At 63.1% G+C, this 112240-nt stretch carries 108 protein-coding genes and 1 riboswitch (1 of these 109 cut by a window edge); of the genes, 60 read left to right on the forward strand and 48 right to left on the reverse strand.

The genetic code is table 11. The annotated features are described in order from the left end of the window. Nucleotides 1-57: 57 nt before the first annotated feature. The 6 genes from AC1ECK_RS29685 to AC1ECK_RS29710 form a co-directional block, all read right to left on the reverse strand. Nucleotides 58-999, reverse strand: a complete 942-nt coding sequence (locus AC1ECK_RS29685; RefSeq protein WP_480325628.1) for a substrate-binding domain-containing protein — start codon at nt 997-999, stop codon at nt 58-60. A 128-nt stretch (nt 1000-1127) separates the two neighbouring features. After that, on the reverse strand, nt 1128-2153 hold the full coding sequence (locus AC1ECK_RS29690) for an ABC transporter permease (RefSeq protein ID WP_480325630.1): 1026 nt from the start codon (nt 2151-2153) through the stop codon (nt 1128-1130). Nucleotides 2154-2172: 19 nt separating this feature from the next. Then, nucleotides 2173-3684: a sugar ABC transporter ATP-binding protein gene (locus AC1ECK_RS29695; RefSeq protein WP_480325632.1), complete on the reverse strand. Its 1512-nt coding sequence runs from the start codon at nt 3682-3684 to the stop codon at nt 2173-2175. Nucleotides 3685-3998: 314 nt separating this feature from the next. Continuing rightward, complete coding sequence (gene glnA / locus AC1ECK_RS29700) at nt 3999-5504, reverse strand: type I glutamate--ammonia ligase (RefSeq protein WP_480325634.1); 1506 nt, start codon at nt 5502-5504, stop codon at nt 3999-4001. A 78-nt stretch (nt 5505-5582) separates the two neighbouring features. Further along, nucleotides 5583-5786, reverse strand: coding sequence for a hypothetical protein (locus tag AC1ECK_RS29705; RefSeq protein WP_480325636.1), 204 nt, complete (start codon nt 5784-5786; stop codon nt 5583-5585). A 60-nt stretch (nt 5787-5846) separates the two neighbouring features. Further along, entirely contained in the window at nt 5847-6140 is a 294-nt protein-coding gene (locus AC1ECK_RS29710; protein WP_480325638.1) for a GYD domain-containing protein, read from the reverse strand. Between the two features lie 409 nt (nt 6141-6549). On the opposite strand from AC1ECK_RS29710, the gene AC1ECK_RS29715 reads away from it, so the two are divergent. Further along, complete coding sequence (locus tag AC1ECK_RS29715; RefSeq protein WP_480325834.1) at nt 6550-6858, forward strand: hypothetical protein; 309 nt, start codon at nt 6550-6552, stop codon at nt 6856-6858. Between the two features lie 127 nt (nt 6859-6985). Then, on the forward strand, nt 6986-7846 hold the full coding sequence (locus AC1ECK_RS29720) for a class I SAM-dependent methyltransferase (protein ID WP_480325836.1): 861 nt from the start codon (nt 6986-6988) through the stop codon (nt 7844-7846). A gap of 46 nt (nt 7847-7892) precedes the next feature. On the opposite strand, the gene AC1ECK_RS29725 is transcribed toward AC1ECK_RS29720, so the two are convergent. From AC1ECK_RS29725 to AC1ECK_RS29735, 3 genes are all read right to left on the reverse strand, one after another. Further along, nucleotides 7893-8885, reverse strand: coding sequence for a sugar-binding protein (locus tag AC1ECK_RS29725; protein WP_480325640.1), 993 nt, complete (start codon nt 8883-8885; stop codon nt 7893-7895). A 310-nt stretch (nt 8886-9195) separates the two neighbouring features. Then, nucleotides 9196-10221 (reverse strand): ABC transporter permease, encoded by a 1026-nt coding sequence (locus AC1ECK_RS29730; RefSeq protein WP_480325642.1) that lies wholly within the window; start codon nt 10219-10221, stop codon nt 9196-9198. Nucleotides 10222-10255: 34 nt separating this feature from the next. Then, complete coding sequence (locus AC1ECK_RS29735; RefSeq protein WP_480325644.1) at nt 10256-10996, reverse strand: ATP-binding cassette domain-containing protein; 741 nt, start codon at nt 10994-10996, stop codon at nt 10256-10258. 350 nt (nt 10997-11346) lie between these two features. Further along, nucleotides 11347-11529: riboswitch (yybP-ykoY riboswitch) on the forward strand. A gap of 13 nt (nt 11530-11542) precedes the next feature. Between AC1ECK_RS29735 and AC1ECK_RS29740 the strand changes: the two genes are divergently transcribed. Further along, nucleotides 11543-12133 (forward strand): TMEM165/GDT1 family protein, encoded by a 591-nt coding sequence (locus AC1ECK_RS29740; RefSeq protein ID WP_480325645.1) that lies wholly within the window; start codon nt 11543-11545, stop codon nt 12131-12133. A 51-nt stretch (nt 12134-12184) separates the two neighbouring features. On the opposite strand, the gene AC1ECK_RS29745 is transcribed toward AC1ECK_RS29740, so the two are convergent. Beyond that, on the reverse strand, nt 12185-12505 hold the full coding sequence (locus AC1ECK_RS29745) for an H-type lectin domain-containing protein (protein WP_480325647.1): 321 nt from the start codon (nt 12503-12505) through the stop codon (nt 12185-12187). 167 nt (nt 12506-12672) lie between these two features. Further along, nucleotides 12673-13602, reverse strand: a complete 930-nt coding sequence (locus tag AC1ECK_RS29750) for a LysR family transcriptional regulator (protein WP_480325838.1) — start codon at nt 13600-13602, stop codon at nt 12673-12675. A gap of 173 nt (nt 13603-13775) precedes the next feature. On the opposite strand from AC1ECK_RS29750, the gene AC1ECK_RS29755 reads away from it, so the two are divergent. From AC1ECK_RS29755 to AC1ECK_RS29765, 3 genes are all read left to right on the forward strand, one after another. Further along, nucleotides 13776-14480, forward strand: a complete 705-nt coding sequence (locus tag AC1ECK_RS29755) for an SDR family NAD(P)-dependent oxidoreductase (RefSeq protein WP_480325649.1) — start codon at nt 13776-13778, stop codon at nt 14478-14480. A 207-nt stretch (nt 14481-14687) separates the two neighbouring features. Continuing rightward, nucleotides 14688-14900, forward strand: coding sequence for a DUF1059 domain-containing protein (locus tag AC1ECK_RS29760; protein ID WP_480325651.1), 213 nt, complete (start codon nt 14688-14690; stop codon nt 14898-14900). A 246-nt stretch (nt 14901-15146) separates the two neighbouring features. Next, nucleotides 15147-16538 (forward strand): FAD-binding oxidoreductase, encoded by a 1392-nt coding sequence (locus AC1ECK_RS29765; RefSeq protein ID WP_480325653.1) that lies wholly within the window; start codon nt 15147-15149, stop codon nt 16536-16538. A 109-nt stretch (nt 16539-16647) separates the two neighbouring features. On the opposite strand, the gene AC1ECK_RS29770 is transcribed toward AC1ECK_RS29765, so the two are convergent. The 7 genes from AC1ECK_RS29770 to sctU are packed head-to-tail and all read right to left on the reverse strand — an operon-like array spanning nt 16648 to nt 24003. Then, the gene (locus AC1ECK_RS29770; RefSeq protein ID WP_480325655.1) at nt 16648-17661 is read right to left on the reverse strand and encodes a hypothetical protein; all 1014 of its coding nucleotides are present in this window, start codon (nt 17659-17661) and stop codon (nt 16648-16650) included. Between the two features lie 40 nt (nt 17662-17701). Continuing rightward, nucleotides 17702-17965 (reverse strand): type III secretion system export apparatus subunit SctS, encoded by a 264-nt coding sequence (sctS, locus tag AC1ECK_RS29775; RefSeq protein ID WP_074295048.1) that lies wholly within the window; start codon nt 17963-17965, stop codon nt 17702-17704. A gap of 11 nt (nt 17966-17976) precedes the next feature. Further along, on the reverse strand, nt 17977-18627 hold the full coding sequence (gene sctR, locus AC1ECK_RS29780; protein WP_480325657.1) for a type III secretion system export apparatus subunit SctR: 651 nt from the start codon (nt 18625-18627) through the stop codon (nt 17977-17979). Further along, a complete protein-coding gene (gene sctQ / locus AC1ECK_RS29785) occupies nt 18611-20035 on the reverse strand; it encodes a type III secretion system cytoplasmic ring protein SctQ (RefSeq protein WP_480325659.1) in 1425 nt (474 codons plus the stop codon). Before sctQ ends, sctR begins: the two co-directional genes overlap by 17 nt. Next, on the reverse strand, nt 20032-20766 hold the full coding sequence (gene sctP, locus AC1ECK_RS29790) for a type III secretion system protein SctP (RefSeq protein WP_480325661.1): 735 nt from the start codon (nt 20764-20766) through the stop codon (nt 20032-20034). Before sctP ends, sctQ begins: the two co-directional genes overlap by 4 nt. 10 nt (nt 20767-20776) lie before the next feature. Continuing rightward, nucleotides 20777-22888 carry a type III secretion system export apparatus subunit SctV gene (gene sctV, locus AC1ECK_RS29795; protein WP_480325663.1) on the reverse strand — a complete coding sequence of 704 codons (2112 nt, stop codon included), beginning with the start codon at nt 22886-22888 and terminating at the stop codon, nt 20777-20779. A 38-nt stretch (nt 22889-22926) separates the two neighbouring features. Continuing rightward, entirely contained in the window at nt 22927-24003 is a 1077-nt protein-coding gene (gene sctU, locus AC1ECK_RS29800) for a type III secretion system export apparatus subunit SctU (protein ID WP_480325665.1), read from the reverse strand. Between the two features lie 339 nt (nt 24004-24342). On the opposite strand from sctU, the gene AC1ECK_RS29805 reads away from it, so the two are divergent. From AC1ECK_RS29805 to sctC, 10 genes are all read left to right on the forward strand, one after another. Beyond that, nucleotides 24343-24930, forward strand: coding sequence for an HrpB1 family type III secretion system apparatus protein (locus AC1ECK_RS29805; protein WP_480325667.1), 588 nt, complete (start codon nt 24343-24345; stop codon nt 24928-24930). A gap of 37 nt (nt 24931-24967) precedes the next feature. Then, on the forward strand, nt 24968-25363 hold the full coding sequence (locus tag AC1ECK_RS29810) for a type III secretion protein HrpB2 (RefSeq protein WP_480325669.1): 396 nt from the start codon (nt 24968-24970) through the stop codon (nt 25361-25363). 64 nt (nt 25364-25427) lie between these two features. Beyond that, nucleotides 25428-26270: a type III secretion system inner membrane ring lipoprotein SctJ gene (gene sctJ / locus AC1ECK_RS29815; RefSeq protein WP_480325671.1), complete on the forward strand. Its 843-nt coding sequence runs from the start codon at nt 25428-25430 to the stop codon at nt 26268-26270. 17 nt (nt 26271-26287) lie between these two features. Then, entirely contained in the window at nt 26288-27112 is an 825-nt protein-coding gene (locus AC1ECK_RS29820) for a type III secretion protein HrpB4 (protein ID WP_480325673.1), read from the forward strand. Beyond that, nucleotides 27097-27963, forward strand: a complete 867-nt coding sequence (gene sctL, locus AC1ECK_RS29825) for a type III secretion system stator protein SctL (protein WP_480325675.1) — start codon at nt 27097-27099, stop codon at nt 27961-27963. The genes AC1ECK_RS29820 and sctL overlap by 16 nt, the downstream gene beginning before the upstream one ends. Then, nucleotides 27960-29309: a type III secretion system ATPase SctN gene (gene sctN, locus AC1ECK_RS29830; protein ID WP_480325677.1), complete on the forward strand. Its 1350-nt coding sequence runs from the start codon at nt 27960-27962 to the stop codon at nt 29307-29309. Before sctL ends, sctN begins: the two co-directional genes overlap by 4 nt. Continuing rightward, on the forward strand, nt 29309-29842 hold the full coding sequence (locus AC1ECK_RS29835) for a type III secretion protein HrpB7 (protein WP_480325679.1): 534 nt from the start codon (nt 29309-29311) through the stop codon (nt 29840-29842). Before sctN ends, AC1ECK_RS29835 begins: the two co-directional genes overlap by 1 nt. Then, the gene (sctT, locus tag AC1ECK_RS29840; RefSeq protein WP_480325681.1) at nt 29839-30657 is read left to right on the forward strand and encodes a type III secretion system export apparatus subunit SctT; all 819 of its coding nucleotides are present in this window, start codon (nt 29839-29841) and stop codon (nt 30655-30657) included. Before AC1ECK_RS29835 ends, sctT begins: the two co-directional genes overlap by 4 nt. A gap of 196 nt (nt 30658-30853) precedes the next feature. Then, on the forward strand, nt 30854-32329 hold the full coding sequence (locus tag AC1ECK_RS29845; RefSeq protein ID WP_480325683.1) for a helix-turn-helix transcriptional regulator: 1476 nt from the start codon (nt 30854-30856) through the stop codon (nt 32327-32329). 74 nt (nt 32330-32403) lie between these two features. Beyond that, nucleotides 32404-34203, forward strand: a complete 1800-nt coding sequence (sctC, locus tag AC1ECK_RS29850; RefSeq protein ID WP_480325685.1) for a type III secretion system outer membrane ring subunit SctC — start codon at nt 32404-32406, stop codon at nt 34201-34203. On the opposite strand, the gene AC1ECK_RS29855 is transcribed toward sctC, so the two are convergent. The 3 genes from AC1ECK_RS29855 to AC1ECK_RS29865 all read right to left on the reverse strand — a co-directional run bounded on the left by AC1ECK_RS29855 (nt 34115) and on the right by AC1ECK_RS29865 (nt 36949). After that, complete coding sequence (locus AC1ECK_RS29855; RefSeq protein WP_480325687.1) at nt 34115-35020, reverse strand: response regulator transcription factor; 906 nt, start codon at nt 35018-35020, stop codon at nt 34115-34117. The genes sctC and AC1ECK_RS29855 overlap by 89 nt on opposite strands. Nucleotides 35021-35166: 146 nt before the next feature. After that, nucleotides 35167-35604, reverse strand: coding sequence for a CHRD domain-containing protein (locus AC1ECK_RS29860; RefSeq protein WP_480325689.1), 438 nt, complete (start codon nt 35602-35604; stop codon nt 35167-35169). A gap of 250 nt (nt 35605-35854) precedes the next feature. Next, nucleotides 35855-36949, reverse strand: a complete 1095-nt coding sequence (locus tag AC1ECK_RS29865) for a response regulator transcription factor (RefSeq protein WP_480325691.1) — start codon at nt 36947-36949, stop codon at nt 35855-35857. 571 nt (nt 36950-37520) lie between these two features. Here AC1ECK_RS29865 and AC1ECK_RS29870 point away from each other — a divergent pair. Genes AC1ECK_RS29870 through AC1ECK_RS29880 form a run of 3 tightly spaced genes read left to right on the forward strand, consistent with a single transcriptional unit; the run spans nt 37521 to nt 41913 of the window. Then, on the forward strand, nt 37521-38609 hold the full coding sequence (locus AC1ECK_RS29870; protein WP_480325693.1) for an aromatic ring-hydroxylating dioxygenase subunit alpha: 1089 nt from the start codon (nt 37521-37523) through the stop codon (nt 38607-38609). Continuing rightward, nucleotides 38609-40531, forward strand: a complete 1923-nt coding sequence (gene menD, locus AC1ECK_RS29875) for a 2-succinyl-5-enolpyruvyl-6-hydroxy-3-cyclohexene-1-carboxylic-acid synthase (protein ID WP_480325695.1) — start codon at nt 38609-38611, stop codon at nt 40529-40531. Before AC1ECK_RS29870 ends, menD begins: the two co-directional genes overlap by 1 nt. Then, nucleotides 40531-41913 (forward strand): polysaccharide pyruvyl transferase family protein, encoded by a 1383-nt coding sequence (locus AC1ECK_RS29880; RefSeq protein WP_480325697.1) that lies wholly within the window; start codon nt 40531-40533, stop codon nt 41911-41913. Before menD ends, AC1ECK_RS29880 begins: the two co-directional genes overlap by 1 nt. Before the next feature lie 228 nt (nt 41914-42141). Here the strand turns inward: AC1ECK_RS29880 and AC1ECK_RS29885 are convergent, their stop codons facing one another. From AC1ECK_RS29885 to AC1ECK_RS29895, 3 genes are all read right to left on the reverse strand, one after another. After that, nucleotides 42142-43794, reverse strand: a complete 1653-nt coding sequence (locus AC1ECK_RS29885) for an alkaline phosphatase family protein (protein WP_480325699.1) — start codon at nt 43792-43794, stop codon at nt 42142-42144. A 136-nt stretch (nt 43795-43930) separates the two neighbouring features. Continuing rightward, entirely contained in the window at nt 43931-45007 is a 1077-nt protein-coding gene (locus tag AC1ECK_RS29890; protein ID WP_480325701.1) for an LLM class flavin-dependent oxidoreductase, read from the reverse strand. Between the two features lie 16 nt (nt 45008-45023). Beyond that, a complete protein-coding gene (locus AC1ECK_RS29895; RefSeq protein WP_480325703.1) occupies nt 45024-45722 on the reverse strand; it encodes a DUF3455 domain-containing protein in 699 nt (232 codons plus the stop codon). A 300-nt stretch (nt 45723-46022) separates the two neighbouring features. Between AC1ECK_RS29895 and AC1ECK_RS29900 the strand changes: the two genes are divergently transcribed. From AC1ECK_RS29900 to AC1ECK_RS29915, 4 genes are all read left to right on the forward strand, one after another. Further along, a complete protein-coding gene (locus AC1ECK_RS29900; protein WP_480325705.1) occupies nt 46023-46955 on the forward strand; it encodes a TylF/MycF/NovP-related O-methyltransferase in 933 nt (310 codons plus the stop codon). Then, nucleotides 46952-48160 carry a cupin-like domain-containing protein gene (locus AC1ECK_RS29905; RefSeq protein ID WP_480325707.1) on the forward strand — a complete coding sequence of 403 codons (1209 nt, stop codon included), beginning with the start codon at nt 46952-46954 and terminating at the stop codon, nt 48158-48160. Before AC1ECK_RS29900 ends, AC1ECK_RS29905 begins: the two co-directional genes overlap by 4 nt. A gap of 76 nt (nt 48161-48236) precedes the next feature. Beyond that, entirely contained in the window at nt 48237-49079 is an 843-nt protein-coding gene (locus tag AC1ECK_RS29910; RefSeq protein WP_480325709.1) for a lytic transglycosylase domain-containing protein, read from the forward strand. A gap of 61 nt (nt 49080-49140) precedes the next feature. Then, entirely contained in the window at nt 49141-49551 is a 411-nt protein-coding gene (locus AC1ECK_RS29915; protein WP_480325711.1) for a hypothetical protein, read from the forward strand. A gap of 22 nt (nt 49552-49573) precedes the next feature. Here AC1ECK_RS29915 and AC1ECK_RS29920 read toward each other — a convergent pair whose 3' ends face one another. Next, nucleotides 49574-50491 (reverse strand): anti-sigma factor family protein, encoded by a 918-nt coding sequence (locus tag AC1ECK_RS29920; protein WP_480325713.1) that lies wholly within the window; start codon nt 50489-50491, stop codon nt 49574-49576. Then, the gene (locus tag AC1ECK_RS29925; protein ID WP_480325715.1) at nt 50488-51042 is read right to left on the reverse strand and encodes an RNA polymerase sigma factor; all 555 of its coding nucleotides are present in this window, start codon (nt 51040-51042) and stop codon (nt 50488-50490) included. Before AC1ECK_RS29925 ends, AC1ECK_RS29920 begins: the two co-directional genes overlap by 4 nt. Nucleotides 51043-51317: 275 nt before the next feature. Between AC1ECK_RS29925 and AC1ECK_RS29930 the strand changes: the two genes are divergently transcribed. The 5 genes from AC1ECK_RS29930 to AC1ECK_RS29950 all read left to right on the forward strand — a co-directional run bounded on the left by AC1ECK_RS29930 (nt 51318) and on the right by AC1ECK_RS29950 (nt 57330). Beyond that, on the forward strand, nt 51318-52856 hold the full coding sequence (locus AC1ECK_RS29930) for a GGDEF domain-containing protein (RefSeq protein ID WP_480325717.1): 1539 nt from the start codon (nt 51318-51320) through the stop codon (nt 52854-52856). A 138-nt stretch (nt 52857-52994) separates the two neighbouring features. Beyond that, complete coding sequence (locus AC1ECK_RS29935; protein WP_480325720.1) at nt 52995-53747, forward strand: SDR family NAD(P)-dependent oxidoreductase; 753 nt, start codon at nt 52995-52997, stop codon at nt 53745-53747. Between the two features lie 184 nt (nt 53748-53931). Further along, entirely contained in the window at nt 53932-55260 is a 1329-nt protein-coding gene (locus AC1ECK_RS29940; protein ID WP_480325722.1) for an MFS transporter, read from the forward strand. 46 nt (nt 55261-55306) lie between these two features. After that, nucleotides 55307-56485, forward strand: a complete 1179-nt coding sequence (gene rhmD / locus AC1ECK_RS29945; protein ID WP_480325724.1) for an L-rhamnonate dehydratase — start codon at nt 55307-55309, stop codon at nt 56483-56485. Between the two features lie 62 nt (nt 56486-56547). Further along, entirely contained in the window at nt 56548-57330 is a 783-nt protein-coding gene (locus tag AC1ECK_RS29950) for an SDR family NAD(P)-dependent oxidoreductase (protein ID WP_480325726.1), read from the forward strand. Between the two features lie 59 nt (nt 57331-57389). On the opposite strand, the gene AC1ECK_RS29955 is transcribed toward AC1ECK_RS29950, so the two are convergent. Further along, entirely contained in the window at nt 57390-58406 is a 1017-nt protein-coding gene (locus tag AC1ECK_RS29955; protein ID WP_480325728.1) for a LysR family transcriptional regulator, read from the reverse strand. A gap of 191 nt (nt 58407-58597) precedes the next feature. Here AC1ECK_RS29955 and rhaM point away from each other — a divergent pair, with 191 nt between their 5' ends. The 9 genes from rhaM to AC1ECK_RS30000 all read left to right on the forward strand — a co-directional run bounded on the left by rhaM (nt 58598) and on the right by AC1ECK_RS30000 (nt 67705). Further along, on the forward strand, nt 58598-58921 hold the full coding sequence (gene rhaM / locus AC1ECK_RS29960) for an L-rhamnose mutarotase (RefSeq protein WP_480325730.1): 324 nt from the start codon (nt 58598-58600) through the stop codon (nt 58919-58921). Nucleotides 58922-58948: 27 nt separating this feature from the next. Continuing rightward, nucleotides 58949-59842 (forward strand): amidohydrolase family protein, encoded by an 894-nt coding sequence (locus tag AC1ECK_RS29965; RefSeq protein ID WP_480325732.1) that lies wholly within the window; start codon nt 58949-58951, stop codon nt 59840-59842. 76 nt (nt 59843-59918) lie between these two features. After that, nucleotides 59919-61448: a sugar ABC transporter ATP-binding protein gene (locus tag AC1ECK_RS29970; protein ID WP_480325734.1), complete on the forward strand. Its 1530-nt coding sequence runs from the start codon at nt 59919-59921 to the stop codon at nt 61446-61448. After that, nucleotides 61445-62509 carry an ABC transporter permease gene (locus AC1ECK_RS29975; protein ID WP_480325736.1) on the forward strand — a complete coding sequence of 355 codons (1065 nt, stop codon included), beginning with the start codon at nt 61445-61447 and terminating at the stop codon, nt 62507-62509. The genes AC1ECK_RS29970 and AC1ECK_RS29975 overlap by 4 nt, the downstream gene beginning before the upstream one ends. Then, nucleotides 62502-63515: an ABC transporter permease gene (locus AC1ECK_RS29980; RefSeq protein WP_480325738.1), complete on the forward strand. Its 1014-nt coding sequence runs from the start codon at nt 62502-62504 to the stop codon at nt 63513-63515. The genes AC1ECK_RS29975 and AC1ECK_RS29980 overlap by 8 nt, the downstream gene beginning before the upstream one ends. Nucleotides 63516-63609: 94 nt before the next feature. After that, a complete protein-coding gene (gene rhaS, locus AC1ECK_RS29985; protein WP_480325740.1) occupies nt 63610-64617 on the forward strand; it encodes a rhamnose ABC transporter substrate-binding protein in 1008 nt (335 codons plus the stop codon). A gap of 173 nt (nt 64618-64790) precedes the next feature. After that, nucleotides 64791-65030 (forward strand): DUF2442 domain-containing protein, encoded by a 240-nt coding sequence (locus AC1ECK_RS29990; protein WP_480325742.1) that lies wholly within the window; start codon nt 64791-64793, stop codon nt 65028-65030. Between the two features lie 444 nt (nt 65031-65474). Then, complete coding sequence (locus tag AC1ECK_RS29995; RefSeq protein ID WP_480325744.1) at nt 65475-66782, forward strand: MFS transporter; 1308 nt, start codon at nt 65475-65477, stop codon at nt 66780-66782. Nucleotides 66783-66880: 98 nt separating this feature from the next. After that, nucleotides 66881-67705 carry an NAD-dependent epimerase/dehydratase family protein gene (locus AC1ECK_RS30000; protein WP_480325745.1) on the forward strand — a complete coding sequence of 275 codons (825 nt, stop codon included), beginning with the start codon at nt 66881-66883 and terminating at the stop codon, nt 67703-67705. A gap of 60 nt (nt 67706-67765) precedes the next feature. Here the strand turns inward: AC1ECK_RS30000 and AC1ECK_RS30005 are convergent, their stop codons facing one another. Beyond that, nucleotides 67766-68722: a GlxA family transcriptional regulator gene (locus AC1ECK_RS30005; protein ID WP_480325747.1), complete on the reverse strand. Its 957-nt coding sequence runs from the start codon at nt 68720-68722 to the stop codon at nt 67766-67768. A 139-nt stretch (nt 68723-68861) separates the two neighbouring features. Here AC1ECK_RS30005 and AC1ECK_RS30010 point away from each other — a divergent pair, with 139 nt between their 5' ends. From AC1ECK_RS30010 to AC1ECK_RS30035, 6 genes are all read left to right on the forward strand, one after another. Beyond that, nucleotides 68862-69671: an SDR family NAD(P)-dependent oxidoreductase gene (locus tag AC1ECK_RS30010; RefSeq protein ID WP_480325749.1), complete on the forward strand. Its 810-nt coding sequence runs from the start codon at nt 68862-68864 to the stop codon at nt 69669-69671. A gap of 203 nt (nt 69672-69874) precedes the next feature. Beyond that, nucleotides 69875-70822 carry a LysR family transcriptional regulator gene (locus AC1ECK_RS30015; RefSeq protein ID WP_480325751.1) on the forward strand — a complete coding sequence of 316 codons (948 nt, stop codon included), beginning with the start codon at nt 69875-69877 and terminating at the stop codon, nt 70820-70822. Between the two features lie 344 nt (nt 70823-71166). Beyond that, nucleotides 71167-72336, forward strand: coding sequence for a quaternary amine ABC transporter ATP-binding protein (locus AC1ECK_RS30020; protein ID WP_480325753.1), 1170 nt, complete (start codon nt 71167-71169; stop codon nt 72334-72336). Continuing rightward, a complete protein-coding gene (gene choW, locus AC1ECK_RS30025) occupies nt 72329-73231 on the forward strand; it encodes a choline ABC transporter permease subunit (RefSeq protein WP_480325755.1) in 903 nt (300 codons plus the stop codon). The genes AC1ECK_RS30020 and choW overlap by 8 nt, the downstream gene beginning before the upstream one ends. 105 nt (nt 73232-73336) lie before the next feature. Then, on the forward strand, nt 73337-74353 hold the full coding sequence (locus AC1ECK_RS30030) for a GlxA family transcriptional regulator (RefSeq protein WP_480325840.1): 1017 nt from the start codon (nt 73337-73339) through the stop codon (nt 74351-74353). 28 nt (nt 74354-74381) lie between these two features. Then, nucleotides 74382-75323, forward strand: coding sequence for a choline ABC transporter substrate-binding protein (locus AC1ECK_RS30035; protein ID WP_480325757.1), 942 nt, complete (start codon nt 74382-74384; stop codon nt 75321-75323). A gap of 119 nt (nt 75324-75442) precedes the next feature. Here the strand turns inward: AC1ECK_RS30035 and AC1ECK_RS30040 are convergent, their stop codons facing one another. Together AC1ECK_RS30040 and AC1ECK_RS30045 are read right to left on the reverse strand one after the other, a co-directional pair. Then, nucleotides 75443-76588 (reverse strand): CmpA/NrtA family ABC transporter substrate-binding protein, encoded by a 1146-nt coding sequence (locus AC1ECK_RS30040; RefSeq protein WP_480325759.1) that lies wholly within the window; start codon nt 76586-76588, stop codon nt 75443-75445. A 10-nt stretch (nt 76589-76598) separates the two neighbouring features. Further along, on the reverse strand, nt 76599-77174 hold the full coding sequence (locus tag AC1ECK_RS30045) for an ANTAR domain-containing response regulator (protein ID WP_480325761.1): 576 nt from the start codon (nt 77172-77174) through the stop codon (nt 76599-76601). Nucleotides 77175-77696: 522 nt separating this feature from the next. On the opposite strand from AC1ECK_RS30045, the gene AC1ECK_RS30050 reads away from it, so the two are divergent. Genes AC1ECK_RS30050 through AC1ECK_RS30070 form a run of 5 tightly spaced genes read left to right on the forward strand, consistent with a single transcriptional unit; the run spans nt 77697 to nt 83030 of the window. After that, on the forward strand, nt 77697-78908 hold the full coding sequence (locus tag AC1ECK_RS30050; protein WP_480325842.1) for a CaiB/BaiF CoA transferase family protein: 1212 nt from the start codon (nt 77697-77699) through the stop codon (nt 78906-78908). 35 nt (nt 78909-78943) lie between these two features. Next, nucleotides 78944-80392 (forward strand): MFS transporter, encoded by a 1449-nt coding sequence (locus AC1ECK_RS30055; RefSeq protein WP_480325763.1) that lies wholly within the window; start codon nt 78944-78946, stop codon nt 80390-80392. Between the two features lies 1 nt (nt 80393). Then, complete coding sequence (locus AC1ECK_RS30060; RefSeq protein WP_480325765.1) at nt 80394-81245, forward strand: citryl-CoA lyase; 852 nt, start codon at nt 80394-80396, stop codon at nt 81243-81245. Beyond that, nucleotides 81242-82147, forward strand: a complete 906-nt coding sequence (locus tag AC1ECK_RS30065) for an SMP-30/gluconolactonase/LRE family protein (RefSeq protein ID WP_480325767.1) — start codon at nt 81242-81244, stop codon at nt 82145-82147. The genes AC1ECK_RS30060 and AC1ECK_RS30065 overlap by 4 nt, the downstream gene beginning before the upstream one ends. A gap of 55 nt (nt 82148-82202) precedes the next feature. Continuing rightward, nucleotides 82203-83030 carry an IclR family transcriptional regulator gene (locus AC1ECK_RS30070; protein ID WP_480325769.1) on the forward strand — a complete coding sequence of 276 codons (828 nt, stop codon included), beginning with the start codon at nt 82203-82205 and terminating at the stop codon, nt 83028-83030. A gap of 41 nt (nt 83031-83071) precedes the next feature. Here the strand turns inward: AC1ECK_RS30070 and infA are convergent, their stop codons facing one another. From infA to AC1ECK_RS30085, 3 genes are all read right to left on the reverse strand, one after another. Continuing rightward, nucleotides 83072-83344, reverse strand: a complete 273-nt coding sequence (infA, locus tag AC1ECK_RS30075; RefSeq protein ID WP_480325771.1) for a translation initiation factor IF-1 — start codon at nt 83342-83344, stop codon at nt 83072-83074. Nucleotides 83345-83494: 150 nt separating this feature from the next. Next, nucleotides 83495-83779 carry a hypothetical protein gene (locus AC1ECK_RS30080; RefSeq protein WP_480325773.1) on the reverse strand — a complete coding sequence of 95 codons (285 nt, stop codon included), beginning with the start codon at nt 83777-83779 and terminating at the stop codon, nt 83495-83497. A 520-nt stretch (nt 83780-84299) separates the two neighbouring features. Next, a complete protein-coding gene (locus AC1ECK_RS30085; protein ID WP_090686211.1) occupies nt 84300-84518 on the reverse strand; it encodes a hypothetical protein in 219 nt (72 codons plus the stop codon). A 207-nt stretch (nt 84519-84725) separates the two neighbouring features. Here AC1ECK_RS30085 and AC1ECK_RS30090 point away from each other — a divergent pair, with 207 nt between their 5' ends. The 3 genes from AC1ECK_RS30090 (at nt 84726) to cysC (ending at nt 86247) form a co-directional block, all read left to right on the forward strand. Beyond that, nucleotides 84726-84917 (forward strand): DUF1653 domain-containing protein, encoded by a 192-nt coding sequence (locus AC1ECK_RS30090; RefSeq protein ID WP_480325775.1) that lies wholly within the window; start codon nt 84726-84728, stop codon nt 84915-84917. Nucleotides 84918-84968: 51 nt separating this feature from the next. Then, on the forward strand, nt 84969-85163 hold the full coding sequence (locus AC1ECK_RS30095; protein ID WP_137953702.1) for a YqaE/Pmp3 family membrane protein: 195 nt from the start codon (nt 84969-84971) through the stop codon (nt 85161-85163). A gap of 493 nt (nt 85164-85656) precedes the next feature. Continuing rightward, nucleotides 85657-86247 carry an adenylyl-sulfate kinase gene (cysC, locus tag AC1ECK_RS30100; protein WP_480325777.1) on the forward strand — a complete coding sequence of 197 codons (591 nt, stop codon included), beginning with the start codon at nt 85657-85659 and terminating at the stop codon, nt 86245-86247. Between the two features lie 179 nt (nt 86248-86426). Here the strand turns inward: cysC and AC1ECK_RS30105 are convergent, their stop codons facing one another. The 3 genes from AC1ECK_RS30105 to AC1ECK_RS30115 form a co-directional block, all read right to left on the reverse strand. After that, the gene (locus tag AC1ECK_RS30105) at nt 86427-86729 is read right to left on the reverse strand and encodes a 2Fe-2S iron-sulfur cluster-binding protein (RefSeq protein WP_480325779.1); all 303 of its coding nucleotides are present in this window, start codon (nt 86727-86729) and stop codon (nt 86427-86429) included. Between the two features lie 69 nt (nt 86730-86798). Continuing rightward, the gene (locus AC1ECK_RS30110; protein WP_480325781.1) at nt 86799-87950 is read right to left on the reverse strand and encodes a VIT1/CCC1 transporter family protein; all 1152 of its coding nucleotides are present in this window, start codon (nt 87948-87950) and stop codon (nt 86799-86801) included. A gap of 144 nt (nt 87951-88094) precedes the next feature. Beyond that, on the reverse strand, nt 88095-90206 hold the full coding sequence (locus tag AC1ECK_RS30115; RefSeq protein WP_480325783.1) for a sigma-54-dependent Fis family transcriptional regulator: 2112 nt from the start codon (nt 90204-90206) through the stop codon (nt 88095-88097). A 245-nt stretch (nt 90207-90451) separates the two neighbouring features. On the opposite strand from AC1ECK_RS30115, the gene AC1ECK_RS30120 reads away from it, so the two are divergent. Next, the gene (locus AC1ECK_RS30120) at nt 90452-90643 is read left to right on the forward strand and encodes a DUF2964 family protein (protein ID WP_480325785.1); all 192 of its coding nucleotides are present in this window, start codon (nt 90452-90454) and stop codon (nt 90641-90643) included. 292 nt (nt 90644-90935) lie between these two features. Then, complete coding sequence (locus AC1ECK_RS30125; protein WP_480325787.1) at nt 90936-91226, forward strand: DUF1488 family protein; 291 nt, start codon at nt 90936-90938, stop codon at nt 91224-91226. Here the strand turns inward: AC1ECK_RS30125 and AC1ECK_RS30130 are convergent. The 6 genes from AC1ECK_RS30130 to AC1ECK_RS30155 all read right to left on the reverse strand — a co-directional run bounded on the left by AC1ECK_RS30130 (nt 91202) and on the right by AC1ECK_RS30155 (nt 97140). Next, nucleotides 91202-91531, reverse strand: coding sequence for a cytochrome b (locus tag AC1ECK_RS30130; protein WP_480325789.1), 330 nt, complete (start codon nt 91529-91531; stop codon nt 91202-91204). The genes AC1ECK_RS30125 and AC1ECK_RS30130 overlap by 25 nt on opposite strands. Continuing rightward, nucleotides 91528-92829, reverse strand: coding sequence for an NCS2 family permease (locus AC1ECK_RS30135; protein WP_480325791.1), 1302 nt, complete (start codon nt 92827-92829; stop codon nt 91528-91530). Before AC1ECK_RS30135 ends, AC1ECK_RS30130 begins: the two co-directional genes overlap by 4 nt. A gap of 501 nt (nt 92830-93330) precedes the next feature. Beyond that, nucleotides 93331-93591, reverse strand: coding sequence for a DUF4148 domain-containing protein (locus AC1ECK_RS30140; protein ID WP_480325793.1), 261 nt, complete (start codon nt 93589-93591; stop codon nt 93331-93333). A gap of 113 nt (nt 93592-93704) precedes the next feature. Continuing rightward, on the reverse strand, nt 93705-94481 hold the full coding sequence (locus tag AC1ECK_RS30145; RefSeq protein WP_480325795.1) for a slipin family protein: 777 nt from the start codon (nt 94479-94481) through the stop codon (nt 93705-93707). Nucleotides 94482-94492: 11 nt separating this feature from the next. Next, nucleotides 94493-95989, reverse strand: a complete 1497-nt coding sequence (locus AC1ECK_RS30150; protein WP_480325797.1) for an NfeD family protein — start codon at nt 95987-95989, stop codon at nt 94493-94495. Nucleotides 95990-96096: 107 nt separating this feature from the next. After that, the gene (locus AC1ECK_RS30155) at nt 96097-97140 is read right to left on the reverse strand and encodes an AraC family transcriptional regulator (RefSeq protein ID WP_480325799.1); all 1044 of its coding nucleotides are present in this window, start codon (nt 97138-97140) and stop codon (nt 96097-96099) included. A gap of 277 nt (nt 97141-97417) precedes the next feature. Here AC1ECK_RS30155 and AC1ECK_RS30160 point away from each other — a divergent pair, with 277 nt between their 5' ends. From AC1ECK_RS30160 to AC1ECK_RS30175, 4 genes are all read left to right on the forward strand, one after another. Further along, the gene (locus tag AC1ECK_RS30160) at nt 97418-98551 is read left to right on the forward strand and encodes an acyl-CoA dehydrogenase (RefSeq protein WP_480325801.1); all 1134 of its coding nucleotides are present in this window, start codon (nt 97418-97420) and stop codon (nt 98549-98551) included. Between the two features lie 153 nt (nt 98552-98704). After that, on the forward strand, nt 98705-100423 hold the full coding sequence (locus AC1ECK_RS30165) for an AMP-binding protein (RefSeq protein WP_480325803.1): 1719 nt from the start codon (nt 98705-98707) through the stop codon (nt 100421-100423). Between the two features lie 108 nt (nt 100424-100531). After that, the gene (locus tag AC1ECK_RS30170; RefSeq protein WP_480325805.1) at nt 100532-101335 is read left to right on the forward strand and encodes an enoyl-CoA hydratase; all 804 of its coding nucleotides are present in this window, start codon (nt 100532-100534) and stop codon (nt 101333-101335) included. Between the two features lie 182 nt (nt 101336-101517). Then, complete coding sequence (locus tag AC1ECK_RS30175) at nt 101518-103464, forward strand: putative bifunctional diguanylate cyclase/phosphodiesterase (RefSeq protein ID WP_480325807.1); 1947 nt, start codon at nt 101518-101520, stop codon at nt 103462-103464. Between the two features lie 89 nt (nt 103465-103553). On the opposite strand, the gene AC1ECK_RS30180 is transcribed toward AC1ECK_RS30175, so the two are convergent. The 4 genes from AC1ECK_RS30180 to AC1ECK_RS30195 all read right to left on the reverse strand — a co-directional run bounded on the left by AC1ECK_RS30180 (nt 103554) and on the right by AC1ECK_RS30195 (nt 107114). Further along, on the reverse strand, nt 103554-104816 hold the full coding sequence (locus AC1ECK_RS30180; protein WP_480325809.1) for an MFS transporter: 1263 nt from the start codon (nt 104814-104816) through the stop codon (nt 103554-103556). A gap of 61 nt (nt 104817-104877) precedes the next feature. Then, entirely contained in the window at nt 104878-105693 is an 816-nt protein-coding gene (locus AC1ECK_RS30185; protein WP_480325811.1) for a siderophore-interacting protein, read from the reverse strand. A gap of 53 nt (nt 105694-105746) precedes the next feature. Then, nucleotides 105747-106658, reverse strand: coding sequence for a PadR family transcriptional regulator (locus tag AC1ECK_RS30190; protein WP_480325813.1), 912 nt, complete (start codon nt 106656-106658; stop codon nt 105747-105749). A gap of 204 nt (nt 106659-106862) precedes the next feature. After that, complete coding sequence (locus tag AC1ECK_RS30195; RefSeq protein ID WP_480325815.1) at nt 106863-107114, reverse strand: hypothetical protein; 252 nt, start codon at nt 107112-107114, stop codon at nt 106863-106865. 87 nt (nt 107115-107201) lie between these two features. On the opposite strand from AC1ECK_RS30195, the gene AC1ECK_RS30200 reads away from it, so the two are divergent. Beyond that, nucleotides 107202-107993 carry a hypothetical protein gene (locus tag AC1ECK_RS30200; RefSeq protein WP_480325817.1) on the forward strand — a complete coding sequence of 264 codons (792 nt, stop codon included), beginning with the start codon at nt 107202-107204 and terminating at the stop codon, nt 107991-107993. A 288-nt stretch (nt 107994-108281) separates the two neighbouring features. On the opposite strand, the gene AC1ECK_RS30205 is transcribed toward AC1ECK_RS30200, so the two are convergent. Next, nucleotides 108282-108734, reverse strand: coding sequence for a hypothetical protein (locus tag AC1ECK_RS30205; protein WP_480325819.1), 453 nt, complete (start codon nt 108732-108734; stop codon nt 108282-108284). 536 nt (nt 108735-109270) lie between these two features. On the opposite strand from AC1ECK_RS30205, the gene AC1ECK_RS30210 reads away from it, so the two are divergent. Together AC1ECK_RS30210 and AC1ECK_RS30215 are read left to right on the forward strand one after the other, a co-directional pair. Then, entirely contained in the window at nt 109271-109699 is a 429-nt protein-coding gene (locus AC1ECK_RS30210; RefSeq protein WP_480325821.1) for a VOC family protein, read from the forward strand. Nucleotides 109700-110585: 886 nt separating this feature from the next. After that, the gene (locus AC1ECK_RS30215) at nt 110586-111356 is read left to right on the forward strand and encodes an FHA domain-containing protein (RefSeq protein ID WP_480325823.1); all 771 of its coding nucleotides are present in this window, start codon (nt 110586-110588) and stop codon (nt 111354-111356) included. A 205-nt stretch (nt 111357-111561) separates the two neighbouring features. Here the strand turns inward: AC1ECK_RS30215 and AC1ECK_RS30220 are convergent, their stop codons facing one another. Then, nucleotides 111562-112240: the 3' portion of a glutaminase gene (locus AC1ECK_RS30220; protein WP_480325825.1), read on the reverse strand. It continues 236 nt past the right edge of the window; only the last 679 of its 915 coding nucleotides appear in the window; its start codon lies beyond the right edge, outside the window; its stop codon occupies nt 111562-111564.

The raw sequence follows: 112240 nt of genomic DNA on the forward strand, positions 1-112240 counted from the left end.
TCTCTCCCCCCCCCCCCCCGCGACCCTTCCTCACTCGCCGCGCCGTGGCGGCAACGGTCAATCGTAGAGCACGGCCGCGATCTTCGGATCGCTCATATTGGTCTTGTCGTACCAGTAGAAGCCGGTGTCGACTTTCTTGGGCAGCGTCTCGCCCTTCATCGCCTTCACCGCGGAATCGACCACGCACTTGCCGATGCCGACCGGGTTCTGCGTGATCGCGCCGTACATCAGGCCGGAGTTGATGTCCTCCTTCTGCTCCTTGCCCGAGTCGTAGCCGATCAGGACAAGCTTCTTGCCCGCTTCCTTGACGCCGATTGCGGCGCCTTCCGCCGAGCCTTCATTGGCGCCGAAAATGCCTTTGAGATTCGGATTGGCCTGGATCATTGTCTTGGCGATTTCCGCCGACTTCAGATGGTCGCCGCCGCCATACTGAACCGAAACGATCTTGATGTTCGGATGCTTCGTCTTCATCTCGTTCAGGAAGCCGTCGCGGCGATCGACGCCGGTGCGGCTCGTCTGGTCGTGCACGATCAGGCCGACCTCGCCGGCGTTGCCGATCGCCTCGGCCATCTTGTCGGCGGCGAGGGCAGCCGCAGCGAGATTGTCGGTTGCGCAGGTCGTCAGGGGAATGTCGCTGTCGACGCCCGAGTCAAACGCGATAACCGGGATCTTTTGAGCTTGCGCCCGCTTCAACAATGGAATGGCCGCCTTGCTGTCGAGTGCGGCGATGCCGAGCGCCTGGGGCTTCTTGGCGAGCGCGGCCGAAAGCATGTCGATCTGCTTGTCGACCATGGCCTCGGTTTCCGGACCCTCGAAAGAGATCCTGACGTTCTGCTGCTTCGCCGACGCCTCGGCGCCGGCCTTGACGGCCTGCCAGAACTGATGCTGGAAGCCCTTCGAGATCAGCGGGATATAGGGTTCGTCCGCGAGTGTGACGCTCGTCCCGCCAACGAGTGCGCCGACGCCGAGTACGGCGCCGATGAGTGTTCTTTTCAACATGGGGTATCTCCTCCTAAGGTGGGCCATCAACCTGCAGCCGTTGGGGGAGCCTTTGGCGCTCCCTTTTCTTGATTCCGGTTTTCCCGATTCCGAACCTGATCCCGATCTCGAGCTTCTCCCGCGCTGCCTCAGCTTTTCTTGCGCCGCAAAATATCCGCATAGACCGCGAGAATGATGATGAGACCGGTTACCACGATCTGCCACTCCTGAGCGACCGACAGGATGCGCAGGCCGTTGGTCAGCACGCTCATGATGAATGCGCCGATGATCGTGCCGAGAATCGTGCCCGCACCGCCGCTCAGCGAAGTCCCGCCGATCACCACGGCGGCGATCGCTTCGAGTTCATAGCCTTGGCCGAGCGCCGGCTGGGCCGAATTCAGGCGCGAGGCGATCAGCAGCCCGGCGATGCCGCAAATCGCGCCGCCCAGCGCATAAATGGCGATCTTCCAGCGATCGACGTTGACGCCGGACAGGCGGACGGCTTCTTCGTTGCTGCCGAGCGCAAACGTATAGCGGCCGAGCGCCGTGCGATTGAGTGTGATCGAACTCACCACCGCGAGAAAAAACAGGATCAGCACCGCGTTCGGAATCGGCACGCTCGGCAGCACATAACCGATCAGCGAATCCTGCGAGATCATGTAGAAGTTTTCGGTGTCGTTGAAGTAGATTGGCTTGTCGGCCGAGACGACGAGCGAAAGCCCCTTGAGCAGCATCATCATGCCCAGGGTGGCAATGAACGGCGGTATTTTCATTTTCGCCGTGAGGGTGCCCGAAATGGTTCCACAGACTGCGCCGGTTCCAATCGCGGCGAGGACGCCGGTCCACATCGGCAAATGCCAGTAGGTCAGAAACACGCCGCAAATAACGGCCGTAAAGGTCATCAAGGTGCCGACTGACAAGTCGATGCCACCGGTGATGATGACGAATGTACAGGCGATGGCCAGTACGCCGTTGACCGCCGTCGCTTGCAAAATCCCAAGCATGTTGTCCATCTGCATGAACGCGGGCGACGCGAAGCTGAAGAACACCAGCAGCAGGATCAGGCTGCCGAAGGCGAGCAGCTTTTGCAGGGCGGCCGGCGCAAAGATGCGGGCGCGAAGTCCCGAAGAAGTTTCCTTGTTGCCTAGGGCCGGCGTATCCGATGGCATTGTCATGAAATGGACCTCTGGAGATTCATGCCGCTTTTAGGGTTTCGCGCAGCGTGGCCAGATGCATGATGCGCTCTTGTGTCGCCTCTTTGGCGGAGAGTTCGCCGGTGATTCGGCCCTCGCACATGACGACGATACGGTCGCTCATGCGCAGGATTTCCGGCAGCTCCGACGAGATCATGACGATCGCCTTGCCTTGCCCGGCGAGCGAGCGCAGAAGCTTGTAGATCTCGCTTTTGGCGCCGACATCGATGCCGCGCGTCGGCTCGTCGAAGAACAGCACGTCGCAGTCGCGCTCGAGCCATTTGGCAATGACGATTTTCTGCTGATTGCCGCCCGAGAGCAGCCGCACCGGTTGCGTCGCCGACGGCGTACGGATGGCCAGCAGCTTGATGAAATGGGTGGCGGTCCGGCGCATCGTCGTGCGGCGCAAGAAGAAGTTGAACGACAGGAATTTGCGCAGGTTGGACATGACGATGTTCGATTCGACGTCCATGCCGGTAGCAAGGCCGAAGCGCTTGCGGTCTTCCGAGAGGTAGCCGATACCGCGCGCCACCGCATCGCTCGGTCTCCTGATTGTCGCCTTCGCACCTTTCACCACGATCTCGCCGGATTCGACCGGATCGGCGCCGAACACCGCGCGCGCGACCTCGGTGCGCCCGGCTCCCATCAAGCCGGCAAAGCCCAATATCTCGCCTTTGTGCAATGCAAAACTCACATCCCTGACGAGCGGGCCGGCGTTCAGATTCCTGACTTCTAGCGCGACCTCGCCTTTGTCCGCGGCGCCGTGCGAAGGCTCGACGTCGGCGAGCGTGCGCCCGACCATCATGCCGATGATCGCTTCGACGCTGGTGTCTTTGGCGGTGACGGTGGCGACATATTCGCCGTCACGCAATACGGTGACGCGGTCGGCGATCTGCTTCAACTCATCCATCTTGTGGGAGATATAGATGACGCCGACGCCACGGCTCCTCAGCTCTCCGATGATGCGAAACAGCTCGGCGATCTCGGCGTCGTTGAGCGCCGAGGTGGGCTCGTCCATGATCAGCACGCGCGAATCGAAGGACAGGGCCTTGGCGATCTCCACCATTTGCTGTTTGGCGACCGTCAACGTGCCGACCACGGCGCGTGGGTCGAGATTCACATGCATGCGGGCCAGGATGTCACGCGCCTGCGCGTTGAGCTTGTCTTCGTCGAGGAACAGGCCGAGGCGTCCGCGCGGCTCGCGGCCGATGAACATATTCTGGGCGACGCTCAGATGATTCATCAACTGGAGTTCCTGATGAATGATGCATACGCCCACGGCCTGCGCCTGGCGCGGGCTCGAGAATTCGACCGGCTGGCCGTCATAGAGGAATTCGCCCGAATCGCGGGTGTAGACGCCGGCCAGTATCTTCATCAGCGTCGACTTGCCGGCGCCGTTTTCGCCCATCAGCGCGTGCACTTCACCCGCCATCAGTTCGAACTGGACTTCGTGAAGCGCCCGCACGCCGGGGAAGCTCTTGCTGAGCCTGTTGACGGAAATGAGCGGGGTCATGGCGCGGAACTGAAGACAATGCCGCCGCAGCCGCCGACCTCAGTGCGAGATGCGGAGTGAGCAGACGCCGGGTGTTGCCGCGGAGCGCGGCTGAAATCGCAACGAGAAGCCAGACACATGCCTGGTGCCCCCAAACCGATGTGCCACGATCTTACGCCGCCAGATGGCAGCGACTCAATTAGGCATACCCTAATATCATAGGTAAACGTGTTCATCGTATGTGAACATCTCGCGCGCTTATTTCCCACTATTTGTCATTGCGCGCGTTCTGTTTAGTGTGCAGTGCAATAAATCGGCCAGTGCATTTGTCTGCTTTAAGTGTCGAAGTAAAGGTAGAACTCCCAAGGATGCGGCCGCAGTTTGAGCGTGTCGATTTCGTGTTTTCGCTTGTATGCGATCCAGGTCTGGATGACGTCGTCGGTGAAAACGTCGCCTTTGCGCAGAAATGCGTCGTCGCCTTCCAGCGCAGCGAGCGACGCTTCGAGCGAACCGGGCACCTGCTGTATGTTGCTGGCCTCTTCGGGCGAAAGATCGTAGATGTTGCGGTCGAGCGGGTCGCCCGGATCGAACCTGTTCTCAATACCGTCAAGGCCGGCCATCAGCATCGCTGCAAACGCAAGATACGCATTGGCCGACGGGTCCGGACAGCGGAACTCGACGCGCCGCGCATTCGGCGAGGCGGAATACATCGGGATACGCGCAGCGGCCGAACGGTTGCGCTGCGACATCGCCAGGTTGACCGGCGCCTCGTATCCCGGCACCAGACGCTTGTATGAGTTGGTCGTCGGCGCGCAGAACGCCATCAGTGCGGGCGCGTGTTTCAGCAGGCCGCCGATGTACCAGCGGCACAGTTCGGAAGTCAGCGCCCAGCCGGCCGCGTCGTAAAAGAGATTCAGCCCGTCTTTCCATAGGCTCTGATGGCAGTGCATGCCGCTCGCGTTGTCGGCGAACAGCGGCTTCGGCATGAAGGTCGCCACTTTTCCGTGCCGCCGCGCGACGTTCTTGCAGATGTACTTGTAGATCATGACGTTGTCGGCCATGCGCGTGAGCGCCGCAAAACGCATGTCGATTTCGTTCTGACCGGCGGTCGCCACCTCATGGTGATGCACTTCGATCTGTACGCCTGCCTGCTGCAGCGTGAGCGCGATTTCCGAGCGGATCTCCTGCAGCGTGTCGTGCGGCGGCACCGGAAAATAGCCCTCTTTGTAGCGCTGCTTATAGCCGAGATTGCCGCCGCCATACGCACCCTCATCGCGCCCGGTGTTCCAGTCGCCCTCGGCGGATTCGACGTAGTAGTAGCCACAATGCTGATCCTGTCCGAAGCGGATCGAATCGAAGATGAAGAATTCGAGCTCGGGTCCGAAATAACAGGTGGTGGCGATACCGGTCTGGCGTAGATAGTTTTCTGCTTTTTTAGCGACGTAGCGCGGATCGCGTGAATACGGCTGTTGCAGCACCGGGTCGACCACGTCGCAGATAATCGACAGCGTCGGGGTGGCGCATACGGGATCGATAAAGGCGGTCGTCGGGTCGGGCCTGAGCAGCATGTCGGACTCGTGAATCTCCTGAAAGCCGCGGATCGACGATCCGTCGAAACCGATTCCGGCGCTGAACAGGTCGTCGTGGATTTCAGGGAGCGTAATCGAGAAGTGTTGCCAGAGACCCGGCAGGTCGGTGAATTTCAGATCGACGATCTGCACGGCGTTTTGTCTAACCAGATCGCTGACATCGCTCGCGCTTTGCGGCCGGGTGACACGGTAGCTGCCTGCCTCGACGGAGACCTCGAAAGGCGCAGCGGAAGGTTCTTGCGTGGTGGACATCGGATTTCTCCTCTTTGGCCATTTGCCCGATCTCCAACCCGACAAGTCCGCATGCGAAACACAACGGACTGCTGAAGGCTAGCGATCTTCAGCCAGTGCTTTCAGATGGGCGTCGCCGGCGTCTTGAGCAGCGGCGCGCGTCGTGTAGGTTTCGTCCGAAACGAGCGAGCGCTTGACCTGCTGCGCCGTGAAATCGACTAGCGTGATAACCCAGACATAGGCGCCGGCCTGTTCGGCAATCTGTACGAAAGCGCGGACGTTCCCGCTGCTATCTGCGTTCATGGTGCGATCTCCTGAGAAACGGTTCTGCAACGTTAGCGGTTCGCGTACACGCTATGCGTCTTACGGCAGCTTGCCCAGAATCGCCCCGAGTTCGCTCTTGGTGAAGGCACGCAGCGTCTGCGTGCGGATATTGCCCGCTGAGCCGATCGCAAAGCCGAATGCCGCGAAGCTTTGCTCGTCGGGTGCATCGATGATCGAGACGATGTCGTACTGGCCGAGCGTCCAGTAGACTTCTTTCATCTCGCAGCCGAAACCCCTGGCCATTTCCGCCACCTGACTGGCCCGTTGCGGACTGTTCTTGATGTTGCGGATGCCTTGATCCGTAAACTGTGAAAGAACAACATAGGTCGCCATGACAATTCTCCTTCGGATTGAAACCTGGCGTTATTCATACGCCTGGCGATACCACCAGCGTCGTAGCGCGCTGTTTGCAGCACCGCTTCGTGCGCACCTTGATTTTAGGCAATGGAAATCGTGCGCGATGAGATGTTTGTCCAGGCCGTTTCGACGCACGCCTTGCAATACGGCAGTAGATGAATATGGTGCCGTATTGGGTTAATCTGATAGTCTGGTTCAAGGCCAGCGTGTAGCGTGACGACCCGTACTGGAAATGAAAGCGCATTCGTAGAAGAATGATGAGTTATGCGATCGTGACGATGGAAATCGATATGTTCCAAAGGTCCGGCTGATCTGATTCGATTTGCATGAGAATTGAATGGGCGGTTCCGGGCTCCGATTCCTTTTCAAAAGCGATGGAGGTGAAATGGCTACGTATGCGATTGATGGCGTGCGCATTAGCCCTGCAAACGACCGCGTCACGCACGTGCGCTGGGCGCTCATCGATGCGAAGACGAACGAGTGGTCGTCGCCACCCGCGATCGTCGAGGTGGCCGTAGCGGTCAATGCGATCTATGCGGGCGATGTGATCTGGTCCCTTTTCACTCTCGGCGGCAGGCGCTTTCTGGGACCGAAAATCAAGGCGGTCGCTCACACCAATGGCGTCGACGGCATCGATACGGACGTTCCGGATGGCCACGTCGAAAAATGTATTGATGACCTGCCGGCTGTTTAAACGTTTTCCGCGCAGCGTGCGTGGTCGATGCAGTCTGTTAGGAAGCCGAATGACGGTTTAGCCATTCGCGTTTGCTTGCCGCGCGCCCGCGACTACCTGCGGACCTGGATAAAGAGAGTTGAAAGACATGACCGAGCAGCAATATGCAACGCCCGACAGCACGGCAGCACGAGTCGCCTTATGGCGTGCCCTGCATGTCGAGGCCGACTCGCCACCGCATGTGCTGGAAGACAGGATCGGCCTTCAACTGCTGGCTCCGGACCAAGGCTGGCGTCAACGGGGGGACATGGACCCGCAGTTCACGCGGCCCTTTCGCGCCTCGATCGTGGCTCGTGCCCGCTTCATCGAAGATCTGGTCGTGGCGCAGGCCGGCCGCGGGTTGACTCAGTACGTCATCCTCGGCGCCGGCCTTGATAGCTTCGCCCAGCGCAGGCCGGAGATCGCGTCCCACCTCAAGGTGTTCGAGATCGACCAGCCGGGTCCTCAGGCATGGAAGCGCCATCGCCTGATCGAACTCGGCTTTGGCGTTCCGGAGTGGCTGCGCTTCGTGCCGGTCGATTTCGAGGCAGGCGGTTCCTGGCGGGACGGGCTCGTGACTGCTGGCTTCGATGACAGCAAGCCGGCCATCGTGGTCTCCACGGGCGTCAGCATGTATCTCACCAGGGAGGCGAACGCAGCCACGCTGCGCGAGGTTGCAGCGCTCGCGCCAGGATCGACGCTCGCGATGACGTTCCTGCTTCCACTGGAACTCGCGGATCCCGAGGTGCGTCCTGGGCTCGAGATGGCGGAGAAGGGCGCGCGAGCAAGCGGGACACCGTTTCTCAGCTTCTTCACCCCGCAGGAGATGTTGGCGCTGGCTCGCGAAGCGGGCTTCAGGGAAGCGCAGCATGTTTCGGCGGCGGATCTGACCCAGCGCTACTTCGTTGGCAGAACAGATGGTCTGCGTCCGCCGGACAATGCGGAAGAGCTGCTGGTGGCCAATACTTAGCCGCCCGTCCGCTTGCCGGGTGCTTTGCAACGGATCCTGCCTGCCTTCAATGCTTAAGGCAGGTATCGGCGTTTTTCCAGGTGCAGGTGTCAAGGCCGGTGTGGATCACAGGCTTCACCGACTTTCCTTGCGCCAGCTCCTGCATGACCATGGCCGCCTGATAGCCCATTTCCTCCGGCCGCTGGCCGACGAGGACATTGACCTTGTGGTCCTTGAGGGCTTGCAGTTCCGGTCCGAGCGTATCGGCCGAGACGATCACGAACTTGCCGCTCTCGATCTTCGACATGATCGGGGCGACCACCTGCGAATAAGCCTGCGGGGCAAACAGCGGCCAGCCGCCCTCGAGCACGAAGGCGTCGAGACTGTTGGTGTTGGCGGTCAGCGTGTCCTGCATCATCTGATTCGCTCTCGCGGCGTCGTCGTTCACGTAGAGCGGGCAGGCGCTGATCTCGTGCCAGCCGTTTTCGCCGGCGAGCTTCGCGATGCCCTTTTTGCCGGAGAGTACGTCGCGTGTGCCCTGGGCGCGCTGGTTGATGTTCTCGGCTGCGGGGTTGCCCATCACGAGGCAGATATTGCCGCCCTTCGGCATCAGCAACTTCAACTGCTCGCCGAGCTTGACGCCCAGCTCGTAATTGTCGGTGCCGACGTAGCTCTTGCGCAGCGAAGCGTCCTTCGGCAGCAGATCGGCATCCGCGGTGATGACCGGGATCGTCACATTGCGGCGGCGCAACACTTCGGCCACGGCCGGGGCGTTAGAGGGTGAGATCGCGATGGCCGATACGCCCTTGGTCAGCAGGTCGTCGATAATCTGTACTTCTGCGCTTTCGTCTGCGGCCGTCGCGGGGCCGGTGTAGTAGCAGGTGTAGCCCTCCTTGGTGAGTTCCTTGTTCGCCCGGTCGCATCCCTGGTGCATGAGATCGAAGTAGGGGTTGTCGAGACCCTTCACCACCAGCGCGAGGGTTTTATCGGCTGCGAAGGTGGGGGAGGCGATCATCGCGAATGCTCCGATCGCGGCGAGATACATCAAAGCTTTTTTCATCGTTTCCTCCTTTGTCGACCAGAGTTAGCGCTTTAGCTGTCGACCAGAGTTCGTGCTTTAGCACGTTACTCTGGTCTCATGCAGAGCACTTACTCCGGTCCCATGCAAAGCTGTTGGCGCCGGGTGCGCGGCGCTCATCTCTGCTCGCTCCAATTTTCATCATAGTCACAAGGAAAGCCCGCGTTCGAGCTTTACCCTCCGCGCGGAACCTTCGCATCTTGTGAACCTGTGCGCCCGGCCGTTCCGCATCGCATCCGGCCGCACTTCCCGTCGCACCGGCGTCAGTGAGGCCGGTGCACCGGAAGACATTTCAATCTTCTTGCCGCTCGCCGCCGAGCCGGTTGAAGAGCACGGCGACGATGATGAAGGCGCCAACCAGCGTGCCCTGCCAGAACGAGTCGACCCCGAGCAGGATCAGGCTGTTGCGGATGACTTCGATAAGCGCGGCGCCGACGATGGTCCCGAAGGTGCTGCCGACGCCGCCCACGAGATTGGTGCCGCCTATCACGGTCGCGGCGATCACGCGCAATTCGTCGCCCGTGCCGAGACCTGTCGTGACAGCGCCGAGCCAGCCGACTTCGAGAATTGCCGCGACGCCCGCCATCAGGCCGGCGAGGACATAGACGGAGCAGATGACCCGACGCACCGGCACCCCCGTAAGATTCGCCGCATGGCGGTTGCCGCCGACCGCGAAGACATAGCGGCCCCAGCGCGTCCAGGCAAAGGCGAACCAGAACAGTATGGCAAGGACAACCAGGAACCACACCGGATTGGCGATGCCGAAGGTCGCGCCGCCGCCCAGTGCCAGGAGTTTGCTGCCGTCGGGACCGAAATCGAAAATGGTCCGGCTGCCGGAGATCACCAGCGCAAGGCTGCGGCCGATGCTCAGCATGCCGAGCGTCACGACGAACGGCTGCATGCCGAGATAGGCGATCAGCAGGCCGTTCACGAGGCCGACGATCCCTGCGGTCAAGAGCCCCATGCCGATGCCGGCCCAGATCGGATAGCCGGCATTCATGACCACCGAGAGGACGATACCGCTGATGCCGATGGTCGAGCCGACCGAAATATCGATGCCGCCCGTGATGATCACCGCCATCATGCCGAGCGCGACGATTGCGACGAAGGCGAAGTTGCGCGTGACGTTGAACAGGTTCTGCGGCGTCGCAAAGGTCGAGGTTGCGAACGAGAGCAGGATGCAGGCGACGATCGTGGCGAGCACCACCCAGAACACCTGGCTCGCGAGAAGCCCCGTCCAACGGGTATGGGTCTTCACGGCTTGCGGATCGTCAAGCAAGGTCGGCAAGCGGGTGGGCCGTTCCGGCTGATCGTTCAATTTCTGGGCTCCCGTGCAAAGCAGGGTCAGAGGTTCAGGCAGTGGGGATGGCTCCGGTGATGAGGCCGGTTACTTCTTCCGGAGAAGACGCTGCGATGTTCTTGTCCGCAACCTTGCGCCCGCGCCGCATGACCACCACACGGTGGGCGACCGCGAACACGTCGGGCATGCGGTGGCTGATGAGAATGACCGCAACACCATGTTCGGACAGGCGTTTGATCAGATCGAGCACTTCCGCTACCTGGCGGACGCTGATCGCAGCCGTCGGCTCGTCCATGATGACGAGCCGCGCTTCGGACAGGCGCGTGCGAGCGATCGCCACAGCCTGCCGCTGGCCTCCCGACATCTGGCGGACCAGATCACGGGGACGGGTTTCGGATTTCAGTTGCTTGAACAGTTCACCGGCGCGCCGGTACATGCTCGCGTGATCGAGAACGCGGAAGGGCCCGAAACCGACCCGGGGCTCACGGCCGAGGAAGACGTTTGCGGCCGCCGTCAGATTGTCGCAAAGCGCCAGGTCCTGATAGACGACTTCGATTCCCTGAGCGCGGGCATCAACGGGCTTGCTGAAATGCACCTGCTTGCCGTCGATGAAGATTTCGCCGTGCGAAGGGGGAAAGTTACCGGCGATGACTTTCACCAGCGTCGATTTCCCGGCTCCGTTGTCTCCCATCAGCCCGACCACCTGGCCCGGCTCCAGACTGAAGGTCATGTCGGTCACGGCGTGAATGGCGCCGAAGTGCCTGGAAACGCCTCTGAGCTCCAGAAGACTCATGGATTGTCGCGCTCGCTCCGGTGGAGCCGCCCGTTTTTTCGGCCGGGCGACCGGTAGACATGCATGCTCTAGCTAGCTTTTTTATAGCACAACGGCGCCTTGGGGCAAGACTACTTAGGTTGCCTGAGGTTGCCTGTTAATCCGCGGCGCAATGACGTCGGTGTCCGGCTTACGGTGTTGCGATGCACGAAAATCGCTGCCCGCCATTGCATTACCGAAAGGATTGTGTAATATCGATGGCTCGTCCTGACTGAAGACTCACTGTGCAGCGAGTCTTCAGTCAGGAAAATGGCGTTTGCGACCGTCCATACCGAGAGGTTGCATTTGTCATACCCGGCGCGATAGAATCGCGCCTGCTCATTGGGGAGTAGCCGCCTCGAACGCGATGTTCGAGGGCGCACGTCAACATACTTGGCGAGTCGCAAGACTCACCATGGCGCGCGCAGCTAAATGCCTGGCAAGACCGATGACACGCATTCCGACCTAACCGGGTCGCCGGAATGCGTGTCATCGCGTTTTTTCAGCGCGGCCCGGGTACAACATCCCATGCAATCTTTCCTCGTTTCGACCAGCGTTGTCGGGCTCGCCGAGATTGGCGACAAAACGCAACTCCTGTCCCTCGTGCTGGCTGCGCGATATCGCAAGCCCATTCCCATCATCCTTGGCGTGCTGGTCGCGACACTGATCAACCATGCGGCATCCGGTGCGCTCGGGGCCTGGCTTGCGAGCGTTCTGAGTCCGGGCATCCTGAACTGGGCAGTCGTCGCGTCGTTTGCGGTGATGGCGGTGTGGATTCTGATTCCGGACAAGCTGGACGACGCCGATGCGGCGATAACGAAAAATACGCTGGGCGTTTTCGGCACGACGGCCGTGACCTTCTTTCTCGCCGAGATGGGCGACAAGACGCAAATCGTGACCATTGCTCTGGCCGCGCGATTTCACGAATTCTTCGGCGTCGTCGCGGGCACCACACTGGGCATGATGTTGGCGAACGTACCGGTCATCTATCTTGGGCACAAGTTCGCCGACCGCTTGCCGACCAAGGCCGTGCACGTCCTTGCGGCCATTATCTTTGTCGTGCTCGGAGGATTCGCTTTGAGAACGGCGCTCTATCCGGCGGCACATCCGATGTTCTAACGCGCCTGGGTATCCCGCGGCGCGTATCGCAAGATTGCAGTAGGCGTTACGTTACGCCGGCACTTCGGCCGTGTACGCGAGTTGCAGATTCTGGTCCCAGCCGTAAGCGGAGTAGTTCGGTTTGACCGTGTCGACGCGGACGACACGGAGCGTAAAGTCCGTATTCGTCACCTTGACCACGGTCGTCGCAAACGTGTCGTTGAGGTTGCCGGGGTAGTTGGGATCCTGTAGCGTGGTGACGGTGACGACCGGCGTGCGAGAGAACGCCGCCGGAAACGGCACTCTGACCGTAAGCGGCGAATTGAGCCATTGCGTGCTGGGCGGCGAAGTGAATTTGCCGATCGAATGCGTGCTGACGATTCTTTCTGCCATTGCAATTCTCCAGATATGGATGATATTGATCCGCGAAAATACGCAGTTTCGCGGTGGGTCACTGCAATTCAGTTTTAGAGCGTGGGCCGTCGGCAAACAACCTGTGAACCTTGTCAGGATGTGTTGGGCCAATCACGTCGGCGTGGATGCAACGGAGTGCTGACCTTTCACAGGCGCAGCCGTTCCCGGCATACGGCTAGCGTGAGTTGCCGGAGCCAACGATGCACAGGATCGACCTCTAAACGAGGATGCCACATCTGCGATACCGTAATCTCCGCGGTCGCTACGGGAAGCTCGAAGGCGTAGGCTGTGGCTGATGCGGACAAGTCCTGCTGTTCGGGCCGCTTGCCCAGCAGAGACGCGGGCACGAGCGCTATCAGGTCGGAGGCTCGCGCCACGGCGAGCGCGGCGTGAAAGCTCGGAACCACGGCAACAATGGTTCGTTCCAGCCCTAACGCGGCCAGCGCTTCATCGACCGGTCCGCTTGTGCGACCGTGTCGTGAAGCGACGACATGGCCGAAGGCGATGTACCGTTCGACTGTCACCTCGCGCTCCATCGCGAGCGGATGGCCTTGCCTGACGGCGCCAAGAAAACGATCCCGGAAGAGTGCCTGCACGCGGACTTCCGGTCCCATTTCGCCCAAAACACCGATCTCGAGATCAGCGGAGCCGTCGCGCAGATGCGCCGCCGTCTTTTCGGATTTGGGCGTAAAACGCAAACGCACGCGTGGCGCAACCGCGGTCGCCGCGGCGATCAGCGAAGCGCCGAGAGCCTCCACAAAACCGTCGTTGGCGCGAATGGTCAAGGTCCGCTGCAGCGTTGAAAAATCCGCTTCCGCCGTTGAGGGACGCAGTACGGCACGTGCTTCATGAACCGTATTCCGAGCGCGTTGACGCAGTGCCTCCGCATGAGGTGTCAACACCATGTGACGCCCCGCCCGAACCAACAGCGGGTCACCGGTCGCCTCGCGAAGCCGGGTTAAGGTTCGGCTCATGGCCGAGGCACTCAATCCCAGGCGACGTGCAGCACCGGCCACGCTGCCGTCGGCAAGCAATGCGTCGAGCGCAATGAGTAAATTCAGGTCGGGTTCTGACATGCCCGATCGTAGCATCATCGGTTCAGACATGGCGTTTGCTGCACGTTATAAGTGCAACTGCTGCGCCTTCCGCCATGCCTGGCTCGCCGATATATTCAGCGTACCGACTCAGCAGCGAACGTGTGATATCTCAACGCCACGTTCTATCGGGTCTCATTCGCAAGGAGCGATCAATGCAAGACATCTCTTCGCAGAAAACCGTCCTCCTCATCGGTGCATCCCGCGGCCTTGGATTCGCCATGGTCGAGGAATACCTCAAGCGCGGCTGGCGTGTGATTGCCACTGGGAGGACGGACTCAACGGAAAGGTTGCGTCAACTCTCGGAGCGCACCGAGGGCGCGCTGGAAGTTGACGCAGTCGATATTACGATTCCCGGCCAGGTCGCCGTGTTGCGTGAACGTCTTCAGGGTCGATGCGTGGATGTGCTCTTCGTGAATGCCGGCGTCGCAAACGACCATCATGAAACGATCGCCGATGTCTCGACCGGGGAATTCGTGCGTCTCATGGTGACGAACGCGTTGAGTCCGATGAGAATAATCGAGGCGTTTCAGCACCTTGTGCGGCCGGCCGGAACCATCGGTGTCATGTCGTCCGGGCAGGGCAGCATCACAAACAACGAGAACGGCAAATACGACGTCTACCGGGGCAGCAAGGCCGCACTCAACATGTTTATGCGCGGCTTTGCGGCGCGTCACCGGAACGACGCGAGAACCTTGCTGTTGATGGCGCCTGGATGGGTCAGGACGGACATGGGCGGTCCTGACGCGCGTCTGAGTATCGAGGAAAGCATTCCGAACCTGGTGAGCACGATGGAGGCTTACGAAGGGCGCTCCGGATTGCATTACCTGGACTACCTGGGAAGAGTCGTTCCCTGGTGAGCGGCGAAAGCGCCAAAGTCACAGCATCGCTCTTTCTGAGCGCCATGAATTTCGCCGAACGGCTTCAAATTCATTACACGCCGCCTATACTTTCAGAATCATTTCGCTTGCGGCAAGGAGGCGCAATCGTGTCCCTGGCACTTCGCGCGGCACGCCGCGCGCTCATTCGTTCAAGACCCCTGACTACTTTCGTATGAGGAGAGCATCATGACGCGCAAATATATCGATTGCCGGGAATTTCCGAGCGAAATGAACTGTTCAGTCGCGCTATCCGCGGATTCCGAAAGCGAGTTGCTGGAGGCGGCCGTACAGCACGCGGTCACGGTTCACAAGCATGCCGATTCGCCCGAGCTGCGTTCGCAGTTGAAGACGCTGTTCCATGACGGCACGCCCCCCATGGAGACGCCTCGTCACGCATAACGCACGATAGTGCGGCAGATCGATTGACGATCGATCGCTTCACGACTCCCACCCACTAAAAAGAATTTGCCTTGACCGTAGCTGTGTATCTCGCCATGACTACGACACCTCTTCCGTACATTGCCTGCACGGATTCACCGATTGCGACGCGTGTTGTCGCTCCTCCTGGATGAAGGCCAAGCCTTCGCTATTTCTAGATTCCCTTAACAGTAGTCTGAAGTATCGTCCGCGTGCCAGGAGGTTTTCATGACCAACCTATCTACCGATGCAATTGAAGCGCTAAAAGTTGCGACGCGAGGGCAGGTGCTGCTGCCTGCCGATCCCGGTTTCGACGCCGCACGCAGCATATGGAATGCCATGATCGATCGGCGCCCGGCAGTGATCGTGCGCTGCGCCGGCGTTGCCGATGTCCGGCGCGCGGTGGCCTTTGCGCGCGATAACGATCTGCTGCTCGCGGTGCGCGGCGGCGCGCATAACATCGCGGGCAGCGCCGTTTGCGACGACGGCTTGATGATCGACCTGTCGCCGATGAAATCAGTACGGATCGATCCGGTTGCGCGTCGCGCCTATGTCGAACCGGGCGCCACGCTGCGGGATTTCGACCACGAAGCGCAGGCTTTCGGGCTGGCGACACCGCTTGGCATCAATTCCACGACCGGCGTGGCCGGCTTGACGCTCGGCGGCGGATTTGGCTGGCTGAGCCGCAGCTACGGGATGACGGTCGACAATCTCGTCTCGGTGGATGTCGTCACTGCGGACGGCGAACTGGTTCATGCCGCGGCGGATGCGCACGAGGATCTGTTCTGGGCGATACGCGGTGGCGGCGGCAATTTCGGCGTCGTCACGATGTTCGAATTCCGGCTGCACCCGGTGGGGCCGGAGGTGTACGGCGGGCTCGTCGTCTTGCCGTTGGAACAGGCAAAAGATGCGCTCAGGAAATATCGCGCAGCAGCCGACGATATGCCGGACGAACTCTCCGTATGGGCCGTGCTGCGCCTCGCGCCGCCGCTGCCGTTCCTGCCTCAGGAGGTGCACGGCGAACCGATCATCGCTTTTGCAAGCTGCTATGTCGGCGCAGTGGCCGACGGGCCGCGCGCGCTCGAGGCGGTGCGCAACTTCGGCACCCCTTACGGAGAGCATCTCGGCCCGATGCCGTATGCGATGTGGCAACAGGCGTTCGATCCGCTGCTGACACCCGGCGCGCGCAATTACTGGAAATCGCACAATCTGGCCGGGTTGCCGGACGGATTGCTGGACACGTTGATCGACGCGATCGGCAAGCTGCCGTCGCCGCAATGCGAAATATTCTTCGGCCAGATCGGAGGACAAACCGCTCGTGTTCCGGTTGAGGCTACGGCCTATTCGAGTCGCGATGCGAAATATGTGATGAATGTGCACGGCCGCTGGAACGACGCGAGCGAAGATGAGCAGTGTATCGGCTGGGCGCGGGCGTTCTTCGAGACGGTGACGCCGTTTGCACTGGGCAGCGTGTACGTCAATTTCCTGACGCAGGAGGAGACCGGGCGTATTGGCGCGGCGTATGGGCCGAACTATGACCGTCTTGTCGAGGTGAAGACCCGGTACGACCCGCACAACCTGTTCCGTCACAATCAGAACATCAAGCCTTTGGCTTCGTAACGTGCACGCGGTGCGCAACGGTCGGCTGGATATTCAACCGGCCGACCGTTGTCGCTACGATCGCGCCGGGTAGAAGAAAGCAGCGAGCAAACAGCGAGCAAGCGGCATCTTAACGACGTCCGCCAGGAAACGCCTGGCGAGGCGTCAAGGTGGCCTGCGACGAAGCCACGCCCGCTCCGTTCGGCAGCGAAGCGGACGCATGCGGCGAAGAGAGGGCGGCAGTCCCTGCGCCGATCGCGCCGTCCGGCCCCGCGGAGGCCGCCATCGCACGGCTCAGCGTGCCGCTGCGCAGCGTCGCCAGCGTATCCAATGCGCGCGCACGCTGCGCCCCGGTATAAGGCATATCCGCATGCAGCCACAGCAACGGATATAACAGGTTGAAGCGCTGCACCCGCTCGGGCGGCGGCAGCCGCGTCACACCGGCGCCGGGAGCGCTGGAATTGCGATCGCGCAGCGAGGAGAGGCCGAGCGACGGCAACTTGCCAAAGCGCTGCTGCGCACTGAGCAGATCCATCGAAAGCTCCAGCACGGGGGCCGCGAACGGCGACTGCGGGCTGGCAGACAACTGCCCGAGCAGCGCCTGCATCGCGCCGCACCATGCATCGCGCAGCGCCGCATTGCGTGCATCTTCCTGACCCGGTTGCGCGTACTGCGCGGCGATCGTCTCCAGCCGTCCGGCGGGCGGCGGCACCATGGCGCTATCCTTGCGCACCTTCATGGTCGGCGCGCTGCCCGAATCATGTTCTTCAGAGTGATCGTCATGCGACTGCCCGCCGCCCCGGCCGCGTCCGTCGCGGTTGACCGCATGAGCGTCGGCGTGATGGGCGTCGGCGTCTTCGGGGCCGTCGTCGTCGAGTCCCGCGCCGCCCCCGCGTTGCTTCTTGGCCGCGCGGCGCTTGCGTGCCAACTGGTCGGCCATCTTTCTGGCGCGCACCGAGCTGACCGACGGACCGCGTTGCGGGTCTTGTCCGTAAGTGAAATTGGTCGTGCCGCGGTACAGCGCCGCGAACTGCGCGCCGTTACGCGCGCCCTGGGCATTGGCGCTTTTTTGCTGGGCCGCGGCCGTGTGCTGCGCGTTGGCCGCGGCCGTTTCGTTGCCGTTCGAATGAGAGATCCGGCTCATGACCTTCGCCTGGTTTGAGGTCCACAGTCGAGGCGCCGCGTCATAGCGGCACCGCCGCCTGCAGGATTTCGTTGGCAAAGTGCAGGACCGCCGCGCACGAAAGCGGCGCGGCGATCACGATAGCGACCGTCACCGCAATCAGCTTGACCGCATGCGAGAGCGTCTGATCCTGCATCGAGGTGATCGCCTGCAGGAACGACACGCCGAGACCGACCACCGCCGCGACGATCACCGGCGGCAGCGAGACGGTCAGGCACAGCAGCATGCCTTCGGTGGTGTAGCGGATCAGCGAATCGATATCCATGGTGGCCCTCGCTACTTGTAAGTCATGACAAGGCCGTGGATCAGCGTCGACCAGCCGTCCATCACCACGAACAACAGCAGCTTGAACGGGATCGCGACGTTGGTCGGCGTCACCTGGTTCAGGCCCATCGCCAGCAGCACGTTGGCGATGATCAGATCGACCACGATGAACGCGATGTACAACAGAAAGCCGATCTTGAACGCATCGGTCAGCTCGGTCAGCGTGAAGGCCGGCGCGAGCACGATCAGGTCGTCTTCCTTCAGTTCCTGCGCTTGCTCCTTTGGCCATACGACGCCGGCCGAGCGCAGGAAAAAGCGTTTTTCGCGCTCCTGGGCGTGCTTTTCCAGAAACCCGCGAAACGGTTCGCGGGCGGCGCCGAACGCCTGGATCAGCGCCTGCGACGGTTGCGCGGCGAGCTGCTGGCCTTCGAGCGTCTTGGCAGCGAGCATGCCGATGGGCGCCATCACGTACACCGAGACGAGGATCGCAATACCGTTGAGCACCATGTTGGGCGGCACCTGCTGCACGCCGAGCGCATTGCGCAGCAGGCCGAGCACCACGACGATCTTGGCGTAGGAGGTGACCACCATGGCGACGAACGGCAACAGGCTGATGGCGACGACGACGAGCAGCAGCCCGGTAATATCACTGAACTGGACCATGCCTGTGCGCCATGCGAATGATGCGAATGCCAAGATGCTCGCCCACTGTGACGAGCTCGCCGTAGCCGATGGTTTGTCCGTGCGCGACCAGCCGCAGTTGCGCGTCGGCAACCGGCACCGGCAGCTCCACCACATAGCCGGGGCCGAGCGCCGACAACTGCGCGAGCGGCAGGGCGACCGTGTCGATCTCGAACTGCACCGGCAGCTCGAGTTCGCCGATACGGATCGGATCCTCGGGTTGATCGATCGCGAGCCCGGCGTCGGCGCTCGCCGGGTCCAGCTCTTCTGACATGTTCGGCTCCTTGACGATGACGAGCGATCGCCCGTCGATTTCCACAGCGGCGCACAGACGCGTGAGCCCGGGGGTGCCCCACGCGGCGACGGCGCGCGGCCGCATACGAGACACGGAAGGGTCGGCGGGCGCTGCGAGCAGCGTCGCGTCGAACGAAGCAAAGGCGCCCCGCAACAGCACGTCGCCAGGCTCGAGCGCGTTCAGCGTTGCGACCGGCAGCGGCTTGATGCCGATGATCAGGCGGCCCGGGATCGCCAGGTCGGGTTGCGGCGGCGCAGGGGTGGCGCCGTCCACACTGGGGTTCGCTTGCAATGCGGTATCGGGGGCGGCGCGCAACAGCGTGTCGAGCAGGTCGTAGCAGCGCAGATCGGCACTGACTGCAAGATCGAAGCGCCGGCCTTCGAGCACGAACGACAACGCGACGGCATGGGCCTCGCTCAACCTCGCGCGGTGCGCGTGTCCCGCCACGTTGCGCTCCGGATGGCCGGTTTCGCTCAAACGCCGGCGGCGCACGGCGACCACGCGCGGATCCTTGAAGCCGAAGCGCGTCAGTTGCGCGAGCAACGGCTCCAGCACGACGCCAGCCACGGCATTGCGTAGCGCGATGTCCGCCGAGTTGGTCGACATCGAGGGCGCGAGCGGCGTTGTTGCGTGCGCAAGACCTGCAGGCCCCTCGCGTTCGGGCCAGGCGGCAATCGCGAGCGCCGCATAAGACTGCAGATCGAGCGCCACCTGGATGGCTGCGCTCGCTGTGCCGCCCGGCAACGCCACCGTGAGTTCGACGACGGCCGGGTCGGCAAACTGCGCGTCCACCATGCGCGGGTCGCTCACGGCTGCGCGGAGTTCGGTGATGCCACACAGGGCGGCGCAACGCATCGCGAGCCGCGCGTCGCAGGCGCTGCGTGTCACGCGTGCCGCCGCACGACTGATCGCGGGCGGCCGTAGCGGCGCGATCGCGGCTGCGGCGGCAGGCTGCTCCACCTGCTTTGGCGTCGCGCCGCGCGGCTGCGAGAGGTCCACTGCGCCGCGCGCGGGTCGTCCTCGCGCGTCGTTGCGTGCGGCTTCTGCGGTTCTCGGTTCGGCGAGCGGATCGGCCATGCGTTGGGAATCAATCACCAGACAGTGAGTTCGATTTCGCGGGCTTCACCCCACGCGCGCAGCATCGTGTCGAGCTCTCTCTCGAGCAAGCTGCTATGGTCCAAGAGTAATTGGCGGGCTGCCATATCCGGCGCGTCGAACCGAAGCTGGAGCCTGAAACGCGAAAGCGACAGATACAGCGTGGTCTGCGGCAGCAGTTTCTGATCGAGCGGCAACTGCACCTCCCAATTGCCGGCGTCGGCAATGGTCCGCTCGCTGCAGAACGCGCCGATTTCACGTGCCAGCGAGCCGAGCAGATGCAGACAGCGTTGCTGCTGCTGGTAGACCGCCGAGACCACCGGCATTGCCGCGCCGGCGACACGAGCCCGTAAGGCCAGGCGCTCGGGGGAATCGGCGGCTTCGTCGGCAGTGCCGCCCGGCAAGCGGCCCGCTGCGTGACCGGCAGCGTTGTCCCACGGTGTGTCGTCTTGCGGGTCGGGTTCGCGTGCGAACGGGCGGGGCGCCTGTGGCGCATGCGCGCCGCTTTCATCTGCTTGCGCGTCTTCGCCGTCGCTCCCGCTTTCGGCCTGCGCATTGGCATTGGCGTTGCCGCCCAGACGGTGCAGCGCGCGACGCCGTCCCAGCAACGAGGCATAGTCGAACGGGCGGCCGCGCGAAGCCGTTGCGGGCGACGGCTCGGCAGACGCATCGTCATAAGCGTCGCCGTGGCCAGGGATGATGCGCAGATGACGCGACTCGATATGGGTCATCGCGGCGGCCTCAGATCGACACGCGGCCAAGTGGCCGCAGTTCGACATGCTCGCCGAGTTCCTGGTACGAGTACACGGCAAGCCAGCCTAGCCGCGCTTCGATCATGCGGCGCACGTAGCGGCGAATATCCATGGAGGTCACCAGCGCCACGCCGTCGTGCGGCACCTTGCCGACAAACGACTGGATCTTGTCGATCAGCAGCGTCGCTTCATCGGGCGGCAGGGCGAGGAAGTTGCCGGTAGGCGTCTGTTTGATCGCCTGGCGGATATGCTGTTCGACCGGCATGTCGAACAGGACCGCCGAGAGCGTGCGTTCGCCGCGCGCGGCGCGATGCGCGAGGAAGCGCGACAGGTCGCCGCGCACATACTCGGTGAGCATCAGCATGTCTTTTTCTTTCGGGCCCCAGGCGATCAGGCTCTCCATGATCGTGCGCACGTTGCGAATCGAGATCTGTTCTTCGAGCAGGCGGCGCAGCACGTCGGCAATCCGCTGTGGCGGCAACACCTTCTGCACTTCGGCGACGAGGCCGGGGTAGTCGCTTGCGAGCTGGTCGAGAATCCACTGCACTTCCTGGATGCCGAGAAAGAGCGGCGCATGCCGCCGCATCAGCGCCACCGACGCGTGCGCAATCACCTGTTCGGCTCGCCATACCGGCGTTTTGGCGGGCACCGAGCGCTCTTCCAGCCAATGCGTGGCCGCGCCGCTCGAATCGATCGGGCCGCGCTGCTCGCTTTGCGCCAGCAGCGCGGCGAGCGCGTTGGCTTCCTCGCTGGTAGGCGTGGCCGCTGCGGCCGCGCTCGATTGCCCCATGCGGGTCGCTTCCGGCAGCATGACCTTGCCGGCAGGCAGTTCGATCGCCAGTTGCGGCACGTCGTGCACGAGGATTTCGCAAGTCGCGGCAGGCAGCGCAGCGTAGCTCCACATCGTGATGCCGGGAAACGGCAGCCCGAGTTCCTCCTGCAAGCGGGCCCGTTCGGTCTCGAACGATTTGTCCAGCGCGGGCATGGTGAGCCGCGCCACCAGGTCCGGGGCGATCCGCACGCCGAGCGCGCAGGTGAACTGCGGCGCGCGGGCGAGGATGGCGGGCACGTCGATCTTCGAACCCGAGCGCTGCATGGCATGCAGCGACTCGAGTTCGTGGCTTTGCTGCTGGGGCTTTTTCTTGTCCAGCCGATACGCGGTGAAGGCAAGCGTGCCTGCGAGCAGCAGGAACAAGGCGGCGGGGAAACCCGGCACCGCCGCGAAGCCGAGCAGCAACACCGCAGCGAAATATAGCGCCCGTGAACTGGAACCGAGCTGCCGGCCGATTTCGTCGCCGAGCGAGCCTTGCTTGGTCTGGCGCTCGTCCGCCACCCGGGTAATCATCACGCCGGCCGCCACCGAGAGCAGCAGCGAGGGAATTTGCGACACCATTGCATCGCCGATCGACAGGATCGAAAAGCGGTTGGCCGCTTCGCCCGCGCTCATGCCGTGATACGCGACGCCCACCGCGATACCCGCGACGATATTGATCGCGGTGATGATCAGACCCGCGATCGCATCGCCCTTGACGAACTTCATCGCGCCGTCCATGCCGCCGTGCAACTGGCTTTCGACGGCCAGGGTGGCGCGTTTTCTGCGCGCTTCTTCGGCAGTCAACAGGTTGGCGCGCAAGTCGGCGTCGATACTCATCTGCTTGCCGGGCAGCGCGTCGAGCGTAAAGCGCGCGCCGACTTCGGCCACCCGTTCCGAGCCTTTCGCGATCACGATGAACTGCACCGTGGTGATAATCACGAACACCACGAGGCCCACCACCAGGTTGCCGCCCACCACCAGTTCGCCGAAGCTCTCGATGATATGGCCGGCTTCGGCGTGCAGCAGAATCGACTTGGTGGAGGCGATGTTCAACGACAGGCGGTAGAGCGTGGTGAACAGCAGCAGCGACGGAAAGGCAGAAAGCGAGACCACGTCCGGCACATACATCGTCACCATCAGCAAGGTCACGCTGATCGTGATGTTCACCCCGAGCAGGATGTCGATTAGCGCCGGCGGCAGTGGCAGGATCATCAGCGAGATAATCGCGACGATCAGCGCCACGATGCCGACTTCACCGCCTGCGGGGAGTTTCAGCGTCTTGAGCATGGTAGGGTCTCGGGTCGGAGTGCTTATTAGCTGGTGAACTAGTGAAGCGCGTCTGGTGGATCGGCCTGCTCGCGCCGCACGCCGATCGCATCCACCCAGCGCAGGATCGCAGCTACCGTCTCGAACAGTTCCTCGGGAATCGGCTGGTCGAGCGCGACCTTGTACAACGCGCGGGCCACCGGCGGGTTGCCGATGATCGGCACGCCGGCATCGCGGGCCGCATGGCGCAACTGCGCGGCTTGCTCGTCCATGCCTTTGGCGATCACCAGCGGCAGCGGATGCTCTTCGGGTGCATAGCGCACGGCGACGGCGTAGTGGGTCGGGTTCACGACCATCATGGTCGCCATCCCCACCTTCGATTGCGGCGGCGCGGTGGCCATTTCGCGTGCGAGCCGGCGCCGTTCGCCCTTGATGCGCGGGTCGCCTTCCTGGTTCTTGTGCTCGCGCTTGACCTCGTCCTTGCTCATCTTCATCTTCTTCATGAACATGAAGCTTTGCAGCTTGACGTCGGCCGCGCCGACCAGAACGAACACCGCCGCCGCGACCATAAACAGCTTCAGCAGGATGTCCCAGAACATCCGTACGAGACCGGGCAGCGGTTGATAGAGCGAGCCGACGATCAACGGAAACAGCCATTTGATCGACGCCCACATCACGCAGAAAATGATCGCCGCCTTGACGACCATCTTGGCGCACTCGATCAGCGTGCGCACCGAGAAAATCCGCTTCAGACCCGCGGCCGGACTGACCGCTTTCGGATCGGGCGTCACCGGTTTGGTGGAGATCTGGATGCCCACCTGGCCGAGCGAGCCTGCCACGCCGGCGAGCGCCGCCACGCACACGCACGGCACGATAGCCGAGAGCGCGACGCCGCCGAGCTTGTAGAGCTGCGTGTTCATATTGGTCAGCGAATGGTCCCCGGCGACGAAGGTCATCGCGGTGTTCACCACGGCGCGCATCGCATCGCTGAAGCGGCTCGCGCCACCGGCCAGCAACACCACGACCGCCAGCATTGAGATGGAGTCGGTCAGATCGCTGCTGCGCGAGACCTGGCCTTCCTTGCGCGCGTCCTTCAGCTTTTTGTCTGTGGGTTCTTCGGTCTTTTCTTCGCTCATGCATCGGCTCGGCTGGAAGGGGCGGCAAGGCGCGCTCGGCGGGCTTGCGCCGCCACGCTCGTTCGACGATAGCGCTTGCCCACTTGCGGTACGCCGCCCGAAGCGAAGCTGTCACGCGCGTTGCGAAGCCCGCCATGCGTCGCGGCGCCTGCGGCCGTGCCCTGGCGGCGCCGGCTCGGGCGTTGCACCGCACCGTGCCGCTCCGGCTTCGCTTCCGCTGTGCTCGCTTCGCGTCGCTGCGCTTGTGCGGCGGCCTCAGTTGCTATGTTTGAGCCATCCTTCGTGACCGGCCGCGCGTGGCGTGGCCGTTTTCAACGTCTCTCCCAGGAGTGAGTCGCCATGACCGCCAGCACGCCGGAATACATGAATTGCAGCCCCAATGTGATCGGCGGGCTGATCGAAACCGTCTCGACCGCCTTGCTCAGCAACTTCCCGAAAGTCTCCGCCGATCCGTACGACATCGAACTGGTGCTCGACGCGCTGCGCGTGCTGCGTCCGCGCGTGACCGAGATCGATACTCTCGACGGCATCCTGCATATGGTGCGCGGCCACTGGGACGATGCGATCCATGTGCTGCGCCAGGTCGGCGAAAACGCGCCGCGCTTCGGTTATGCGAAGGCGCTGCTGGCGTTCTGCCTGTCCGCCAAGGGCGATCCGGACTGGAAGCAGTGTGCGACCGAAGCGATGGAGATCAACCCGAGCCGCGACACGCAAGCGCTGGTGCGGGCACTCGAAGCACGCGAAGACCTGCTCAATGCGATGCGCGTGCGCCGCAACGGCGGCCAGTTCGTCACGCCGGCCTCGTGCGAGGCGCTGGCCGAGTTCAACGAGCAGACCGAAGCCGCCGAGCCTGCCCCGGTAGCGGCAGCCGTGGCGCCGGCGCCGCTTGCCGCGCAGATGCCGCATGCTTCGTTCCTGCGCGCTTGATGCCCCCTAAGTCTTTTCATTCGCTACGGAGCCGCAGATGACCGTCAACGTCAATGCGTCGGCGCTACAGGCGTCGCTCGAACAGTTGTCGCAAGGGGCGGCAGCGCCGGGCGCGCAAACGTCCACGCAACTCGCCGACAAGTTCCAGTCGCTGATGCAGAAGGCGCCGATGAGCGCGCCGGCCGCGCCGCAGGACGACGGCACCGCGGTGGCCTCGAAGCTGGTCGCCTCGCAGGACGCGGAACTGCAACACACGGTCAACGATGCGCTCGATCTCGCCCAGCGTGCGCCGACCCTGACGATGAACGAGATGAGCGCGGGCACGATCCGCATGACGCTCGAACTCGCCAGCACGCAGCTCGATCTGGAAGCGAAGATGGGCGTGGTCGACTCGTCGAAGTCGGCCATCGAAACGCTGATGAAGAACCAATAAGACCGTTGTCGACGATGGCGCTGTCAAGGCGCGTCCGTCATGCGGGCAATCGCGAGGCTTAGCCATGTTCGACCGAACGCCGATTCGCCGCAGCGCGCCGTTGCTGTGCGTGCTTGCGCTTTGCGTGCTGCTCGCCGGCTGCAAGAAAGAGCTGTACGGCAACCTGTCCGAGCAGGATGTCAACGAGATGGTGGTGGCGCTGCTCGAACGCGGCGTCGATGCGACCAAGGATACGCCGGACGCCGGCAAGACCTGGTCGCTCGAAGTGGACGACGGCCAGCTCGTGCGCGCGATGGAAGTGCTGCGTGCGCGCGGCTTGCCGCATAACAAGTTCGACGATCTCGGCGACCTGTTCAAGAAGGACGGCCTCGTCTCGACGCCGACCGAAGAGCGCGTGCGCTTTATCTACGGAATGTCGCAGGAGCTGTCGTCGACCTTGTCGAAGATCGACGGCGTGCTGGTGGCGCGTGTGCAGATCGTGTTGCCGAACAACGATCCGCTTGCGCAGACCATCAAGCCTTCTTCAGCGGCTGTGTTTATCAAATACCGCCCGGACTCGGATATCGGCGCGCTCGTACCGCAGATCAAGACGCTGGTGATGCACAGCGTGGAAGGTCTGACCTACGACCAGGTCAGCGTGACGGCAGTCGCGGCCGATCCCGTCGAACTGTCGCAACTGCCGCAGTCGAACGGCGTGCCGGGATGGCTGCTCGGGGTGCTGGCCGGGGCCACCGTGCTGGTGGCGACCGCGTTGCTGGTGCTGGTGCGCCGCGGCGTGCTGGCGGGGCGTTCGAGCCGCGCCGCGGACCGGGCAGCGGCTGCCCCCGGCCCGGCCGCAGGCGATGCGCCGGCGGGCCGGTTCGACGGGCTGCTGGCGCGTTTGCGGCGGCTGGGCGCGGCCGGTTGAATGTCGATGCATAGCCGATGAACGCTCCCGTCGATTTGCCGTTTATGCGTGCGGCCGCCGCGCTCGACGCGTATCGCCGCAATCTGGCGGAGACGGTCCGTTGGGCGGACCCATCGTGGAGCGCGGCGCTGCTCGGCGCCGACGACGCGCAGCTTGCCGGCTGGCGCGCGGCGTTGCTGCGAGCCAGCGCCCCGGCGGTGGAATGCTGTTCACGGGCGCTTGTGCAGGCCGCCGGCGTGCGCATGCCGCCGCTCGACGCCTTGACGCAGCCCGCGTTGCGCGTTGCATTGCCGCTCGCCGCAGGTGCGACGGGCGGCGCGGGCTTGTCCACGGCCTCAGCTCACGCAGCGGGTCAGCCGGCGGCTCGACCGAATGCAGCCTTGCTCGACGTATTGCCCGCGCGGACCGGCCTGGAGGTGCTGCGCATGCGTGCGCTGTCGTTCCGGCGCGCGGAGGCGCGGCGTCTGATCGACAAGCGCAGCCGCTCGCTGCTCTCCGAGTGGGCGGGCGTCGGCATCGACCGTCTCACTCAGGATGCGCATCTGGCCGAGGCTCCCGATACGGCCCGCCTTGCCGCACGCGCGGCGATGCCGCCGCTGGCCGCACTCGATGCCGCCGCCCTCGCGATCGAAGGCTGCGTGCTGCTGCTGCGCGATCTCGCGAGCGCCGACCAGAGCGGTCCGCGAGTGCCGTTTCCGTTGCTCAGGCTCGCGCTGCCGCGCGTCCTGCCGACGCCGCCCTGGCTTGCCGCCGTGCCGCCGCAACTCGATGCGCTCGGCACGGCGCGGCTCTTTGCGCGTCTGTCTGAACTGCTACCGGAGTGGGCATGGCTATTTGGTTGAAAAGCGCCCGGTCGGCGCCCGGCGAGATCGGCGCCAATGGGCTGGCGGCGCGTGTCGGCGCAGCCGGCGATGTGCTGTCGCGCGAGACCTTCGGCACGCTGGTGTCGATCGATGCGGCCTATGCAGAACTCGCCGCCGAACGCGAAGCGCTGCTCGCCGCCGCGCGTGAAGCCGCCGCGGAGATTATCGAGGCGGGCCATGCCCAGGCCGCGCAGATCATCGAAGAGGCCCAGCACGAATACGACACGGCCGCCGAGCAGGGCTATCGCGACGGCTGCGACCGCGCGCTCGCCGACTGGATGGAGCGCCTCGCCGATGTGGCCGACGCGCAGAGCCAGTTGCAGATTCGCATGCGCGAACGGCTGGCGGGGATCGTCGCCTCGGCCGTCGAGCAGATCGTGCGGGTGGAGCGCCACGAGGCGCTGTTCGAGCGGGCGCTGGCGACGGTGGACCGGATCGTCGATGGCGCGACCTATCTGCGCGTCGCGGTCCATCCCGACGATTACGACGAAGCGAAGGCGACCTTCGACCGGCTCGCCGCACGCTGGCACGAACTGGGGCGGCCGATTCCGCTCTCGGTCGTGGCCGACAAGCGGCTCGGCCCCGGAAGCTGCATCTGCGAATCGGATTTCGGCACGGTCGATGCGAGTCTCGACACGCAGCTTCGCGCGATGCGCAGCGCAGTGTCGCGGGCCTTGAAGCGCTCGGTCGAAGAGGCGGAAGCGGACGCGGCTGCCGAAGCGGCGGAACTGGCGCAAGCATCGGGTGAGGCTGCCGGGGCCGACGCCGAAGATCATCTCCACGCAGCGAATCTCGACGAAGCCCAGGCCGCCGGCGAGGAAGCCGCATGAGCACGCCGTGGCTTACCCGCACGATCGACTTCGAGCGGCTGACCGACGCGATCGAGCGCGAGATTCTCGCCGTGCCGGGCGTGGCGCGCACCGGCAAGGTGCTCGAAGTGATCGGCACGCTGATCAAGGTGGCGGGCCTCGACGTCTCGCTCGGCGAACTGTGCGAACTGCGCGCGCCGAACGGCACGCTGCTGCAACATGCCGAGGTGATTGGCTTTACTCGTGACGTGGCGCTGCTGTCGCCGTTTTCACGGCTGGAAAATGTCTCGCGCTCGACCCAGGTGATCGGCCTGGGTCGCCCGCTCGCGGTGAAAGTGGGCGATATGCTGCTCGGCCGCGTGATCGACAGCCTCGGTGAACCGGTGGACGGCGGTCCTCCCATCGAGTCCGATACGCTGCGGCCGATCTTCGCCTCGCCGCCCGATCCGATGAACCGCCGGATGATCGACGCGCCGCTCGCCACCGGCGTGCGTGTCGTGGACGCCATGATGACGCTCGCCGAAGGGCAACGGATGGGCATCTTCGCGCCCGCGGGTGTCGGCAAGAGTACCTTGCTCGGCATGTTCGCACGCGGCGCCTCGTGCGACGTCAACGTGATCGCACTGATCGGCGAGCGCGGGCGTGAAGTGCGCGAGTTCGTCGAACTGATCCTCGGGCCGCAAGGGATGGCGCGTTCGGTGGTGGTCTGCGCGACCTCGGACCGCTCGTCGATGGAACGCGCCAAGGCCGCCTATGTGGCGACCGCGATTGCCGAATACTTTCGCGACCGCGGCCAGCGTGTGCTGCTGATGATGGATTCGCTGACGCGTTTCGCGCGGGCCGGCCGGGAGATCGGTCTCGCGGCCGGCGAGCCGCCTGCGCGGCGCGGCTTTCCGCCGTCGATTTTCGCGGAGCTGCCGCGCCTGCTCGAACGTGCCGGCATGGGCGAAACCGGTTCGATCACCGCGCTCTACACGGTGCTGGCGGAAGACGATAGCGGTAGCGACCCGATTGCCGAAGAAGTGCGCGGGATTCTCGACGGCCATATGATCCTCTCGCGTGAGATTGCGGCAAGGAACCAGTACCCGGCCATCGACGTGCTGGCGAGTCTCTCGCGTGTGATGCCGCAGGTCGTGCCCGAGCAATATGTGCAGGCCGCCGCGCGGATCCGCGAACTGATGGCCAAGCATCGCGAGGTGGAGATGCTGTTGCAGATCGGCGAATATCAGCCCGGCACCAACGCGCTCGCGGACGAGGCGATCGCCAAGCTCGATTCGATCAAGGCCTTTCTCTCGCAGCGCACGTCCGACTACGCCGCGCCCGCCGAGACCGAGGCGCAGTTGTATGCACTGAGCGGGCTCGGCTAATGGCGGCGGCGCAGGGAGGCAGCGGTTCGCGCGACCGCCGCGTCATCGCGCTCGAGCGCTCATGCACACGGCGGCGGCGTCTGGACGACACGTTGCGCGCGGCGCTCGCCACACAGCGCACCGGCCATGCGGCGCTCGAAGCGGCTCGCGATGCGAAGGCCGCGCAGGTGGAGCACGAAGCCGGCATCCTGCGTTTCTATCAGCATCGAATCGAGACGATGATGACTGGTACCGAAGCGTTCGCGCTCGACGAAATGAACGGCTGCCGCCGCTATCTGGAGGTGGTCGGCGACCGGTTGCGCTTGCTCGAAGGCGAACTGGCGCAAGCCGAAGCGGCCGTGCACGACAGCACCGCCGCAATCGAAAAGATCCAGCGCGATATCGCACTCAATCGAGGCCGTATCGATCTATGCGGCGAGCGCATCGTGCAGATTCGCCGTCAGCACGATGAGGCGGCGCAAAACGCCAGTGACGAGGAAGCGGAAGAGACCGCGCTTGCACGACGTTTCCAGCAGCAGAGGGCGCAGGCGTGAACGATATCTTTTCCGCGCTGCCGCAGCTCGGCCAGTTGCTGGTCGGCTATATCACGCTGATCGGCGTGTGCTCGCTGCGCCTGTTCATCGTGATGTTCATCTTTCCGCCCACCGCCGACGGTCTGCTGCAAGGGGTAGTGCGCAATGCCATTGTGCTGCTGTTCAGCTCGTATGTCGCCTATGGTCAGCCGGCTTCGTTCATCGAATCGCTGCATGGCGTCGCGCTGCTCGAAATCGGCTTGCGCGAGGGAACGATAGGGCTGGTGATCGGTTATGCGGCGTCTCTCGTCTTCTGGGTGGCGGAAGGCGCCGGCACCTATATCGACGATCTGACCGGCTATAACAGCTTGCAAATCATCAATCCGACCCGCCAGGAGCAATCCACGCCCACTGCCACGCTGCTCGGCCAGGTCGCCACCGTGGCGTTCTGGGCGCTCGGCGGCATGACCTATCTGCTCGGCACGCTCTACGAGTCGTATCACTGGTGGCCGATCACATCGACGGGGATAAACGTGTCGAACATGCTCGAATCGTTCGTCCTGCAGCAGACCGATACGCTCATGCAGACCGTCGCCAAGCTCGCGGCGCCCATGATGCTGATTCTGCTGCTGATCGACTTCGCCTTTGGCTTCGCTGCGAAGTCGGCTTCCAAGCTCGATCTGATGACCTTGAGCCAGCCGGTCAAGGGGGCGGTGACCGTGCTGATGCTGGCGCTGTTCGTCGGCATCTTCGTGGACCAGGTCCGCGAGCAGGTGACGGTGGCGGGGCTCGCCGCGCAATTCCGCACGCTGACGCACGAGCCGGGCAAGCCTTGAGCTTTGCTTGAGAAAACGCGGTCCCGATCGAATTGGGGCACTTGAGAAACTTGAGGGTTCAACACTCAACACTTCTCAAATGCGCGCCAAATGTCAGATTTATTGAAAGTTCGACCCGAGCGATTGGCTACATTGACTCCATCCGATGACGCGTGCTTGCAGCGCGCGACGCGGTCCGCAATCAGAGGAGTCGAACATGTTCTCGATGCTGTATTTCCCCGTTGTCGCCGCTCTCGCTACACCCACTCCGGCTGCCGAACCGGCACTGTCCTCCCGTTACCTCGACGCGCTGCTCAACGGCAAGCTCGGTGCCGCACGCCAGCACGTGAGCCGCTGGGCCGAAGAGGCGGGCGCCGCCGAGCACGCTTCGTCCGGCCTGCAATTGCAAGCCGATATGCAGTTGATGCTCGGAATCGAAGTGGAAGCCGAAGAAAACTATCGCCGCTCGCAAAAACTGATTCGTTCATCGAAGCATGCGATCCGCATCGCCTCGTGCCGTAACGCCGCATGGCAGGCGTTCTTTCGCCACCGGCTCGGCACGGCGCTAGCGTGTTTCTCGCGTGTGGCGGACGAGCCCGAGATCGAGCCAGCGCGTGCCGCGGAAGCGCATTTCGGCATGATTTGCGTGCTGCAGGAACTCGGCCGGACCGGCGAGGCGAGCGACGCACTCGAAAGTCTCACGGAACTGGTGGAGCGCGAGATCGACGAGCACCTCGAGCACTGGCAGGATCTGCTTGCGACGCTGCGCTTCGATCTCGCCGTGCAGGGCGAAGTGCGTAGCGCCGGCGCGCTGGGCGATCATGTCTACTGGCAGTCGGCCTTGTCGAGCGACCGTGTGCTGCGCCTGCCGCAGGCCGCCGAGACACCCGTCGACGTCCTGCGCGAGGCCGTGCAAGGGATTCGCACGCCGCTGCTGCGCGGCCGCATCGACTACCTGAAGCGCTTGCGGCTCGCCGCCTGTGCGGACCGCGAGGCGATGGGCGGACTGCAGGACTATCTGAACTGGGCGCGCGAGCAGGGTCTCGGCGACTATCAGCGCACCTTGCGTCTGGAAATCGCGTTGGCGACGCTGGCGGGCGCCGCGCCGCATCTGGCCCACTCGGTGCTCGAGCCGCTGCATCAGATCGGCCGCAACGGCACCACCGGCCATCGTCATCTCGAGTATCTGTATTGCACCGCCAAGACGCGCCAGGCGCAGGGACGCACCCAGGAGTCGCTGCAGCTATACAGCCGCTATGCGCTCGTCGCCATGCAATGTCTGCGTGAAGATTCGCATGTGCGTGCGCCGACCTTCAACCGCAGCGCCAAGCCGTCGCCGCAGCTCGACGACGTCAGCGCCCGCCTGCCCGCCAAGTACCGCCGCGCCTATGGTTATGTGCTCGACAACCTCGACCGGCGCGATTTGTCGGTGCGTGAAGTCGCGGCGGAGATCGGCGTAACGGAGCGAGCCTTGCAAAGCGCGTTCAAGAACTTCCTCGGTCTCTCGCCCACCGAACTGATCCGGCGCCAACGCATGGAACGCATTCGCGCCGAGCTGACCGATGGTTCGTATGCGAGCGACCGTGGCGTGCTGAGCGCCGCGAGCAAATGGGGCGTGCAAAACCGCTCGACGCTCGTCAACGGCTATCGCAAGCAGTTCCATGAGGCGCCCTCCGAGACGCTCGAAAGATAAAACCTTGCAGCGTGCCTTTGCTGTTACCGCCGTGCGCCGCCATTTCCTAACGATACTTTCACCCACACGACTCCATGAAATCGAAGAGGCTACTTTGCGCCGCGTGGCTCGCGGCGTCTCTCGCCTTCGCCGCGCTCGAACCGGCGGATGCGGCGCCCGTGCGCTGGCGCAGTTCGACCGTGCATATTGCTGTAGAGGGCAAGGATCTAAAAGACGTGTTGCGCGACTTCACGGCGAGCCAGGGAGTCGCCGCGTCGATCGCGGGAAATGTGCAGGGTACGGTGACCGGGCACTTCGATATGTCGCCGCAGCATTTTCTCGATACGCTCGCGTCGACCTTCGGCTTCGTCTGGTTCTATGACGGCAGCGTGCTGTCGATCAGCAGCGCCAACGACATCACGCATCAGGTGATCAAGCTCGACCATGCCTCGCCGGCGGACCTGCGCGCGGCGCTGCAAACCATGAGCATCGACGATGCACGCTTTCCGATTGCCTATGACGAGGCGGCCGGCACGGCGCTCGTCAACGGGCCGCCTCAGTATGTGCAGCTCGTGATGGAAGTGGCGCAGCGTCTCGACGACAACGCGAGCCGCCGCGGCGGCTCGGTGATTCGCGTGTTCAAGCTGAAAAATGCGTGGGCCGCGGATCACAAGGTGCGCATCGACGGCAATACGATCACGGTACCCGGTGTGGCCACCGTGCTGTCGAACATGTATCACGCGAAACAGGAGCAGGCGGGTGGCGGTAATGCGCAGAACTCCGTGACGCCGAACCTGCAACGTTTGCAGCCGATGAACGACGTCAACGGCGGCGGCTCCGGCGGCGGCCTGCAGACGCTGATGCCGCCGCTGCCGGCCAACATGCCGCAGGGGCAAGGCCAGGATACGTCGCTCGGCGGTCTGGTCGGCAATGCCGCGCCGCCTAACTTCGGCAACGGCGGCAATGTCGGCTACGGCAATGCGCCGGGCCGCTCGCCGGGCGGCGAACTGGCCAGCGGCGGCGATCTGAGCTTGCCGATCATGCAGGCCGACCCGACCACCAACTCGGTGCTGATCCGCGACACGCCGCAGCGAATCGACCAGTACGCCACGTTGATCGACAAACTGGATACGCGGCCCAAACTGATCGAGATCGAGGCGCATATTATCGAAATCGACGACGACCTGCTGGCGCAGATCGGCGTTGACTGGCGCGCGCATAACAGTCATGTGGACTTGCAAACCGGTAACGGCGCCCAGCCGCAAAACAGCTTCTCGAACGGCCAGGTCAATCCGACTTTCGGCACTACCACGCTATCGGACGGCACGACGGTGGTCGATTCGACGCCGCTGGGCGGCTCGATTACCGCGGTGATCGGGGGCGCCGGGCGTTATCTGATGGCGCGCATCAATGCGCTGCAGAGCGACTCGAAAGCGAAGATCGATGCATCGCCGAAGGTGGCGACGCTCGACAACGTCGAAGCGGTGATGGACAACACCACGAAGTTCTTTGTACGGGTCTCGGGTTATACCTCGGCGGATCTGTATAGCGTCTCGACCGGCGTGTCGCTGCGCGTGCTGCCGATGGTCGTGTCCGACAACGGGCAGACCCGAATCAAGCTCGACGTGCATATCGAGGACGGCCAGTTGACCGGCCAGCAGGTGGACAGCATTCCGGTCATCACGAGCAGCGAGATCAATACCCAGGCATTTGTCGGCGAGGGCGAGAGCCTGCTGATCGCGGGCTATAGCACGGACAACAACTCGAACGGGGTGACGGGGGTGCCGGGGCTCTCGAAGATTCCGCTTATCGGCGCGCTGTTTCGTTATAACAACGACCAGCATACGCATATGGAACGGGTATTCCTGCTGACGCCGCGAGTGCTGAGCCTGTAAAGACAGTGAGGGCGCCTTCGGGCGCCCTATGCTTTAGCGGCGGTGTTTCCTCATGCAGGTCGGCAGCGGATGATTCATGAGCCGCGTCGCTGCACAATTCGACCCGGTAGCCGTGGGCGTAGCGCGTGCGCAATTGCACACCCGCCGTGCCGTTCAGGTCGAGCTTTTTGCGCAGCTTGTAGATATGCTGCTCGAGCGTGCGGCCGACGATATCTTCCGTGCTGCCCCAGATCGCACCGGCAATCTGTTTGCGGCTCACATATTCGCCGGCCCGCGAAAACAGCAGCCACGTGACCGCAAACTCGCGCACCGTCAGACGCACGCTGCGCTCGTCGATCTGCACGAGACTCGCGCGCCGGTCGAGCCGGTAGGCGCCGAGCGTGAGACTGTCGTCTGCGTGAGCGGGCGAGGCCGACTGGATGCGCCGCAGCGCGAGCCGCGTGCGCGCAGCCAGCTCGCCGGGATTGAGCGGGGCCATGACGATATCGTCCGCCCCCGCGCTGAAGGCCCGCTCGATGCTGCTGCGATCCGCAAAATCGCCGACGAAAATCAGCGCCGCGCGCCGGTCGTCATAACAGGCACGATGGGCAAGCGCCGCGCGCATCGACTCGATGCCGCTCGACGCATCCGCAAAGATCGCATCGAAGTCGTCACGCGCGATGGCACGCGAGAGCGCAATGTCGTCACGAAAACGCCGGCATTCGATGGCTTCTTCAGCCGTGGTGTTTGCGGCGCCGGCATCGCTGAAATCACTGAAGCATTGGCAAATCCGATTGAACAGATTGCCGTTGGTGGTCAACACGGCGAATTTCAACATGTTCTCCGGAATTCAGGCAAAAGGGCGCCTTACGCCGCGGTTGTCCGCGGTGCCGTCGGTACGTTCGGTGGGCGCGTGGAGCGCGCGGTGCAACGGAGCGGAGAATCGATCCGTCGCAAGGCGCAAGAAGTGACGCGGTGTGGCGCTTACTTGACCTGTTCGACCTGGCCGCGAATTTCGCCGCCGGGGTTCTTGGCCGTATGCACGTTGAAATACCAGTTGCCTGCCAGCAGGTCGCTTTCCTGCGCGGCGCTCAAGGTTGCCTGGCCTTCGATCGGGCTGGGCAGCTTGTCCATCGGAATCGGGATGACCACCGACGCATTCTTGCCGGCAGGTGCGGGACCATGGAAATGCGCCATGCTGGCCGGACCGCTGAGGTCCGCATAAGTGACCTTCCATTGCAGCACTTTCGACGAGGTGTCGTAGGTCGCGGTCAGTTCACCGTGTCCGTCGCCGGCTTTGGGCGGCACTTCAGTGGAGGCGAGCAGGTCGGCTTTCAGGTTGAGCGTGTCGGCAACGGCAAGCGCAGGTGCCGCGAGACTCAGCGACAACACCACAGCGGTGAGCATTCGATTCATTTTCATGGACGTCTCGTGGTAGGGAAAGGAAATAACCTCGACGCGATCCAGCCCGCGGCATGGCGGGTGGACGCTGCGTCTGCGGTTACTTCAATGAACGCCTGGCGTTGCTGGCTTATTCCCTGACGTGACGGTCTTTTTTATGCGGGAGAGGTGGTGGGTGTACGGCGTGCCGGGCGGGCAGTGTGCGTATGGGCCGGCCTGAGGAAAACAGGCGCGCCCGGTTCGACGTCGACGGGCTGTGCGCGTGGGATGTTTAGCGCCGCTGTCGTGCGCCGCTGCGCAGCAAGGCGGCGGGCACGGCCAACGATCCGTGTGCGGCGTTATCGTCGTCAGGCTTGGCGCTGGCGGGCGCGACGAAGTTTGCCACGAGGTTCACCGGGCTCAATGCGCCGAGACTCCAGAGCGCTGCGTATTGTCCCCACGGCTGGGCCGTGCGGGCCGCTTCGCTGTCGCATGGATGCACGTCCAATGCGCGGGATGCGCGGCAAGCGGGCGGTGCGTCTGCGAGTGCGGTCTCGGCGCTTCGCACCGCTTCGATGGCATGCAGAACGCCGCCGCTAACCGGCTGCCTGCTGCGGGTGGCCGGAACAGGCACTGGGGCGAGCGGGCGGCCCGTATCGATGCTCGTGTCCGGGTCGAGCTCCGCAAGTGCATCGCAGCATAGCTCGACCCGGTAACCGTGGGCGTACATCGTGCGCAATTGCACGCCGGAGGCGCCGTTCAAACCCAGCTTCTTGCGCAGCTTGTAGATATGCTGCTCGAGCGTGCGGCCGACGATATCCTCGGTGCTGCTCCAGATCGCACCGGCAATCTGCCGCCGGCTCACATACTCGCCGGCCCGCGAAAACAGCAGCCACGCAATCGCAAACTCGCGCACGGTGAGACGCACGATGCTCTCGTTGACCAGCACCACGCCTGCGCGGCGATCGAGCTTGTACGGGCCGAGTGCCGCCCAGTCTTCGGTCGGGGCAGCCGGGGTCGACTGGAAGCGGCGCAGCGCGAGAAAAGTGCGGACCGCCAGTTCGCTGCGGTCCACCGGCGACAGCACGACATCGTCGGCGCCGGCTTCGAAGGCGCGCTCGATGCTGTCGCGATCGGGGAACGCGCCCACCACGATCAACGGTGCGCGCCGGTCGCCATAGCAGGCACGGCGCGCGAACACCGCACGGGTCGAATCGATGCCGGTGGCCGCGTCGACGAGGATCGCGTGATAGTCCTCGCGATAGATCGCTCGCGACAGCGCCACGTCGTCATGAAAACGGCTGCATTCGATCGTGTCGTCTCCGAAGCACTGGCAAATCAGATTGAACAGATTGGTGTTGGTGGTCATCACGGCGAATTTCAACATGCCCTCCAGGACGGATACCAACGGGGTTGCTTCGAATGACGAACTACACGACCCGAAAGTTAAGACCCAGCAATTATCAGGGCTGTAACGAATTGTTTCGCCTCACGAAGTGGCGGATTACAACTAAACAGACGCGCTGCATCGCAAATGAATTATTACGACGAATAACAAAGCAGATGTGGGGAAGTTGCCGTAAGTTACAGCGGTAAGCAGTCAGCCGGTATCAATTGCAGACTTACATCGCAAGCGCGGTAAAAGCGACCTTGATAGCCGTGAATCGCACGCGATGCAAAGGTTCGCGCCACCTTTCAGTGTCGCAAGGCGGATTAAGCTTTGTTGAGGATCAGATAAACGGATCGGAAGGCCGCACTTCGCATATGCATGAGCTTTGTTGAATCTGTGGGCGAGAGGCATCTTTAAACTCGATTGCACGGCAATGGCTTTTTTATGTCATTGCGATAGTTTTTATTCATTGCGCTGATATCGATTGGCTGCATTTGATCTTTTGCGCTTGATCGCCGTTATGCGTTTTAACTCCCTTCACGCCTGACCATCCTGCTCCGAGCTGCCCATGTCCTTCCTGTTGAATGCGTGGTATGTCGCTGCCTTCGCGCACGAGGTGCGCACCGATGCGCCGCTTGCGCGCACGCTGCTCGGGCGGCCTGTGGTGTTGTATCGCGATGCCGCCCAACAGGCCGTCGCACTCGACGACCGCTGTGCGCATCGCTTTGCGCCGCTTTCGAAAGGGCGCATTGTCGAAGGCGCGCTCGAATGTCCGTATCACGGCCTGCGCTTCGGCGCGTCCGGCCAGTGCGTACACAATCCGCATGGCGACGGCCGCGTGCCGAGCGGCGCAAAGGTGCGGACCTATCCCACCATTGAACGCTACGGCGCGGTCTGGTTCTGGCCGGGCGAGCCCGCACGCGCGGATGCGGCGCTGCTGCCGTCGTTTCCGTTTGTCGACCCGGAGGTGGCGTATACGCATGACGGCTATCTGCTGAGTCGCGCCCATTACCAGTTGAGCGCGGACAATCTGCTCGATCTGAGTCACTTCCAGTTTCTGCATCCCGATACGCTCGGCAGCGAAGCGATTGCGCGCGGTGACGTTCAGGCCGGCAGCCTCGGCGATACGGTATGGGTGCGGCGTATCGCGTATGACGAAGAGTTGCCGCCGTTCGTCGCGAATGGCTTCGGCATTCCGCCCGGTGCGCGCGTGGATCGCTGGATGGACGTGCGCTGGACGCCGCCGGGCCTGCTGTCGATCATGGTGGGCGTCACGCCGTGTGGCATGCCGCGCGAGGCGGGTTTGATCGCGCCGTCGGCGCATTGGCTCACGCCCGAAACCGAACGGACTACCCACTACTTCTTTGCCTTTGGCTTGCCGAAGGAGATGGGCGAGGCGGGCCGCGAAATGGTGCGCTATGCGGTGGATGGCCTGATGAAGCCATTCGAACAGGAAGATCTGCCGATGCTCGAAGCGCAGCAGCACAACCTCGGCGAGAACGATTTCTGGGCGCTGCAACCGGCCTTGCTGCCGATCGATGCCGGGGCAATTCGTGCGCGCCGGGTGATGGAACGGTTGATCGCCGAGGAGCGTGCAGCGGGCGAAACGACCGTGCCTGTCGACTCGTTGCGCCGTTCTTCGCAGGCGGCCGCATAGTGGCGGCCGTTCTCGAGGCGCGCGTATTGACGCAGTCGCTCAACGCGGTGTGGGTGGAGTGCCTCGCCGACGCGCTCAGCGCAGCCGGCGTGCGGCACGCGGTGTTGTGCCCCGGTGGCCGCGCAAGTGCGATGTGTATCGCGTTCGATGCGCATCCGGGCATGGCTGTCGAGATGGTCTGCACCGATGAGCGCAGCGGCGCTTTCGTGGCGCTCGGCCTCGCCCGCGCGAGCGGCTCGCCGGTGGCGATCGTCACCACTTCCGGCTCGGCGGTGGCGAACGTCCTGCCGGCGCTGATCGAAGCCGATGCCTCCAATATCCCGCTCGTGGTGCTCACCTGCGACCGGCCGCGCACGCTGCGCGGCGCCGGCTTTGGGCAGATGGCCGACCACCTCGGCGCGACCAGGGCCTTCGTTAGAGCGCAGGCCGACCTCGACGACCCGTTCGATTCGGCGGCCGCGTTCGAGCAGGCTCGCGCGGCCTTGAACCGCGCGCTGACAGCGATGCTGGGTGGGGGCGAGTGCGAGGATGCGCAGAGCTTGCGGATCGACGCGCATCCTTCTCCTGTGCGTGCCTCGCCTGGGCCCGTGCATGTGAATGTGCCGCTGGCCGGCGTCTACGATGCGACCGAAACGCATCCCGTGTCTTTCGATACCGTCGCCGCAGCGCGTGAAGCGCGCGCGTTTGCGGTGCCTGCTATTAGCAGGGCCCACGACGCTTCGAGAACGCCTTCAGCCATCGTCGAGCGTATCGTCGCGCGCGTGCGGCATGCACGCGGTGCCGGCGGCTCGCTGAGTGGAGACGGCTTCAACGGGTTGATCGTCGTCGGTCCTGAGCCGGGCGCGCCGCTCGAAGCGATTTTTGCGCTGGCGGCAGCGACAGGCTTTCCGGTGCTTGCCGACGCTGCCAGCGGCCTGCGCGCAGGACCGGCGGCGCTGCAGCCGGCCGAGGCAGCGCGCGGCGCAGCGGGTGCGCTAGTCATCAATGCGTTCGACGTGCTCGGCGGCGCTGGCCGCATGGCGGCCGAGCGTCCGGATCTGATCGTGCGCTTCGGTGTGGCGCCGGTGCTGCCGCTGCTGCATACCTATCTCGAAGCGGTAACCGAGGTGCCGGCGATCAAGATCGCGCCGCATCGTGTGGAGCACGACTATCTGCACCAGGCACTCGATCCACACGATGTACTGGTGGCGCCTGGCTGCGAGGCGTTGGCAGAGTTGGGACGCGCGCTGTGCGATGCGGTGCGGCAGAGCAACACTAGCGCGGTGTCGTTTGCCTGGCGGGACCGCTGGGCCAGCGTCGCCGGCTACGGCGCACGCGAGCGGCGCGCCTGCGTCGCGAAGCTGGGCTGGGGCGAAGTCGCGGCAGCGCATCAGGTATTCGCCGCTGCGGGATTTGGCTTCGTCCATATAGGCAATTCAATGTCGATGCGCCATGCCGATATCGGCTACGACGTGCGTGCCGAAGTTCAGGATATCTACGTCAACCGGGGCGTGAGCGGTATCGACGGCACGCTTTCGACCTTCATCGGCGAGGCGCTGGCGCGGCGCGACGCAGGCTTGCTGGTGCTCGGCGATCAGGCATTGATTCACGATCTGTCGGCGCTTGCGAGCGCGCAGCGGCTCGACACGCCGGCCTGCGTGTGCGTGATGGATAACGGTGGTGGAGCGATCTTCGATTTTCTGCCGATTGCCAGATCGCCTGTCTATGTGAAGACGATTCGAAATCCTTATAAGATCGACATTGGAGCGATAGCGAAAGGGTTCGGGCTGGCCCATCGGCGTGTGGAAAGCCGTGCGGCATTGAGCGAGGCGCTCGAAGCGGCGCTCGGTCAGATGGGAATGACGATTGTCGAAATCGCCGTGGATGCGTTCTCCGCCGCCGCGCAAATGCAGTTGCTCGCGCAAGCGTTGGGAGCGGCCTGATGTGGGATATCGCCGCGCATGACGATCCGCTGCGGCGCTCGCTGGCCGCGCTGCAAAGGTATGCGAGCGCCCCGGCGCCCGACGAAGTGTTTCTCGATGATATGCAACAGCGCATCGATGCGGCAGGGCGGGCGCGACTGCGCGCGCCTTCGGCTGCCGCGCGCCGCAAGACGCCTGATGGCGCGCCTCGCATCCTGCTGCTCGGCTATAGCGGTGCAGGCAATACAGGCGCCGATCTGCGTACCATCGAGACCATCGCCCAACTGCAGCGATTGTTTGCGCCGCGCCTGCCGCAGATTACGCTATTGGCGATCGGCGAGTGTTTCGATCATCCGCTGCTGGAGGCGACGCCCAAGCTCGCGCCCGAGCTTCCCTATCTGCCCGATGCACTCGACGCGGCGATTCGCGAGGCCGATCTGGTGCTCAACGTCGAAGGCTCGACTTACACCTCGAAGTTTTCCGACTCGCTCGCCGGTGTTCTGATTGGCGGTGTCGCGCTGGCGGCTGCCCATGGGCGGCCGGCGATAGCGTATGGCGTCGATAGCGGCGCCATGAGCGACGCGTTGACCCGTTTCGTTGCGCGCAATGCAGCACGCGGACAGATTATCTGCCGCAACCAAGCCGCCCGTGCGCAACTGGCGCCGCTAGGCGTGCAGACGCAGGCAGGCGCGGATACCGCGTGGAGCTATCGGGCGCCGCACAGTGTGCGAGCTGCGACGCGCGGTGCACGGGTGGCCGCGCTGTGCCCGAACAATCCATTCTGGTGGCCGGTCGCAGCGGATGCGCAGCGTGCGCATCTGCTCGATGCGCGGCGCGAGACTTCGCCGTTTCGCTATGGGCCGTTGCATTTCCACACCTGGGATGCGACACGGGCGGCAGCTTACGACGCTTACCTCACGCGTTTCGCCGCCATTGCGGCAGGGTTGCGCGAGGCGGGCTATACGCCGGTGCTGGTCGGCATGGAGCAACTCGACCGCGCCGCCTGTGAGAATCTGGCGGCTCGCCTGCCGTTTGCCGCCGAGATCGTCGCTCGCGGCGCGGCGAACCTCGACGAGGTGGCGGCTACCGTAGCGCAGGCGGCGTGCGTGGTGACGACCCGCTACCATGCCGCGGTGCTGGCGATGTCGCATGGCGTGCCGGTGTTCGGCCTCTCGATGGATACCCGCATCGACCGGCTGCTGGACGAGGCCGGTTGCCGCGGGTGGAGCGCGGCTTGCGATGCCGTCGACGGCACGCAGTCGGCATTGGCGAAGCTCGGCACGCTGGAGACGCCGCAAGTGCGCGCAGAACTGGTTACGTGCTACGCGCGCTATGCCGACGCTCAGCGGGCGCGCTTTGACGAGATGGGAAATCAGGTGCTGGCGGCGCTGGGCGCTATCTAAGCGCCCCGTGCCGTTCTTTGCTGCGATGGTCCCCCGCGGCTATGTCGCAACAGGCATTGCCTTATCGCGGCACAACCCCGAATTGCAACGCTGCCAGCCGATGAGGCTGTCCGACTGGTCCGGGTACAGGCACGATGCGTGATCTCGCAGTGACCGCGAGTGACGTCGATTCGCGGGCCGGTATTCCGCACGAAGCGTGTGCGCAATTCCGGCCCGCGCTGCTACGTGTTACTCGTCGCCTTTCAAACCGAGATCCGGCAACGCGCGTGTGCCTTCCACGGCGACCGAATTCAGCAGGTGCGGATCGAGATCGAGCGCCTTCAGGATGGTGGGCGCGACCTGCGTGGTCGTGACGCGCTCATCGACCCTGCGGCCCGGGTGGTGCAGCCCCGGATACGAAATGACGAGGCCGAGATGGCTGTCGTCGGGCGCATTGCCGCCGTGCTCTTCATCCTTCGCCGTGCTCGACGTGTAGATCACGCCGGGATTCGGCTGCACGATGATATCGGGCGTGCGGCCTTGCGCCGGATCGCCGAAGCGGCCCGCGAGGGACGGACCGTAGAGGATGTACGCCTGCGGGCCGTCTGCGCAGATGCCAGGCGCATTGCACGAGAGATTGTTCTTGAGCGTCGTGACCACCGCGTTGAGCTGCGCTTGATTGCGCAGCCAGATCAGGCCCACGTCGTCGGTCTGCACGAAGCCGGTGTTGACGAGACCCGTGCCGTCGTTCAGGTTGCCGCTCTTCGTGTTGTTCTGGCCGAAGTTGCCGTTCGGATCCAGATAGTTGTTCGCTTCAAGCAGTTTCGTCAGCGTGTCGCCGTTCTTCACGAGTTTCGTGTGATCGGTGGGCGACTGGCCATGCTTGGCGGTCACGATGATGAGCGTGGACGAGTAGAGGTTCTGCTGCTGAAGCGCGGCAACGATGCGGGCGAGCGCGTTGTCGATATAGCTGATTGCGCCCGTCACTTGCGGACCCGGCGTGAAGTCGGCGTCGAGATAGCCGCCTCCCGTCGCCACCGTGGCTTTCTGCGCCACGCTCAGGGTCTGGAAGTTGGTGCCGAAGAGTGTCGGCACGGGTTCGTTGCGGGTGCCGGTGGAGTCCTTGCCGCCCATCTCGTTGATGAGCGCCTGCACGTGGTAGTCATCGAACTTCTCGGTATGCGTATACGTGTCGAGATAGTACGTGTTGGTGGCAGGGTCGATCGAATTGATCTCGGTGCGTGCGAGATCGTCCACGCCGCGGCCCGACGGACCGTTCAGCCAGTCGTAGCCCCACGCGTGCTTGTCGGCCCACGCGGTGTGCGAATCGGGGATGTGCTCCTTGACGACCTCGAAGATCGTGTTCGTCTTCACGTAGTTGTGCGGAAAGACCTGCACGCATTTCGCGCCTACGCGCGCACGCGGAATGGCCTGCGGATTGAAAGCGCCACCGCCGTCGAGGTGTATGAGCGCGCCGCCGTTTTCGCCGTCGATGCCGGTGGTTTCGTCGAACACGACGTTCCAGCCCTGCTTGCCGACGCAGCCCGTGTCGTTGGGCGCGTAGAGCGTGCGGTCATATGAAACGTCATAGAAAAGGCCGGCCGATTTAGGCGAGCCGCCCGTTACAAGTGCGGTGAGGCCCGGAAACGAATCGGAAAGTCCGGGCGTATACGCGTTCGCATACGTAACGCCCGATTTCGCGAGAAGCGCGAGATTCGGGCAGGTATTGCCGGCTATGCAACGCGCCACATCCTGCTCGTGCAAGCCGTCGAAGCTGATGAGCAAGACATGTTTGATACCGTCCGGTTCACTCGCCTGCGCAGATGCGAGTGCACCACCTAGAGCGAGCGCGCCCGCGCTGAGCGCCGCCATACCTGCAAACCACCTCCGTGCCGCTTTCATCGCTTACCTCCATTTGTTCGTGGGGAGAGTCGTGCGTAACGAGGAACAACTTTGCAGATGCATTACGTCGGAGCGGTGAATTTTAACTTTCAATTACATTTGATTACATTTTATTGCGAGGCGTTATCGTGGATGGCTACCATGCAAGCGTCGTTTCCCGCTGCCTGGCCGGGCTGCTGTGCCGCCGCGCAGCTTCATCCGCGAAGACCGGCAGCACCTTGTCGGCAAACCTGCGCAACGACGCCATCACCTTGTCGTGAGGCAGGGCGCCGAACCAGAAGCTCGCACTGAAATAGTCGCAACCGAGGCCGCGTTGGATGCGGCGTAACTGATGGATGCATTCATCGGCAGTCCCAATGACCAGAAAATCGTCGCGCAGCGCCTGCCCGGACGGCTCGTCGGGAAACGGCCCGGCCGGCACCACGCCGTCGATCACCTCGCCCATATCGTGGCGTAAGCGCAGGGTGGCGCGGCCGTTCCAGCGTGCCTGTTCGACAGCCTCGCTCGCTTCGGCCTCGCTTTGCGCGACGTACACCGGCCGTTGCGTGCCGATGCGTAGCGACGCGAGTCCCGCAGTGAGATCCGGATATTGCTCGCGAACGTTGGTCAGCTTCGAGATCGGTTCGAGCACGCCGGTGAACAGGTTGGCGCGCCGCTGAACCGCTTTGGCGACCGACGCATGCCGGCTCGAATTCACCACCAGCCAGCGCGGCATTGCAGCTTGCAGCGGCTGAGGCACGAGCGTGGTGCGGGGAATCCTGAAGTGCTCGCCCGTGTATGAGAACACCGGCTCTTGCAAGGCGCGCAGCAGCACGTCGAGCGCTTCGTCGTCGCGGGCCGGTGTGGCGCCCTTGACGAGCTGGAAGCGTTCGTACTGATAGGTCTGGTAACCACTGCCGAGACCGGCTTCGACGCGCCCGCCGCTCAGCACATCGAGCGTCGCCAGTTCCTCGGCGATCACCAGCGGATGATGCAGCGGCACCGGAATGATCGCCGGTCCAAGCCGCAGATGCCGCGTGTGCGCCGCAATATGCGACAACAGCAGCAATGGCCGCGATGAGTGCGAGTAGTTGGTGAAGTGGTGCTCGGCGAGCCACAGGTGGCTATAACCGAGCTGGTCGGCGGCAGCGGCCATGTCGATGGCGCGCTGGTAGAGCACGGCCGCGGGAAGATGCTCGGGCGCGGGCATGGTCAGGAACAGGCCGAATTGCATCGTCGACTCCTGCGGATCAGGGGGCTGTCGGAGCCGTCGACGAGGCGATCGGCGCCACGCCTTTGGCACGATAGAACATATAGGTGGCCGCATACGGCACCAGCAGCCGCGAGCCTTCGAGTTCGCAGGCCGGCTGCGGCGGCAGGCCGCCCGAGGTGTCGATGCGCTGGATCGAGCTGATGTTCGAGAAACGCCCGTTGCCGGGGCGCGGTGCGGCGACGTAGCCCGTTTCATAGCGCGCCCAGGTCAGCGCGTTGGCGCCGACCTGGCTTTCGGCCACTACGGTGGCCTTTACATAGCTGCCGTCATACGAGAGGAAGTAATGGCCAGGAGCTGCCGTGCCGACGCTTTGGCCACCGGCATCCACCAGCGTGGCTTCGGAGCCGGCCGGATCCCACAACAACTGGGTGGGGTCGGTGCGCACGCCGTTGGCGTCGGCGGCCGCCGGCGCCGTGCCGGAGGCATCGAAGCGGGTGAGCGGGGCGGCGGCAAGCGCGGTTCTGCGGCAGATATAGGTTTCGTCGCCGTGGGTGGTCATGATTTCCTGCAGCACTTCGTCCTGGCCCGCGCGCAGGGCAACGGGCAGGGCGTCGTTGGCGGTCGGCGGCGGCTTGGGCGGCGTGGCGCAGCCGCCGAGCGCGAGCAGACCACCGATGCCGAGCAAGGCGGTAAGCCGGCAAAGCGAGCGGGCGGGACGCGACGAAAGACCTTTCATCGGGATATCGAAGTTTAAATGGTGAAGGAGGTGACGCTCAATGCTGCAATGACAACCGATCCGCCGTCGCCGGTCGGGGTGCAACACGAAACGCTGCACGGTAAAACGCACGGACCGGCCGCGGTTCGTATCTGCATGCTTCGGTTCGCTGCGGGCCGGCTGAAGCGGGTGCGGCAGCCGATACTGGCAACTGATGTTGTCAAATGCAGGTTGTCAAAACGCAGGTTGTCAAACGCAGCATCGCGTCACCGGCGCAGCATGGCCTTACGTCCTTCTGTACTCCTGTCCCTTCGAGCGGCGATGGAACCGAAACTGTTTTCTGCTTCCCCGATCGAGTCTGAACGCCACGATGAAGCGGGCATGGGCGGCGCCGATCTCGCGCACGCCTGGCTCGCGATGATTCGCCAATATATTCGCGGCGAACCCGACGGCGGCAATCGCGCAGACGATCGCGGAGCCGCCGCGACGCCGATCACCGAGGCCGAATGCACGGTGCGTCTGGCCGATGCGGACCGCGTGTTCGCCGAGTGGCTTGCGCCGCTGGGACGCTCGGCGGCACAGATCGCGGGCGTCGAACCGGCGCGGATCGCTGCCGCGCTCAATCATATGCACCACGAGTCGCGCCGCCTGACGATGTGCGATGACGCGCTGCTCGACAATGTCGTCGAACTGGCGCGCACGGTGATCGAACAGCGTGTGCCGGGTGATTTCATCGAAGCGGGCGTCTGGCGGGGCGGCATGACCATCCTGATGCGCGCCGCGCTCACGGCATTCGGCGACACGCAGCGGAGCGTATGGGTTGCTGACTCGTTTGCCGGACTGCCCGCACCGGACCCCGCGAGCGATCTGCGCGATGCGATCTGGCATCACCTGATGCGGGCGGTAGGGCTGCTGCGCAGCGATCTGGACGCGGTACGCAGTGCGTTTGCGCGCGCCGGGCTGCTCGACCGCCGCGTGCGTTTTCTGCCTGGATGGTTTGCCGAGACGCTGCCGCAGGCGCCCATTGAGCGGCTTGCCCTGATGCGTCTCGACGGCGACTGGTACGACTCGACGCGCGATGCGCTGGAGGCGCTGTATCCACGTTTGTCGCCGGGTGGATTTGCGATCGTCGACGACTATGGCCTGCCGACCGGATGCGCTCGGGCAGTGGACGAATACCGCGAGCAGTACGGCATCGATGCGCCGTTTACATGGGTCAATGCGCAGGCCGTGTATTGGCGCAAGCCGTCGTGAGCGCGCATCTGCCCGCGGGGCTGGTGGCGCGGCTTGCCGAACATTATGTGGCGCCGCCTCAAACCGCTGCGCTCGATCTGATCGTCAGCGACGATCTTCCATGCAGCCGTCGTTTCGTGTTGGGGCGAGTGATCGAGATGCGGCCGTTGCAGGGTGAGGGCGGCGGGTTTGAGCGCGGCGTTACGGCTCACACGCTCGCCGGCATCTCCGTTGCAGGGCCTACTCAGGCAACCGCTCGCATCACGCTGACTCGCGCGGTGCTGGCCGCCATGCTTGCCGATCCGAGCGGATTCGACGCGCGCAGCGCCGCGTCCCTTGCGCTCGGCGGCGTGCGGATCGAAGGCGCCGCGCGGCTTGCGGCTTACTGGTTGCAATTGCTCAAGCGGCCTTCGGACGAGGGACGGGCTGCGCTGGCACGCGCGCGTGAGCGTGCGCCTCGCCGGCTTGACGCGGTGCCCGTGTTCGACGCCGCGCAAACCGGCCACGATGCGGCGCTCGCGGCTTCGCTGAACACTGCAATCGTCGATACGCTGGAGCGCAGCGTCCCGCTCCATCTACGCGGTGTACTGCGCTGGCCCGAGACAGCCTGGACGCTTGCCGGCTGGCGCGAGCGCGAAGCGTCGACGGTGTTGCGGACGAACCCGGTCGACGGAAGCTCGCAATCCGTAGGCGAGTTTATCGATGCACTCGAAGCGCCTGAAGCACTGCAAGCGTCCGGGGCGGGCGCCGCCTCAGACCCGCCTTACACCGAAGGCTGCTTGCTACCCGCCGCCTGGGAAGCGCGCTTCGAGATGCCGGTTTTGCCGGCTGCGATGTTCGGCCCGGCCCAGCTCTGGTTCGGCCGCCGCCGCGACCATGCGCTCGTCACACGCCTGCATTGCGATCTGGCGAATTCGTTTCTGGCCCAGGTGCATGGCCGCAAACGGGTTCGTCTGTATAGCCCGTCGCAGGACGAAGCTGTCTATGCACTCGACGCGTTCAATACCTACCGTCCGTGCCGCGTCGATGCCGCCGCGCCCGATTTTGCCCGCTTTCCTCGTTTTGCCGAAGCGCGCGGCATCGACGTCACGATCGCGCCGGGCGATCTGCTGGTGATTCCCACCGGCTGGTTCCACTGTGTCTGGGCGCTCGATCACGTGCTGTCGATCAGCCGCTTCGTCAGCGAGGAACAGGCGGCGGCGCTCGCTTCGCATTTGCGCACATAACTTCGACCCGGTTTCGCCGGCATGCCAGGCCGACGCTAGGATTGACGGCATCGCATTCGATTGAGCGGGGACGACGATGGCGCTTTCGGTGGGTAGCGAGATGAGCGGCGGGATCGGCAGCATGTACGGATCGTCTTTCGACGCCGGCGGCGGATCGTCCGGTTCGAACCAGACGCAACTGCTGCAAAGCATCGACCAGCTCGAACAGATGCTGCGCGAGATGATCGCCAGTCTGAAGCTCGATAGCAACGATCCCTCTTCTTCGGGCAGCGGCAGTGGTGGAGGGTTTGGCAGCGGCGGCTCGGGTGGCTCGGGCGGCGGCTTCGACCCGAGCATGTTTTCAGCGACGGGCGGCGCGGCTTCGACACCTTCGGCATTCTCCAGCACGCCTGCTTCATCCGGCGGCGCCGCGGCTTCCGGTTCCTCGGGCGCGTCGTCCGACTTCGGCGGCTCGACACTCGGCCCCGGCTTCCCATCCCAGCTCGAACCGTATCGCAACGATATCGAAGCGGCCTCGCAACAAACCGGCGTGCCCGCCAATCTGCTCGCCGGGCAGATCTGGCAGGAGTCGCGCGGCAATGCCGGGGCCAGCAGCACCAACAGCAACGGCATGACCGACGCCGGCCTGATGCAGGTCGATCCGGCGACTTTCGCCAGCCTGCAGCAGGAGCATCCGCAATTGCAGGGCAAGAATCTGTCCGACCCTTCCACCAATATTCTCGCCGGCGCGTACTACATGAGCGACATGGCCAAGCAGTTCGGCGGCAACTGGGACGAAGCCTTGCGCGCCTACAACTCTGGCCCGGGTCAGGTGAAACCGGGTAATCTCTCGGATGTCTCGATCGGCGACCCGAACTACGTGAACGAAGTAACCCAGTTCGCGTCGACGATACAACAGGGTGGTCAACTGCCTGCCTGAGACGGCGTGCTGCAACGACACGCGCGGGGTCTGCTCCAGTCCATCTCATGCAAGGGTTTGAATGAACGAGTCACGCACCCGCGGCGCCGTTGCGCGCCATTGGCTTTTCCGTCCGGCGGCTTCGCTCGCCTTTTTCACGACCCTGAGTTGCGCGGCGCTTTCCGTAAGTGCCTATGCGCAAACGCCGGCGGGTTCGATGAGCAAGATCTGCGCCGCCCGCGCCAACAACGCCAGGCTGATCGCGCTCGACCGCGACGCCGGTGTCACCAAAGAACAGGAGTGGCGCAAGACGCTGGCCGTGGTGCAGGCCATGCCGCCCGAGCGTCAGGCGTATGCGCAGGCCGAACTGGCCTCTTTTATCGACGGCTTGTACGGCCGCTATGCGAAGCTGCCGCCGCCGGATGTCTACACCAAATACCTGGCGTACTGTGAAGGGCAGTCTTCGGGTGGGGGCGCGACGCGCACGCCTTGAGGCCGGCGTGCGCGCCGTTGCTTCAGTTCGCCGCCAGCATCGAAATACCTGCGTCGCCGAACAGCGACTGCGTGCTGTTGGCGGCGATATCTTTCGCCAGCGCCGATAAATCGACCCCTTCGGGCTTGGCGATCAGCGCATAGCTGAGTTCGGCGTGCCGCCATGTCACGACGTTCATGCTGTCGATACGCTGCTCGGCGATTGCCGCGTCGGCCCGGGTGTCTTTCATCACACAGAGCGCAACCGGTGCGCCTTGCTGCGGCAGATAGACGATCTGCACCAGCGGCTTGTCGTTAAAGCGCAGCCGCTGCACGCGCTTGAAGGTCAGCCCGGCCTGACTCAGATCCGGAATCCGCACGTCGAGTCCGTCCTGATGACGAATCTCGTCGACGGTTTGCGCCGACACTTCGGCATTCACCGGCACCTGAGCCACGGTCTCGCGCGAATAGAGCTGCTGATAACCGGCCGCGGCCGCAACCCATGAAGCCTGCGGGTTGGCCGCGGCGACTGTCGCGGCGGAGTTGGCGTTGGGACCAGCGCCGAGGCCCGGCACCAAGCGCAGGCCGATGCCGCAGAAGAAGGCCCCGGCGACGAACGCCGCCGCCAGCCACAGCGGCGCCACGCGCAGCCGCGAGCGCACCGGCGCGGACGGCGGGACGAACGCACTATGTTCGAGCGCGGCATCGTTGGCGCCCGGCGCGGCGATGCGTTGCGCATGGGCGCGCGCCATCGCCGCAACGGCTTCGGTCAGGCTGTCCGGCACCGGCGGCAGTTTTTGCTGCTCGAACGCTTGCGCATAAGGCAAGCGCGACGTCTGCAACTGGGTAACGAATTCGGCGGCATCAGGCGACACGGCGATCTCCTTTTCGACCTCCTGGCATTCCTCAGCGGACAGCTCGCCGTCCACATATGCCATCAGCAGGATAGAGTCCATTTTCATGAGACCGGGTCCTTACTCGCGACTGCAACTTTGCTTCTCTGGCTATCCCGCACCCCGAACAGTGCGCCGATGGTCTGGCGCGCTCGTGACAGGCGGCTCATGACCGTGCCGATCGGCACGTCGAGCACCTGAGCCGCTTCGATATAACTGAGCCCTTCGACGGCCACGAGCAGCATCACCACGCGCTGCGCTTCCGGCAGCCTCGCCACCGCGCTGACAATCTGGCTATTGATGGCGTTTTCCTCCGGCGTGCGCACGGCAGGATCGGCGACGGTTTCGAGCATTTCATCATCCCATTCCGTGCTGGAGCGGTTGCGCCGGCTGCGGGCGCGCAACTCGTTGATCCAGGTGGAATGCACGATGGCGAACATCCAGCTCAGCGCGGAAGTGCCGGGCTGCAACTGATGCGCGCGTTCGAGCGCACGCACGCAGGCGCGCTGCACCAGGTCTTCGGCGTCGTGCCGGTCGCCTGCTATGCGTAGCGCAAACGCCCACAGGCGCGGCAGCATGGCCGGGAGCAGGCTGGGTAAATCCGAACCGGTCGTCGACATGGTTCCGTGTTTGCGCAAGGACAGATGGCAGGATTCTAGCGACAAACCGCGGTTTGTGCTGGACCTCTAACAGTAAGGCGGATAACGCTGCAACACCGGGCCGACTCGGGCACATGCTGATTCCAGGTGCCCAGACGAAGCGGTTACAGTCGATGAACGGTCAGCCATCGGCGCCACGCGTGTGGTCTGCTGAAACAGACGCTCGATCAACGTTCCCGCGCGTCGGATGGCCAAACCGGTACTGCAAACACTTTATCCACGACGGAGGGAAACCGGTGACGCATCGAGTGCTTTCCCTGCGTCGGCGCTGGCGCAAAGCCGTGCGCAAGTACGCAGCGGCGGTCACGCAGGCCGTGGGCCGCCATCCGTTTCTGGCCGGCATGGCGGGCACGGCGGTAGCGACGGCCATGGCGAGCCTGACCTTTCTGACGCTTTACGACGGCCGGGCCGACGCCTTGCTCCACTCGCATGAAACGTCGGAAAACCTGGTCTCGCTGATCTCCAGCGACCTCGCGCGCAATGTCGAAATCTATGACCTGTCGCTGCACTCGATGGTCGATGGCGCGCAGAATCCGCAGACCTGGCAGTTGCCCGCCGCGCTGCGCCATGCGGTCCTGTTCGACCGGGCGACGACCGCCGCGTACCTGGGCGGCGCCTATGTGCTGGATGCCGGCGGCCGCGTGGTCGCGTCGCAGAAGGGCGAGCTCAATCCCGCCGTGCGGCTCGACGACCGCGATTACTTTGTCGCCCAACAGCGCAATCCCGATGTGGGCCTGTTCATATCGCATCCGTTTCGCTCGCGGCTGCGCAGCGGGAATCTGTCGATCGGACTGACCCGGCGCATCAACGGCGCGGATGGCGCGTTTGCGGGAGTCGCGCTGCTGGCTATCCGGCTCGAATACTTCCAGCACCTGCTCGACAAGATCAACACCGGTAAAGAGGGCTCGGTATTTATCGTCCTCGACGACGGCACGCTGCTGGCCCGCAAGCCGTATACCGAAGCGGAGATCGGCACCAGCATCGCGAAGTCGCCGACGTTTACGGTGATGGCCTCGCATGCCGAGGGCTCCTATGTGACAACGTCTGCGGTGGATGGGGTGCGGCGCATTTTTACCTATGCGCATGTGCCGTCCACGCCGTTGATCGCCGTGGTGGCGCCGGCCGAGCACGAGGTGTTCGCCGAATGGCGGCGGCGCAGCCTGGTTGCCGGCGGCCTGACATTGGCATTGGGCGCGGTGTTCGTGCTGGTGGCCTGGTTGCTGGCGTTCACGCTGCAGGACAAGGTGGCGGCGCAGGCGGAGCTGGTGAGGCTGGCGGCCACCGATCCGCTGACGGGCCTCAGCAACCGCCGCGTTCTCGACAGCCGGCTTGACGAGGAATGGCTGCGGGCGCGGCGCAACGGCAGTGCGATGTCGGTGTTGTTCGTGGACGTCGATTACTTCAAGAAGTTTAACGACACCTATGGTCATGCGGCCGGCGACGAGGTGCTGATCGCGGTGGCCGAATGCATGGCCTCGGTGGTGCGGCGCTCGGTGGATCTGGTGGCCCGCTACGGCGGCGAGGAGTTCGCCGTGGTGCTGCCCGATACCCCGGCGGATGGGGCGTTGATCGTGGCGGAAAAGATTCGCAGGAAGGTTCAGGCAATGAGCGTGTTCGTTGGGGCAAGCGAGCAGGGCGCGGTGACGGTGAGTGTGGGCTGTGCGACCTGCTTGCCGGCGCAAGGGGGAAGCGTGTCCGGTTTGATGGCGCAGGCCGATGCTCAACTCTATGCGGCGAAGTCGGCGGGGCGCAACCGGGTGAAGTCGGCGGTGTGAGTCACCCCGATTCACTTTTGTTATCGCACCTTCCTATACTCGAATTGTTCCGGTATCGGCCGCGCCGTATATTGTCTGGCACTAACACAACCACAACCGTTACGCGGCGCGAGCCGTGCCGCGGGAGCGAGACAAGCGATGAACCGAATCGATCTGGAGGGGCGTGCCGTCGTCATTACCGGCGGGGCGCGCGGCATTGGTTATGCGGTGGCGCAGCGCGCGCTGAACTCGGGCGCTTCGGTCGCGCTCTGGGATGTCGACGCGGCGCGGCTCGAGCGCAGCCGCGGCGAACTGGCCGAACTGGGCAAAGTGTCGGCGGCGACCGTCGAGCTGACCGACGAAGCGTCTGTGGCGAATGCTGTCACTCAAACCCTGGCCGCCCACGGCACGATCGATGTGCTGATCAACTGCGCGGGCATCACCGGCGGCAACGGCACCACATGGGAACTGGAACCCGAAGTCTGGCGCCGCGTGATCGACGTGAATCTGATCGGGCCATACCTGACCTGCCGCGCAGTCGTTCCGCAGATGCTCAAGCAGGGTTATGGGCGCATCGTCAATATCGCCTCGGTGGCCGGCAAGGAAGGCAACCCGAACGCGTCGCACTATAGCGCTTCGAAGGCCGGCCTGATCGGCCTTACCAAATCGCTCGGCAAAGAGCTGGCCACCAAAAATATCCTCGTCAACGCCGTGACGCCGGCGGCTGCCAAAACCGAAATCTTCGATTCGATGTCGCAGCAGCATATCGATTACATGCTCTCGAAGATTCCCATGAACCGCTTTCTGTTGCCCGAAGAAGCGGCTTCGCTGATCTTGTGGCTGTCGTCGGAAGATTGTGCGTTCAGCACCGGCGCGGTGTTCGATCTGTCCGGCGGCCGTGCTACTTATTGAGCGCGGTTGAATCTGCGGGAGCGCGGAATCTGGTTGGCTGCTAAAGCACTAATTCCGGCTGACCACAGTGGAACTGCATGGGACCGGAGTAGCGCTCTGAAGCGCTAACTCTGGCCGACCGCAGCCGAGCTGCATGGGATCAGAGTAAGCGCTGAAGCGCTAACTCTGATCGACAGGAGACGCCATGAATCCGACTTCGCCCGTTTCTCTCGAGGCGATCAACAGCAAGGTGATGCGGCGTCTGTTGCCGTTTCTTCTGCTGATGTATGTGCTGGCCTTTCTCGACCGCGCCAATATCGGTTTCGCGCAAAAGGCGCTGCAGCACGATGCCGGCTTGTCGAACGCGGCGTTTGCGTTCGGCGCCGGGGTGTTCTTCGTCGGCTACGCCTTGTTCGAAGTGCCAAGCAATCTGCTGCTGCATCGGGTCGGCGCGCGTCTATGGATGTGCCGCATCATGGTGACGTGGGGGCTGGTGTCGGCCTCCATGTGTCTGGCGCATACGACGAGCGCGTTCTACATGCTGCGCTTTCTGCTCGGCGTCGCCGAAGCTGGGTTCTTTCCGGGTGTCATCTATTACCTCACGCACTGGTTTCCGCAGTCGGCGCGGGCGCGAGCCGTCGGGATGTTCTATTTCGGCGCGCCGCTTGCGTTTATCTTCGGCAGTCCGCTCTCGGGCCTGTTGCTCGATTTGCATGGCGCCGTGGCGCTGGCCGGCTGGCAATGGCTGTTTCTGATTGAAGGCGCCATGGCGGCGGCGGTCGGCGTGTGGGCGTTCTGGTATCTGGACGATCGGCCCGAAGATGCCCGCTGGCTCGATAGCGCGCAACGTGCCGCCCTGCGCGGGGCGCTCGACCAGGACGCCCGCGCTGCCTCCGCGCACGGCCCACGCAACCTGCTTGCCGCGCTGTTCGACCGGCGCGTGCTGGCGCTTTCGGCGATCTATCTGCTGATCCAGATGAGCGTGTATGGCGTGATCTTCTATCTGCCGCAGCAGGTCGCGGCATTGATGGGGACCGCGGTCGGCTTGCGCGTCGGGCTCGTTGCCGCGCTTCCCTGGCTGTGTGCGTTGGCCGTGACGTGGGCCGTGCCGCGTCGCGCGGATCGCACCGGCGGACATCGCCGCTGGGCGGTGGCGCTGCTGGTGCTGGCCGGACTCGGCATCGGCGCCTCCGGATTGACGCATAGCCCCTTGTTCGCGCTTGCCGCATTGTGTTGTGCCGCGAGCGGGTTTATTGCTGCGCAGCCGCTGTTCTGGACGTTTCCCACCCGTTATCTGACCGGCGCTGCCGCCGCGGGCGGCATTGCGCTGATCAATTCGCTCGGCAGCCTCGGCGGTTTTATCGCGCCGTCGTTGCGTACCGCCGCCGAACGCGCGTTCGCTTCGACTTCGGCCGGTTTGTTGCTGCTCGGCGCGGCGAGTCTGTTGGCCGCGTTGCTGATCGGCACGCTGTTTCGTCGCGATAGGGCGCCGGCCGCGCAGCCCGTGACGCCATTGATATACCGCGCCCGCTAAGCCATCGACGGCCGCGCTTAACTGCCCTGCAAACGGAGCTTTTCTTATGGTGATGCCTACTATCAAGCACGTGCGTGCCTTCATCGTCCGTGGCGGCGGCGCGGATTATCACGACCAGGCCGACGGCCACTGGATCGATGACCATATCTCGACGCCGATGGCGCGCTATCCCGAGTACCGGCAGAGTCGCCAGTCGTTCGGTATCAATGTGCTCGGCACGCTGGTGGTCGAGATCGAAGCGAGCGACGGCACCGTCGGCTTTGCGGTAACGACGGGCGGCGAGATCGGCGCGTTTATCGTCGAGAAACATCTGGCGCGTTTCCTCGAAGGCCAGCTTGTCACCGATATCGAGAAAATGTGGGATCAGATGTATTTCGCCACGCTCTATTACGGGCGCAAGGGCATCGTGCTGAATACGATTTCCGGTGTCGATCTGGCCTTGTGGGATCTGCTCGCCAAAGTCCGCAAGGAGCCCGTGTACCAGTTGCTGGGCGGCCCGGTGCGCGACGAACTGGTGTTCTACGCGACTGGCGCGCGGCCCGATCTCGCCAAGGAGATGGGCTTTATCGGCGGCAAGCTGCCGTTGCAGCACGGACCGGCTGAGGGCGAAGCGGGGCTCAGACTGAATCTCGAGCGCCTTGCCGAGATGCGCAGCCGGGTCGGCGACGACTTCTGGCTGATGTTCGATTGCTGGATGAGTCTCGATGTGCCGTACGCAACGAAGCTCGCGCACGCTGCGCACGAGTATGGCCTGAAATGGGTGGAGGAATGCCTGCCGCCGGACGACTACTGGGGTTACGCCGAACTGCGCCGCAACGTGCCGCGCGGCATGATGGTCTCGACGGGCGAGCACGAGGCGACGCGCTGGGGCTTTCGCATGCTGCTGGAAATGAACTGCTGCGATCTGATCCAGCCGGATGTGGGCTGGTGCGGCGGCATGACCGAACTGATCAAGATCTCCGCGCTCGCGGATGCGCATAACGTGATGGTGGTGCCGCACGGCTCGTCGGTGTACAGCTATCACTTCGTCGTCACGCGTCACAACTCGCCGTTCGCGGAGTTTCTGATGATGGCGCCGCAGGCCGATCAGGTGGTGCCGATGTTTACGCCGCTGTTGCTCGATGAGCCGGTGCCCGTGAACGGCCGGATGAAGGTGCCGGATACGCCGGGCTTCGGCGTGCGGCTCAATCCGGAGTGTGCATTGGTGCGGCCTTATCCGCGTTGAATCCGAAGCACCGAACGCAAGACTGAAAGTTGGCAACGGCTGGACCGCTCAAGGAGAACCAAGTGCTGCTCAAGGACAAGGTAGTGATCGTCACAGGCGGATCGCGCGGCATCGGCCGGGCCATCGCCGTGGCCTGCGCACGCGAAGGCGCCGACGTGGCGATCAACTACTGGGGCGATAACGACGCATCGTACGGACGCCGCTCCGCCGTCGCAGAGGTATTGGCAGAGATCGAAGCGCTCGGCCGGCGCGCACTGGCGGTGGAGGGCAACGTCGCGGCGCGCGAGACCGGTGCGGAACTGGTCCGGCGCACGGTGGAAGCCTTCGGCAAAGTCGATGTGCTGGCGAGCAATGCGGGCATCTGTCCATTCCACGCATTTCTCGACATGCCCGCCGAGGTGCTGGAGACGACCGTGGCGGTCAACCTGAACGGCGCGTTCTTCGTGACCCAGGCTGCTGCGCAGCAGATGAAGGCGCAGGGCACTGGCGGCGCGATTGTCGCCACCAGTTCCATCAGCGCACTCGTAGGCGGGGGCATGCAGACGCATTACACGCCGACCAAGGCCGGCGTGCATTCGCTGATGCAGTCGTGCGCGATTGCGTTGGGACCGTATGGGATTCGCTGCAATTCGGTGATGCCCGGCACCATCGCCACGGACCTCAACGCCGAGGATCTCGCTGACGAAGCGAAGAAAGCCTACTTCGAGAAGCGCATTCCTTTAGGCAGACTCGGGCGTCCCGAGGATGTCGCGGACTGCGTGGTGTTTCTCGCCTCCGACCTTGCGCGCTATGTGACCGGCGCGGCTTTGCTGGTGGACGGCGGCCTGTTCGTCAACCTGCAGTGAGTAAGCGGGACAATGCGCGGGACAACGAGCGCAACAACGGGCGGCACAATCAGCGAGACTCAGTGCGCGGACAGCGGCAGGATAGGGGCAACGGCGGGTTCAACGGCGGCGCCGTCAGGTTGAGCGCCTGCCTCACGGGCGAGCTTCTGCGACACGCTGCGCAGCAGGTCGATGAAATGCAGCGCCGGCTCGGCGAGCGGTTCTTCCTTGCGCGTCAGAATGCCGAAGCCGGCGAGGCTCTTGCCGATTTCGACGGGCAGCGCCACCAGCAGCTTGCCGCGCACATGGTCGCGCACCACGGATTCGGGCAGCATCGCCACGGCATCGTAGTTTTCGAGCAATTGCAGGGTGGCGAAGATCGACGCGCATTCGGTCAGGTTGACCGGGGTGGCGAGCCCGGCGCGGGCCAGTTCTTCCTCGAACAGCACGCGCGCCGGGCTCGTGATGGGCTGGGCGACCCACGGCCACTCGATCAGCTCGCGCAAGGTAATGGCGCTGCGCTGCGCCAGCGGATGAGCGGTGCGCACCACCAGCATCAAGGTTTCGCGGGCGAGCGGTTCGAAGCTGAAATCGTTGTGTTGCAGCGGGTTGGTCAAGCGGCCGAGGGCAAGATCGACTTCGCGGCGGTGCAGCAACTGGACCACCTGATCGCTCGTCTCGCCGAGGATGCGCACATTGAGCAGCGGCCGTTCGGTCTTCAGCGCGGCGACCGCCATGGCGAGCAGATCGGGCGCGGCGCCCATGATGGCGCCGACCGTCAATTGCCCGTGCCCGCCTTTGCGCTTGACGTCGAGGTCTTCGGCGAAGCGGGTCAGTTCCGCGAGCGCGCGGCGCGCATAGGCGAGGGTGACGACGCCGAGCGGCGTGGGCTGCATGCCGCGCGCGTTGCGCTCGAACAGCAGGAAGCCGAAGGCTTCTTCGATATCGCCCAACATGCGGGATGCGCTTGGTTGGGCAACGTTGACGGCGTCGGCGGCCTGGTGCAGGTTGCGGGCGTCGTCGAGGGCGACGAGCAGCGCCAGATGCTTGAATTTGAGCCGATTGACGAGGGCGACAGTGGCAGCGTTCTGGCTCATGGGGCAGAGGCGGTGGCACAGGCGTTGGCCAATCCGGATGGCGGATTCGGCCGGCCGTGCGATTCGGTTTCTGGATCGCCCAATCCCAACAACGGATTGAGATGCTATCGACGCAGGAATTATAGTCGGTTCATACGCTTCCCCCAGAAAGCGCCCCGAAGATGAAAAGCAACGACGGGAGACAGGCCGCAATGGAGACAATCGCTTTCCGGATGGTGCTCAATCCGGGCATGCGCGAGGAATACGAGCGCCGGCATCGGCAGATCTGGCCCGAACTGGTCGATGCCTTGCGCGAGGTCGGCGTGTGCGATTACCGGATCTTTTTCGATGCCGGTACCCATCATCTCTTCGCGATTCTGACGCGCACTCCCGATCATCATATGGACCGCTTGCCGGAACTCGATGTGATGCGCAAATGGTGGGATTACATGGCCGACATCATGCAGACCGCCGAGGATCACACGCCGCTGCAGCAGGCACTGGAGCCGGTGTTTCATCTGCCGCCCCCGGGTTGACGGACCGTTGAAGCAGGAGACATGCCCATGCAAGTGATCGACCCGCATATTCATCTATGGGATCTCAAGACGCATCGCTACCCGTGGCTTGAAAATCCGGGCGTATCGTTCGTCGGCGACGCGCGCGAGCTGAAACACGACTATTTGCTGGCCGATCTGCGCGGCGAAGCGGGCGAGATCGAGATTCTGAAAGTGGTGCATGTGGAGGCGAATCACGATCCGGCCGATCCGGTCGAGGAAACCCGCTGGCTGCAGGGTATTGCCGGCGAGGCCGGTTCGCACGGCATGCCGAACGGCATCGTCGCCGCGGCCGATCTTGCTGCGCCGAACGCGGCGCTGGTCCTCGAAGCCCACGCCGCTTTTGCCAATACGCGCGGTGTGCGGCAGATTCTGAATGTGCATGAGAACAAGCTGTTCGACTATATCGGCCGGCATCTGATGCGCGATCCCGTATGGCGCGAGAATTTTGCGTTGCTGCGCCGCTATGACTTGTCGTTCGATTTGCAACTGTATCCGTCGCAGATGGACGAAGCGGTGGCGCTGGCCGAGGCTCATGCGGATACGCAGTTCATCGTCAATCATGCTGGCATGTTTGTCGACCGCAATAGCGTGGCGGGTTATCGCGCCTGGCGCGACGGCATGCGACGCCTTGCCGGTTGCGCGAACGTCGCCGTCAAGATCAGCGGCCTGGCGATGTTCGACCATCGCTGGACGGTGGAAAGCCTGCGCCCCTATGTGCTTGAAACGATCGACACGTTCGGCGTCGAGCGCGCCATGTTCGCATCGAATTTTCCGGTGGACCGGCTCTTCGGTTCCTATCAGGATCTTTGGCAGGCCTATGCTTCAATCGTTGCCGACGCGAGCGTGGCCGAGAAAGACGCGCTGTTTCGCCGCAACGCGGAGCGCATCTACCGGCTCTGACCGGCTGGAAGCTGGGCGAAATATCCCCGATGAAACGCGGCGTGCCGCCAACGCCGCACGATGGAGGAGACAGGCAGTGCAGGAACAGACAACCGCTGCGCCGCGGCTCGAATTGCGGCATGCAAGCAAATCGTTTGGCCGGGTCCGTGCGCTATCGGATGGCGATCTCACGCTATGGCCGGGCGAGGTGCATGCGCTGCTCGGCGAAAACGGCGCGGGCAAATCGACGCTCGTGAAGATCCTCGCGGGCGTGCATCAGCCCGATAGCGGGGAGATTGTGGTCGACGGCGTGGCGCGGCGTTTTGCGACGCCGGCCGAGGCGCGCGATGCCGGTCTGGCGGTGATCTATCAGGAGCCCACGCTGTTTTTCGATCTGTCGATTGCCGAGAATATTTTCATGGGACGGCAACCGGTGGACCGCATCGGGCGGATCCAGTACGACGCCATGCGTCGCGAGGTGGACGGCTTGCTGGCATCGCTCGGGGTCGATCTGCAGGCGGACCAGTTGGTGCGGGGCTTGTCGATTGCGGATCAGCAGGTGATCGAGATTGCCAAGGCGCTCTCGCTCAATGCGAACGTGCTGATCATGGACGAGCCGACCGCGGCGTTGTCCCTGACCGAGGTGGAGCGGCTCTTTGCGATCGTGCGCAAGCTGCGCGAACGCGAGGTGGCGATTCTGTTCATTACCCATCGTCTCGATGAGGTGTTTGCGCTGACGCAGCATGTCACGATCATGCGCGACGGGGCGAAGGTCTTCGATGCGCCCACGGCCGATCTGACCACAGCGGCGATCGTCGCGAAGATGGTCGGGCGCGATCTGGAGAGTTTCTATCCAAAGGCGGATGTCGCGCCGGGCGAAGTGCGTTTGTCGGTGCGCGGACTGACGCGCCTCGGCGTCTTCAAGGACATTTCGTTCGAGGTTCGCGCCGGTGAGATCGTCGCGCTGGCCGGCTTGGTCGGGGCGGGACGCAGCGAAGTGGCCCGGGCTATTTTCGGCATCGATCCGCTCGATGCGGGCGAGGTGTGGATTGCCGGCAAGCCGCTCGCGACCGGCCGGCCCGCGGCGGCGGTGCGCGCCGGGCTCGCGCTGGTGCCCGAAGACCGTCGCCAGCAGGGGCTGGCGCTGGAACTGAGCATCGCACGCAATGCATCGATGACGGTGCTCGGGCGTCTCGTCAAACATGGGCTCATTTTCACGCGCAGCGAAACGCAACTGGCTGCGCAATGGGGCACGCGGTTGCGCCTGAAAGCGGGCGACGCCAACGCGCCGGTCGGTACGCTCTCCGGCGGCAATCAGCAGAAGGTCGTACTCGGCAAATGGCTGGCGACCGATCCCAAGGTCCTGATTATCGACGAACCCACCCGCGGCATCGATGTCGGCGCCAAGGCCGAGGTGTATAGCGCGCTGGCGGAGCTGGTCGCACATGGCATGGCGGTGCTGATGATCTCGAGCGAACTGCCGGAAGTACTCGGCATGGCCGACCGGGTTCTGGTGATGCACGAAGGCCGGATCAGCGCCGAGATTGCGCGCGCCGATGCGAACGAAGAACGCATCATGGGCGCGGCGCTTGGCCAGCCCGTCAACCCACTAGGGCACGCCGCATGATGCGCCATTCCCATACTCATCCTCATCCGGCGCCGGTGCAGCCTGTCGTCGCTGGAAGCACTGCTCCGAAAGCGGGTGGACTTGTCACGGCGCTTGCGAAGAGCCGCGAAACCACGCTGTTTATCGTGCTGGTGCTGCTGATTGCCGGCACGGGTCTCGCCCGGCCGCAGTTTCTGAATTTGCAGAATCTGCGCGACGTGCTGCTGAATGTGTCGATTATCAGCTTGCTGACCGCGGGCATGACGGTCGTGATCCTGATGCGGCATATCGATCTCTCGGTGGGGTCCACGGTCGGCATTAGCGCCTATGCCGTCGGCAGCCTGTATGTCGCGTTTCCGCATATGCCGGTGCTGGTGGCGCTTGCGGCGGGGCTCGCGATCGGCCTGCTGGCGGGCGGCATCAATGCGCTGCTGGTAGCCGTGGGGCGCGTGCCTTCGCTGGTCGCCACGTTGTCGACGCTATATATCTTCCGCGGCGCGGACTACGCGTGGGTGCATGGCGGGCAGATCAACGCCACCAGCTTGCCCGACGCCTATTCGCGGCTCGCGACCGGCGCGCTGCTCGGCGTGCCGACGCTCGCGTTGATCGCGCTGGTGGTGCTGATCGGCTTGTCGGTGTATCTGAAGCAGTTTCGCGGCGGCCGTGAGCACTATGCGATCGGCTCGAATCCGGAGGCGGCGCGCCTCGCAGGGGTCAATGTCGAACGCCGCGTGATGTCCGGTTTTCTGTTGTCCGGCGCGATTGCGGGCTTTGCCGGGGCGCTATGGCTGGCGCGCTTCGGCACCGTGGATGCGAGTACCGCGAAGGGCATCGAATTGCAGGTGGTGGCCGCAGCGGTGGTGGGCAGCGTCGCGATTACGGGTGGCGTCGGCACCATCCTCGGCGCGACGCTCGGCGCGCTCGTGCTGGGCGTCATCAGCATTGCGCTGGTGGTGCTGCGCGTCTCGCCGTTCTGGGAGCAGGCGATTCAAGGCGCGCTGATCGTTGCCGCGATTGCGGCCGACACGCTTCTGGCCCGTTCCGTCGCCAAACGCATGATGAGGAAACGCGATCATGGCTAAACCCGATTCCGCCTTGCTGACCCGCAAGCGCGAGACGCCTTTGCGCTGGGAAATATTGCTGGTTATCGTGCTGGTGTTGTCGCTGGCGTTGGGCCGGGTGCTGTCGCCCGTGTTTCTGAGCGGCGCCAATATAAGCAACGTGCTGGCCGATCTGACCGAGATCGCGTTGATGGCGCTGCCGATGACCTTGATCATCGTGGCCGCCGAGATCGACCTGTCGGTGGCGTCGGTGCTCGGGGCATCGAGCGCGCTGATGGGCGTGCTGTGGCATATGGGCTTGCCGATGCCGCTTGCGATCGTGCTGGTGCTGATCGCCGGTGCGCTGGCCGGACTGTTGAACGGTCTGGTGATCGTCAGGCTCAATCTGCCTTCGCTTGCCGTGACGATCGGCACACTCGCGCTGTTTCACGGCCTCGCGTATGTGCTGCTCGGCGATCAGGCGGTGGCGGATTTTCCGGCGGGCTATACGGCATTCGGCATGAACAATCTCGGTGCGACGTTTATTCCTTTGCCGTTTGTGATTGTGATCGTCGGCGCGGTTTTGTTCACGGTGCTGCTGCAGGCCACGGCGTTCGGCCGCAGTCTCTATGCCATCGGCGCGAATCCGACCGCCGCGACGTTCTCCGGTATCGAAGTGGCGAAAATCCGTTTGCGCCTGTTTGTGTTGTCCGGCGCGATGAGTGCGCTGGCCGGCGTCGTCTACACGCTGCGCTTTACCAGCGCACGTGGCGACAACGGTGAGGGGTTCGAACTATCCGTGATCGCGGCGGTGTTGTTCGGCGGCGTGAGCATTTTCGGCGGCCGCGGTTCGATGGTCGGTGTGTTGCTGTCGCTGCTGATTATCGGCGTGCTGAAAAATGCCTTGACGCTCGACGACGTCTCCAGCGAAACGCTCACCATCGTGACCGGCGTGCTGCTGCTGGCGTCCGTGCTGATCCCCAATCTGGTGGCCCGCTGGCGCGCAATGCGTGACCGCCGGTTTATTGCCAGATCGGCCGCTTCGTAGCCTTGCGCTGCCGCACGACGCCGGTGCGGCGCGCCGTTCCTGATATCAACAACCCGGACGCTCCAACGTCCGATTATTCAGCCAGGAGACATTCATGTTCAAACCCCTACGTCAGGCCGGAGCACTCGCGCTCTGCGTCGCGCTGCTGGGCATCAGTTGCGCGGCGGGCGCAGCCGATATCAAAAGCGGCCTGAAGATCGCATTTGTCCCGAAGCAGATCAACAACCCGTACGAGGTGATCGCCGATGACGGCGGCATGGCCGCGATCAAGGAATTCGGCGGCGTTGGCAAGGTGGTGGGTCCGTCGGATGCGGGCGCGTCGTCACAGGTGCAGTACATCAATACGCTGATTACCCAGCATCAGGATGCGATCGTGATTGCCGCCAACGATGCGCACGCAGTGGTGCCTTACCTGAAAAAGGCGATGTCGCAGGGCATCAAGGTCGTGACATTCGATTCGGATACGGCGCCGGAGGGACGGCAACTGTTTGTGAACCAGGCCAACGCGGAAGGGATCGGACGTGGGCAGATTCAACTGGTGGCGAAGCTGATGGGCGGCGAGGGCGAGTTTGCGATTCTCTCGGCCACGCCGAATGCGACCAACCAGAACACCTGGATCAAGTGGATGCAGGAAGAGTTGAAAAAGCCTGAGTACGCGAAGATGAAGCTGGTGAAAATCGCCTACGGCAATGATGACGATCAGAAGTCGTTTGTCGAGACCCAGGGTTTGCTGCAGGCGTATCCGAATCTGAAGGCGATCATTGCGCCGACGACGGTCGGGATTGCGGCGGCGGCACGTTATATCTCGTCGTCTTCGAGCAAAGGCAAGGTGGACGTGACGGGGCTGGGGACGCCGAACCAGATGCGTGCGTTCGTCAAGAACGGCACGGTCAAGGCGTTCCAGTTGTGGGATCCGAATCAGCTCGGCTATCTGGCGGGGTATGCGGCGGCGGCGCTCGCTTCAGGCACGATTACCGGCAAGGAAGGCGAATCGTTCGATGCGGGCAAGCTCGGCAAGCGCACGATCGGGCCGCAGGGCGAAATTATCCTGGGGCCGCCCACCACGTTTGATTCCAGCAATATTGATAACTTTAATTTCTAGCGCTGGTTTTAGTGTTCGCGGACGGTTCCGGATGCTCGGCAGGAACGCCCTTCGGGGCGTTTTTGCGCAGGTGCGCCGGCGCCTGCGCCGTGCTCGTGCCCGCTTTTTCTTGCTTGAATGGCCGGTTTCGGCGCTATACGCTCGTAGGGCTTGTTTCTCTCAAGGAGCCGGTCATGAAAGGCGCTGCGGTGAATGTGCATTTCGATGCAAGGTTTATGGTGCTGGACCTGGCCGATGGCCGGGCGGCTCACTTTCCACTGAGCCAGTTTCCGGCGCTCGCGTCGGCCACGGCGATGGAGCGGGAACACTTCGCCATCTCGATCGACAAGCAACGGCTCTACTGGCCGGAGTTGCAGCAGGATTTGAGCGTGACGGCGCTGCTGCAACCGCTGGATGAGAACACGCTGCACTGATTTGCCTGCTTGAGGCATGACGCAGCCGGCGCTCGCCGGCTGCTCTTTAGCGTGTGACGGCAGCGTTGCACCGCGTCTGTTTGTCTTCTTCCGGTTTGGATTCACGCCTTTTCTCATTAAAGTTGTATGGCAAAATTTAGTGCCGGGTAAACGCGGAGATGTTTGTTTGTCCGGTTTTTGACGAGAAAAACAGGTGAAAAATAGCTAAATTCATCTAAATTTCCATGTTGTAAAAATTGGCCTACATGACTCCATCATATGTTGCTTGACAACTATCCGGCCGGTTGATTATCTTGGCGTCCATGGTGCGCTTCACTCCGGCTGTCCGTTCGCGGACCTGAGCCGTCGCGGCGACCCGCGCATCGGTGCGATCCACGCCGAAGCCACGCGGCACGCGCCATACGACATAGCACGCCGGCACACGGCGGCACACTGGAGGAGCAAATGGGCAAGGTTAGAGGCATGCGCTGGTGGATGATCGGACTTGTCACGTCGGGTCTGATCGTCAATTACATTGCGCGCAATTCGCTGGCGGTGGCCGCCCCGGAAATGAACAGGCTGCTGAGCATCTCGACGGCGCAGTACTCGTACATCGTCGCGTCGTTCCAGGCCGCCTATATGGTGATGCAACCGGTGGCGGGCTACGTGCTCGATGTGGTCGGCATCAAGATCGGCTTTGCGCTGTTCGCCATTGCCTGGTCGGGCGCCTGCATGCTGCACGGCGCCGCCAACGGCTGGATTTCGCTCGCGGTGTTTCGCGGCATGTTGGGCCTGACCGAGGCCGCCGGCATTCCCTCGGGCCTCAAGGCCACCTCCGAGTGGTTTCCCGCGAAAGAACGCTCGATTGCCACCGGCTGGTTCAATATCGGCTCTTCGATCGGCGCGGTGGTCGCGCCGCCGCTCGTGGTCTGGTGGATTCTGCATGGCAACTGGCGCATGGCGTTTGTCTCCATCGGCGTGCTCGGCCTCGTGTGGAGCCTGCTGTGGCTGCTGCTGTACCGTTCCCCCAAAGATCAACCGCGCCTCTCCGATAGCGAGCGCGACTATATCCTCGCAGGCCAGGAAGCGCAGCACAGGACGAGTAGCGCGAGCCGGCCTTCGTGGCACGCCATCGTCAAGCGGCGCGCCTTTTGGGGCATTGCGATTCCGCGCTTTCTGGCCGAGCCGGCCTGGCAGACCTTCAACTTCTGGATTCCGCTCTATATGGTGAGCGTGCGTCATATGAACCTGAAGGAAATCGCCATGTTCGCGTGGCTGCCGTTTCTTGCCGCAGACATTGGTTGCGTGCTCGGTGGCTATCTTGCGCCGTGGTATCAGAAGCGCTTCAACACTTCGCTAATTACCTCGCGCAAGCTGGTGGTGGTGACCGGTTCGTTGTGCATGATCGGACCGGCATGTATCGGCCTCGCGACGAGCCCGTATCTGGCGATCGCGCTGTTTTGTATCGGCGGCTTCGCGCATCAGACGCTGTCCGGCGCGCTCTATACGCTCGCCTCCGACGTGTTCGGCAAGAACGATGTCGCGACCGCCACGGGTTTGACCGGCATGGCCGGCTACGCAGGCGCGACGCTGTTTTCGCTGGCGGTGGGTGTGGTGGTGGCGTTGGTGGGTTATGACCCGATGTTCGTGGCGCTCGCCTGCTTCGATCTGGTCGGGGCGGTGGTGGTGTGGCTGGTGTTGAAGGAGCCGGCCGAGCCGCAGCAGCGCGCCGCCGCTGTCGTTGCGCGCGTTGCCGACGCAGCGCGTGCATAGGAAAGACCGTCGTCCGTCCGGCAAGCGTTCGCATGCAGCGGGAGCAACGGGACAACAGAGCGCCGGACGGCCGCGGCAGAACTGGAGAAGCAGGCAGGATGAGCGAGCAACAGGAATCGATGGGTAAGCCGTTTCGACGGCTTTTGCTGACCGGCGCGGCCGGCAATCTGGGCCGCCAGTTGCGCGCTGCGTTGGCGCAATGGGCCGATCTCGTGCGGCTGTCCGATATCACGCCGCTCGGCGTGGCTGCCGCGCATGAAGAGCATGTGGTGCTGGATCTGGCGGACCGCGAGGCGGTGGATGCCTTGCTCGAAGGCGTCGACGCGGTCGTGTATCTGGGAGGCATCTCCGTCGACGCGCCGTTCGACGATCTATTGGAAGCGAATATCCGCGGCGTCTTCAACCTGTATGCGGCGGCGCAAAAGCATGGCGTGAAGCGGGTGCTGTTTGCGAGCTCCAATCATGCAATCGGTTTTCATCCGACGACGGCCGTGCTCGATGCCGATTCACCGTTGCGCCCCGACAGTCTCTACGGCGTAACGAAGTGCTTTGGCGAAACGCTGTCACGCTACTATTTCGACCGCTTGGGTCTGGAGACGGTGTGTCTGCGCATCGGTTCCTCGTTCGAGGAGCCGAAGAATCCGCGCATGCTGGTGACCTATCTGAGCTATCGGGACTTTATCGAACTGGTGCGCTGCTCGCTGTTCACGAACCGCGTTGGGCACGCGATCGTCTATGGCGTATCGGACAACCGGGTCTTGTGGTGGGATAACACCAAGGCCTCGTTTCTCGGTTACCGGCCGCAGGATAGCTCGGCGCAATTCGAAGGCCGCTTTGCGGTGCAGGCGCCGAGCGAGGATCTCGACGATCCGGCGCAGCGCTTCCAGGGCGGGGCGTTTGTGGTGGGCGTGCCGCTGCCTTGATCGATCGTCGGCAATCCTGATGTTGCAATACAAGGGGCGGGCGCTGCCCAGCATGGCCGTCTAGGCCCGTTCCGGTTCCTGACCGTTGCCGCGCGCCGCCCGGCGAATCACCTGCGGTGGCTGTCCAAACGCCCGTAAAAAGGCCCGCCGCATCCGCTCGCGATCCCCGAAGCCGGTATCTCTCGCGACGATTTCGATTGGATGCAGTCCCGACTCCAGCATCAGACGCGCCGCCTCGATGCGCAGATGTTCGACCGCCTTGGCCGGCGACTGGCCGGTTTCGGCGCGAAACGCCCGGCTGAACTGACGGGGGCTCAAATGCGCGGCTTCCGCGAGCTGCTCCACCGATAATTCGGCATGCAGATTGTTTTTCGCATAGGCGAGAGCGGTCTGGATCCGGTCGGAGCGCGGTTCCAGTTCGAGCAGCGCGGAAAACTGCGACTGCCCGCCCGCACGGCGGTGATAGACGACCAGTTTCTTCGCCACCGCGCGCGCGAGTTCGGCGCCCATGTCCTTTTCTACCAGCGCGAGCGTCAGGTCGATGCAGGCTGTCATGCCCGCGGAAGTCCACACGGGCCCGTCGATGATAAAGATCCGGTCTTCCTCGAGCTTGACAGCCGGGTAGGCCGCCCGCAAGCGGCCCGCGAAGAACCAGTGCGTGGTGGCGCGCCGGCCGTCGAGCAAGCCGGCTTGCGCGAGATTGAACGCCCCCGTACAGGTCGAGCCGATGCGCCGGCAGGTCTGCGCCGAACGCTGCAGAAACGCGATCAGTCCGCTGCTCGGTTCGATCACCTCGTTGTCGCCCACCACCAGCACGGTGTCGAAACGGCTGTCGTCGAACGGCTGGGTTTCCACCGAAAAGCCGCCCGACGAACGCACCGGCCCGCCATGCTCGGAAAGCAGCACGACCTCATAGAGCGCTTTTCCGGCGGTGAGGTTGGCAAATTCGAACACGGTGGTAATGGCAAGGTTGATCACCTGGAAGCCGGGATAGAGAACAATTCCGATCCGCAACATGGCAGTGTCCTGGGTAAGGGCGGGTAATGGCGGGTTATGGCCTAAAAAGTGGCATCTATGACATTGGAGACATCCCATTATGCACTTACGCTGCGTTTCATGCAGACCGACATGGGGTCGGCGCTAATGGAGAAATCTGATGAACGACACGACACACAAGGGCACCGCCCTCATTACCGGCGCTTCTTCCGGGATCGGCGCAGTCTATGCCGAGCGCCTTGCCCGCCGCGGCCATGACCTGATTCTGGTCGCCCGCAACCGTGAACGGCTGGACGCGCTTGCCAATCGTCTGACTACAGCCACGGGCCGGTCGGTGGAAGTGGTGGCCGCCGATCTGGGCGTCAAGGCCGATGTGCGCCGCGTCGAAGAGATTTTGCGGACCGATTCGAGCATCACGCTGCTGGTGAACAATGCCGGCATCGGCGGCGCCGGGCCGCTGCTCGTTTCCGATGTGGACAAGATGGAAGCGATGATCGAGTTGAACGTCACGGCGCTCACGCGCCTGACCTATGCGATTGCGCCGGTGTTCGTGGCGCGCGGCAACGGCGCCATTATCAACATCGCGTCGATCGTGGCGGTGGCGCCGGAAGTGCTGAACGGCGTGTACGGCGGCACCAAGGCATTCGTGCTGGCGTTTAGCCAGTCGCTGCACCACGAACTCGCCGGCAAGGGCGTGCGCGTGCAAGCCGTGCTGCCGGGTGCGACTCGCACCGAGTTCTGGGATATTGCCGGTCAGCCGGTGGAAAACCTCCCGGAGGAGATCGTCATGAGCGCCGAGGATCTCGTCGACGCCGCGCTTGCCGGTCTCGATCTGGGCGAACTCGCGACGGTTCCGTCGCTGCCCGACGCGGCTGACTGGCAGGCGTTCGAGGCAGCGCGTGCCGCGCTGGGACCGAACCTGTCGCGTAGCCAGCCGGCGGCGCGTTATCGGGTAGGCGCGGCAGCGTAACGCAGGCCAAAGCGCCAGGCGAAATACGGTGCGAAATTCGCGGCGGCGGCCACCCTTGTTGTTGCCGCCGCGAGAAGGATGACTTAGCCCTTGGGCAACTATGCGGTAATCTCCAGACGCTCAGTTCAGCATTCGGCGTTGCGGGTGCGGAAACCTGCCCGCCAACCGCTGGGCCGTCGAGTCCATCACGCACGAGGTGCCCTATGGATTATCTGGAGAGTCTGCGGGTGTTCCGCGCCGTTGTCGAAGCACGCAGCTTTACGCGCGCCGCGGATATGCTCGGCCTGACCACGCCGATCGTGTCACGCTCCATCGCCGGACTCGAACGCCGTCTCGGCAGCCGGCTGTTCAACCGGACCACGCGGCAAGTTTCGCTTACCGAGGTAGCGGAACGTTTCTATGATGGTTGCGCGCGCATTCTGGACGATCTGGAAGCGCTCGAAGCGGATGCTTCGGCGCAGGCGCTCGAGCCGAGCGGGGTGCTGCGCCTCGTCGCGCATACCACAGCCACCGTCAACCGGCTGGTGCCGCTGATTTCCACGTTCAAGCGCAAGCATCCCAAGGTGAGCCTCGACGTGACGCTCACGGAGCGGCCCGTCGACTTGGTGGCGGACGGCTACGACCTTGGCATCGTGCTGCCTTTCATGCTGAGCAGCGACACGGTTGTCACGCGACTTCTGGAGCGCATGGCCTTCGTTATCGTCGCGAGTCCGGCGTATCTGCAACAGCATTCACTGCCGACCCATCCGTCCGAACTCTCCGAACATACGTTTGTGGTGTTCTCACCGGCGTTTCGCAAGCCCCAGTTGACCTTCCGGCTCGGCGAGGGAGACCTGGTGGTGCCGCTCAAGTACGATATCGCTTCGAATAACGCGGTGTTCAACCGCGAGATGGCGCTGCAGGGATTCGGCATCAGTCTGGTGCCGGTATCGCTCGTCCAGGACGATCTGGCCAGTGGCAGGCTGGTGGCCATTCTGGAGGAATTCGAAGTGATCGATGTGGCGTTCGATCTCCGGCTCGCATACAACACGCGCACGTTACTGCCGGCCAAGGTGAAGGCGTTTGTCGAGCATGCGGCGGGGTTTTTTGCCGAGGTGTCGACGGTAAAGGTTGCGTCCGTCGACACGGTGTCTGAGCGAAAGCGCAGGTGATAGGGCTGATGATTGAGCGGTCGGCGCACGCATCCTGAGTCGTATTCCAACCCGGCACTGCTGCGCAACATCGAAAGCGATGGGGTTCGCCTGTGGTAAGCATCCCCATTCGGACACCCACCATCCAATATGCGACATCGGCAAGTTAGCCACGACGCATCGCACCATCGCAGCAAACCCCCGCCCAGCAAGGCCCCCAGCCTCCCACTAACACCCGTGCTTTGCCACGCGTGTCGCATTTCCGCAAGCGTCTGTCGCAATTAGTCGGCCTGTCAGTGTTTTTTCTGGCAACTATGTAGGCAGATTGTGCGGGCCGGCGCCTGCACCACGAGGAGATGGATTCGATGAATTCCCCAAAGGTCGTGGTCGAAGGATTATGTAAGGTTTTCGGGGCCAACCCCAAGCTGGCGCTCGATATGCTGGCGAGCGGCTCCACGAAGGACGAAGTGCATGCGAAAACCGGCCATATAGTCGGCGTCCATAACGTCTCCTTCGACGTGCAGGAAGGCGAGATTTTCGTGCTGATGGGCCTCTCGGGGTCCGGCAAGTCGACGCTGATCCGTCTGATCAACCGGCTGGTCGAGCCGACCGCAGGCAAGGTGCTGGTCGATGGCCGCGATATTGCCGCCGTGCGCCGCTCCGAGCTGACCTCGCTGCGCCGCACCGATATGAGCATGGTGTTCCAGTCGTTTGCGCTGATGCCGCAACGCACGGTGCTCTCGAACGCGGCGTTCGGCCTCGAAGTGGCTGGGGTGGGCCGCAAGGAACGCGAAAAACGCGCGCTCGGCGTGCTCGAACAGGTTGGGCTCGCAAGCTTCGCGCAGAAGCTGCCGGCCGAATTGTCCGGCGGCATGCAGCAGCGCGTCGGTCTTGCGCGTGCGCTGGCCGTCAACCCGTCGCTGATGATCATGGACGAGGCGTTCTCCGCACTCGATCCGCTCAAGCGCAAGGAAATGCAGAACGTGCTGCTGGAGCTGCAAAAGAACCAGCGTCGCACGATCATGTTCGTCTCGCACGATCTCGAAGAGGCGCTGCGTATCGGCAACCGGATTGCGATTATGGAAGGCGGCCGGGTGGTGCAGATCGGCACGCCGCAGGAAATCATCAGTAATCCGGCCGATGATTATGTGCGGGCATTTTTCGAAGGTGTGGATACGAGCCGCTATCTGACCGCCGGCGATCTGATGCAGACCAACGACATCCCGCTGGTGCGCAATCTGGATCAAACGAGCGTCGCGGCATCGCTCAACGGCAGCGCCGAATACGCATTCGTGCTCGACGCCGAACGGCGCATTCGCGGCTTCGTGACTCGCGATGCGATCGGCAACGCCGCGCCGGATCTGCGCATGGTGGAATGTATTTCGCGGGGCGCGTCGCTGGAGCATGTGGTGTCGCGCGTCTGCGCGAATGCGACCGCGTTGCCGGTGGTCGACGACGAGCAGCGCTATTGCGGCTCCGTCAACCAGACGGCCGTCCTGAAGGTTCTTACGCGCAATCGAGGTTCCCATGTCTGAGATGATCCCGCTCGGCCGCTGGGTCGACGATTCGGTTCACTATCTGCTCGATCACGACGCGAGCACCTTCGACGCAATCGGCAAGGCCATCGAAAGCTTCGCCGCGCTGATCGAACATGGCTTGCAAGCGATTCCGATGTGGGCGCTGATGGCGTTTTTTATCGGCATCGGCCTGTGGCGGGTGGGCTGGCGTTTTGCGTTCTTTACGACGCTCGCGCTCTTGCTGATCTACGCGACCGGCTTCTGGGACGAGACGGTGATTACGCTCGGTCTTACGCTGTCGTCGACCTTGATCAGTCTGCTATTCGGCATTCCACTCGGCATCTGGACCGCCAAAAACCGGCATGTGGCGATGGTGGTGCGGCCGATTCTCGATCTGATGCAAACCATGCCCGCGTTTGTCTATCTGATTCCGGCGGCGATGCTGTTCGGTCTCGGGCGCGTGCCGGGGATTCTCTCGACCGTGATCTTTGCGATGCCGCCCGCCGTGCGTCTGACGAGCCTGGGTATCCGTCATGTCAACCGCGAGATCGTCGAAGCAGGCCAGGCCTTCGGCTGTACGCCGTGGCAACTGCTCTACAAGGTGCAGTTTCCGAACGCGCTGCCGTCGATCATGCAGGGCGTCAATCAGACCATCATGATGGCGCTCTCGATGGTGATCATCGCCTCGATGGTCGGCGCAGGCGGTCTCGGTAACGACGTGCTGGCGAGTATCCAGCGCCTCGACATCGGTCTCGGTTTCGAGAGCGGTCTTTCTGTGGTGTTGCTGGCGATCATTCTGGACCGTATCACCGAAAGCTTCGGCCGCTCGCCGGGCGCCGCAACCGCACCGCGTTTCGCAGGCTTGCGCAACGTCATGCGGGTGCGCCGCGAGGAACCCGCCGTACAAAGCTGATTGTTCGCACCACAGCACAGACACCTACCCAGGACAGATCAAATTCAACCAGCGCATCGCGAAGGCCTTCGGGCTTTCGCGATGGAACAACTCACCCTGAGCATCATGGAGCGCGACGACGTGACTTCTGCTACGACTGAGTTGGCCCGCTCGACCCGCCTTGGCGCGCCCTTGTCGAGTCTTGCGCATTTCGGTTTTCTGACGCTGCCCAGTTTTTCGATGATTGCTTTCACCAGCGCGATCGAAGTCTTGCGCATGGCCAACTATGTGGGTCGCGCACAGCATTACCGCTGGTCGGTGCTGACGCCGGATGGTGTCGCCGTGCGGGCCAGCAACGGTATGACGGTCAAGCCGACCCGCACGCTGGAAGAGGCGGGGATGCCCGATGTGCTGATTGTCTGCGGCGGTACGCAGATTCGCAGCGCCGTCGATTCGGATGTGAAGGCCTTGCTCGGCGATGTGGCAGAGCAGGGCGTACCGCTCGGCGGAATTTGCACGGGGGCTTATGCGTTGATGTCGGCGGGGCTGCTCGACGACTATCGCTGCACCGTGCATTGGGAGGATCTGTCGACGCTGCACAAGGAATTTCCGCGCGTGCAGTTCGCGGACGAACTGTTTGTCATCGACCGCGATCGCCTGACCTGCACCGGCGGCACGGCGCCGCTCGATCTGATGCTGAATCTGGTGGGCAGCCGCCTTGGTCAAAACCTCGCTGCTCAGGTATCCGAACAATTCATTCTGGAGCGGATCCGCAGCGCCAGCGATCCTCAGCCGATTCCTGTCGACGCCCGGGTGGGTTTTTCGCGCGCGGAGCTAATCGAAGTGGTGCGTCTGATGGAGGCGAATATCGAGGAGCCACTGTCGCTCGAGGAGCTCGCGCGCCTGGTGCAGCTTTCGCAGCGCCATTTGCAGCGCATGTTCAAGGTCTATCTGAGCGTATCGCCGACCCATTACTACCTGACGCTGCGTCTGCGCCGTGCCCGCGATCTGCTGCGCACCACCGATGCATCGATTGCGCGCGTGACAACGGTGTGCGGTTTTCACTCGCCGTGTCATTTCAGCAAGGCCTACCGGGCGCAGTTTGGCCATGCACCGAGTGTCGAGCGTCGTCAACGTGATTAAGTCAACAACAAGCGTGGAGAAAATAGAAATGAATAGAAAGTGTATGGCAGCGGCCTGCGTACTCGGGCTGGCAAGCGCAATGGCTCACGCCGCGGATCCGGCTGTGTGCCGCGATGTGCGTTTTGCCGATGTCGGCTGGACCGATATCGCGGCGACCACGGGGCTCGCCTCGACGGTGTTCGAAGGCCTCGGTTATCACCCGACCAAGACGATTGCCTCAGTGCCGATTACCTTCGCGGGGATAAAGAGCAAGCAGATCGATGTGTTTCTCGGCTACTGGGCGCCGACCATGGACCCGATCATCACGCCGTTCGTCAAGGCCGGCACGATCAAGGTGCTGGCGACGCCGAATCTGACCGGCGCGAAATACACGCTGGCCGTGCCGGACTATGTGTATAACGGCGGCCTGAAGAATTTTGCCGATATCCAGAAGTATGCCGACAAGCTCAACGGCAAGATCTACGGTATCGAACCGGGCAACGACGGCAATGCGTTGATCAAGAAGATGATCGACGGCAACCAGTTCGGCCTCGGCAAATTCAAGCTGGTCGAATCGAGCGAGGCGGGCATGCTGGTCGAAGTCAACCGCGCGATCCGCGAAAAGCAATGGATCGTGTTTCTCGGCTGGGAACCGCATCCGATGAATGTGCAGATGAAGATCGATTATCTGGCCGGCGGCGACGATGTATTCGGGCCGAACTACGGCGAGGCGAAGGTTTTCACCGCGACGCCGCCTGACTATGCGGCGCGCTGTCCGAATGCGGCGAAGCTGGTGTCGAATCTGCAGTTCACCACGGCGATCGAAAACCATGTGATGGCGCCGATCATGAACAAGACCGACGCGAACCAGGCGGCGCGCGACTGGCTAAAGGCGAATCCGCAAGTGCTCGATCAGTGGCTGGCCGGCGTAACGACGATCGATGGCAAGCCGGGGCTGCCGGCGGTGAAGTCGTATATCGCTTCGCACTGAGGCGGGGCGCTCCCCGAAGCGGAGCGTGTATGGGGCCGCCGCGTCCTGCATGCGCTCCGCGCTTTTTGTTGTGGATTGGCTTCGGGGCAGCGCACGAGACGCGCCTTCGGTTTGCCGCGCTACGCGTGGATCTCGAACCCTTTTGCATATCCACCGGGATCGCTGCCGTTCCACACCCGGCCATCTATCAGAACCTCGGAAACCCTTTCAGCCGGAATGTCGATGCCGATCCGGCTCGCAGCGTCGCGATACAAACCGGTCTGGTTGATCGCCGCGGCAATCTCGCGATAGTCGTCGCGGTGTTTGATCATCCCCCAGCGCTCGTATTGGGTCAGAAACCATACGCCGTCATCGGGGCGCGGATAGTTCACCGCGCCGTCTTCGAAGAACCGCACCGGCAGCCGGTTGGGCGCCGACGACGCGACGTCGCGGCTCAGGCGCTGCGCAATCAGCGCTTCATCGATGCCGATAAATTCCGGCCGCACCAGCCAGCGTGCGATCTCGTTGCGATGACCGTCGCCGTCCAGCCAGCGACACGCTTCGAGCATGGTTTGCACTAGCGCTTGCGCGGTCTGGGGATGCTGGTTCACAAAGTCGCGCCGGCAGGCAAGGACCTTCTCCGGATGATCCGGCCAGATTTCGCTGCTATAGACGATCGTGCGGCCGATGCCCCGTGCTTCGGCGGCGGCATTCCACGGTTCGCCGACGCACAGTCCGTCGAGCCGGTCTTCCGCGAGGGCGGCGACCATATGCGGCGGCGGAATCACGACGCTTTCGATCTCGCGCAACGGATGCACGCCTTGCGATGCCAGCCAGTAGTAAAGCCACATCGCGTGCGTGCCGGTCGGGAAGGTCTGCGCGAAGACCGGCTTGCGGCCAAGCGTCGCCAACGCGCGCGGCAGTGTTCGGTGCTCGGCCAGCGCATCGCTCAGACGGTTCGACAGCGTAATGGCCTGGCCATTACGGTTGAGCACCATCAGCAGGGCCATATCCGTTTGCGGACCGCCAAGGCCGAGTTGCACGCCATACGCGAGACCGTACAAGGCATGAGCCGCATCCAGCTCGCCGGCCAGCAGCTTGTCGCGCAGTGCGGCCCATGACGGCTGGCGCGAGAGCTCGAGGGTCAGGCCGTGCGCATGCCCGAACTCGAGCAGCTTGGCCGCGATCAGCGGCGCCGCGTCGGCAAGCGAGACAAAGCCGAGCCGCAGATGCGTTTTTTCGAGCATCGGCGCGCAGGGTTGGGTAGGGGGAGCAGGTTGGTTCATGAGCCACGCATTATCTGGGCAAGTCGGCGGCCATGACAATCTGGCGCGCGACCTCGACGAGCTTGACGCCCTGGTTCATTGCACGCTTGCGCAGGCTCGCATAAGCGGCAGGTTCGGTCAGCTTCTCCTGATCCATGAGCAGACGCTTGGCGCGATCGATCAGCTTGCGCTCGGCCAGTTCGTTTTCGACCTGGGCGAGCCGTTCGCGTAGCTGCGTCTCCTGTGCAAAGCGGGCCAGCGCCACTTCGAGGATCGGCGCGAGCTTCTCGGAGGCGAGGCCCTCGACAAGGTAGGCGGTCACGCCCGCGCCTACGGCGTCGCGGATCAGTTGCTGGTTGGTGTCGTTGCTGAACATCAGTACGGGGCGCGGCGCGGTCGCGTTCATCACCGCCAGTTGTTCGAGCGTGTCGCGTGACGGCGATTCGGTGTCGATGATGATGACATCCGGCCGCTCGCTTTCGACTCTTCGGTGCAGCGCCTGCGAGGTCGCCGTGCCGGCCAGCATGTCGTAGCCGAGCCGTGCGAGGGCGTCGCGCAGATCGCCTATCGGCTTATCTGTGTCGGTTACGAGCAATACACGGAGCATGGTTCGGCTGGGGGCAGCGGCATCGGGAAGTTGGCGTCGGTTGTGGGAGCTCTTCGCGCGCTTGGCTTGCGATGGCGGTGGATCACACAGGGCTTAAAGCAAGCTGTATGCCATCTGTATGAGTTGTTGCGCCACCCGTGCAGTCATGATTTCTCGTTGGAAGCGCGGCACGGTGAAATGCACGGTAGTGGTGCGCGATACATCGGGTGCACAGAAACGGCGCGTGACCGGTGAGTGGCGCTCATGGCGAATGCCGCGGCGGATCTCCGGGCGGCTTTAAAACCTAAAAACCGCTTATGCGACAAATGCTTACGGCAGGTTGTGGTCGATCTTGCAGTTGCCTTTCCGTGGTGATGCCCGAGACCAAAAGAAGGTCGAACTCGCCCCACCGCGCCTCAGCAAACTCAGTGCTAACCCCTATTTCCATCTCCCGATCCCGAGGAATACGATCCGTTTCGTCAAATTATAGAACGTAGTTCTGTCAGATAGAACGATGATCGAGCAACTCCGAAAAGGCTTGTGATGGTTTCCCTCCCGCTTTCCGGCATTCGCGTGCTGGACCTGTCGAACGTCCTTTCGGGGCCGTTTTGCACCTATCAGCTTGCGCTGCTCGGCGCCGATGTCCTCAAGATCGAGAATCCCGCCGGCGGCGATCTGGCGCGCCGGTTAGGCGCCGACCCGCAAGCCTCGGCGCGCAATATGGGCGCGTCCTTTGTGGCCGTGAATGCCGGCAAGGAATCGCTGACGCTCAATCTGAAGCATGAGGCGGGTAAAGACATCCTGCGCAAGCTGGTGGCCGAGGCCGATGTGCTGGTCGAAAATTTCCGTCCGGGCGTGATGGACCGGCTCGGTCTGGGCGCGCAAGCGCTGCTCGGCATCAATCCGCGCCTTGTCTACTGCGCAATTTCGGGTTTCGGCAACGATGGTCCGCTCGCGCATCGTCCGGCCTACGACCAGATTATCCAGGGCATGTCGGGGGCGATGAGCGTCACGGGCGATGCCGGCAGCGCGCCGTTGCGCGTCGGTTATCCGGTGGCGGATACAGTCGGCGGCATGAGCGCGGCGCTGGCGATCTGCGCGGCGGTGGTGGCGGCGCAGCGCACGGGCGAGGGCAGGGTCATCGATGTCTCGATGCTCGAGGCGACGCTCTCCAGCATGGGTTGGGTGGTTTCCAACTATCTGAATGCGGGCGTCACGCCCACCCCCATGGGCAATGAAAATTTTACCGCCGCACCTTCCGGAACCTTCGTTTGCGGCGAGGGCATGCTGAATATCGCTGCTAATGAGACCAGGCAATTTATTGCGTTATGCGAACTGATCGGCCGGCCGGATTTGCCGCAGGACGAACGCTTTAGCGAGCGCAATACGCGCAAGCGCTATCGGGCCGAATTGAAGCGAGAGATCGAAGCGGCGCTCGCCCTCGACACCGCCAGCAACTGGGAACAACGCATGAGCGCAGCCGGGGTGCCGGCGGGCCTGGTGCTGAGCGTACCCGAGGCGCTCGGCCAGGCGCAGCTTGTCGAGCGCGAATTCGTTCATGAGTTGCCGGACGGCGAAACCGTCCAGCGTGTCACGCGTGCGGGCTTTCGCTTTGCCGACGCCCACGGCGAGATATCGAGTGGCGCGCCGGTTTCGCGCGCGCCTCATCTGTCCGAACACACGGACGCGCATTTGCAGCGTCTCGGTTTTGATGCCGGCGCGATCGCGCGGCTACGGGAAGACGGCGCCATCTAGGCTCGCATCGCGAAGAGATCTGACTGGAGGAGTTCATGAGACAAGCATCAAACGCGGTCGCGCGCGCCGGATTCGCGAACGCCGCGCAGCACAACGCCGATCAGGAAACCCAGGCCCGCGGCATTGTCGCGCGGCTCGATCGCCTGCCCGCCACGCGGCATATCTGGACGATCGTGTTCCTGCTGTCGCTCGGCGGCTGCTTCGAATTTTACGATCTGTTCATGACCGGCTATATCGCGCCGGGTTTGATCGAGAGCGGTCTGTTCGTCAAGACTTCGACGTCGATCTTTGCCATGAACAGCATCGCGGCTTTTGTGGCCGCGACGTTCCTTGGGCTTTTTATCGGCACCATGGGGCTCGGTTTTCTGGCCGACCGTTTCGGCCGCCGCCGCATCTTCGTGGTGGCATTGCTGGCCTATACGTCGGCCAGCATCATGATGGCGTTTCAGCAAAGCGCTCTTGGCGTCAATATTTTCCGCCTGCTTGCGGGGCTCGGACTCGGCGTCGAAATGGTCACCATCAATACCTATGTTGCTGAACTGATGCCGAAGAATCTGCGTGGCCGGGCCTTTGCGATTACCCAGGTCGTGCCGTATTGCGCGGTGCCGGTGGTCGCCTTGATGTCGTGGTGGCTGGTGCCGCAGCACCTGTTCGGTCTCGACGGCTGGCGCTGGGTCGTGCTGGCGAGTGCGCTTGGCGCGGCGCTTGTCTGGCTGATTCGCCTGGGCATTCCCGAAAGCCCGCGCTGGCTCGTGACGCGCGGCCGCCTCGATGAAGCGGCGCGCGTGACGCAGCAGATCGAGCGTGTCGTGGAGCGTCAATACCGACGCCCGTTGCCGCCGCCCGTGCCGCATACGCATAGCGCGCCCACGGTCGAGCGGCGCTTTCGTGACATCCTGAAGGCGCCGTATCTGAAGCGCACCATCATGATGTCGGTTTATAACGCGGTCTCGGTGATCGGCTTTTACGGCTTTAGCAACTGGATTCCTTCGCTGCTGACCAGCAAGGGCATCAATCTCATACATAGTTTGCAGTATTCGTTTTTGATGTCGATTGCGTTGCCGCTTGGACCAGCCCTGTTTTTCTACTTTGCCGACAAGATCGAACGCAAATGGAGTCTGGTCGGCGCGTCGGGTGCGATTGCCGTGTTCGGTCTCGCCTTCGCGCATCAGACCGGCTCGTTGGGTCTGATCGTATTCGGCTTCTGCATGAACCTTGCGCTGACCATCATGACCTACTCGTTTCAGACCTATCAGTCGGAGCTGTATCCGACCGAAATCCGCGCACGGGCGATCGGCTTTGTCTACTCGTGGAGCCGTTTGAGCGCGATTTTCTCCGGTTTTCTGGTGGCGTTTTTTCTACGCGATTTCGGCGCGAACGGCGTGTTCGTCATGATCAGCAGTTGCATGGTGTTTGTGATGCTGCTGATCGGCATCATGGGACCGGCTACCAAAGGCCTTGCACTCGAAGACATCAACCGTTGACATGACCGCTATGACCCATACCCCGCTCGACCCCGCCGCGCTCGCCGCCGATTACTGGAGCACCTCGATCATCGATATTCACCCGGGCTCGATCCAGGTGCGCGGTTATCCGATTCAGGAACTGATCGGCCAGATCAGTTTTCCGCAGATGATCTGGCTGATGCTGCGCGGCGATTTGCCGAGCGCGGGCCAGGCGCGTTTGCTGGAGGCGGCGCTGGTGGCGTCGGTCGATCACGGCCCGCATGCGCCGTCGATTGCGATTTCGCGCATGGCGGTCAGTTGCGGCTTGCCCTTGAACGGCGCCATGGCGTCGGCGCTCAATACGCTTGATGACGTGCACGGCGGTGCGGGGCAGCAGGCGGTCGAGATCTTCCATGCGATCGAACAGGCGCAGAACGATGGCGCAGCCCTCGCGGATGCAGTGGCGTCCTGTATCGACGCGTTTATCGCGGAGCATGGCAAATACCTGCCGGGCTTCGGACACCGCTTCCATCCCGTCGATCCGCGCGCAAGCCGGCTGCTGGGAATGGTGGACGATGCCGCGGCCGAGGGTATCGTGTCCGGACGCTATGCCGCCATCGCCCGCGGTATCGAAGCGTTGCTGAAGCAGCGCAAATCGAAGCCGATTCCGATGAATATCGACGGCGCCACCGCCGTGATCTACGCCGAACTCGGTTTTGCTCCCGAACTGGCGCGCGGCGTCTTCTGTCTGTCACGCGCGGTCGGCATTCTGTCGCATGCGTGGGAGCAGCGCGGACGCGGCGAGCGCAACAAGGGGCCGATGCCGCGTCAGATGGCCTATCGCTATACGGGGCCCGCTACGCGCCATCTCGAACATGAGGAGAGCAAATGAACTGGTATCCCATGCCGCCTGTGGTCGGCACCGTCGTCCACACGACGATGCCTGCGGCCATGCGCCGCCACGAAGTGACGGAGTGGTCGCGTGCCAACAAGGGCGGGGCGGTGGTCGATTCGTTTATCGAAGGCCCGTGTTTCGATCCGCGCGGCAATCTGTATCTCGTCGATATTCCGCACGGGCGCATCATGCGGATTTCGCCGGAACTGGAATGGAGCGTGGTCGCCGAATACGACGGCGAGCCGAACGGGCTGGCCTGGCATCCCGATGGCCGCGTGCTGATTGCTGATTACAAGAACGGCATTCTCGCACTCGATCCCGCGAGCGGCACGGTTAGCGCGGTGATCGCACGGCGCAACAGCGAGCGCTTTAAAGGACCGAACGATCTGATCGTCGCCAGCAACGGCGATATCTACTTTACCGATCAGGGGCAGACGGGCCTGCACGATCCAACCGGACGCGTCTATCGCCTGCGTCCCGATGGCCGGCTCGACTGTCTGATCTCGAATGGTCCGAGTCCCAACGGATTGGTGCTGAGCCCTGACGAGAAGGTGCTGTTTGTCGCGATGACGCGCGACAACTCCGTTTGGCGGCTGCCGCTGCTCGCGGACGGCAGCACGAGCAAGGTCGGGCGCTTTGCGCAGTTCTATGGCGTCAGCGGACCGGACGGTCTGGCAATGGATCGCAGCGGCAATCTGTTTGTCGCGCACGCGTCGCTTGGCGCGGTGTTTGTGCTGAATCCGCATGGCGAGGGGATCGCCAAACTCGAATCGTGCGCGGGCCGCACGATCACCAACGTCACGTTTGGCGGCGCGCAGCACAGCACCGTGTTCATCACGGATTCGAGCAGCGGGGCGGTTTTGTCGGCGCTGTGGAGCACACCGGGCCTAGGCGGGTAAAATGGCGTTCTGTCAGGCATAACGCCTGGCGCTTCTTGCCGCTTGCAAACCGCCTATGGCCGCATCCAGATCATCCAAGCCCTCCAGTCCTTCTAGCCTTGACTCCGTTGATGCCGAAGCCGTCGCGGGTCCATCTTCCGCGCCCGACGGCGTCGCCGCGCTCGATCGCGCGTTTGCCATTCTGTTCGCGTTCCGCCCCGAGGACAAAGGCGTGTCGCTTGCCGAACTGGCGGCTCGCACCGGGCTATACAAAAGCACGATCCTGCGGCTGATCGCTTCGCTTGCGCATCATCGGATGCTGCTGCGCTCGGACGAGGGCCTTTATTACGTCGGCCCGGCCACCTTGCAACTGGGCGCGCTCTATCAGCGCAGCCTGGCGCTCGGCGATGTGGTGTTGCCGTTGATGCGCCGCCTGCGTGACGAGAGCGGCGAAAGCGTGTCGTTCTATGTGCGGCAGAAAAACCTGCGCGTCTGTCTGCATCGGGTCGATTCGACCCACGCGATTCGCGATCACGTGCGCGAGGGCGACGTCCTGCCAATGGACAAAGGCTCGGGCGGGCGCGTGCTAAGCGCGTTCGACGGTGGGCGGGGAGAGCTGTACGAGCGCATTCGTCGCGACGGCTATTACCTGTCGCTCGGCGAGCGCGATGCGGAAACGGCGGGTATTTCGACGCCGGTGTTTTCGGCGGCACAGCCGCTCGCCGGCGCGTTTACGCTGGCGGGACCGCGTTCGCGTGTCGACGAAGCACTGATGCTGCGCATGCGCCGGCCCATGCTGGAGGCTGCGATTGAGGCAAGCGAGCTGCTCGGCGGAGATGCGACCCCGCTGCGCGCCGCTCTGGCATGGCTCAAGCCGGAGAAGGCGCGCGACAAGCTTCGCTAGCGGGTAGCGGCCGTCATGGCGACGGCAGACGTGTCGCCGTTTTAGCGACGACGGAACTGCGTATTGCGGGCGGCACCGCCACCGGAGGCGCGCTCGTCCTTGTGACGGAAATTGATCCGTCCTTTGGTCAGGTCGTAGACCGACAGCTCGAGCGTCACGCGGTCGCCCGCGAGAATACGAATGTGATTCTTGCGCATGCGTCCGGATGCGTAAGCGCCAACCACGACGCCGTTGTCGAGCGTCACGCGGTAACGGCTATCCGGAAGTACTTCGTCGACGATACCGTCAAGTTCAAGCAGTTCTTCTTTCGCCATGCATAACTCCTGGTCGATGGGGTAAGGGGGCTTTGCTCAACGGCAAAGCGCGTGATGGGGTGGCGCGGATGGCCGGGCGGCACATCCGCGCAGAATGGAGCGGTGCGCAGGGCGCACCGTGCGAAGCTGGAGGTGCCGCGCAGTGGCCGATCAAAGATCGGCAACCGACTGGCCGTCTACGCGGCCGTCGATCAACTGTTCCGCATGCGCCATGCACGCGATGCGAGCCTTGCCCGTGCCTTCGAACGGCCACAGATACGGCAGGCGAAACACCCGGCCGTCGGCAGCAGGATTGGCGCCTACGCGGCAGATGCGCACCGACGCCTCATAACCGGCGTCCGGATTGCGGCTGGTCGTAGTGCCGTCAGCAGGACGGCGCGGATACACGAGCGGATGGATTTCGTAGCCTTTGTAGGTCTTGACAACTGAATTCATGAAGTACTTGTCCTGTATTACGTGGCTGCCGTGTCACGCGTGTTACGCACGACACAACAGCGCCGGCCGCGCAGCATCTTCGGGCGCGCCGCCGTGGAAAAAGAGTGGCACAGGCCCAATAGCAAAGGGCTTGAGCGCAGCCGCGCAAATTCGCGGATTCAATGGAGAAGAAACGCGCTAATGTCGCGCGGACATCAGGCGCATGAAAGCTGCACAACTCGCGACGGCGAATGCGTGCTGCGCATTGCCGGAGTGACGGGATCGCCGACAGGCGGCGGTCGAACAGTCGGGGGTGATGCGGAGATGCCCGGGGAAGTCCCCGTTAATGCTGCCGGTACTGCAAATACGGGTGACAGCTATTCCAATATGATGCCCTAAATGGGGGAAATTGGATAGCAAAACCTGCCGGGCGTGCAGTTGCCAGCCGGAAACCGGCGTGTAAAAAGCCCCGCCGGCCCTGCTGGGCATGGCGCGCGCCTTGTTGGGCGGGCGCAACCGGTGGCGCCCGCCGTCTAGCGGTTTAGCGGGTCGTTTCGGCGATGCGCTTCTTCAGTTCGCGCGAGGCGGCGAGCGGAATGCGGGCATCGTCCCAGACGGCCAGCCATTCGACTTCCTTCGAGGTGAAAATCTGGCCGTGATTGCGCAGCGTGTATTGCAGTGAATCGATGATGTGATTGCGGATGATTTCGGGCGTGCCTTCATCGTCAAGCACGGCGCGAAACGCTTCTAGCGTGGCCATTCGTTGCTCCGTGAAATAGGTAGTCCCTTTATCGCACGAAAAAATTCTGCCCGCCAGGCGAACAAAAATGCATCCGCGCCGCAAGACGGGCGCTTGACCGGACAACGGCCGCTCGCGCGATGCGCGGCGCTCGCGTAGGATGCCCGGGGTTCACTGCGCGGCATGTTTTGCGACCTCTTCAACCCTGAGCACAGAAGGATCTGAACCGTGCGTTATCAGCACTACAAAGGCGGCATTTACGAACTGATTTGCGAAGCGACGCTCGAGTCGGACCCGAGCGTGACGATGATTGTTTATCGCGCCGCGAATGGTACGATCTGGACGCGTCCAGCTTCGGTATTTTTCGAACTGATCGACCATGAAGGCGGCAAAGTGCCGCGCTTCGCTCCAGTCAACTGATCCGGTGCACCGTGCCCGTGCGGGCCAGCCGGATGTCATATGGAAATCTGCATGCGCCTGTTGCTAGCCATCATCCTGCCGTGGTTTCAGTTCTTTACGATCGGCCGTCCGTTTGCCGGGATTATTTGCCTGATCTTGCAGGTCACGCTGATCGGGTGGATTCCGGCGGCGATCTGGTCGGTGTATGCGCTTAGCCAGTACAAGACCGATCAGAAGATCGAGCGCGCACTCGGTTCGCGGCGCTAAGACGGCGGGCGGCGGCAGGACCATCTTCGAGCGGGCTCGCTTGAAAAAACCGGCTTGAAACGCAGGTTTTACATTTCTCGGTTAACGTTCGGAGCGGCCGCGCCTGGCGGGTTCAGGACGGCTTGCACCTATTTGGCGTCGGTGAAGTGGCCGGTGAGCGGATGGATACGGCGCGCGAACCCGATTAACGCGAGTATGGCTAGCGGCGACAGAATGAAAAATGCGACCAGCATGATGGCGCCCGGCATGATGAAGTGTGATGAGTGTAGCCGGTTGCCTGAGTTAGAAAATTACCTGAAAAGACAACACACTGTTTAGCCTGCGCGAACGAACGAATTCGCTGCTCTCGCTGATCCGGCCTTGTGTTCCGCTCAGTCAATCCAGCCCCGCCCGGCGAGTCGAAATTTTTCGTAAAAAGATCGCGCTATAAACAGCGACGGAAAAACTATGCGCAAACGTTAAAGTTGGATCGAAACGGATTGGATACGACTTCATGAGCGCAAACGACGGATTGATGGGCGCAGATATCGCACCGGTTGTCTGGATGACCGGGTTGCCAGGCGCCGGTAAGAGCACGATTGCGCAGGCGCTGAACGCTCAACTGCTGAGCGAGGGTGCGAAAGTGGTCGTGCTCGATGGCGACGCGCTTAGAGAGGGGCTTTGCTCGGATCTTGGGTTTTCGGATCTGGACCGCCTAGAGAATGTGCGCCGGATCGCTCATGTGGCGAAGCTGTTCCAGCAAACGGGCCATGTCGTGGTCGTGGCGACTATTTCGCCGCTGGCGGCCCAGCGCGAGATGGCTCGCGCCATTGTCGGCGCCGGCTTTCTGGAAACATTTATCTCGGCCTCGGCCGAACTCTGCTCGGAACGCGATCCGAAGGGCATGTATGCCCAGGCGCGAATCGGCAAAATTGCGCAATTTACAGGCGTGTCGTCGCCCTATGAGGCGCCTGCCAACCCGGACCTGATCATCGAGACATCGCGTTGCCGTGTCGAAAGCGCGGTGGCAACCATTATTTTGCGTCTGGGTAAAAGCGTTCGAACGGGGTGCATCAAAAGCACGGGACGACGGTTGGGAGCGTGATCTGGATCAACCTCGGAAAGCGGCGTCCGGCAAAGGACTCTTCCAGCCTGAGTGATTAATCTGGAGCGTTCAAACCGTTACATTACCTATGCGTGCTGAAGTTCCGTGCGCGCGAGAGAGTTGACCCCAGCCATCGGTTTCGATGGCTGGGGATTTTTTTCGTTGGTGTGTCGCGGCGCTCAGCCAAGCTCCACCGCGTCGGGCACCTCAATCACCAGGTCCGACTCCGCCACCGCCACGCACGGCAGAATCAATCCCTCCGCCTTTTCCTCTCGCGACAGTCCCGGCCATTCGATGGTGTACGAGACGGCGCCGCTCACCATGCGGCACATGCACGTTCTGCACGTCCCATTGCGGCACGAGCGCGGCAAACGCAGATCGGCGAAGCCGGCGGCTTCGAGAATGGTCAGCGAGTCAGGTGCTTCGAACGTGCGTCCCAGCGGTTCGACACGCACGGAGAAGGGCGGCTTGGTTTCGGGCATGGTTTCAAATGAAAATCAGCCCGCCACGATACCTCAGACGCGCCGCTCCCGCGTGCCGCCAAACCCGTGTCATGAAATCGACACTCCGAGCAGCCGCCCGACGCCGAACGTAAACGCCGCAGCAAGCAGGCCGATCACAATCTGCCGGAACGCCGAAAACGCCGCGCCGCGGCCGTTAAAGAGCGAGGTGAAGACGCCCACCGCGGCAAGCCCGATACCGCTTAGGCCGATGCACTGCAGGATCGCCGGCAGACCATGTGCCCACAAAAACGGCACGGCCGGAAAAATCGCCCCCAGCGAAAACAGGCAGAACGACACGCCCGCCGCCGACCATGGATTGCCGCCGAGTTCAGCCGGATCGAGCCCGAGCTCCTCGCGGGTTAGCGTATCGAGCGCCTTGTCCTTGTCGCGCATGATCTGGCTGGCGATGCGGCGTGCTTCGCCCGCTTCGATCCCCTTGGCCTGATAGATCAGCGCCAGTTCGTGACGCTCGGCATCGGGCGTATGCTCGATCTCGTCGGCTTCCTTGGCGATTTGCGTACGGGCCAGTTCACGGGCGTTGGTCACGGAAAGCCACTCGCCCAGCGCCATCGAGCATGCCCCGGCAATCAGCCCGGCAAACCCGGTCAAAAGAATCGCCTTGTTGCCGGTGCCCGCGCCCGCCACACCCATAATCAGACAGAAGTTCGACACCAGCCCGTCGTTTGCACCGAGCACCGCCGCGCGCAAATCGTTGCCCGAGCGCACGCCCTTGTGCCACTCCTCGGCATTGGCGATCTGCGCACCCTTCGAGTCGCTATTCGGTTTTTCTTTGGCCGCTCCGTTGCGGACTTCTTCCGCCACCGCCTGCACGACGTCCGCGTGATGCTGCTCCTCCGCGGACAGGCGCGCGGCGTCCGGCTGGTTCGCGTATTTATTGCGGTCCGCATACTCGGCGGCAGCGAGCGTCGGCAGTACGAACGACGGCCCGAAGGTATGCACCAGCCCGCGCATCAGATGCGTTTTCACGCTACGCCGCGGCGGTCGTGCCTGAATGCCGTTTGCATGCAGCTTGTCGAGCCATACCTGGGCGTGCTCGCGCTCCGAATCCGCGAGCTGCTGAAATACGTCGCGGCGTGCCGCGTTCTTCTCGACACGGGCGAGCGTCTCGTACAGCGCGGCGCTGTCGAGTTCGTCGGCGAGGTTGGTGCGGTAGCGTTTGAGTTCGTGTCGGGAGGCCATGGGTCACGGATTCGCGCGGGGTCAGAAGCAAAGCTTAACCCGGCGCGGCGTATCGGATGGCCAAACCCCCACGACGCGGTGTGACTGCGAATGCCAATACGTCTGATTGCACTGCCTGGCCACAACAGGCGCTGACTGCGGGCATCAGTGGACGCGGTTGCGACGCAGATAGCGGTACACCGTATTGCGCGCGAGGCCCAGTTCGCGTGCCGCGGCCGAGATGTTGCCGCCGTGGCGCGAGAGGGTTTGCGCGATCAGCGTGGTCTGCCACTCTTCCATCCGGGCGGGGGATGATGGTTGGTCCGAAGCGGCCTGGGCCGGCCGCACTGGTGACGCGGCCGGTTCGTTGCCGTGCGCGTCGTGTCCCGCTGACGATGTGGTGCACGAGCCGCGCCCCGGCGTGGCGTCTGCCGAACTCCGCGCTGCGCTTGCCGCCAGGTTTGCAGTCGCACTTACAGCTACGTTTGCCGCTATGTTTGCAACGCCAACGCCAACGCCATCGCAGTCATGCAGAAAGTCCTCCGGCAGGTGCTCGATATCGATCTGCGCCGCTCCCTCGGCCATGATCGCGGCGGTGCGCAGGACGTTCGCCAGTTGCCGCAGATTGCCGGGCCAACGGCACCGTTTGAAGCATTCGAGCACGTCTGCCGAGACCCGCATGGGCAGTCGTTCGCCGTCGCGCTGCGCGTCGAGGATGCGAGCCGCCAGTTCGGCCAGATCCGTGCGCTCGCTCAACGCGGGCAAGGTCACGACAAGTCCGTTGATGCGGTAGTACAGGTCCTCGCGGAAGGTCCCGGCTTCGATCATGGCGCGCAGGTTGCGGTGGGTCGCGCAGATGATCCGCAGATCGACCGGAATCGCCCGCGTGCTGCCGAGCGGCGCCACCGTGCGTTCCTGCAGCACGCGCATCAGCCGCACCTGCTGGGCGAGCGGCATATCGCCGATTTCGTCGAGAAACAGCGTGCCGCCATCGGCCTGCACGATCTTGCCGACGCTGCCGCGCTTTTTCGCGCCGGTAAAGGCGCCGTCTTCATAACCGAACAGTTCGGCTTCGATCAGCGTATCCGGCAGCGATGCGCAGTTGAGCGCGACAAACGGCGCCGCGCGGCGTGGCGAATCGTGATGGATCGCGCGGGCCAGCCATTCCTTGCCGGTGCCGGTCTTGCCGAGCACGAGAATCGGAATGTCGCGGCCGCGGACCTTGGCGACGCGTCGCAGGATTGCCGCCATCTGCGCGTCGCCGGTATTGAGCTCGCCGAGCGTCACCGGTGCGGCAGGGCGCGCCGCGCCGCGCATCGTGGCGGCCGCGCCGGCACCCGCTTGCGACGCGAGACTGGCGACTGGCAACAGATGGCGCAGCGCTGCGAATTCCCCGCGCGCAATCACGCGCACGCCGCTTGGCAACGTCAGCGTGGTGCATTCGCCCGGGGCGCAGAGGGTCTGTTGCAACAAGGCGGGAAAGGCACTGCCGAACAGCGCCTCGAACGATTGATGCTGCAGCGCCGCGAGCGGTTGTCCCAACTGGAACAGCGCACTGCGGTTAGCGGAGAGAAACGTGCCGTCCGGCGCAAATGCCGCGAGCCCTTCGTACAGCGTGCCGATAAATTCGGCGCGAGCGTGAAAGTGGATGCGTACCGCGTCGGCGAACTGGTTGGAAAACAGATGGTTTTCGATCATCTGCGCGGACATTCGCACCAGCGCTAGCGTGTGTTTATGAAAGCCGCGTGTGTCGCCGCTCACATCGAGCGCGCCGATCGTGCGGCCATAGGGATCGGCGATGGGCGCGCACGAGCAGGTCAGGATCCGGTTGGCGTGAAGAAAATGTTCGTCGGCATGGACGACGGTCGGCTGGCCCTCCACCAGCGCCGTGCCGATCGCGTTGGTGCCGCGGTCCGCCTCGGCCCACGACACCCCGGGACACAACGCGACCCGGTTGGCCTTTTCGATAAAGTCGTTATCGCCGAGGCTATGCAGGATCACGCCGTGACTGTCGGTAAGCAGCACCATGCTTTGCGTATCGACGATCTGCGCGTGCAGCGTCTCCATCACCGGCAGCGCATGCGCATACAAGGAATGATTGCGTTCGACCAGATCGCGCAGTGCCGCCTGGCGCAATGGGTGGAAGTCGGGTGTTTCGCAGGCGCGCAGGCCTACTTCAAGCGAGCGCGCATGAGCTTGCGCAAGCAGCCCGGGCCGGTCCGTCAGGGGGCGGACAGCCATGGGCGCCGTAGTGGGCGTGCCAGGGCGATGGGTCACTGCTCGTCTCCGGTTGGATTTCGACACGGGGATACGTTGCCCGCCGTTGTCATCCTGCAGCGCAGCATACCGCGCAGCCGAGGATTCATCTTACAGGATTGCGGCGCGCCGCTGCGCCGCGATCGCGGGCAACTACGGGCTTGCGTTCGCGCACAGAGGTGCAATGATGCGAGGTATGGGATGCGTTCGCGCCGTGTCCCGCAGAGGCCTTGCCCGCCTCGCCAGCGCCAGTTCGGGAGTACGCCATGGTGCACATGGAATTCAGGGTCATCCTTGCAGTGTTGGCGACGTTTGCCGCGCTGGCGGGGATAGCGGTAGCGATTCACGGGATGCTGTTCGACGAGAACGATGTGACCTTGTCCGGCGCCGCGACGACTGCCATCGGTATCGCCGCCAGTGCTTTCCTGCTGAATCTCTGGCCAAAGGATCGCTCGTAGAAACGCTGCCTGGTGCCGGTGGCCGGAGCGAAGCGCAAGGCGCACCGCGCCGGTTGGCCGGGCTGTTTCTCGGTGCTGATGACTGGCCGAAGCCTGCACCAGATTGGTCAATCTGGAAGGAAAACTTGCGGCTCGCAGGAAGTCGTCTAAAGTGAATGAAATCAACCGCATCAAGCGTGTTTTTCCAGCTTTTTGCGTTTGTTGCGACCCGCGCCTCGACCACGCAAGGAGGCAACCAAGAACAGGCGTGCGCGGCCTAGTGTGATCCACCCGTCAAACCAAGGCGAATCCCATGCAGATCATTTTCCCGAACGAAACCCCTGAATATTCGGGGCGCGAACTTACCCTGGCGTTCCCGGCAATGGTCGATGGCGAAAGGGTGGAGTGCATGATTACCGCCGAGGCGCTCGAAGACCACTATGGGGCGGCCTCGTACCGTCTCGAAGACATGATCGGCGCCTTTGCCGCTCATCGGGCCCGGATCGAGGCGGCGACGCGCCGCTTGCTGTCGGAGACGAGTGCGCAATGCCTCGTGCTGCGCAGCGGCTATGTGCGCTTCTACGAAGCGAACTGGCGAAACTGACAGTTGATAATAAGGGTTGCTAACGGCAACCGGGTGTGGGTAATCGAAGCCCACACCGCATCGGTTTGCCGCCGCCTTTCGCTGCCCCAGATCATGCGGCGCAGCGTACGATCCTTGAGCAGGACGTGATGCCCGATGGCGGCCAGCGCGTGCAGCCCGATCACCCAATCAAACGCATTGCCGATCCACTCGTGCGCGGTCTTGAGCAGTGGGCGGGCAACGTCGTTCTTGCCGACCAGCGTCAGAATCAGGTTCAGTCCCGCGAGCGTCACCGGATGGCCCCCTGCGCCCCCGGCGTCTGTCATTCGGCGCCGAGATAAAAATAGCGGAACAGGAATACCGCGGCAATGATCCACACCACCAGTTTGACCTGGCGTGCCCGGCCGGTCAGCAGCTTGAGCCCCGCGTACGAGATAAAGCCGAACGCCACGCCGTTGGCGATCGAGTAGGTGAACGGCATCAGCAAGGCCGTCAGCGCGGCGGGAACCACTTCCGTGGCGTCGTCCCAGGGCAGGTCCACCATTTCGCGCAGCATCAGGCACGAGACATAGAGCAGCGCCGGGGCGGTGGCATAACCGGGCACGACGCCCGCGAGCGGCGCAAAGAACAGCGCCGCCAGAAACAGCACGGCGACCGTGATCGCGGTGACGCCGGTGCGGCCGCCGGCCTGCACGCCCGATGCGCTTTCGATATACGCCGTGGTCGACGAGGTGCCCAGCACGGAGCCGGCGAGAATCGCGGTGCTGTCGGCGAGCAGCGCCTTGTTCAGGCGGTGCATCTTGCCTTCGACCAGCAGGCCGGCGCGGTTGGCGACGCCCATCAGCGTGCCGGTCGCATCGAACAGTTCGACGAGGAAGAACACCAGCACGACGTTGAGGACGCCGGTAGACAGTGCGGCGCGGATATCGAGGTGAAACAGCGTGGCGTCGATCGACGGCGGCGCGGACACGATGCCGTGAAACTGGTTGCCGCCAAAGAAGAAGCTGAGCACCGTCACGCCGACAATGCCGATCAGGATCGCGCCGCGCACCCGCAGGAAGTCGAGCGTGACGATGCCGAAAAAGCCGATGATCGCGAGAATCACATGCGCATCATGCAGGTTGCCGAGCGTCACCAGAGTGGCCGGGCTGCCGACCACCACACCGGCCGTCTTTAGCGAAATGATCGCGAGGAACAGGCCGATACCCGCCGTGATGGCAATGCGGATGGAATGCGGAATGCCGTTGACGATCACCTCGCGCACCCGGAACAGGGTGACGATCATAAACAGGCAGCCGGAGATAAATACGGCGCCGAGCGCGGCTTGCCATGTGAAGCCCATGCCTTTGACCACGGTATACGCAAAGTAGGCGTTTAGCCCCATGCCCGGCGCGCAGGCAATCGGGTAGTTGGCATACAGGCCCATGATCAGCGAGCCCAATGCCGCTACGAGGCAGGTCGCCACGAAGACGGCGTCCTTGGGGATGCCCGCATCGCCGAGAATCGCCGGATTGACGAAGATGATGTAGGCCATCGTCAGGAAGGTGGTCAGGCCTGCGAGCAGTTCGGTGCGCAGGTTGGTGCCAGCTTCGTCGAAGCCGAAATATCGTTTTACGGAGTCCATGAGGCGAGTTCCGGGTCGTGATGAAGTTGATTGTTATGGTGCTTGTAAGGCGCAGCCGCTTCTGATGGCGGCAGACGCACGCACAGCGCTACGGGCGGATTGTAGTCACGATTACCGGTCAAGTACTGCACGGGCACGCGCGGCGTGGAGCAGATGCAACAGTCGCAGGCGAGCTTGCGGCTTCACTCCGTGGCGTTTTCAGGAGTGTCGCCCGGAGCCGTCATATCGGAGCTGGCACAACGGGGTTGTCACATCGGGGCGTGTCGTCGGGCGCCGGTATCGAAGGGGCGAAATGATACCTTGCCGGCGGGAGTAGGGGGCGGCAGGACGTCGGGAGGCAGTGCGAGGAAGGCTACGGGGTCAGGCAAGGGGCAAGTCAGGGATAAGCCAGACATAAAACGGCAGGGGCGGGATGGCCGGCCAGGGATGCGCGTCCAGCGCGAACGACGTTGGCGCCCGAGGGCCAACCAACGCGCTGGGCGCATCAAACGGATCTACTGCTTACTGCGCACAGGCTCCCGCATTGCCGGCCGCCGCACGCTGTTGCGCGACGATTCGGCCTGCGCGTTGCGCGTTGTCCGGATAGTCGGCCCAGTCGAGCGGATCATAGCCGGCGGCAAGCCACTGTTTCAGATCGGCCCTGACTTCAGCACGCGTCTTCGGCCCGTTAGGGTTGCATGGCTTTTGTGCCTGGGCAAACGCGGACGTGACGCTGCAGGCCACGAGCAGCGCTCCAAGACTAATGTGAGAAATGGCTTTCATAAGATGCTCCTTTGAAGCAATCGGTGTAATCCCTTAATTTTAGGATTCACCTCCACATCCCTGAAAGGGGGAAAACCGCAACGCACCATTGCGCGCCGCGGCATAAGCTCTGTTCACGACGCGGACGACGGCTTGCCCAGCCGGTCCAGCACGGCGCTCAGCAGATCGATCGGCAGCGGAAACACGATGGTCGAATTCTTGTCCGCGGCGATCGTCGTGAGCGTCTGCAGATAACGCAACTGCATGGCCTGCGGTTGCCGCGCGAGCGTCTGCGCCGCCTCCAGCAGGTGTTGCGAGGCCTGCAACTCGCCCTCCGCGTGAATCACCTTGGCGCGCCGCTCGCGCTCGGCTTCGGCCTGGCGGGCAATGGCGCGGATCATCGTTTCGTTGATATCCACATGCTTGATTTCGACGATCGCCACCTTGATGCCCCAGGCATCGGTTTGCGAATCGAGCACCTTCTGGATATCCGCGTTGAGCTGTTCGCGAGCGGCCAGCAGATCGTCGAGTTCGTGCTTGCCGAGCACCGCGCGCAAGGTGGTCTGCGCCAACTGGCTGGTCGCTTCGAAGTATTTGGCCACCTGAATCACCGCGCGCTCCGGATCGACCACGCGGAAATACACGACGGCATTGACCTTGACCGAGACGTTGTCGCGCGTAATCACGTCCTGCGGCGGCACATCGAACACGACGGTGCGCAGATCGATCCGCACCACCTGCTGGACGATCGGGATGATCAGCACGAGACCGGGCCCTTTGACCTTCCAGAAGCGCCCGAGCATAAACACGACCCCGCGTTCGTATTCGCGGAAGATGCGGATCGACGACGCAATCAGGATCGCCGCCAGCACGATCAGAATGCTGCCGAAGCCGAATGTGAAACCGATCATGGTTGTTCTCCTTACTTTGGTCCCACGCCTTGCCGCTGTGATCCTTCCGCTGGAACGACGGTGAGCGTCAGGCCGCGCCGGGCCGTCACACGCACCGCCCGGCCGGGCGCAAGCGGCGCGGCGCTGCATACGTGCCAGCGCTCGCCGTGGACCTGGGCCCAGCCTTCGCCGGCCTCCGAATTGCCATGCGGCACGAGGCCGCCGTCGAGCACCACGCCCACGCTGCCGATCAGCGCCTCCGAGCCGGTCACCACCGGCCGGCGGCGGGCGCGCAAGGCCACGCTCGATACCGTGAAAACGAATAGCGCACTGAACGCGGTGACGGCCGCGATGACCGGCAACGGAATGCCGTAGCCGGGCACGTCGGTATCGATCAGCATCAGGCCGCCGACCACGAAGGACACGATGCCGCCAAAGCCGAGCGTGCCGAAGGTGGGCAGAAACGCTTCGGCGATCAGGAAGGCGAGGCCCAGAAAGATCAGGGCGAGCCCCACATAGTTGATGGGCAGCATCTGCATCGCAAACAGGCCGATCAGCAGGCTGATGGCGCCCACCACGCCGGGCAGCACGAAGCCCGGATTGGCGAATTCGAAGAACAGGCCATACATGCCGAGCATCAGCAGAATCAAGGCCACGTTCGGGTCCGTGATAACGGCGAGGAAGCGGCTGCGCCAGTCCTGTTCGAGCGTGACGATAGACGCATTGACCGTGTTCAGCCGCTGCTCGCCCGAGACAGTATTGACCGTGCGGCCGTCGAGCTGGCGCAGCAGATCGGGCACGTCGCGGGCGGTCAGGTCGACCACATGCTGCGCCAGCGCCTCGCTGGCCGACAGGCTCACGGCTTCGCGCACGGCATGTTCGGCCCAGTCGGCGTTGCGCCCGCGCAGTTGCGCGAGACCGCGGATATAGGCGGCGGCGTCCTGGACCTGCTTGCGGGTTTCAGCCGATTGGCTGTCGGGCGCCGAGGCGTTTTGCCCGGGCGGCGTGGCGCTTTGTCCCGGTGGCTCGGCCCCGCCCACGCCGATCTGCACCGGCGTCGCGGCGCCGAGATTGGTGCCCGGCGCCATGGCCGCGAGATGGCTGGCATAGACGATATAGGTGCCCGCGCTCGCGGCCCGCGCACCGCTTGGACTCACGAACGCCGCCACCGGCACGGACGAGCCCAGGATCGCCTTGATGATCTGCCGCATCGAGGTATCGAGGCCGCCGGGGGTATCGAGTTGCAGCACGGCGAGTTGCGCCCGCTCCTGCGCGGCGCGTTGCAGGCCGCGCACGATAAAGTCGGCGCTGGCCGGATCGATGGCGCCGTTGACGGGAATCACGATTACGGCGCCGGGCGCCGCCACGGCCTCGAGGCGGGACGCAGGGACGCTCAAGAGCGCGCCGGCGCACGCCAAGAGGACGCCTCGCGCGGCAATGCCGCGCAGGAACCGGGTCGCAAGGCCGCCGGGGATACGCCGGCGGCGCGGGCCGGATTGCCGAAACGGGAGAAACGGGTACGTTCTCATCGCAAACGGCCGGGGGCGCTGCATCGACGGTGGCCGGAATTCAGCAGACCTGATCGGACCCAATCGGGCAGCGCGGGCCGGAAAAGGGCGGGCCTGCTGTTTATAGCTTAGTCCGATTCCATCGTATGCGTGAGGTTGGTCCGCGCCAGCCGGTAGTCGGTCGGCCGCATGCCGGTCCATTTGCGAAATGCACGATGGAACGCGCTCGGTTCGGCAAACCCCACCCGCGCTGCAATCTCAGCAATCGTGCGCTCGCTGTCCTGCAGTTCGCCGATTGCGATGTCGCGGCGCAGATCGTCCTTGATCGACTGGTAGGTGTGGCCTTCTTGCTTCAGGTGCCGCCGCATCGTCGCTTCGGCCAGATGCAGGCGCTGCGCCATCGCGTCGGCGGCGGGCCAGCCGGCCATCGGCAAGGCGCGCAATAGTTTGCGCACCCGCGCGGCCAGCGAGCCGGGATTGCGGTACTTGACCACAAAGCTGCCCGGCGCATCGCGCAGAAACGGCTTGATCGACTGCGTCGTCTGGATCACCGGCAGATCGAGGAACGCCGGCGCCAGATCGACATATGAGGCTTGCTGGTTAAAGCGCATGTCTTCACAGAACATCAGCCGGTATTCCTGCGCGGCGGCCGGCTCGGCACAGCGAAAGCGCGCGGCCAGCAACGGAATGCGCCGGCCGACCAGCCAGCACACCAGTCCGTACACGAGGATGAAGTAGGTCGCATAGGCGAACATGGTCGGCTGGGGCGCGCCTTCGCGATGGGTGAACGTGAGGCGCACGCGCTCCGGCTCCGGGCTGAGCTGTGCGCCGAGATCGTCGAGGATCAGGCGCATGAAGCCGAGCGCCCGGCTCAGCGCCTGGGCGCCGTTGCGTGCCGTCAAGGCGCACTGGGTCATGGCGATAAAACTGCCGCAGCGCATCGGATGCGAATCCTGGCCGAAAAACTCGTCGTCGAGCGCCCTGGCAATACCGGCCCAGAGCGCGCCGTATTGCGCCGAGGAGACGCGGCTCCTTGGTGCGCCGAGCATCTGCGGCGCGATGCCGGCGGCCTCGATCAGCGGCAGCACATCGAGGCCGCGTGCGCGCGCCAACGCCAGGGTTTCTTCGACGAGGCTCAGCGAGATCGTCCCTTTATCGTTTTTCGGAGTCATGGAGTCAAGGCAAGGTGCGGGGCCTAGGCATGGAAAGCGGGCGGCAGACGGGAGGGCAGACGGGCGGCAAGCGCGCCGCAAACCCGCAGGAGTGGCAAACCCGCTCAGCGATCCGTTCGCCAGCTCATGCAAGTCTCATAACGGCGCGCCTATCCGGTTTGTTCTGTCATGCCGGGATGGCAAATGCGCTCACGCAGAATGATCGGGCAGAGCATCGAAGCTGTCCAGTAGCTTGCCTACACTTGTCCGCACCTGGACCGAGACGCAAGCCTGAATCATGGACAATTTCTACACTGACGAACAACGGATGATCCGCGACGCGGCGCGCGACTTCTCAGTCGATTGCCTCGCGCCCCACGCGGCGCAATGGGACCGCGAAGCGCAATTGCCGGACGAGGTGGTCAGGCAGATGGGCGAGTTGGGTTTGCTCGGCATGATCGTGCCGTCCGAGTGGGGCGGCTCGTACACCGACTACGTGGCTTATGCGCTGGCGCTCGAAGAGATCGCCGCCGGCTGTGCCTCGTGCGCGACCCTGATGAGCGTGCACAACTCGGTCGGCTGCGGCCCGATCCTCAACTTCGGCAGCGAGGCGCAGAAAGACCGCTACCTGCAGGATCTCGCCACGGGGCGCCGGATCGGCGCCTTCTGCCTGACCGAGCCGCAGGCCGGCTCGGAGGCCAACAACTTGCGCACCCGGGCGGTGCTGCGCGACGGCCAATGGATTCTCAACGGCAGCAAGCAGTTCGTGACCAACGGTGCACGGGCCAATGTCGCCATCGTGTTTGCCGTGACCGATCCGGAGCTAGGCAAGCGCGGCCTGTCGGCGTTTATCGTGCCGACCGATACGCCGGGCTTCAATGTCGGCCGGCCCGAACACAAGCTCGGTATCCGCGCCTCGGATACCTGCCCGATCTCGCTGGACGACTGCGCCGTGCCCGAGGCCAATCTGCTCGGCCAGCGCGGCGACGGGCTGCGCATCGCCTTGTCGAACCTCGAAGGCGGGCGCATCGGCATTGCCGCGCAGGCGGTGGGCATCGCCCGGGCGGCGTTCGACGCGGCGCGTCTCTATGCGCACGAGCGGATCCAGTTCGGCAAGGCTCTGAAGGAACACCAGTCGATTGCCAACATGCTGGCCGATATGGCGACGCGTCTGAATGCGGCGCGGCTTCTCGTGCACCATGCGGCGCGGCTGCGCAGCGCGGGCAAGCCGTGCCTGTCCGAGGCCTCGCAGGCGAAGCTGTATGCCTCCGAGCTGGCCGAGGAAGTCTGCTCGAACGCCATCCAGATTCACGGCGGCTATGGCTACCTCGAAGATTATGCGGTGGAGCGCCACTATCGCGATGCCCGTATCACGCAGATTTACGAGGGCACCAGCGAAGTACAAAGAATGGTGATTGCGCGGCAGGTTTAGGTGCAGAATAAAACGCCAATAGAGCGCATTCGCGCCAGTAGGAATTGGATTGTCTGGGACGGGGGTAGGCTAACTCCCGTCCACCGCAGGCAAGCCTGCATGGGATGGGAGTAAGCGCTGAAGCGCTAACTCCCATCGACAGAGGAGACGACGATGACCGTGCCGGCCCTTTCGACGCAGCGCTTTCTCGACGCTCGCGACCTGTTGTTGCGCCATCGATCCGACTATGAGCGCGCCTATCGCGAGTTCACATGGCCCACGCTCGACGAGTTCAACTGGGCGCTCGACTATTTCGATGCGATCGCCCAGCACAACGACAACCCGGCGCTATGGATCGTCGACGATCCCACCGGCGAGGGCATCAAGTATTCATATGCGCAGATGTCGGAGCGCTCGGCGCGCATGGCGAATTTCCTGCGCGGTGTCGGCGTGGGGCGCGGCGACCGCCTGCTGCTGATGCTGCCCAATCGCGTCGAACTCTGGGACGTGATGCTGGCGGCCATGAAGCTCGGCGCCATCGTGCTGCCCGCCACCACCCAGCTTTCCGCGGACGATGTGCGCGACCGCGTGCAGATCGGCGAGGCGAAATTCGTCGTGGTCGATAGCGCGGAGCTGGCGAAATTCGAGGGGCTCGAGATTGCGCTCACGCGCCTGTCGGTCGGCACGCCGCGCGAAGGCTGGATCGATCTGGCCGGCGCTTACGAGGCCGCGCCGCACTTTACGCCCGACGGCCCAACCCGCGCAACCGATCCGCTGCTGCTGTACTTCACCTCGGGCACCACGTCGAAGCCCAAACTCGTCGAACATACGCATCAAAGCTATCCGGTCGGCCATTTGTCGACGATGTACTGGATCGGCCTGCAACCCGGCGATATCCACTGGAATATCAGCTCGCCCGGCTGGGCCAAGCATGCATGGAGCTGCTTCTACGCGCCGTGGAATGCCGAGGCTTGCGTGTTCGTGTTCAACTACGCGCGCTTCGTGCCGCAGGAAACGCTCGACGTGCTGGTGCGCTGCAGCGTGACGACGCTGTGCGCGCCGCCGACCGTCTGGCGCATGCTGGTGCAGGAGCCGCTCGCGGATTATCCGGTCAAGCTGCGCGAGATCGTCGGCGCGGGCGAGCCGTTGAATCCCGAGGTTATCGAGCGGGTGCGCCATGCCTGGGGCGTGACGATCCGCGACGGCTTCGGCCAGACCGAGACCACCTGCCAGATCGGCAACTCGCCCGGCCAGCCGGTGGTGCCGGGCTCGATGGGGCGGCCCTTGCCGGGCTACCAGATCGAGCTGGTCGATGCAGACGATCATCCGGCCAGCGAAGGCGAAATCGCCTTGCCGCTCGCGCAGCGTCCGCTTGGTCTGATGACGGGCTACGCAAACAATCCCAACGCCACGGTGCAGGCCATGCGCAACGGCTACTACCACACCTCGGATGTGGCGATGCGCCGCGACGATGGCTACTACGTCTATGTGGGCCGCGCCGACGACGTGTTCAAGTCGTCCGATTACCGCTTGAGTCCGTTCGAGCTGGAGAGCGTGCTGATCGAACACGAAGCGATTGCCGAAGCCGCGGTGGTGCCGAGTGCCGACGCGGTGCGCCTCTCGGTGCCCAAGGCATTCGTGACGGTGCGGCATGGCTATGAAGCCGGTCCCGAACTGGCGCGCAGCGTGTTCCAGTTTTCGCGCGAGAAACTCTCGCCGTACAAGCGGATCCGGCGCTTGCAGTTCAGCGAGTTGCCCAAGACCATCTCCGGCAAGATCCGCCGCGTCGAACTGCGGCGCCGCGAACTGGAGCGGGACACGCAGCCCGCCCGCCAGCCCGGCGAGTACTGGGAAGAGGACTTCCCGGATCTGGCCGGCTCGAACGGTAAATAGACTGCACGCCTTGCAGTGCGACGGCAGACTTGCCGTTCCTGCACGACTTCGACGGGCCGCGCCTGCTTGCGGCGGCCCTTGCCCTGACACTCCAGTTGGAAACCCATCATGATCGAACTCGACTACGCCAACCATGGCGCCATCGCGCTGCTGACCCTGAAACGCCCGCCGGCGAATGCGTTTACGCCGGACGGCCTGCTGCTACTGCAGCACACGGTCGAGCGCCTGAACGCCGACGAGCGCGTGCGCGCCATCGTGATTGCCGGCGACGGCCCGAAATTCTTTAGCGCGGGCGCCGATCTGAACACCTTCGCCGACGGCAATCGCGAAGTGGCGCGCACTGCCGCGGCACGCTTCGGCGCCGCCTTCGAGACGCTGCAGAACGCGCGCACCGTGGTGATCGCGGCGATCAACGGCTATGCAATGGGCGGCGGGCTCGAATGCGCGCTGGCCTGCGATATTCGCATCGCCGAGCAGCATGCACAGCTTGCCTTGCCGGAAACGGCAGTCGGCCTGCTGCCGTGCGGCTGCGGCACGCAGACGCTGCCGTGGCTGGTCGGCGAGGGGTGGGCCAAGCGCATGATCCTGACCGGCGAGCGGGTCGATGCCACGACGGCGCTGCGCATTGGCCTCGTCGAAGAAGTGGTGGAGAAGGGCGCGGCGCGCGAGGCCGCGCTGGCGATGGCGACCCGTGTCACTACGCTCAGTCCGCAAGCCGTTTCGTTCAGCAAGAGCCTGATTCACCAGGCCCGTCACGGCGTGCCGCGCTCGGCGGCGCTGGCGGTGGAACGCGAGCGGTTTGTCGATCTGTTCGACGGTCCGGACCAGCGCGAAGGCGTGAACGCGTTTCTCGAGAAGCGAGCCCCGCAATGGCATGTCACCCAGTCTGGCGAGGCAAACGCCAGCGACTGAGAATGTGTAGTACGACTATGCGTTGGAACGCATGTCGAACTGGTGATGCAGGGTGAATCCATTCGTCGCGGTAAAGGCGCGCCCTTGCATTGCAGCATGCTCGTTTACCGACGATTTAACGTTTACGTAATAATCAGAGGAGTGGCCGTCTCGATCCATCAACCATCAAAAATGCGCAGGTCATGGCTTTCAGTGAACCAAGGTCTCCATTTTTGAAATGGACCGTCTCCTCCGCCCAGCACCTGAGCGCCGAAAACCGGCAGATCCTGCTCGCCAATCTGTTCACGCGAACCGCGTCCATTGTGTTTGCGGCGATTTGCGAAATCAGCGTCTGCGTGACGGCTTACTACCTCCATCCGAACCCCCTGTACGCCTCTTGGCTAAGCGCGGTCGTCGCGCTGCTGATCGTCCGCCTGGGATTGATTTACGTATGTTCGCGGCGTAGCGAACGCGGTCTGCCTACGCCGACGTCGGCATTTGTGGTGGCGAGTATTCTCTGGAGTGCGCTATTCGGTTTCGGCAGTTTGCTGTGCAACATCAGCGGAGATCCGACGCTTTTCCTGCTCGGCAACGTTTGCGCAGTCGGTTTGATCGGCGGGCTGGCCGGCCGCAATGCGGGTACGCCGCGCCTTGTGATGATCCAGATTTCGCTGATTCTCGGACTGCTAGGTTTGGGCGCGGCGCTTTCGCCGGGCAACGGCAAGCTCGTGCTGCTGTTCCAGGCGCCATTCTGCGCGGCGGGATTCCTTACTGTTGCCCTGCGCAGCAATCGAGACACCGTCGCTTTGCTGATGGCGCGTGAAAACAGCCATCGCCTCGCGAGCCACGACAGCCTCACGGGTCTGCCCAATCGCGCGCGCATCAACGAACTGTTGCTCGAGCGCACCGAAGCGGGTTCCGCAAGCGCGGATCACGCATTCGCGGTTTTGCTGATCGATCTCGACGGTTTCAAAGCCATCAATGACAGCCTGGGTCATGCCTCCGGCGATCAGATACTTCAGGAAGCAGCGGTGCGCTTGCGCGGGATAGTGCCGGGTGGCGGCTTCGTTGGACGCCTGGCCGGCGACGAGTTCGTTGTCATCTCCGACGGTGCACTGCCTGCTCACGAGGTCCATGCGCTGGCGGACCGTATTGTCAGGTCGCTGGCGCGCCCGTTTGCGCTTAGCGAAGCGCGGGTGCATATCGGCGCGAGCGTCGGCATTTCACTCTATCCGGAGCACGCGAGGACGGGGCCGCAGTTGCTGATCTGCGCGGATCGCGCCTTGTACGCGGTCAAACGCAACGGCAAGAGTGCGTTTGCGGTGTTCGACGCCGACAAGCACGTGTCCGACGAAAGCTTGAGTCTGCTGCGCAGCGACCTGGAAGGCGCCATGCAGTCGTTCACCGGTCTGCGGATGGAATATCAGCCGATCGTCGATCTCAGCGACGGCACCATCTCGGGCCGCGAAGCCTTGCTGCGCTGGACCCATCCGACGCGCGGCGAGCTGTCTCCCGTGGCCTTTATTCCAACCGCCGAGAGAACCGGCCTGGTGCTTCCGTTGGGGGAGTGGGCACTGCTGCGCTCATGCAGCGAGGCTGTGGGCTGGCGTGATGGCGTGCCTGTCGCCGTCAATGTGTCACCCGTGCAATTGCGCGAGGAATCGTTCGCCGCGACGGTCGAAGCGATCCTGCGGAAAACGCAATTGCCGCTGGAGCGCCTGAATATCGAGGTCACGGAGACCGTGCTGCTGAGCGACGATGTGGCCACCCGGCGCAACCTCGCAAGGCTGCGCGCCTTGGGCATCGGCCTGGCGCTGGATGACTTCGGAACCGGATTTTCGACGATGTCGACGCTCGTGCGCTTTTCGTTCGACAAGCTCAAGATCGACAGCTCGTTCGTCAAGGAGGCGGCGCATCGGCGCGAATCGGCCGCGGTGGTCCGCGGTATCGTGGCATTGGCGCGCGAAATGGGCATGCCGACCACCGCAGAGGGCATCGAAACAGCAGAGCAACTGGAGTTCGTCCGCACCTGCGGCTGCACCCACGCTCAAGGCTTCCTGCTCGGCAAGCCCGAGTGTGGCGGTGAGATCCCGCGCCTCGAAGAGGGGCTCGCTGCGCAGGGCGCCGACGAAGGCCAGCAAATTGGCTAGCGCCGGCAGAAGGTGCGACTCGCAAATAGCGCCTTGCCGTGCTCAAGGATGAAATCGATGACCTCGAGCAACTGGCCGCCGCGGCAAGATCAGGCTTCGCCCAGCGGCTCGGGCTGGAGCTCCGCAAGAGGGGCGGGCGGCGCTTTGTCGGCCGCCGCCTTGACCCGGCCGACCCACAAAATCGCCACCATGGTGATGGCCACCGCCACCCAGCCGACCGTGCCATAACCGGCAATCTGTCCGCTCGCCGTATTGGTCAGCATCAGGCCGCCGAGCCAAGCGCCGCAGCCCGTGCCCAGCGCCTGGAGCGCGCTATTGGCACTCAGAAACGCGCCTCGCCGGCTCGGCTCGGGAACCGTGGTGAGGAGCGCCTGCATCGGCACCATCCGTCCGGACATCGCCACCATGAAGAACGGGAAGAACAGCACGACTGCCACAAACGGCAGATCGGGCAGATGGGTGACGAACAGCACCGGCAGCATCGACAGCAGGGCGGCAATCCGAAACACGCGGTGCTTGCCGTAGCGGTCGGCGAGGCGGCCAACGGCGCGCGAGGTAAAGAAAGTCGCGAAGCCTCCGCCCATATAGATCCACGACAGATGCGCCGGCGGCACGTGGTGGTTGAGGACCAGCATCGGCGCGATAAATGGAATCACCAGCATATGCGAGACCATGATCATGAAGGTCAGCGCAAATGCATTCAGATGGCGCGGATTGGCGAGCAGGCGGCCGAGGTCGGGCAGGACCTGGCGCAACGGCGGCGGCCGGCGGCTCAGATGTTCGGCGAGCGGCGGCACGATTTGCGCGCCGCCGAACCAGATCAGCACGGAGAGCACCACCAGCAGCACGAACGGCGCTGCCCAACTGAAGTGTGCCCCGAGCATCACGCCGGCCGGCACGCCGGCAATCGCGGCCAGCGAAAAGGCGGTCATGATGGTGCCGGTGGCCGCGCCGCGCCGCTGAACCGGGATCACATCGCCGACGATCGCCATGATCACCGAAGCGAGCACGCCGCCCGTGATGCCGGCAAATGCACGCGCCGCGAGCAGCAGCGGATAGCTGCTGGCAAGGGCGCAACCCAGGTTGGACAACGCGAACAACGCATAGACCGCCAGCAGCAGCTTGCGCCGGTCGAAGCGGTCGATATAGGTGGCGGCGAACAGGCCCGAGAGCCCCGAACACCATGAATAGGCCGATACCGCCGTCGCGAACGCCGCCGGCGTGATGCCGAAGGTGTGCATGATCTGCGGTCCTAACGGCATCATGATCATGAAGTCCATGATCACGGTGAACTGCGTCAGCGCGAGCAGCCAGAGCAGGCGCCGTTCGTGCTTGGTGCTGATGGAGTACATCGGCAAGTTCCTTGAATAGGTCAACGCCAGCCGTAAAGCTGGCGGCAGGCGCCGCGCAGGTTCAGTCGTCGAGATTTTCGTGAACCGCTTCGGCGCCCTGTTTCCAGTAGCTCGCGGCGCGGATGCGCGATTTGTCGACGCCACGCTCCGTGCACAGGTGATAGCGGACCGCGCGCATCGTCGCGGATTCGCCGGCCGCCCAGACGTAGCCTTCGCCGTCCGGCAGATACGTGTCGCGCACCGCTTGCAGCAGCGCGTCGCCGCGATACGGCGAATCGCTGCGATAGCACCAGACGGCATGCAGCTCGGCCTTGGTGTCGAATTCGATGCGCGCCGACGGATCGGCCACTTCAAGCACCGCGGCCACGCGCGTACCGGCAGGCAGTTCCTCCAGGCGCCGGGCAATTGACGGCAGGGCGGTCTCGTCGCCGATCAGCAGATGCCAGTCGAAGCCGGTCGGAATCACCAGCGAGCCGCGCGGGCCGCCTACGCCCAGATACTGTCCGACTTTCGCCTGGGCTGCCCACGTGGCGGCCGGGCCGGCTTCGTGCATGGCGAACTCGATATCGAGTTCGCGCGCTTCACGGTCGTAGCGACGCGGCGTGAAGTCGCGCGCCACCGGGCGCGGCTGATCGTCCGGGAACACCGGACCGTTTGGACCGGCGCTCGGCAACGCCGGCTTGTCGGCGCCCGGTGCGGGGAAGAAGACCTTGATGTGGTCGTCGAACGACGCCGATACGAAGTCGTGCAGATCGTCCCCGGTGAAGGTGACGCGAATCAGGTGAGGTGTCAGCGGTTGAACGCGCTTGACTTGCAGCAGACGGAATTTCAGGGGGTGACGTACGCGGGTGACCGCGAGATCGGACCTGGTCAGCATAAGTGTTCTCTCCAGTTATGTCGGGTGGCGCAAGGGATGCCGGCCGCCTGGGCTCAGACAATGTCCGCGCCCGTGCCGGCTTCGCTGCCTGTGTCGCCGGTGCCTGCGTTGCCTTCGATTTCAGCGGTGGCGCGTGCGAGGATGGCTGCGATCCGACGCTGTTCGGCAGCCGGCACGTTGTCGCGGCGGATCAAGGCATGCTTGAGCGCGCGGCGCGCTTCGATCAGCTCCGGCAGCCAGCCGCCTTCGCTGGGGTCCAACTGCTCTTCGCCGGCAAACGCGCGCCGCACCGAATCCATCTTGCGGGCGATATGGTTCAGCTTGGCGAGCATCAGTTCGACGCGCTCACGGTTGTCCGCGAGGTGCTGGCGGCCGGGTTCGGCCAGTTCGTAGCGCTTGCGGTTGCCTTCGAGCTGGACCGTGACGTAGCCCAGTTCTTCGAGGTAGGTCAACGCGGGATAGACCATTCCCGGGCTCGGAGTATAGAAGCCGTTCGAGCGCGCTTCGAGCGCCTTGATCAGCTCGTAGCCATGGCTTGGCTGGGCGTCCAGCAGGGCCAGCAGCAGCAGTTGCAGATCGTCCGAGCTGAATTTGCGGCCGCGCGGGAAGCCGTCGCCGTCGCCACCGCCGAAACCGCCAGGGCCACCGCCAAAGCCGCCGGGGCCACCGCCGAAACGGCCGCCGCGCTCACCGCCGCGATGGTGGTGATGGCGGCCAATTGCGTGCCACAGCGCATGCAGCGAGAAACGGTCGGGATAGGCAAAGCCGCGTCGCGTGCGATCGAAGTCTTCGAAGCCGCGTTCGTGGCGGCCGTGGCCATGACCGCGGCTGTCGCCGCGTTCGCCACGGCCTTCACGGTAGTACTCGCGGCCAATGGCGTGCAACAGCGCGTGCAGCGAAAAACGGTCGGTGGAATACTGGCCGTCGGTGTTGTGGTGACGGCGGGAATGATGGGAATGACGCATCTGGGTGCTCCGCTATGTCTTAAGATGTGTCGTAAGATATATATCTAAAGATAGTTTGTCAAATATGAAATGTGGGGAGGGATCGAGATTTCGATGAGACGATTGATGAAGACGCCTTTCAACGATGCACCACACACCAGACAGCAAAAGGGACGCCGGAGCGTCCCTTTTTTACATTGAAAACTCGGGCCAAACCGAGCGATATCAAACGGTCGCGGGCGTCAAGCTGTCCTCGACGCGCAGGAATGCCTGCACGGCACGCTTCGGCAGGGCCTTGCGACTCAGTTCCGACAAGTTTGCCAGCAGCGGGAAGTCGCCGTTGACCACCGTCAGATGGATGCCATTCAGGGCGAAGCAGCTTTGCGTTTCTGTGGCCGAGCAGTGCTCGGACAACTCGATCAATCTGTTTAGATTGCCATTGATTTTCAACCGTGCAGGAATCGACATAACAGCCATTTCTACTCTCCTAGATAGCCGCGTCATTGCGGCAAGCGCACTTTAAGTGGGGTGCCGCGATCTGACTAAGTCTGCTAAAGTAATTGCATGTCTGCTAAACAAAGGCCAGAGAGAGCGACGCTCTACGTGCGCATCCCGATAAAACTGAAAGAGCGGCTCCGCATGTCGGTGAGGCAGGGGCGCTCCCTTTCAGAGGAGGTAACGCGGCTCCTGGAGAATCAGCTTCTGTCGGATCTGGCTGCCCAGCGCCAATGGGATCAGGCGGTTCTGGAGCGTGACATGTTGGATACGCGTCTGCGTATGCTGGAGAATGTGATCCTGTCGATCACCGCTACCGATGACGACGAGGAGCGTTGGGCACATGTGCTTCGTTTGCACAAGCAGATCGAGGACGGCCGGGTGCGAAGACAGCAGATCGCCGAAGAAGCGGGATCTGGAATTGAGCCTCCCAGTGCAGAGCTCGAGCCAGAATGCGGAGCGGAGCAATCACGGTTCTTCGCTGGTCTCGGCGGGCAAGGCTTAATGCAATTGCCGGTGCAGCTTTCACTGTCTGATCGTCGACTGGTGAATTTGCGGGCGCATTTGAAACAGCGCGCTCGAGGAACCCGAAAACGCATAGCGGATGCGCTGGGATGGTCGTCTTCACAGATCAGCCAGATACTGTCTCCGCCCGACGCCAAGGGTCATCGAACCATTACCGATGAGGTCGCGCACGAGATCGAGGTGGCACTTCAACTGCAACCGCGTGCGCTTGATAACATCGAGACCAGGCAAGACGATGCCCGTTTTATTGAGGCGCTTTTGGAACTGGAGAAAGTTTCGCGCAGTATTCGTGAAACGCTTCGAGCAGTGAAGACCGAAGATTCTTCCAAGGCTTAGGTCTGCTCTGGACTTGTAGATGGGGCAGCGTTTACCTCAGGCTGGAAAACTCAAAAAATCGACCGCCTCGTGTAGGTAGTCAGCCACTACAGCGCTATCACACCTGCGCTCAGTGAAAATAAACCGAATGGAACGAAAGGCTCCTTTTTATCTGCGTTGGTAACGTCCAGATTGCCAAGGAATTGGCTGTGTCACGCGCGGCAACAAAGGGGCGCCCGAAGGCGCCCATCGCAGTGGACCTGAATTACTTTGCCTATCTCAAGCAATACCAGAATACGTTGCTGCCGTTTAGCTCGTGGCGGGGGCGATTGTCCGTTGTAGCGCCATACTTGCCGCATTGGCGACCGCATCCCGCAAGCTGCCTTCATGCATCGACGCCGATATAAGGGATAATTCAGCGGCCAGTGCAAAGCCGAAAGGTGACGGCCCGGGTAGCGGAATATGAATATGTGGATTGGGGGTTCCGCACACGTCGTCGATTATTTGGTCGATTTGAGCGTCCAGTTGATGCTCAACGGTGCCCCGCTGCCCATTGTTCTCCAGTCCGGCCGCGGCCACTTTTAAACCTAGGGCGGACACTATGCCGTATGCCGCCTCAGATGTCCTCCACGGGTTGGGGCCTGGGCCGACCCGCTCGGCCAAGTCGTAGTGCGTTTTTGGATGGTATCCTGAACTGGGTGGCCCCGCTTGGCCTGCGTAAATTGCGCGTAGACAGTCAGCAATCAAACGATCCAAATCCATGATCATTCCCTCGATTGGAAAAACAAAAACGGATTGGGTAGACCGAACGAATGGCTATCAAGAGACCGTGATGTGCCAATCGGAACGGTGGGGTAGGAAATACCAAAAATCGCTACCAAAATATCTTTGGTAGTCCGGATGAAAACTCGCGATTCGTTACATGCTTACTCCTTTCTCTCACCTTGTGGGCAGCAGCGGTCGGCGGAGACTTCTTGATACGCGAGGAGCAACAGTCATCGGTAATTTATAGACGAATTCCAGCCGCTTGCAATCTGTTGAGCTGAATCGCGGCGGTCGTGAATGGCCGCTATCGGAAATTGCGGGTGTCGCTTCAGGGTCGCGTGCAGCCGATCGCCGATAAGCAGGGGCCGGCCAGGAACGGACGCTTGATCGACCAAGCTGGTTTGCCGGCGACCCGCCTCGTACTTTGCTCGGATACACTCATGCCTCTGCCACACGCGCCGCAATAGCATGGACAGTCAGCTATCAAATATAGTTACGAGAAAACAATACCCATCCACGTCGAAGGCGGCCAAATGATCGACCACGTTTACATCTCAGTCACCGACATAGACAAGTCACTGGCGTTCTACTCTGAAACCTTGAAGCCACTCGGCTGGCGCATATTTGGCAACTACGACTCTGCTTCGGGCCCCGAGGGTGTCCCTGATCTTTACGGCATCGGTGACGATGTGTACGGCGAGGGAAAGGTGGTTGGATCAAGCATCTGGCTACGTCAACGCAAGCCAGGAGAGACCGGACTGTACCTCGGGATCGTTTGCGACACCAATGAACTGGTCGACGCCGCTTATGCAGCCGCAATTAAAGCCGGCGGCATCGACGAGGGGAAACCAGCAGATCGTACCTACTTCGCCCCCGGCTACTACGCCGCCAACGTCGCCGACTTCGACGGCAACCGTCTTGAGTTCGTACACAAAGCGTGGAACCCCAAGCGACACGAATAGCAATCCTCTTGATACAAGGGCGTCGTCTCTATTCGTACAAGCTTTGGACAATCCTGCACCGAATAAATGGCTGCTTTGCGGAAGTGCGATTGACCGAAACGGGTCGTGCACGGGCGCTTGATGAAGCCTGGACAGAACTCCCGCGAGTTCAGGGTTGGAGGTCGGCAGGCAAAAATTCTACCCGTTCCCCCGTCGACGGAAGCGCCTTCTGCTCGACTGCCTGCAAGATTCCGCGTTTGCCGAGTTCGAAAGCGAGCATGAGTTGCCTTGCACTCTCATTGGCGACACCGAGACTTTCACATACCGTGTTGGGGGGGGGCACGAACGCGCAGTATCCCCACCCGAACGCGTAGGCCGGAAACATTATCGTTGACTCCGGGGAAAGGATCGGCGGGGTAAAGTTTGTAATGGGCTGATCCGTGGCGTTCACCGTGTGGCGGATCATAGGAAAACCTGATTCTCATATATCGAACTTATAGAAACACTTTCTTTCTGGTTGCGCTGGTGCTGTCTCAATTCGGCCAAGAAGGGTCATGCGCCCGCACCTTCACTCGGACGTTCAGGTGTCGGCTTCACCTCAGGAAGTTGTCATTCGGTTCACCATAGGATGAGGCATGCGTCGGCCACCCCAGGCGTTCGCGCCTTGCTTCGGATCATAGTTTAATAATTGCCATCCTGACCGTCGGGGAACCTGCGCTATCGGCCACGACCGACGATGAAAACGAGTGACATTCACTGCCGCTTGGAATAACCTGTAAAAGCAATCGAAATTACAGCAATTCGTACTGGCTGAAAATGGAAATTCGGATGTGCATCAAGCTTCGTCTGTTTCGGGGGAAAGGATGTGCGCCGAATCTGATGCTTACTTTGAGCGGAGGTCAAGGAAGTGAACATTTTTCATCAAACTAATGATGAGCAAACGTTAATTTCATCTAAAATTATTCGTATCCCAATTATGGTTTCTATCTTTGCGCTCTCCTTTGTCGCATTGAATGCAATGGCGCAAGGTGCTTCCAGCGCATCTGGCGCAGCGATTAGCGCGTCGCCTCCGACATCGAGCACTACTATGGCCATTTGGCAGACCGTGATCAGCGCCGGCGGAGTTGTGTTTTCTGCCGTCTTGGCTTTCATAATCGGCCGTATAAATTCAGCCAACACCGTTATGCTAGCGCGTGATGCCGCGGCAAATGAACTAAATTCGGATTTAAGGAAACGTCATTCGGAGTTGGCATTTTCCATTTCCTCTGCCATCGATGGCAACCCAGAATTGGCGCGGAGATTTGCGGTTGGTATAGTAAAGGTGGTTGGAGACGATACATCGGGCAGCAGAAATATTGGAAAAATTCTATTCATACCGTTCAACTCGAGAGTAACCATCGGAAGGGACCCCAAAAATGATTTGGTTCTTTTTGACGATGAGAATCACATATCTCGCTGGCATTGCGGGCTCGTTTCGGACGGAGATACGGTGTATGTCGAAGATTTTAGTGCAATAAACTCAACGGAGTTGAATAATTCTCTCCTTGGAGGAGAAGGAAAATTAAAAGATGGCGATCATATTAATATTGCAGGATGCGTACTGAAATTTCAGGCGGTGCGTCGTCACGAACGCCTTTCAATGGCGGATGCAACAGTTCCACCCACTAAACCCGCATAGCGTGCCGTCGACAATCGCACCAGCAAATGCTCTGCTACCGTGAAGCCATTAGTTTGTCTCTGATGGCCGTTATAACCCGGAAGCAGCCGGCGCAAATCTCAGTATCTAAGACCGCTCCGGGTCGGCTGCGCCCGGAGCGAATATTCGGCATCAGTCAGGCTTGCGCCAGGCCAAATGAACCTTCGGGATATCCGCTCCGGCGGCCTCAAAAAATCGACCGCCCCGTATAGGTAGTCAACCACTCCAGCGCCATCACCCCGGCATGCGAATTACCGTTGCTATCCAACCCCGGCGACCACACACAGACCGCCATTTCCCCAGGCAGCACCGCGACGATGCCACCTCCGACGCCGCTCTTCGCCGGCAAGCCGACGCGAAAGACAAAGTCGCCCGCAGCATCGTAAGTGCCGCAGGTCAGCATGAGCGCCGACAGCCGCTTGGTTGAACTGCTGTCGAGGATACGCTCCCCGGTCGACGGCACGACGCCACCATTACTGAGGAATAGCGCTGCCTTCGCCAGTTCGACGCAACTCATCGAGATTGCGCACTGCCGGCAATACGCGTCGACTACCGCATGGACGGGCATCTCCATGTTGCCGAAGCTCGCCATGAAATGCGCCATCGCTTGGTTGCGATCCGCATGCTGCAACTCCGACTGCGCGACGCGCGAATCGTAGTCGATCGTCACCTCGCCGGTGAGCCGGCGCATAAACTCCACCAGCGCCGTCTCGGCCCGCACAAAGCGGCGGCACAGCACGTCGGTCACGACCAGCGCGCCGGCATTGATAAACGGATTGCGCGGTTTGCCTTGTTCGGCTTCGAGCTGCACCAGCGAGTTGAACGGCGTGCCCGACGGCTCGCGGCCGACCCGCTGCCATAGCGCG

It is taken from the genome of Paraburkholderia sp. SSBN10T, from assembly GCF_056619545.1.

What these genes read in the sequence shown, in the direction of transcription:
- AC1ECK_RS29995 (WP_480325744.1), top strand. Translation starts at nt 65,475, where the DNA reads ATGGGCAAGGTTAGAGGCATGCGCTGGTGGATGATCGGACTTGTCACG.
- AC1ECK_RS30130 (WP_480325789.1), bottom strand. Translation starts at nt 91,531, where the DNA reads ATGACAGACGCCGGGGGCGCAGGGGGCCATCCGGTGACGCTCGCGGGA.
- AC1ECK_RS30060 (WP_480325765.1), top strand. Translation starts at nt 80,394, where the DNA reads ATGACCGCTATGACCCATACCCCGCTCGACCCCGCCGCGCTCGCCGCC.
- AC1ECK_RS30155 (WP_480325799.1), bottom strand. Translation starts at nt 97,140, where the DNA reads ATGACTCCGAAAAACGATAAAGGGACGATCTCGCTGAGCCTCGTCGAA.
- cysC (WP_480325777.1), top strand. Translation starts at nt 85,657, where the DNA reads ATGAGCGCAAACGACGGATTGATGGGCGCAGATATCGCACCGGTTGTC.
- AC1ECK_RS29940 (WP_480325722.1), top strand. Translation starts at nt 53,932, where the DNA reads ATGAATCCGACTTCGCCCGTTTCTCTCGAGGCGATCAACAGCAAGGTG.
- AC1ECK_RS30145 (WP_480325795.1), bottom strand. Translation starts at nt 94,481, where the DNA reads ATGATCGGTTTCACATTCGGCTTCGGCAGCATTCTGATCGTGCTGGCG.
- AC1ECK_RS30035 (WP_480325757.1), top strand. Translation starts at nt 74,382, where the DNA reads ATGAATAGAAAGTGTATGGCAGCGGCCTGCGTACTCGGGCTGGCAAGC.
- AC1ECK_RS30195 (WP_480325815.1), bottom strand. Translation starts at nt 107,114, where the DNA reads ATGGCTGTTATGTCGATTCCTGCACGGTTGAAAATCAATGGCAATCTA.
- AC1ECK_RS30055 (WP_480325763.1), top strand. Translation starts at nt 78,944, where the DNA reads ATGAGACAAGCATCAAACGCGGTCGCGCGCGCCGGATTCGCGAACGCC.
- AC1ECK_RS29855 (WP_480325687.1), bottom strand. Translation starts at nt 35,020, where the DNA reads ATGTTGAAATTCGCCGTGTTGACCACCAACGGCAATCTGTTCAATCGG.
- AC1ECK_RS30045 (WP_480325761.1), bottom strand. Translation starts at nt 77,174, where the DNA reads ATGCTCCGTGTATTGCTCGTAACCGACACAGATAAGCCGATAGGCGAT.
- AC1ECK_RS30120 (WP_480325785.1), top strand. Translation starts at nt 90,452, where the DNA reads ATGGTGCACATGGAATTCAGGGTCATCCTTGCAGTGTTGGCGACGTTT.
- AC1ECK_RS29900 (WP_480325705.1), top strand. Translation starts at nt 46,023, where the DNA reads ATGGAACCGAAACTGTTTTCTGCTTCCCCGATCGAGTCTGAACGCCAC.
- sctU (WP_480325665.1), bottom strand. Translation starts at nt 24,003, where the DNA reads ATGAGCGAAGAAAAGACCGAAGAACCCACAGACAAAAAGCTGAAGGAC.
- AC1ECK_RS29920 (WP_480325713.1), bottom strand. Translation starts at nt 50,491, where the DNA reads ATGAAAATGGACTCTATCCTGCTGATGGCATATGTGGACGGCGAGCTG.
- AC1ECK_RS29990 (WP_480325742.1), top strand. Translation starts at nt 64,791, where the DNA reads ATGAAAGGCGCTGCGGTGAATGTGCATTTCGATGCAAGGTTTATGGTG.
- AC1ECK_RS29685 (WP_480325628.1), bottom strand. Translation starts at nt 999, where the DNA reads ATGTTGAAAAGAACACTCATCGGCGCCGTACTCGGCGTCGGCGCACTC.
- AC1ECK_RS29760 (WP_480325651.1), top strand. Translation starts at nt 14,688, where the DNA reads ATGACGCGCAAATATATCGATTGCCGGGAATTTCCGAGCGAAATGAAC.
- AC1ECK_RS29925 (WP_480325715.1), bottom strand. Translation starts at nt 51,042, where the DNA reads ATGTCGACGACCGGTTCGGATTTACCCAGCCTGCTCCCGGCCATGCTG.
- AC1ECK_RS30175 (WP_480325807.1), top strand. Translation starts at nt 101,518, where the DNA reads ATGGCTTTCAGTGAACCAAGGTCTCCATTTTTGAAATGGACCGTCTCC.
- AC1ECK_RS29895 (WP_480325703.1), bottom strand. Translation starts at nt 45,722, where the DNA reads ATGAAAGGTCTTTCGTCGCGTCCCGCCCGCTCGCTTTGCCGGCTTACC.
- AC1ECK_RS30110 (WP_480325781.1), bottom strand. Translation starts at nt 87,950, where the DNA reads ATGGCCTCCCGACACGAACTCAAACGCTACCGCACCAACCTCGCCGAC.
- sctS (WP_074295048.1), bottom strand. Translation starts at nt 17,965, where the DNA reads ATGGATATCGATTCGCTGATCCGCTACACCACCGAAGGCATGCTGCTG.
- AC1ECK_RS29690 (WP_480325630.1), bottom strand. Translation starts at nt 2,153, where the DNA reads ATGACAATGCCATCGGATACGCCGGCCCTAGGCAACAAGGAAACTTCT.
- AC1ECK_RS29720 (WP_480325836.1), top strand. Translation starts at nt 6,986, where the DNA reads ATGACCGAGCAGCAATATGCAACGCCCGACAGCACGGCAGCACGAGTC.
- AC1ECK_RS30180 (WP_480325809.1), bottom strand. Translation starts at nt 104,816, where the DNA reads ATGTACTCCATCAGCACCAAGCACGAACGGCGCCTGCTCTGGCTGCTC.
- AC1ECK_RS29770 (WP_480325655.1), bottom strand. Translation starts at nt 17,661, where the DNA reads ATGAGCCGGATCTCTCATTCGAACGGCAACGAAACGGCCGCGGCCAAC.
- AC1ECK_RS29865 (WP_480325691.1), bottom strand. Translation starts at nt 36,949, where the DNA reads ATGTTGAAATTCGCCGTGATGACCACCAACACCAATCTGTTCAATCTG.
- AC1ECK_RS30135 (WP_480325791.1), bottom strand. Translation starts at nt 92,829, where the DNA reads ATGGACTCCGTAAAACGATATTTCGGCTTCGACGAAGCTGGCACCAAC.
- AC1ECK_RS29695 (WP_480325632.1), bottom strand. Translation starts at nt 3,684, where the DNA reads ATGACCCCGCTCATTTCCGTCAACAGGCTCAGCAAGAGCTTCCCCGGC.
- sctV (WP_480325663.1), bottom strand. Translation starts at nt 22,888, where the DNA reads ATGCTCAAGACGCTGAAACTCCCCGCAGGCGGTGAAGTCGGCATCGTG.
- AC1ECK_RS30030 (WP_480325840.1), top strand. Translation starts at nt 73,337, where the DNA reads ATGGAGCGCGACGACGTGACTTCTGCTACGACTGAGTTGGCCCGCTCG.
- AC1ECK_RS29805 (WP_480325667.1), top strand. Translation starts at nt 24,343, where the DNA reads ATGACCGCCAGCACGCCGGAATACATGAATTGCAGCCCCAATGTGATC.
- AC1ECK_RS30210 (WP_480325821.1), top strand. Translation starts at nt 109,271, where the DNA reads ATGATCGACCACGTTTACATCTCAGTCACCGACATAGACAAGTCACTG.
- AC1ECK_RS29975 (WP_480325736.1), top strand. Translation starts at nt 61,445, where the DNA reads ATGATGCGCCATTCCCATACTCATCCTCATCCGGCGCCGGTGCAGCCT.
- AC1ECK_RS30050 (WP_480325842.1), top strand. Translation starts at nt 77,697, where the DNA reads ATGGTTTCCCTCCCGCTTTCCGGCATTCGCGTGCTGGACCTGTCGAAC.
- AC1ECK_RS30205 (WP_480325819.1), bottom strand. Translation starts at nt 108,734, where the DNA reads ATGGATTTGGATCGTTTGATTGCTGACTGTCTACGCGCAATTTACGCA.
- sctN (WP_480325677.1), top strand. Translation starts at nt 27,960, where the DNA reads ATGAGCACGCCGTGGCTTACCCGCACGATCGACTTCGAGCGGCTGACC.
- AC1ECK_RS30140 (WP_480325793.1), bottom strand. Translation starts at nt 93,591, where the DNA reads ATGAAAGCCATTTCTCACATTAGTCTTGGAGCGCTGCTCGTGGCCTGC.
- AC1ECK_RS29705 (WP_480325636.1), bottom strand. Translation starts at nt 5,786, where the DNA reads ATGAACGCAGATAGCAGCGGGAACGTCCGCGCTTTCGTACAGATTGCC.
- AC1ECK_RS29755 (WP_480325649.1), top strand. Translation starts at nt 13,776, where the DNA reads ATGCAAGACATCTCTTCGCAGAAAACCGTCCTCCTCATCGGTGCATCC.
- sctR (WP_480325657.1), bottom strand. Translation starts at nt 18,627, where the DNA reads ATGGTCCAGTTCAGTGATATTACCGGGCTGCTGCTCGTCGTCGTCGCC.
- AC1ECK_RS29890 (WP_480325701.1), bottom strand. Translation starts at nt 45,007, where the DNA reads ATGCAATTCGGCCTGTTCCTGACCATGCCCGCGCCCGAGCATCTTCCC.
- AC1ECK_RS29710 (WP_480325638.1), bottom strand. Translation starts at nt 6,140, where the DNA reads ATGGCGACCTATGTTGTTCTTTCACAGTTTACGGATCAAGGCATCCGC.
- AC1ECK_RS30150 (WP_480325797.1), bottom strand. Translation starts at nt 95,989, where the DNA reads ATGAGAACGTACCCGTTTCTCCCGTTTCGGCAATCCGGCCCGCGCCGC.
- AC1ECK_RS30095 (WP_137953702.1), top strand. Translation starts at nt 84,969, where the DNA reads ATGCGCCTGTTGCTAGCCATCATCCTGCCGTGGTTTCAGTTCTTTACG.
- AC1ECK_RS30040 (WP_480325759.1), bottom strand. Translation starts at nt 76,588, where the DNA reads ATGAACCAACCTGCTCCCCCTACCCAACCCTGCGCGCCGATGCTCGAA.
- AC1ECK_RS29740 (WP_480325645.1), top strand. Translation starts at nt 11,543, where the DNA reads ATGCAATCTTTCCTCGTTTCGACCAGCGTTGTCGGGCTCGCCGAGATT.
- AC1ECK_RS30010 (WP_480325749.1), top strand. Translation starts at nt 68,862, where the DNA reads ATGAACGACACGACACACAAGGGCACCGCCCTCATTACCGGCGCTTCT.
- AC1ECK_RS30185 (WP_480325811.1), bottom strand. Translation starts at nt 105,693, where the DNA reads ATGCTGACCAGGTCCGATCTCGCGGTCACCCGCGTACGTCACCCCCTG.
- AC1ECK_RS30190 (WP_480325813.1), bottom strand. Translation starts at nt 106,658, where the DNA reads ATGCGTCATTCCCATCATTCCCGCCGTCACCACAACACCGACGGCCAG.
- choW (WP_480325755.1), top strand. Translation starts at nt 72,329, where the DNA reads ATGTCTGAGATGATCCCGCTCGGCCGCTGGGTCGACGATTCGGTTCAC.
- AC1ECK_RS29870 (WP_480325693.1), top strand. Translation starts at nt 37,521, where the DNA reads ATGTCCTTCCTGTTGAATGCGTGGTATGTCGCTGCCTTCGCGCACGAG.
- AC1ECK_RS30070 (WP_480325769.1), top strand. Translation starts at nt 82,203, where the DNA reads ATGGCCGCATCCAGATCATCCAAGCCCTCCAGTCCTTCTAGCCTTGAC.
- sctJ (WP_480325671.1), top strand. Translation starts at nt 25,428, where the DNA reads ATGTTCGACCGAACGCCGATTCGCCGCAGCGCGCCGTTGCTGTGCGTG.
- AC1ECK_RS30015 (WP_480325751.1), top strand. Translation starts at nt 69,875, where the DNA reads ATGGATTATCTGGAGAGTCTGCGGGTGTTCCGCGCCGTTGTCGAAGCA.
- AC1ECK_RS29750 (WP_480325838.1), bottom strand. Translation starts at nt 13,602, where the DNA reads ATGTCAGAACCCGACCTGAATTTACTCATTGCGCTCGACGCATTGCTT.
- AC1ECK_RS29810 (WP_480325669.1), top strand. Translation starts at nt 24,968, where the DNA reads ATGACCGTCAACGTCAATGCGTCGGCGCTACAGGCGTCGCTCGAACAG.
- AC1ECK_RS30065 (WP_480325767.1), top strand. Translation starts at nt 81,242, where the DNA reads ATGAACTGGTATCCCATGCCGCCTGTGGTCGGCACCGTCGTCCACACG.
- AC1ECK_RS29965 (WP_480325732.1), top strand. Translation starts at nt 58,949, where the DNA reads ATGCAAGTGATCGACCCGCATATTCATCTATGGGATCTCAAGACGCAT.
- AC1ECK_RS30200 (WP_480325817.1), top strand. Translation starts at nt 107,202, where the DNA reads ATGTCTGCTAAACAAAGGCCAGAGAGAGCGACGCTCTACGTGCGCATC.
- AC1ECK_RS29915 (WP_480325711.1), top strand. Translation starts at nt 49,141, where the DNA reads ATGAACGAGTCACGCACCCGCGGCGCCGTTGCGCGCCATTGGCTTTTC.
- AC1ECK_RS30005 (WP_480325747.1), bottom strand. Translation starts at nt 68,722, where the DNA reads ATGTTGCGGATCGGAATTGTTCTCTATCCCGGCTTCCAGGTGATCAAC.
- AC1ECK_RS30020 (WP_480325753.1), top strand. Translation starts at nt 71,167, where the DNA reads ATGAATTCCCCAAAGGTCGTGGTCGAAGGATTATGTAAGGTTTTCGGG.
- AC1ECK_RS29880 (WP_480325697.1), top strand. Translation starts at nt 40,531, where the DNA reads ATGTGGGATATCGCCGCGCATGACGATCCGCTGCGGCGCTCGCTGGCC.
- AC1ECK_RS29935 (WP_480325720.1), top strand. Translation starts at nt 52,995, where the DNA reads ATGAACCGAATCGATCTGGAGGGGCGTGCCGTCGTCATTACCGGCGGG.
- rhaS (WP_480325740.1), top strand. Translation starts at nt 63,610, where the DNA reads ATGTTCAAACCCCTACGTCAGGCCGGAGCACTCGCGCTCTGCGTCGCG.
- AC1ECK_RS29835 (WP_480325679.1), top strand. Translation starts at nt 29,309, where the DNA reads ATGGCGGCGGCGCAGGGAGGCAGCGGTTCGCGCGACCGCCGCGTCATC.
- AC1ECK_RS30105 (WP_480325779.1), bottom strand. Translation starts at nt 86,729, where the DNA reads ATGCCCGAAACCAAGCCGCCCTTCTCCGTGCGTGTCGAACCGCTGGGA.
- rhmD (WP_480325724.1), top strand. Translation starts at nt 55,307, where the DNA reads ATGGTGATGCCTACTATCAAGCACGTGCGTGCCTTCATCGTCCGTGGC.
- AC1ECK_RS29955 (WP_480325728.1), bottom strand. Translation starts at nt 58,406, where the DNA reads ATGAGCCAGAACGCTGCCACTGTCGCCCTCGTCAATCGGCTCAAATTC.
- glnA (WP_480325634.1), bottom strand. Translation starts at nt 5,504, where the DNA reads ATGTCCACCACGCAAGAACCTTCCGCTGCGCCTTTCGAGGTCTCCGTC.
- AC1ECK_RS29885 (WP_480325699.1), bottom strand. Translation starts at nt 43,794, where the DNA reads ATGAAAGCGGCACGGAGGTGGTTTGCAGGTATGGCGGCGCTCAGCGCG.
- AC1ECK_RS29735 (WP_480325644.1), bottom strand. Translation starts at nt 10,996, where the DNA reads ATGAGTCTTCTGGAGCTCAGAGGCGTTTCCAGGCACTTCGGCGCCATT.
- AC1ECK_RS30125 (WP_480325787.1), top strand. Translation starts at nt 90,936, where the DNA reads ATGCAGATCATTTTCCCGAACGAAACCCCTGAATATTCGGGGCGCGAA.
- sctL (WP_480325675.1), top strand. Translation starts at nt 27,097, where the DNA reads ATGGCTATTTGGTTGAAAAGCGCCCGGTCGGCGCCCGGCGAGATCGGC.
- AC1ECK_RS29765 (WP_480325653.1), top strand. Translation starts at nt 15,147, where the DNA reads ATGACCAACCTATCTACCGATGCAATTGAAGCGCTAAAAGTTGCGACG.
- infA (WP_480325771.1), bottom strand. Translation starts at nt 83,344, where the DNA reads ATGGCGAAAGAAGAACTGCTTGAACTTGACGGTATCGTCGACGAAGTA.
- sctP (WP_480325661.1), bottom strand. Translation starts at nt 20,766, where the DNA reads ATGACCCATATCGAGTCGCGTCATCTGCGCATCATCCCTGGCCACGGC.
- AC1ECK_RS30160 (WP_480325801.1), top strand. Translation starts at nt 97,418, where the DNA reads ATGGACAATTTCTACACTGACGAACAACGGATGATCCGCGACGCGGCG.
- rhaM (WP_480325730.1), top strand. Translation starts at nt 58,598, where the DNA reads ATGGAGACAATCGCTTTCCGGATGGTGCTCAATCCGGGCATGCGCGAG.
- AC1ECK_RS29820 (WP_480325673.1), top strand. Translation starts at nt 26,288, where the DNA reads ATGAACGCTCCCGTCGATTTGCCGTTTATGCGTGCGGCCGCCGCGCTC.
- AC1ECK_RS30000 (WP_480325745.1), top strand. Translation starts at nt 66,881, where the DNA reads ATGAGCGAGCAACAGGAATCGATGGGTAAGCCGTTTCGACGGCTTTTG.
- AC1ECK_RS29910 (WP_480325709.1), top strand. Translation starts at nt 48,237, where the DNA reads ATGGCGCTTTCGGTGGGTAGCGAGATGAGCGGCGGGATCGGCAGCATG.
- sctC (WP_480325685.1), top strand. Translation starts at nt 32,404, where the DNA reads ATGAAATCGAAGAGGCTACTTTGCGCCGCGTGGCTCGCGGCGTCTCTC.
- AC1ECK_RS29845 (WP_480325683.1), top strand. Translation starts at nt 30,854, where the DNA reads ATGTTCTCGATGCTGTATTTCCCCGTTGTCGCCGCTCTCGCTACACCC.
- AC1ECK_RS29715 (WP_480325834.1), top strand. Translation starts at nt 6,550, where the DNA reads ATGGCTACGTATGCGATTGATGGCGTGCGCATTAGCCCTGCAAACGAC.
- AC1ECK_RS30085 (WP_090686211.1), bottom strand. Translation starts at nt 84,518, where the DNA reads ATGGCCACGCTAGAAGCGTTTCGCGCCGTGCTTGACGATGAAGGCACG.
- AC1ECK_RS29980 (WP_480325738.1), top strand. Translation starts at nt 62,502, where the DNA reads ATGGCTAAACCCGATTCCGCCTTGCTGACCCGCAAGCGCGAGACGCCT.
- AC1ECK_RS29745 (WP_480325647.1), bottom strand. Translation starts at nt 12,505, where the DNA reads ATGGCAGAAAGAATCGTCAGCACGCATTCGATCGGCAAATTCACTTCG.
- AC1ECK_RS30170 (WP_480325805.1), top strand. Translation starts at nt 100,532, where the DNA reads ATGATCGAACTCGACTACGCCAACCATGGCGCCATCGCGCTGCTGACC.
- AC1ECK_RS30165 (WP_480325803.1), top strand. Translation starts at nt 98,705, where the DNA reads ATGACCGTGCCGGCCCTTTCGACGCAGCGCTTTCTCGACGCTCGCGAC.
- AC1ECK_RS30080 (WP_480325773.1), bottom strand. Translation starts at nt 83,779, where the DNA reads ATGAATTCAGTTGTCAAGACCTACAAAGGCTACGAAATCCATCCGCTC.
- AC1ECK_RS29860 (WP_480325689.1), bottom strand. Translation starts at nt 35,604, where the DNA reads ATGAAAATGAATCGAATGCTCACCGCTGTGGTGTTGTCGCTGAGTCTC.
- AC1ECK_RS29725 (WP_480325640.1), bottom strand. Translation starts at nt 8,885, where the DNA reads ATGAAAAAAGCTTTGATGTATCTCGCCGCGATCGGAGCATTCGCGATG.